The following is a 115,343-nucleotide window of genomic DNA, read 5'->3' on the forward strand; positions in this document are numbered from 1 at the left end:
ACGGTCAGCGATTGCTGAACCTCCGGTTTCATCAATTGGTCCAATACATCCCGAGACTCTTTGGTAGCTTCTTGTGTTACTGCCACCTCTTGTTGGTTTTCAGACATGCGTGAACGTCCTCCTTTACTGTGAAAATAGAAGTCCATTCCTTTCTCGTAACCTGTATCCATAAACTCTAGCAATAAAACGTGCATTGAATTCACGCCCTTAAACATGCAAGAAGCACAGCTAAAACCGGCCTATACCCTAAAGGGCAAGACTGATTTATCGCAGATGCCAATTGTATATTGCTCAGACGGTATTCTGTTGTTACTGCTGCGGAATATCCCACGAAGCGCTCCTTCGTGACTACAACAGGCCGAAACGGAACCCTATACCTCTATATTACACCTTTCACAACACAATCGTCGAAGAAATTTTAAATTTGCACAAATTTCTGCAAAATTTTTATTGTTATTTTAGATAAAAATTAGAATAAGCTCGATTTTTGTCCAAGTTTCCCTTAAAAAAAGGGTCATTTTATGCTAGAGGAGGGTAATAGAGAGCGTACGTTTCAGTTCGATAATATGAAAATAACACAAAATATATTCATACGGAGGTTTAAAACGATGGCTAAAACATTTGGAGATATGGTTCAAGAAGCGAGACAGCACGTTCAGGGCATTGATTCACAGGAGGCACGTCAGCGAATGGAGGCAAATCCTGATACATTCGTTATCGATGTACAGGACTCCCATGATGCAGGCGCTTGCGGTCTGATTCGCGGAAGCGCCAATATTTCATTGGGCATGCTGCCCATCCGCGCTGACTTGGAGGTTCCACAGGATTTGCGTGACGAACGTCTACGTGACCGCAACCGCCCGATTATCACCACTTGTGGGGCAGGCGGACAAGCTGCATTGGCAGCTTATACACTCCAGCAGATGGGCTTTACCAATGTAGCTTTTATCGAAGGCGGAACAACAGCCTGGAAGGAATCCGGCTTTGAAGTAGAACTGTACTAAGGGACCTACGCTCCAAGAATCGCCCTACGTACGTAGGGTGTCTTCAGAAGTATCAGGATTATCAGGTGCTTCGAAATCATCAGGAGACGGCTGCGGCACACCAGATTCAATGAACTCATCTACATCGCGGGCAGCCTTAACTTGATTGCATTCATTGCAAGCACATACACAATTGACCGGCGTCGTGTGCCCCCCTTTTGCCCGAGGCAGTAAATGATCAATCGTGTCACCGTAGTCTCCGCAAAAAAAGCAAGTATAGCGGTCACGCTTAAGCACATATTGACGAAATTCCTTGTTGCTATACAGTCTGCGCACGGTGTATGGATTAACAATCACCGCCATACGCTCTCTGACCAGGGTCATGGCCAGATCAAGCTCAATCTCTTGATGCCAGCGTCTCCCCTGGTCGGTTTTGCCTCTTAGCCGAATCATGCCATTGCGATTGAGCCGCAATGCCCGGGTATCCGCAGGCTTCAGCCTGCTAAGCAGATGCCGAACCCGTTGCCGGTGGCGCTCACGCGCTTTATCCGTGACCAGCTTCCTGCGGTGGCGTTGTGCCTCCATAGGTAGTGGCGCCTCCAGGCTGTGTGCAGCCGTATTTGCTTCAAGGCTATGCTGGTTCACGGGAGCAGCCGAGGGGTTCGTTTCCTCGCCGGAAGGAGCGGACGTAGCCGCACGTTCTTGCGGGGCCGGGGCCAACCCTCGGCAGGAACGGCAAGGACCACGCCGTGAATAAGGACCAGCCCGGCGACCCGTTCTGCGCTGAAAGTCCGTTAAAGGTTTCATTTCCTGACAATACGTACATTTTTTAATCAGCGGTTTGCTCGCTTCATCCTTGTTCTGCTGCGGTTCTGTCACGTCCACCCCTCCTTTCCTCTGTTGCTTGTGCTTTACGGTTTTCACCAAAACCCGAACTATTGTTAAGTTAGATTCATTTTACCGTTTTCACGTTCCCTTTTCTAGCTACCCGAGTCGTTGGGAACACTTAGGTATAACAAATTTTAATGATTTAGCATACGTTATACAGCGATCCTTGTTCTTCATTCAGCATCATATTGACCGTCTGACGTTTAGCCCCCCTCACTTGGTGGGTAACTTGTTATATATGAAGGAGGGACGCACATGAAAAGGAACCATACGATGATGCAATTTTTCGAGTGGAATGTCGAAGCTGACGGTTCTCACTGGAAGAAGCTTACCCGCCTGGCGCCGGAACTGAAGGCCAAAGGAATTGACGCGATATGGATTCCACCTGTCACCAAAGGCCAATCGCCCGAGGATACGGGATACGGCGTCTATGACCTTTATGATCTGGGCGAATTTGACCAAAAAGGTGCGGTGCGCACCAAATACGGAACCAGGGAAGACCTGCTGGAGGCTGTTGCCGCCTGCGTTCGCCACGGTGTGGCCGTCTATGTCGATCTGGTTATGAACCATAAGGCTGGCGCGGATGAAACCGAAGTGTTCAAGGTCGTCGAGGTCAATCCGGATAACCGCAATGAGGTCATTTCCGAGCCCTTTGATATCGAGGGCTGGACTAAATTTACGTTCCCCGGCCGTCAAGGTCAGTATTCCACATTTCAATGGAACTTTGAACATTTTAACGGAACCGATTACGATGCAAGCCAGGACCGGACAGGAATCTATCGTATTTTAGGTAAAAATAAAAGCTGGAGCGAAAATGTAGATGATGAATTCGGCAATTATGATTATTTAATGTTCGCCAATATTGATTATAATCATCAGGATGTGCGCAAAGAGATGATCCGCTGGGGCAAATGGCTGGTAGATACTCTGCAATGCAACGGATTCCGTCTGGATGCAATCAAGCATATTAATCATGAATTTGTACGAGAGTTTGCTACAGAAATGATTAAAAAACGCGGGCAGGATTTTTATATGGTAGGCGAGTTTTGGAAACCGGATCTGGAATCGTGTCAAAAGTTCCTGGATACCATTGATTATAAAATCGACCTATTTGACGTATCCCTCCACTACAAACTACATAGCGCTTCCTTGGGTGGCAAGGATTTCGATTTAAGCACCATTTTCGAGGATACGCTTGTTCATACCCATCCCCTGAACTCGGTTACTTTTGTCGATAATCATGATTCCCAGCCGCATGAAGCGCTTGAATCCTGGGTGGAGGACTGGTTCAAGCCCAGCGCCTATGCACTTATCTTGCTGCGCAAGGACGGTTATCCCTGCGTATTCTATGGCGATTACTACGGCATCCAGGGACAAACGCCCGTCAAAGGCAAGCAGGCTGAGCTAGACCCGCTTCTATATGCCCGATACCATAAAGCTTATGGTGAGCAAAAAGATTATTTCGATGATCCCCATACGATTGGATGGGTTCGTCAAGGCGTGCCTGAGCTGGAAGGCTCCGGATGTGCTGTGGTGATCACCAACGCAAATGACGGAGAAAAGCGCATGTTCGTAGGCAAACAACATGCAGCGGAAGAATGGATAGATTTGACCGGGCGTCACGATCATACCGTAAAGATTGAGCAGGATGGCTACGGCATATTTCCCGTTCGTGCCGGCAGTGTATCGGTGTGGGCACTTCCCGCAGAGGAAGACAGCCAGGAAACAGAAGAAGAAGCGAACGCTTAATCTATACCCAACACAAAGAGGGCAGGATGCGAGGAAGCGCCCTGTCCTCTTTGTGTATGGAAAGTCACTCCGTTACCTTGCTTTGGTTGGCCACGGCCTGCTTCTTAGCCTCTACATGACTCGGATCACCGAGATAAAAGCGCCGTATGGGATCTATATGCTCATCCAGCTCGTACACCAGGGGAATGCCTGTGGGAATATTCAAATCCAGCAATGCGGTTTCGTCCAGATTCTCCATATACTTGATTAAGGCCCGCAAAGTGTTACCATGTGCAGAAATGATAACTCGATCCTTTTTGAGAATCAAAGGTACAATCCGCTGCTTCCAAAACTCACCGACCCGATGCACTGTGTCCTCCAGACTTTCCCCAAGCGGCAGCTCTTCTGGCTTAATATTGCGATAACGCTCTTCCCGATGCGGACTCCGCTCGTCCTTCTCATCCAGCATGGGTGGCCGCACTGTTAGGCTACGCCGCCAGATATGAACCTGCTCCTCGCCGTATTGCACGGCGGAATCCAGCTTGCTAAGCCCTTGAAGAGCACCGTAATGGCGTTCATTCAGCTTCCATGACTTCTGCACAGGTATCCACAGATGATCCAGCTCATCCAAGATGTGATACAGCGTGCGGATAGATCGTTTTAGCACAGAGGCAAATGCCAAATCAAACGTATATCCTGCCTCCTTGAGAATACGTCCCGCCTCAATGGCCTCATGAGTCCCTTGTTCAGTCAGGTCCACGTCCGTCCAGCCCGTAAACAGGTTTTGTCGGTTATACACGCTTTCTCCATGCCTAACCAGCACCACTTGATACATACACTCACTCCTCTCCTGTCTGTCTTTATGTTTTACCCAACTTCTATGTATTTAACGTAAAATGCAATTTTTAAACCGTCTATTTAATACAAAAAAGGACGGCATTCAGCCATCCTTTTCTTCTCACCCTGCACTTAGTCCCTCTTACTGAACTTGGCCAACAGATCCAAAATCCGTACATACAGCCATACTAGAGTCACCAGCAATGCAAAAGCACCATACCATTCCATATATTTGGGTGCACCTTGATCTGCTTGCTCTTCAATAAAATTGAAATCAACCAGCAGATTCAAAGCTGCAATGATCACGATAAATAAACTAATACCAATACCCAGCCAACCCGTTTCATGGATATACGGAACATTCATACCGAAAAAGTTCAAAATAAAATCAACCAGCGTCACCAGAAAAATCGCCATCGTACACAGGACAACGAATGAGATAAAGCCGCGTGTCACCTTGATGATTCGCTGTGTGTACATAAAGAGCATTAAGAACAAAATACCCACGGTCAGCAAAATGGCATTGGCTACAATTCCAGGGTACTCATACTCCATAAAAGCTGAAACGCCACCCAAAGCAAAACCACTCAGAATCGCATATACAGGAGAGAGTAATGGAGCGGTTTTTGGAAAAAAGGATATCGCAAGTGCTACGCCTGCCATACCAATAAATCCTGCCGTCAGCAAGGATAGCACCTCTACGGTTCCCTCGTAGGTCATGTACCAGGTAATGCTGCCAGAGACGATGAGCAGAACCAGCAGAAGCAACGTTTTGTTCACCGTTCCTCCGATGGTCATGCGTTGTTCACTAGCTTCTCTTTCATCTTCGCGCAAAAAGATGTCATCACGTAAAACTGGATTGCTAAAGCTCATACAGGGTACTCCTTTTCGATGTTGTTGTTTGCTATGCTATATGTATATATCGGCACAATATGAAAAAAGTTTCAGAAAATTTCAAACAAAAAAACTCTAACCTTGCCATACGGCAAAGCTAGAGTTAGAGGGTCAGGTCGTTACAGGTTAAAAATCAGCCGTAGCAATTTGGATGGTGCCTGTCACAGCTCCAGCTGGAGTAGCTTGGAGAGCAGCTACCAGCAACAAAGCCACTTCTAACGTCAGACTATTGGCTGCTGGGATAACATACGTGATCACGGGAGCATTGACACGTGTAACAACCAGATCCACCGGATTGGCACCCGTGTTATTCACGGTAATTGTAGCATTATTACCGCCTTTCAAATTTTCAAAAAAGGATTTACCCACACCCGCAGCGAGATTGTAGATTTGCGAAGGTAAAAGGATCGCCATAAAACTCACCTCCCTTGCGTTTGATAGTGTATTCTATGCTTCCAATCTATGAGCGTAACGTTAAGTGACTCAGTAATAAGACACAATTTAAAAGACTCATAGATTAACATACCCTAAGCTATGCCAAAGAGGAGTTGCCCTCTCAGATCCCTTTCAGAATCTGCGGACAACTCCTTTTTTAAATAATGGAAGTCTCAAACGGTATACAAGCGGCTAGTAGGATTGTATGTTGCCTTTGCTCCCTTATTGCACGTGAATGCTCAATTCCTGCGGACCGAAACGGGAAGGCGCAGAAACCTTCACACGAATTTGTCCAGCCTCCCCCTTCGTACGAATCCAGAATGCAATGCGTCCACCAATTAGGGATAAGCTTGAAGGACCGATCAATTCACCCACCCCTTCGACCTCCACCGAAACTGGATCTGCATAGAACGGCAAGACGTTGCCGTATTCGTCCAGCGCATCCACTACTACTCGGGTTACGTCCCAATCGCCAACTTCCAGCACCATATCATCTGCAGCTACCCGCAGCTCTGTCGGCACCGGATTACGTGAATAGTATTTGCGGGTCACTTCTTGCCCATCTACGTATCCAATGAATACAGCGTCTTCCCACTTCATGCCCCAGTGGCCTGTCAGCTCGTCGATCACGACAGGGGGATGAGGAAGCGCCGGGTACTTCTCTCGGTTCGGACGATAAACACCTTTGCGCTCATGACCGTAGATGAACTCCACCTCATCACAATTGGTGAACACAACCAGCGGCACGATGCCTCCAATATTCCGCTCACCACGCGACCAGTAAGTGACCGGCTCCATAACCATTTCCTGTTCGACGTTCTTCTGGCTCCGGTACACACTCGCTGCAAATTTAGGCAGGCGGAACATATCCATGACACCGTGGTAGCAGATTTTATCACCGGAACCAAAATCAGCATGCGTGTTATAGTCAAAAGCACACCAACCAATCGCCCCGGCAATGCCCTCATCGGCATAGGAAGCATTTTGGACCCGCGTATGGCGCAGTGCATGCTCCATTACCCGTTCCTCCTGGTCAAAACGCTTGGTCGGGTACATATGCCCGTTATATTCCGTTACCAGATAAGGGACCGGATGATCCAGCTTTGTAACGAGAGACGGCTGGCGCAAGCCTGTCGTTTCGCCATCTACGCCTTCTGTATCGTCATACGTATCAAAATTGCGAATTTCCTTCGCCAAATATTTTTTGTGCCCACCATCATGAACAAAATCATTTATCGTATATACATCTTCCAATAGCTCACTGCCTACAATATAACGCACACCACCCGTAGCACGGGTCGGATCTAGCTTTCGTGCTAGCTCATTGGTACGCGTGTACAGATCATGGTCATCCTGCGACTCATTAATTCGTACCCCCCAGATTACAATGGAGGGATGATTACGATCACGGATAATCATGTCCTCTACGTCCCTCACCGCCTGCTCCTTCCACGCTTCACCGCCAATGTGCTGCCAACCCGGAATCTCTTCGAAAACGAGCAATCCGATCTCATCACAACGGTCTAGAAAATGACGGGACTGAGGGTAGTGGGATGTCCGTACCATATTCAGCCCCAGCTCCTCCTTGAGCACATCTGCATCACGACGCTGCGCTCTTTTAGGCATAGCATAGCCAACGTACGGATAGGACTGGTGACGGTTCAAGCCAAGCAGCTTGATCTTCCGCCCATTCAAGTAAAAACCGTCCGGCTGAAATTCGGCCTCGCGGAAGCCAAAGCACACGGTCACCTGATCCAACTCTTCTCCGCTTCGTAGCAGCGTCAGCTTCGCTTCATATAGCTTGGGATCATCTATATCCCAAAGTTGCAGGCCGCCCAGCTCTTTCAGCTCCAGCGTTACTTCCGCCGCCGTCACCGCTTCCAGCCCGGTCTCCGCCTTCACGCTCGCTCCGTCCAGCAATTGCAGCGCGACCGTCAAGTCGTCCTGCTGATCGCTGATGCCCTCCAGCTCCACGACCACGCGCACCGCCTTATTTGCCGCAAGCGGCTCCGGTGTTTGGACGAATACCGTTCCGAGATGTACAGGCTCCACTATTCGCAGCTGTACTTCGCGGTAAATACCGCCATAGGTCAGATAGTCAATGACTGCCCCAAAGGGAGGGATGTCGTCCCGTTCCGTGGAATCGACAATGACCGTGAGCACATTGGGGCCGCCATATTCGGCAAGTTCGGTCAATTCAACGCTGAACGGTGTATATCCACCTTTATGCTCCCCCGCTTTTAGCCCGTTTAGAAATACCTGGGCATAGGTCATGACTCCTTCAAAATCAACATACACTCGCTTACCTTTGGCATCTGCCGGAATGTTCAACTCTCTTTTATACGTAGAAATAAACTGAAATGCCTTGTCGTCAAAATAATTATACGGAAGCTCTACATTGGTGTGCGGCAGCTGAATTGGCTCATACCGACTTGCATCAATGCCTGCGCTTACTTCTCTCTCGACATATTCAGGAAGATAAAACCATTGGTCATTCAACGGCAAAATGGTACGCATGGGCAGTCACCTCAACTTTTTATTTTTCACTCTTATACCATAGTAAAATATTTGAGTAAAAATAACGAGTAAAACTTAGTAAAATAAATATATGTTCAATGTAAGCATTTACAAGGCAATTGTCAATCCATTTTTGTATCTTTTTATATCAAAAAAACAACCCCGGTAAGCCGGGGCTGTCCAAATCAATAACGTCGATTTTATTGGGTATCGGTATGTAGCGGCGCACTGCTGTTGCGAATCATTAGCTCGGTCGGAATGATGACCTTGCGCCCCACCTCGTTTGCACCGTTGCGTACCGTATGCAGCAAGAGCTGAACGCCCGTTTCTCCCATCAGTTCGGTATGCGTTTTGACCGTTGACAGAGATGGGGTCAAATATTCCGCTGTCGGAATATCATTGAAGCCAACAATTGAGATACGTTCCGGCACCGCAAGGTGATGCTGCTCCAGCGCCTTTAACACCCCAATAGCCACCGAATCGCTCGCGACAAAGAAGGCTGTAGGCAGGCTTTCTGTTCCTGCCAGAATAGCCGCTTCCATCGCACGGAAGCCGTCTGCCGCCGTTCCTCCGCACACATGAATATCATCCGACGTGCACAGCCTGTGCTGTTCCTGATACCGCAAAAACGTCTCATAGCGGGCATCTAACTCGACTCGTTCGGAATCATGGGACTGCTCATCCTTGCCCATACCTACATATCCGATGTGACGATGGCCTGCGCCCATCAAATAATCCAGTGCATCAGCCGCAGCGTGAGCAAGGTCAATGACCACATAGTCTGCCCCTGTTCGCTCTACCGGATGATCCAGAAAGACGCAAGGAATGGGCAGTTCCAGCATACGTTCTACCTCTTCGCTGCTAAAATGCCCCAGCACGATCAGCCCATGTAGCCCTTCGGATGACGCCTTCAGCGCAGTCAGGTCCTCTCTTCTGAAAATACGCTCCAGCTGCGCCCCGCTTTGGCGGCACTCTTTTTCCACGCCAAACCGGATAGACAGATAATAAGGGTCTTCCAGTTCCTCGTACGCGCTAAACCAGTGCACCATACCCAACCGGATGGGTCCCTCTGCCTTCTTGCGGGGCTGACGACCAATACCGCCATTTTTACGTTTAACCGTCGTATATTTCATGCGCTCGGCAACCTCAAAAATTTTACGTCGCGTTTCCTCTGATACAGACAGTGTTTCATCATAATTCAGCACTCGGGAGACCGTGGATATCGAAACCTCTGCCTCCTGGGCGATATCTTTTAACGTAGGCATTGCAGACTCCTTTAATGGTTTTACTCTATTTTTACTTTTATTTTACTATTATCTTACTCGTCTCCCCTGTGCAACACAACCCGTCATTCCGAAAAGGGTCAACCATTTTTTTCATATTATAAGCCTAATCATGATAAAATACGTACCATAATAGAAATGACACCAAGGAGGATACACACATGAAACAGGAACTGATTGACCGCCTAACTACATATGTTCAGGTAGATACCCAATCTGATGAAAGCAGCCACACTTGCCCCACTACACCCGGACAGCTCACATTGGGCAACCTTTTGGTGGGCGAATTGAAAGCCATTGGTATGACAGACGTAACCATTGATGATCATGGTTATGTGATGGCAACCCTTCCTTCCAATACGGATAAAGAGGTTCCCGTCATCGGTTTTCTCGCTCACCTCGATACGGCTACCGAGCTGACTGGCGCAGGGGTAAAGCCGCAATTGACGGAAAACTATGATGGGGGCGATATCACGCTGAATGCTTCGCTTGGTGTGGTTCTTTCTCCACGTGAGTTTCCCGAACTGACTCAATATAAAGGCCACACCCTGATCACAACAGATGGTACCACCCTGCTCGGTGCAGACAACAAAGCCGGGATCGCAGAAATCATGACAGCTATCCACTACCTGATTGACCATCCAGAAATTCAACATGGCAAAATTCGCGTTGCTTTTACACCGGACGAAGAGATTGGAAGAGGACCGGAACGCTTTGATGTAGCCGCTTTTGGCGCTGAATATGCCTATACGGTAGACGGCGGACCGCTCGGAGAACTGGAGTATGAGAGCTTTAACGCCGCAGCCGCCCATATTACCATTCACGGTGTGAATGTGCATCCCGGTACGGCTAAAAACAAAATGATCCACGCTGCCAAAATCGCTATGGAGCTGCATAGTCGGTTACCTGCAAACGAAGCCCCGGAATATACAGACGGATATGATGGCTTCTATCATCTCTTGGAGTCTACAGGTACGGCAGAACAAGCTAAACTGTACTATATTATCCGTGATTTTGACCGCGAGAGCTTTGAAAAACGGAAAGCTTATTTAACAAATGTAGTCAAAGAGCTGCAGGCCGCTTATGGAGAAAACCGTATTGCGCTGGAGCTGAGAGATCAGTATTACAACATGAAAGAGAAAATAGAGCCAGTCAAGCATATCGTCGATGTCGCTTATGAAGCAATGACAAAGCTGAATATCGAACCTATTATCAAGCCGATTCGTGGCGGTACAGACGGTTCACAGCTATCCTACATGGGACTGCCTACCCCGAATATTTTCACAGGTGGGGAGAATTACCACGGTAAGTTTGAATATGTATCGGTGGACAACATGGTACTTGCTACCAAGGTTATTGTGGAAATCGCACAACTGTTCGAGCAACGCGGCAAGTGAACTACCTATACACAGCACTGACACGTTAAGATTAAATAGAAGGCATATCGTTCCGTAATGGAAACGGTATGCCTTTTTTTCTGAAGCTTTCATTTCCCTTTAAATTTTCAATATCTTTATAACTTTTATCCGTCTTTAGACCGACAACTATATACGAGACTATAAAAAATATATCTAGTAAAGAAAGGTAGGTTATCTATTTGAATACAATAGATGCATTAATTGCAGCCATTCCCTACATACAACAGATTATGCGTGAGAAAGTGACCCTTGCTCTCTTCGACCGCACTCATGTCCTTATGTATACCCAATCGGAGGGTATGGATCTCGGCTTTGAAACAGGCTCGGAGCTGCTCGAGGACTATAAAGATTTTGCCATGCTTAAAAATGGACGTGAGCCCAGCCTGACACACATTCCTGCTGAAATTCTGGGGTTTCCTCTTGATATGATCAGTATCCCTGTATTTGACGAGAAAGGTGAAGTCATCGCAGCATTTGCGGCCTCTTATAATTTGACTAACAAAAATCAACTGGATCAAATCGTATCCGAGAATCGCTCCATCACCGAGCAGCTCATTGATATGGTACAGCATGTAGCGGCTCATTCCGAGGAGCTTCAGGCAACCAGTGAACAGATTTTGAAAAACACTCAAATCGCCGTACAAAACTCGGGTAAAATCAATCAGGTAGCTGTGTTCATCAAGGAAATTTCCGATCAAACCAACCTACTTGGATTGAATGCAGCGATCGAGGCCGCGCGTGTGGGAGAAGCAGGGGCAGGCTTTGGTATCGTCGCTCAAGAGGTGCGCAAGCTATCCGTAGAATCCAAAAAGGCGACGTTCGATATTGAAGGAGCCCTTAAGGATGTACAAAACTCCATTCGTCAAATGGAGCAGGAAATTGAGCAAATTGTTTCTTCTTCTCAGGAGCAGGCGACTCTGGTAGGCTCTTTCACTGAAGTGATGGAGCGTATGCAAAAGGCGAGTGAAACGATGCAACATCTGGCCAATGACCTGACTTCGTATGCCATAAAATAAATCTTGGGATAAAAAAGGGGAGCACACTGATCGCAAAATGCGTAAAAGTGTGCTCCCTTTATGTACAAAAGCCCTATCGGGCTTGATGGTCTAAATCTGAAACTCAAGCAGTATAAGAAAAAACACCATGATTTGAAGGAAACACTGGGTCTAACCCTCCCAAAATATTTCCCACCGGAAGAGCAATACTAAGAAACGCCAAGACCATAGTTACCGAGATTAATGCCTTTTTCATTATGAAGCCCCCTTAATAAAATGGTTTGGTATTGCTCTTGCTGTGATGGTGTTGCCAAATCTCGATAAGTTTCAAACAGAGCAACCAATGTCCTGAAATCGGCATCCGCTTCTACACTGGCAGAGAATTGCAGAGAATCAAGGACATAATTTAAGGCAACAGAGTATTGCTTCTTCTTGAAATGGTAAATGGCCAATTGGTTGACCAGTTTTAAATAATATACGCGGTTTGCTCTATCTTCATAACCTTCAAATATCTTAATATCATCAGCAAAATCGTTCAGCAGGTCGTCTATATTCCAATTATTCAAGTTAGCCGCTTCGGCAATACCAACCAATCCTGGAAGTAGCTCCTCTTCATTGTCGTGAAGAAATTGAACGTACTCAGGCAAAAGTTCCCTTCTCCCCGAAAGTAATTCAATCGTAAATAAATTGGCCTTGGCGAGGAAACGGAATCTCTCTACTTCTTCGTGACCGCTCTGATCCAGCCCCATAAACCAGCCCATTTCGCTATACTTCATAATATAGTTTCTGGCTTCCTCATACTTTCCCATATTCTGATAGTAAATAGACTTCGCCAGATAACTGTAAGCATAATAAAACACTAGCGGGTGTTTGGTGTCCAATGTCTCATACTTGCCGTCTGCAGCATTTCTCAGTTGGGTGTGATACAGGCTTTCAGCCAACGTATGCAGATAATCTGCTACTTTGTTCGCTTCATCCCAATCATTATGTGTGTAGCTGATTCTAAACAACTCACAAGCTTTATCGAGTTCGTGGCTGTCCGACAACAAATAAATGGCTTCCCTTTGGTTCAGGACCTCTTCCACTAAAACCCGCCTCCCTATCCTGAAAATTGCGATTACCCCTTAGCACAGCGGCTACTCTTCAGGGTAGTTATGCTCTTAGCCTCCATTTTTTGCATACCAGTATATTACAAATATAGTCAAAACCTAACTTGAAGTCAATTTAATCATCGCTACCTTCTTTTTTTGCAACCTTACATTGCTGTGTATGGTTATGGATTTTGCAAAATTCGATTCCAGTCGCTCCGAAGTGCAAGATATAGACGAACTAAACCATTTCGATCTATATCTTGTTCATTGGAAGTCGCTTATGGGATTTTTGCAAAATCCTTGGTTACGAATAATCGACTCCCCTTATAGAAATAATGCTAAAGAAGATAAAATGCAGGCTCTCTCATGAATGGTTTTTATGATGCTATAGTATCGTCGGGGTAACTACGTTACGAATTAGTGCGTACTTTTCAATCGGATATCGGGGCCTTACAATCAAACCTGTGCATGAAACCAAAGTATAGAGTAATACTCAACAGAGCATGTACCTGTTCATCAAAATATAAATTCACTTAAGGAGTGAAGTTAATAACATGGAACTTCAATTGGCTTTAGACTTAGTAGATATCCCGCAAGGTATTGCATTGGTAAAAGAAGTAGAGTCGTATATTGATATCGTAGAAATCGGTACGCCGATTGTCATCAATGAAGGACTTCATGCAGTAAAAGCAATGAAAGAAGCATTCCCGAATCTGAAAGTGCTGGCTGACCTGAAGGTTATGGATGCAGGGGGCTATGAAGTGCTAAAAGCTTCCGAGGCTGGTGCAGATATCGTTACGATTTTGGCTGTAGCTGAAGATGCGACAATTAAAGGTGCAGTAGAAGAAGCGAAAAAACAAGGCGGCAAAAAAATCCTGGTGGACATGATCGGTGTTAAAAACCTGGAGCAACGTGCGAAAGAAATCGACGCTCTGGGCGTTGACTACATCTGTGTGCATACAGGCTACGATCTGCAAGCTGAAGGACAGAGCCCGTTCGAAGCACTGCAAACCGTCAAAAAAGTCGTGGAAAACTCCAAAACTGCCGTGGCTGGCGGTATTAAACTGAGCACCTTGGCTGAGGTCGTGAAGGCTCAACCGGATCTGGTTATCGTCGGCGGTGGTATCACTGGCGAGGACGACAAAAAGGCTGTAGCTTCCCAAATGCAACAGCTCATCAAACAAGGTTAATCCCAATGGAAACCTCTCAATATTTATCCGAGGTACTCAAGGAGCTGCAATTGGTTCCACAATTGATCAGTGATACAGAATCGGAGCAGCTGATCCACTCCATCGCCGCTGCGAATAAGGTATTCGTGGCAGGTGCAGGCCGCTCAGGGTTCATGATTCGCTCGCTGGCGATGCGGCTAATGCATATGGGGGTTCAAGCTTACGTAGTCGGGGAAACCGTAACTCCTGGTTTGAGCGAGGGCGACCTGCTCATTATTGGTTCAGGCTCTGGTGAAACCAAAAGCCTGACCTCCATGGCAGAAAAAGCAAAGAAACTTGGGGCCTCTCTGGCGCTTCTAACCACTTCCCCGGGTTCCACCATTGGCAAACTGGCCGATATCATCGTCAAGCTGCCTGGTGCGGCCAAGGACCCGTCCAACAAGGACTACCAAACGATTCAGCCTATGGGCTCATTGTTTGAACAAACCCTGCTGTTATACGGTGACGCATTGGTACTCAGAACGATGGAGCTGCGCAAGCTGACCTCCAAATCTATGTTTGGCCAACACGCCAATTTGGAATAAAAATGTAATTCCTTTACGATAACAAAGCAGGCTGTCCTTTACATGTCACATGCGAAGGACAGCCTGCTTTTATGCTTGTATAAGGCGACTTTCCTATCTACACCGTTTGGACGTTTATTCTTCAGGTTTGGCTTATATGGCTTATATAGTCCAAGCCATCGTAGGAGAAATATTGAAAGTATGCGGGAGTCGCGGCGACAGATACCGGTTCATCTACAGCGACGGTCGATACAGCATACATGCCAATCAGCGCTCCCGTGAAACCGCCATTGCTTTCAGATGAGACTACAAAAGCCGGAACCGTAGCGAGCAGTACCCAGTTGCCTGGACGCACAGCATAAGATAAGGCGAAATGATACGCATCGGATAGGATGCGAAGCTCCATACCTTCACCGCTTGGTATATCAGGAGCCGCCAGCGGTACAGAGACCCATTCGGTTCGTTTTCCCTGATCTGCGACCGAGACCACTACAGTAAGCATGTTGCCTTCTCCATTCCGACGAATACCCAGCGTAAAGTGACCGTGCTCATTAAGTCGTACCGCAAGGCCGGCTTCCTCGCCCTCATGCTGTGGTTGAAAATAAAGCCGGCTACGGACGGCGATCTGATGATGCCGCAGACGGGTGCCGAGGAATACGCTCGGCGCTTCGTCCAGCAGCGTGTGGCGATTGCCGATGAGCGTTAGCCATCCGGGGCGCGCTTCCAGGCTGATGCAGGCTTCACACAGCCTGCGCAGAGCAGCCCAACGGAAGTCCAGCCGCTGACCACCAAAGTCATCGCGCCAGCTATGACGCTTTGCAGGCGCGAGCGGCGCAGAAGCAGGCGGGCGAGCCTGCTCCGCCAGACTGAATGGCTGACGGTCTACAGACATGTGCAATTGCACCGTGCCTGCGTTGTTGTCAGCCGTAGGCCATCCGTCCGTTGTCCAGCGGACGGGGGCCAGAAAGGTTTCGCGTCCGAGCACGCTATACGAAGGTGGTACCTCAGCCTGAGGCTCGACAGCCTCCAAGCGGTCAGCCACAGGCTCGATGTCCACCACCGGACGGACACCGAGAAAAAAAGCCCACCAGTCCCCGCGAGTGTCCTCAACCAATTCGGCATGACCTGTGTTCTGAATCGGATGTGCAGGGAGAGCGTTATGCGTGAGCATCGGCTCTGTCATACGCTCGAACGGACCGTAAGGGCCCTCCGCACGATACACGAGTGTTCGATGATCACGCCCCGTTCCGCCACATGCGCAGAGCAAATAATAGTGGCTGCCGATGTGATACAGATGCGGCCCTTCGGTCCATACGCCGCCATCCCCGTGAGCAATCGCTATAGGCTCTGTCAATGCCTGACCTGTAGTGATATCAATCTCATACTGGATAATATGCGACTCGGCATCTGCCCCGGATTGTACGGTCACATACACTTTCCCATCGTCATCCAATAGCAGAGACGGATCTATATTCCCGTAACGAATACAGATCGGGTCTGACCAAGGCCCAGCGGGGTTCACAGATGTGATATAAAAATTACCTATCCCCATCACATCTGTCGTAATCAGATAAAAAACACCTTGATGATAGCGCAGTGTGGGCGCATATATGCCTTCCGAGCTTTTGCGAGTGGACAAATCAATCTGACTGCGCCGGTTCAACGCATGCCCGATCTGCCGCCAATCGGTCAGGTTTCGGCTATGAAAAATGGGCAAGCCCGGCATGTATTCAAACGAGCTTGCCGCCATGTAATAATCTTCTCCGACACGTATCACACTCGGATCAGGATAAAATCCGGGGACAACCGGATTCGTATAGCGTAAGGTAGCCATAGCTCCAGCTCTCCTTTTGAACAGCTCTATTCCTCTGTTTCATTCAAACTATTCATTGGTTATTCCCCGCTGGCAACGGCGGGACTTTGGACGGATCAGCAAGTGCCCAATAGGCATATTTGGCCTTTAACCGTTCGTCGAATAGTAGCGGCTTATCCAGCCGGGCTATCGGAAACGTGCTGAGCCACGTATTTCCATCATCCGTACCCCAAATCGTCACATTTCTGATATGATTCTGCTGCCTTGAAAACATATCGAACAGCGCCCGATAGCGGTGAGCCTGCCGGACCAGCATAGATTCTGGAATCGTTTCATAGCGATCTGTGTCATTGGAATAAAGACCCATATCCAGCTCGGTAATCTGATTGTCCAGACCAAGCGAAGCAAACTTTTCTATGGACTGCTCAATCTCGCTAATAGCGGGAAACTCCAGGCGGATATGCGATTGGTGGCCTACCCCGTCAATCGGTACGCCTTTAGCGAGCAGATCACGTACCAAATTGTACAGAAAATCCCGTTTCTTCGGCTCATGTGTGTTGTAATCGTTAATGAATAGTCGTGCGTTCGGGCCCGCCGCTTCCCTCGTGACACGGAATGCTTTTTCAATATAATCAGTACCAGTAATCTGATACCACTTGCTGCGGCGCATGCCATCCGGCTGATCAGGATCAATGACCTCATTCACCACATCCCAATCGGTGATGACATTTTTATATCGGACTGCAACAGCGCGAATATGCGTCTCCAGCCGATCCAGCAAAAGCTTTTTATTCTCAGCAGTCGGCGTCATCGGCTGTCCATTCTTATCCTTGAACATCCAATCCCCAGTTTGGTTATGCCACACCAAAGTATGGAAGCGAATCTCCAATCCATGCTGTCTAGCAAACTGCACAATTTGGTCTGCTTCCTCCCAATGGAACTGTCCCTCGGACGGTTGTAAGGAGATTGGCTTCATCGCATTCCCTGCAACGACGCTGTTAAAATGCTTCTGTACCAACTCTCCGTAAGCCCCTTCGGTCTGGAAAGCTTCAATCGCCGTGCCAATGCTAAACTGTCCCCCATATAATCCATGCAAAGAAGGAATGTCCTTTTCAATAGCTAGTGGTGGTACAAGTGACAGCTCGAAATCATCCATATAAAAGGAAGGCGTTCCTTCTGCCGTTTCCAAATACATCGAAACGGTGTCTGCATCATGCGCAAGCGTATACGTACCAGACAAATGCATCCATCCCCCTGTCGTAGTAGCCGTGTCGCCTACAACAGTTTCATACGCACTATCCCCTTGGTGATCACGCTGTATGCTGAGCCTCACCTTGGCAGGCTGCTCACCCGGCGCCAGCTTCACCCAGGCACTGACCATATATCGGCTGCCCTTTTGCATCGTAGCAGTCACATCCAGCTTGGGTCCGGCATATGTCTTTTGTCTGCCTGTTGTCAGCAGACTGTATGAGCCAGTTCGTGCATCGGCATTCGAAACCTGCACGGTCTCGGCTCCCATACGGGACACCCATCCTTGAGCCGTACCATCTTCAAACCCAGATACGATACCATTGGCCGGCTCCGTTGGCGTCTTCGATACCTGTGTTATTTCTACCTCATCCACATAGTAGGCCTGCGCGGGATTCGAGCTTTCCACATACAGCTTCAATGCATCCATCCCCCCGGTAAAAGTATATTTCCCCTGAAGTTTGATCCACGATGTATCCGCCGTCTCCGTCTGCGCTACCATCTTCCATGTCGTAGTCCCACCTGTCGGCTGCTGCTCCACTGTAAGTTTAACCATGCTCGGAACCGCAGAATGACCATCTAGCTTCACATAGCCACTAATTTCATACTCTACATCCGGCTGCAACAGCGACTTCACATCCAGCTCCGCCCCGTTCCAAGCCTCTGTGCGGGCGGTTGCCTTCAGACTGTGCGTGCCGCCATATGCTGCTTCCGTGACGGATGCAATTTGGGTATAAGTTCCCCGAGGCTTCCAGCCATCGCTGTTTCCTTGCTCAAATCCATACGTTCCAATGGTTTTATGGATATTACCCGCTGACAGCACCGTATCCGCAACGGGCGGGGAATGTTCTATAGACGTAGCTGCCTTCGCTACAGATGCTCCCCACCAACCAACAGGCGATAACAATAGCGCTCCAGCCAGCACCAGACAAAAAGGCTTAACCCAACATGACCGCAAAGCAATCCCTCCCGTACTCAAATTTTTTGAATTCGTATTGGGCACCATTGGATTTCAGTTACTATCCTTTGACACCTCCCAAGGTCATACCCTTCACAAAGTATTTTTGCAAAAAAGGATAAACTAAAATAATAGGCACTGAAGCGACAATCGTCATCGTGGCCCGAATTGAGGTAGGCGTGACCGACTTCGCCAGATTTTCCGAACCAGCGAATTGGCTCGCATAGTCCTGAGTGTTAACAGACGTGTTGGAATTTTGCAGTATTTTCATCAGCTCATATTGAAGAGTGCTCCATTGCTCATATGACGAATTGTACAAAAACACATCGAACCAGGAATTCCATTGCGCGACCGCTGTAAACAGCGACACCGTCGCCAGTACGGGAACACACAGCGGCAAAACGATGCGCATAAAAGTGGCAAACTCCCCAGCCCCGTCAATACGCGCCGACTCTAAAATCCCTTCCGGCAATCCCTCAATAAAGGAGCGAATGACAATCACATTAAACACCCCGATCAATCCCGGCACGACATACACCCAGAAAGTCCCCAGCATCCCAAGCTCACGAATCAGGAGAAAGTTTGGAATCAATCCACCGCTAAAATACATCGTTAAAATAAAAGCAATCGAAACAAATTTGCGCAGCACATATTCCGGCCGGCTGATCGTATACGCCACCATCGCGCAGCAAAACACAGAGGTCACCGTACCCGCAACCGTACGTAATACAGAAATCAGCGTAGCATGGAAAATCGTCGCTTCCTTGAACACATATTCATAATTACTCCACGTGAATTCACGCGGCCACAAATAGATCCCGCCCCGAATCGAATCATTCGCTTCATTCAACGAAACCGCCAGCGTATTTAAAAACGGATACAGCGTGAACACCATCAGGCAGAGCATAAACACGATATTGCACGCATCAAAAATTCGATCCGAGGGGGCCCGAAATCGCCCGTGTACGGCCTTCCCTTTGCCCATGACTTCCGCTCCTTTCTAAAAAATAGTTTAGGCATTTGGATCGCGCACCCTCTGCTATCTCCTTCGAATAGCACAGTCCTAAAAAACAGCCTCTAATGGCGATAGCGAAGCTGAGCCAGCTATCATGACGCCCAAGGAAGCGCGAGTCACGCGTCTTCCTTAAGCTCTCCCCTTGCCACTACCCTCAGTTCTTAAAAAAGTGACTTTATGGCGGGCAACAGCGGAGCGGGCGGAATTGTTCTGAAGAAGCGGAGCGTTCGGCTAAAAGCTTTCCAGAGGAAAGCTCGCATCGTAAGCATAAGCTAGCCCCGGATTCCAACCTCTAATGTTTTATGATAAAAAGGAATACGGGGATAACAGCGATCGGAAGAACAATCCGCACGCGAAGCGGCCGTCCCCCCACCATAACTCACTCTTTTCTCAGAACAATCTCTCCTCCCCTAACCGCTTCGCAATATGATTGGCACTAAACAGTAAGATGAAGCTGACTACCGTTTTGAACATCCCAGCAGCAATGGAAAGCGAGAAATTACCCATCTGGATACCATATTTCAGTACGAAAATATCCAGATTCTCCGAATAATCCACGTTCATGCCATTGCCCAGTAAGTATTGCGGCTCAAAGCCGGATTCCAGCAGATTGCCGATGTTCATAATGAGCAGGATGATAAATACAGGCTTCAATCCGGGTAATGTCACATGCCAAATCCGCTGAAAACGCCCTGCTCCATCCATCTCGGCCGCTTCATACTGCGAGGGATCAATCATCGTCATCGCAGCCAAATAAATGATGGTGTTCCAGCCGACATTTTTCCATACCTCCGATGCACCGAGAATGCCCCAAAAATAGCTTCCCTCGCCCAGCCACAGAATAGGCTCCTTAATCAACCCCAGCCACATCAGCACCTCATTGATGATGCCGCCATCCGCAGACAGCGCCGTACTGATGATGCTAGCCGCGACCACCCACGAAATAAAATGCGGTAGATAGCTGATCGTCTGTACCACCCGCTTAAATACGAGCTGGCGAAGCTCATTCAGCAAAATCGCTAATGTTATAGCGGTGACAAAGCCCAGCACCAGATTAATAAAGCTCATCGCCAGCGTATTGCGCATGACCCGCAGAAAGTGTTCATCCTGAAATAGAAAATGGAAATGTTTTAATCCGACCCATTGCTGATCGAGCAACTTGCGGGCAGGCTTAAAATCCTGAAAGGCAATTGTCCAGCCCCAGATGGGCAAATACTTGAAGATAAACAGCCAGATTAAAAAAGGGACGGACATCCATACCAGTGCCCGTTGCTGATTCAGCTTGTGCATAAATCCCCTAAAGCCGGTTCGCCGCGAGGGCGGCAACTGATCCGGGAAGATCGTGACTGCTGGTGGTGACGAGTGGCCCATAGCTGCTTCCTCCTTTATTTTTTACCGGGATTCTCGATTTTTTTGGCAACCTCCTTCGTGATCAGCTCCTCATACGCCTTTACATCCAGCTTGTTGAATTCAGTAGTGTATTCACTCCATATCGCATCAAACTGCTCCGGTGCAGACAGCACCAAACGCGGGAAATATTTGCGCTGCAGGTCCCCCTTCTTTTGCTGGAAGAGCTGCGCAGGTGAACCTTGAGCAATTGGGATACTCCAGGCCGGATACCATGGGCGCTCGTCTGGTGCGGAAAACATTTGCGAGAAGGACTCTACACCATAGACTTTTAGTAGCTTTTTATCTCCCTCGGTGTAGGACATACGCGCAACCTCCGGCTGCCGTCCGGCACCAACGGAGTTGCCGTCAGGCAGGGTAGAACCGCTACCGTATCGCGGCCAACTGTATTCAAAATATTTGAACCCGAATGATTCGCGGAACGCGTCCTGACCAGTCTGCTTAATTTGCTCCTCAGTCCGGTAAAAGCGTCCTTTTTTATCTACATCATAGGTTTCTCCCTTGATTCCCCAGTTGGATAACACCTGGTTTTCGTCGGTCAGCAGGTTGTCAAAAAATTTGATGATACGTACCGGGTCCTTGGCACTGACCGTAATTCCTATGCCTCGGTTATTAACGAATGACGACGGATCAATGTACTGATCCTTTATATTCTGGTCGTATACAACAGGCAGCCCTATATACTCCATATCATCATTGCCCGATTGCTTGGAAGCCTCCTGCAGATTATTCAGGGCCTGCCCCGCCTGCCAGCGGTAGTCGAAAAAGCCCAGCACCTTACCCGAAGTCAGCTTCGCCAGATATTGATCGTAATTGTCCACAAAGGACGATTTATCAAATAGGCCTTCTACATTGAGCTGATTTAGCTCTTTCAGATACCGCTTTGTGATTTCCATATCTCCATAATCCGTGGCCCGGTGTGTTTTCATATCAATAATCGTGCCGCCATCATTCGGATAGCCTGCCAGATGCATCGGTGCGTTCGTAAGAGCATAAAACCTATCCTGCGTGGTTAACGCCAGGTACCCAGTCAATCCCTCATCTGCATGCTTTTTCGCATAGTTACGAATCAGGGCTAAATACTCGTCAAGTGTTTTGATTTTTGGATATCCCGCTTCTTTTAATACCCTGCGTTGCACCCAAAAGGCTCCTTGCTCTAAGTTAGGTGCAGGTAAATAATCGCCTACAACCGCACTGAGCGGCAGAAAGTAAATGTTCCCATCCTCCGCCTTCATCAAGTTGTAGTACGGTCCATATACACGCTTAATATTGGGTCCATATTTGTCGATCAAATCATTCAGGGGAATAAAAGCCCCGGCATCAAGCAGCTTATCGATCGTGCCATCCGGTACTATCACATCCGGGTAATCGTTACTGGCAATAAATGTACCGATCTTCGTATTGGAATCACCCACCAAATGCTCCAGCTTCCAGTTTACCCCCGTCTGATCCTCCAGGATTTTGCCGATCCGCGTTTCTTTGGTATTAATGTCCCTCCCCGCAGTGGCATTAAAATACGTGAATGTGACCTTCTCCTTGCTATCTCCTGACGCTGGCTCCTTGCCCGAGCTCCCTGAGCAAGCAGCGATCATAGACGCCATCATAACCATTACCAGAGTGATGATTCCGAACCTTTTGCTTGTCATGCCAGACCCTCCCCTTTCGTCCTCTTTTGTCGATTGTGTGTGAATATCGTGCGCACGTACCTCAAGCACTGAAAATCCCGCACTCCCTAAATTGTAAGCACTTTCATTTTATAAAATGCTGTTCATTTCGTTCACCTGTCAATCTAAAGGTGTTACTTAGAAAACTATAGGTAAAGGTCCTTCAAAGCAAAATAGGCGTTGCTGTCTACCCTCACTCCCGATCCGCAGGAATCCTAATTCGAATCTCCGTACCGTCGCCGGGTGCGCTGCGAATGGCAAGCTCAAAGCGGCTCCCGTAGTAAAGTTTTAGACGATAGATGACATTTTGTAGACCTATACGCTCACCCATTTCTTCCTGCCTTTGCATGTAACCATATAAGCGTTGTACCTGCTCCTCAGACATGCCCACCCCATCATCCCGAACCGTTAGAATCAGTTGTCCTTCCTCATGCTCAAAATGTATCTCAATGCGTCCCCCATGCTTTAGCGGCTCAATGCCGTGGATGCTTGCATTTTCAACCAGTGTCAGCGCGACCATTTTGGGAAGCAGATTGTCCAGGTCTTCAGAGCGCGCTTGCACTTCGTACTGTATTCGCTCACCAAAGCGATATTGCTGGATTTCCAGAAAACAACGGATCAGCTCCAGCTCCTCCCGCAAAGTAACCCGATCCTTGTTCCACACCAGCGAATTGCGGAAAATCCGTGCCATGTTATGAATAATGCGCGCTGTCTCATCCTCATGCTTCATCAAGCTCCGCATGCGAATCGTCTCCAGCGCATTGAACAGGAAATGCGGGTTGATCTGGCTGTGAAGTGCATTCAACTGAGCATGTCTGCGCTGAATTTCCAGATTTTTTCGCTGAATATCGGCCATATAGACATCGTTAATCAGTCGCTTTATTTTCAGCGTCATCCGATTAAACTCACCTGTTAATTGCCCGATTTCATCTCTCGACTCTGTACCGCGAATCAGCTCAAAATGCTGGTTTTTCACCTTCTTCATGTGCTTTAAAATACGATGAATCCTCACGTTCAACGAACGTGTAATCCAAATAATGATTAATGTAGGCAGCAGCATATTTACACAGGTTAACAAGAGCACAAAATTGCGAGATTCCTGCATTTCATACAGCACTGCATCTCTCGATACCGCAGCCACAATGCTCCAGCCATTCAGATTGCTCGTAAGCACATAATTCGTCTTGAACTCCATCGTGTCCTCGGGCAGCTTGAGAGTGTTATAGGCTACATGTTTGTGGTTTATATCCACTTTGGGGTCCGTTGTATATTCGATTCCCCCTCGTTCGTTCAGCAGAAAGAGACTTCCCTGCAAATTCAGGTTATTGAAAATCTCCCGAATGGACGACATTCGCAGTTCTATTTTCAGTATTTTTTCACGACCATTTTGGGAATAAAAGTAGTTCATCCGCCGAATCAGGCTAAAAGGGTACATCTGTTCACCTGTGCTGTCATCGGTACGTACAAATATAGGCTTGGACTGGCGTCCAGGCGAGATTTTGGTATACCAGGGCAAACTTCTGACTCCCTCATCTATAAAGCTGATTCCCCCGGAATTCAGCAGCGTTGAATTATTGGTGTAGATCGTAATTCCACCTACGGAATGGTATGCAGGACTGTAAGTGTTGTTCAAGATATGACGTAAATAAGAGTCATAAGCGGCGATATAGTCAGCAGGGTGGGGATATGTTTCTTCCAATACCTCATTGAGCTGATGATCAGTATAAAAGATAGACGAGATTTCCATCGCATCTTCAAATTCACGGTAAAATTCAATTTTAATCTGTTCCAGTGCGCGCGAAATATCCTGCATACGCTGTTCCTTCACGTTTTGCGAGGTGACATGGTAAAAAATAAGATTGGTCAGCACTACAGGCGTAAAAACACAGAGAAAATAAAGCAGCAGCATTTTATCTCGCAGTCGTACATGATCAAGAGTCATTCTCAGCATCTTCATTCGCCGGCCCTCTCTGACTCGTCGCCAATACTCAGACTATTGCGGTATTCACTAGGCGTGGCGTGCGCCATCTTTTCAAACTGGGTAACAAAATAGTCTGAACTGCCGAAGCCCACGCGCTCAGCAATTTCATAAATCCGCAGATCCGTCTGCCGCAACAAGCGTTTCGCCTCCTGAACGCGCAATTTCAGCAGGAATTCGTTAAAGTACACACCATACGTTTTTCTGAACAATTGACCGAGGTATACCGGGTTCATGTAAAAGCGAGCCGCAATACTTTTCAGGCTTATATTCTCGGCGGCATGCTGCTCAATGTAAGCACGGATGTGCTGAATGCCTCCTTGCTGACAATCCTTGCGCAGAACCCCAATATACCTTCCACTTTCCTCTGCAAAAGCTGTAAACAATCGCTGTAGTTCACCCAGGGACAGGTTCATGTCCTGCCAGTTCATCATCGGTTCTAGTGACTGAAGTGAGCGCTCATTTCCCTGCATGTTTTGAATGACCCGAACGATACTAAGTAAGCATTGATGCAGACTCATTTTCATAGCCTCAGGTGCATAACACTCCTCCCGAAAACTACTAAATAAATAATCCACGGCCACACGCAGCTCATCCAACCGCAGTTCCTCAACTTGTTCCGTCAAGCGATCCAGTACGTCCTGAGGGATGGTCTTATAGTGAAGTGGTGGCATTCCCTCCCGTAGATATACAACAATACCGCTATTGTCATAAATGTATTTATGGAGCACTGCTTCCTTTGCACAGGCGTAGGACTGCTGGATATCCTGCAACCGATTCACAGGCTTTCCTGCATAAACGAAAACCCGATTTCCCAGCTGACCTTTTAGTGTCTTCATCCCCTCTATCTCTCGTTGTAGCGCTTTCATAAAAACTTCGACCTTGCCTTCAAAACACCCCAAAAAGAAGTCCGGTACGATAAGACCAATCCGGTTACGATGCTCATGAACATAGAGAGGGTACTTGCCATCCATTAAACGATGAAGCGCTTGCTCTATAAGCTCCCTGAACTGAAAAAGTGATAGCATGACACCATCGTCACCGGAGCGCCAGGGATGTTGGTCATTCAGCTCGACGAGTACATAGTACATATACGTGGCTTCCCCAAGCCGCAGCTGCTGCTCCCACTGTGTCACCACTACATCATCCACTGGGTTCATCATCACAGTCTCTAACAGCCCACCTGCATGGTGATTCTGATATCGTTGTGCATTCTGTTGTTCACGATGCAGTCTTTCACTCAGCTTGCGCAGTGTAGCCGAAAAGTCACCCTCATCAATCGGCTTAAGCATAAAATCATGAACCCCATAGCGGATTGCCTGCTGCGCATAAGCAAAATCACTATAACCGCTTAAGATAATAAACGCGGGATGTTCTGTACTCTGTTCGAGCACAGACCGGATCAGCTCTAATCCGTCCAGCACAGGCATACGAATATCGGTAATGACCAGGTCCGGGTGAATACGGCTGATTAGCTCCAGCGCATCCTCACCGTTATCAGCTTCTCCTACGATTTCAAAACCACAGGCTTGCCAATCCATGAGTTGAAGCAGCCCTTTGCGAGTAAAGGTTTCATCATCCACCACAATGGCTCGATGCAGCTTCATAACACGCTTCCTCCTTTTGAAGTACGCCTATTTTATTATTTTGGTTAACTATTCCAATGATCTCAGTCAATATGGTAATGTAAAACATCAGAAATTGGAAATTTTCGTTATACCTATTATATGACGAATAGAGGGGTGCAAAGCATGCGCACTCCAGCAGCCAAGCCAAAGCAGCAAATATACAAAAAGGAGACGAATCCCTGAATGTGGGTTCGTCTCCTTTTTTGCTATTGCGTAGAAAGCTTTTATAATTCTCTTATTCGTGAATTCAGGCTATCGCTCAGCGATGATACTGACCGCTTGCAGATGGTCGGCGTACTTTACAAACTGCTTGCGCATACCCATAACCCTTGTCCGGGCAGCATGGTTACGCATAAGGTTAAAGGCTATTTTTCCAAATCTCAACCAGCCCTCGTCCTGAATGATACGTGGCAGATGCAATAAGTGCATGGGAACCGTATAGATTTTAACGACCTTAAAGCCTTCCTCTTTCAGCAGCTGTTCCCACTCTGACACCGTCAACGGTGTCGCATTAACTCTCATGGCTGTAGCCAAATCCTTGTAAATTTGTTTTCTGAGCGCAGGCTCAATATGGTTAGAAGCAAGGCACATCTCATGAATAGCATACTTCCCGCCCGTTTTCAAAAGCCGCCTGGCTTCCGAAATAATCTGCGCTTTCTTGGCTCTTGTGTGCATCGTCAGCATGGCTTCCCCATATACCACCGTCGCAGAGGCATCCGGCAACGGAACCTGTTCAGCATCGGCAATAATAACTTCCCGGTTTGCTCCGCTTGCATACGTTTTTACGATAGAAGCCGCCTTCTCATTCTGTTCAATCGCAATATAACGACGGGGATTAAGCCGCAGTGTGATTTGGGCAGTTATACCCAATCCGGGGGCAAACTCAATAACCTCATCCTGCCCGGTTACGTCAAGTCCCTCTATCATCCAACGTGTTGTTTTTAACCCTCCGGGCCTAAGCACGCGCTTACCGAGACTTGCTAATATCCAGTGCCCTGGCACCTGTTTGTAATCTACTGTCTGCATTGGCTATTAACACCTCTTCTTAAAATTTGATAATGATATTCATTATCAATACGAGTGAAAAAAAATAACCATTTTCTTTTTTTTATATGAGCATGTTGCTGCTGTGTCCTCTTTTATATGTTCTGCGCATAGCTTTCACTTGGCGTTTGGGTCAACACCACATGCAGACTGGAATTCGCCTCTGCACCGCCACGATAGGAAAAGTGCTCATCTCCCGTAACATGAATGATATCCCCTTGGACAACTTCCGTTGCTTCGCCGTTCACAGTTACAGTCCCGCTGCCTTCAAGAACAAGCAAATATACATTCGCTCCTGGGTGATTATGTGTTGGTAGCTCGGCATTAGGAGTAAAGTTGAGAATAAAAATTACATTGTCGGCTTCCTTATGCATAATTCGTTTTGTAAACCCAGCTTCTTTATATTCCTGAAATTGAATGAGGTTTGATTTTTTCATATTAGTTCACGCTCCTGTTTGAAATTAAATTTGCTTAAGATGGATTAATACCTTTATTGTATTGGATTATTTCGCTCGCCTTGTGATTGCAATCACAAAACTAAATTTAAGTAAAAATACTTTTAAAATATTTAAAAATTTGATTTCAATCATCTTTTTCATCGACACATCCAACTAGAATCAAATTGTGTTAGATAAACAAAACAAGCAGGAGGTTATTCCATATGAAGCCTGGATTCAAGCTGGCAAAGGATATTTATTGGGTAGGAAAAATTGATAATCGTGAGGTTCCCTTTCATCGTCTTCTACTATCAAAGGGTACAACCTATAATGCATATCTATTGAAAACTGGAAAACCAACCATTGTGGATACCGTAGATATGGCGTTCGGTAGAGAATTTGCCGAAGCTGTAACCGAATTGATCGATCCATTGGATATTCAATATATCATCGTCAATCACACGGAACCAGATCACTCGGGCGGATTGGCGGCACTTGCTTCCAAGGCAACGAACGCTACGATTGTCTGCACTGAGATTGCCGTTCCGGAAATTCAACAAATGTACAAGCTTCAGCATCGCAACTTCCTCGTAATCAAGGATGGGGATCAACTGGACATTGGAGGCAAAACGCTGCTATTCAAAGAAACTCCTTATCTGCATACAGAAGAAACCATGATTACGTATTGTATAGAAGATAAAATCTTGTTCCCTTGCGATATTTTCAGTACACACGTGGCTGTAGAGCATCTATTTGCTGATGAGGCTGGTTTTGATATCACCGAGGACTTTATCGGATACTATCAGGCTATTATTCATCCACATCGCAGATATGTGCGCACATTAATCGAAGCTGTTGCCGATCTGGAAATTGAGATGATTGCACCTTCCCACGGCTTCGCGATCCGACATGATATTGCCAAGTTTATTGATTTGTACGCCTCTATGAGTACCGAAACCAAGGAGGATAAAAAAGTAGCGATTGTCTATGCCACCCTCAAAAATAACACTAAAAAAATGGCAAACATCCTGAAAGACTGCTTTTTGGAGAACCAAATCAAGGTGGAGCTATGGGACGTGGATAAAGCGGATGGAACGGAAATATTGAAGAGTATTGCCTCAGCAGATGCTGTTTTCGTCGGTAGCTCTACCAAATATGCCGACATGACAGGCAAATTGGAAGACCTATTGCAACAAATGCAAAAGATGAATCTGGAAGGCAAGCTGGCTGCTGCCTTTGGTTCCTACGGCTGGAGCGGGGAAGCCATTGAAGTTGTACAGGATTACTTGAATGGTACTAATATGAAGGTCCAAAGCACTTCAGATGTAATCAAATCAACGGGTATGACCCATGTGGAATTCCCGGTGCGTATTCGTTTCTCTCCTACAGAAGTTGAAAAAGTGAAAAAAATTAAAAATGCCGCTGAATTTGTCTCAGATCTACTGCTTAGTGTTATTTAAAACACAGTAGCGTATAGCGAATAGGAGAGATACTGAATGGGTAACCAACATTACGTTATTATCGGAGGCAGTGTCGCCGCCGTCAACGCGGCAAAAGCGATTAGAGATCATGATGATCTGGCCGAAATTTCTATTTACGGGGAGGAAGCATCCTTTCCGTATAACAGAGTCAAACTTTCCAAGGGACTATTCACTGATTTGCACAGCGACAAAATCCTGATCAAAAAGGAAAAATGGTTTGCCAATCAACGAATTCATGTGTATTCCGGCATCAAGATAACCGAGATACATCCAGAGGATTGTACTATCAAAACAATAGATGGACAAACCGTTGCTTATGACAAGCTGCTGCTGTGTACAGGAGCTCACAACCGTAAGCTTGTGCTGGATGGGGCTTCTCTAAGGAACGTTCACAATATCCGTTTTCGACAAGATGCAGATCGCCTTAAAGCGGAATTGCGACAGGGAGACCGGATATGTATCATCGGCGGCGGTATTCAAGGCGTGGAAACCGCCTGGTCCTTCCAGCAAGCAGGATATGCTGTAACCATACTGGAAGCTTCGCATCGGCTTATCCCCCGTCAGCTAGATGAAAAGGCCTCCGCTATTTTGACCGATCGGATGACCGAACAGGGTACTCAAGTACTCCTTGGGCAAGGCGTAAAACGTATTAAAGGCACAGATCACGTAGAAGGTGTGGAACTACAGGACGGCTCTGTTATCCCCTGCGAGCATGTCGTGTACTCTATCGGAATTGTACCGAATACGGAGCTTGCTCGCCAAATCGGCCTTGATATTGGACAAGGCATTCTAGTGAATGCGCAGATGGAGACCAGCTCCGCCAATATCTATGCAGCAGGTGATGCAGCCGAATTTCAGAGTAGAGTAGATGGGCTATGGGAAAGCGCAATGGAGCAGGGAAAAATAGCAGGCGCTAATATGGCGGGCGCATCCGTCAGCTATCAGCGTCCCCTCCCTGTAACCCTTTCGAACTGCTATGAATCTCCTCTCTTTTCCATCGGTCTAGTAGATGAACAAGTCTGCGACACCAGCCTGATTACTAAAAATCAAGCTTCTTATACACGTATGTTCATACAAGACGGCTCTATCTGCGGCGTGATTGGCTTTGGAGATGCCCTTGCTTCACTACCATACAAAACAGCCATCATGCAGGGACTCAAACCGGACGCGCCAGAGCTTACAAAAATTTTGAATGACAAGGAGAACTAGAGATGAAAAAATATGTATGTCAGCCCTGTGGATACATTTATGATCCTGCTATCGGTGACCCCGATGAAGACGTTATGCCCGGTACAGCGTTTGAGGATCTTCCAGAAGACTGGGTTTGTCCAGTCTGTGGTGAGGATCAAAGTCATTTTGCCCCAATAGATGATACAGAATAACAACCATGCGCTATAACCTGTAGTTTCCGGTTTATGAATGGAGTGAATGAATGTGAATGAGATGTCCTGCCCCTGCCAGTGCGAAAAGGAGCCCTGTGCCCGCAAAGTGCCTATCTTTTCCTCTTTGTCCTGCGAAGATTTGTGTAAGGTCAGCTCCATGATCCGACACCGAAAATACCAGAAAGGCGAGGCCTTGATTGTGGAGGAGCAGGCTTCCGATACGCTGTACATTATTAAAAGCGGGCATGTCAAGCTGCTGAAGATGACGCCTCAGGGCAAGGAGCAAATTCTGCACATTCTGACAACTGGTGATTTTTTTGGCGAGTTGAATATTTTTAACAGCGATGAGCTGAGTAACTTTAGTGCGTATGCCTTAAAAGATACTGATATTTGTATGCTCACCAAGGATGATATGGAGCAGTTGATCCGCGACAATCCCGATATCTCTTTGAAGCTGCTCAAAACCATTACTAAACGCTTGGCACATACCGAAAACCTGGCTCAAAGCCTAGCTACCAAAGACCCGGAAATCCGCATCGCCTACATGATTCTTGAGCTTGGACATAAATACGGCAAGCCGGATGGTTCCTACATTAAAATAAATCTCCCCCTTTCACGCGAGGAAATGGCTAATTATGTGGGTGTCACCCGCGAAACCATCAGTCGCAAATTCGGAAAATTTGAACAGCTGGGGATTATTCATAGCAAGGGTACAAGAGAGATTACCATCTGCGATGTACAGAAACTGAACGAATATATGGATTGAGACACATAGATACAATGTTACTCTAACATGAGGACAACAAAAAACCGCTTCTTTAACTTATGGATTGCAGTTGATCTATCAACCACTTCCATTTCGTTAAAGGGCGGTTTTTTAGCATATTTTATACTCCACTAACTATCAATTGTTGTGTTCACACTTGGGGAAGACGCACCCCATATAAGTTTCCCTGAAGGTGACTCCGATGGAAGCATGTCCTTGGGAGGGGCAGTCTCAATCGTGGTCGATTTGGAGCAATCCCACACTACTTTGACCAAATACCCAAACAACAACACATTCAACAATGATGTCACACACAAAATAATACCGTATTGATCCCGAGAGTTGGAGCTATAGAAAATATCGAAGGTGTTTAGGAAAATCGTAAGACTGAATCCACCCGCAAGCCACAAAAATCTGCGGTCTCGTAAATACAGATACGCCAGTACAGCTAACGCGGCCGCAGGGAACAAGTACCGTTCATGCATGCTGGAAGCGAAGGTAAATACACCTGCAATGAGCACCAGTGCAGCTGCCGCTGTAAATTGTGGTTTGCGACTGCGGATATACATCCACCACGTAAACAGAGTCACCAGCACAATGCAGATCATACCCCATGTATGGTAACTGAACAGGAACAATGTTGTAGTGTCCTGCGTATAATTGCCACCGATCAGTGCAAAGAAATTATATGCGTTCACCGAAGCATACGGATACTCGCCGACCGTTCCCTTGTATAGGTCAAGTAGCCATAACGGCTCCTGCCCCCACGAAAATGGTAATATGACCAGAATGGTCGTCACAACGGCACCGCCAATGGACAACAGCCAAGGCTGTATTTTACGTTGTCTCAGCAGCTCAAAGAACAAAACAGGCCCATAAATAATTCCCTGCGGCTTCATCAATACGGCTACCGTAAACAATACGGCTGACCAGCCGACCCGGTTTTCCACAAGCAGCACAATCATGCCCACAATCAGCATAGTAAAGAAAGAATCCACCTGCCCCCAGAAGGTCGAATTGATAAATACAGCTGGGTTAAACACGTAGAATATAGCCAATCCAAGGCTTATTCCATAGCCGACCCGTTTGCTTGCCAACCGGTACAGCATGTACGCTGTCACGATATCGGCTAATATATTGGGAAGCCGCAGCAGTACGGACATGTAGGGACTGAAAGCATCCGTAGAGCCGATTTGACCGATCACATATAAAATATAAATATAGAACGGCGGATAATCACTTGATCCGTTCGTGTAAAAGCCCGATAAGCTATCCGCTGCTGTCGTAGCCCAGTTCCGGAATAGCATTAAATCCATATGACCCGAGATCCATGGGGCGATCGCCATTCTTAAAAAGAACCCCACACCCAGCACTGTCCACAGCATCAGTCCCCGATTACGTTCCCCGAGCTTCCATTCACGAGCCCGAAAACGGTATGCAATAAACACGAATGCACCGAAGAACAAAGCGGCGAAAATCGCCAGCGGAGTAGCATAAGCAGATGAGGAGTTGCCACTTCTTCCACCACCCATACCACCGCCAGGACCGCCCATGCCAGATCCGTTACCAGACATGCCACCGGGCCCTCTGTGCTGTCCGTCTCTGGCAACACCACTGCCGCCCGAAGACGTATCATTCCCGGCCGTTGTACCTTTGTCACCCGATGTCGATGTTCCCTCAGTGGAGGAGTTGGTAGTTTGCCCCGGTCCTCCCATACCTCCACCAGGTCCGCTTCCTCCTCCGAACCCGCCGGATGGGCCCTGTCTAACAGCCGCAGACTGGGACGCAGAACTACCTGAATAACTCCATAACGAAACGACACTAGCGACAGCACACAATATGAGACTAAATAGAAGTATATATTTCAGACCGTTCGCTTTCCAAACGTTCAAATCCGATGCACCTCTCTCTGTTTCTATTTTCCCATATTGTATCTGCCTTAGCTTAGGACTTTGTGAGTTCTGGCTGAATGTTGGCTGAATACCGAATCATCACACTGAAGTTTGTCGTTCCAGCTCCATAATCGCCCTTTCCAGCTGAGATTGTGGATGCTTCAGCATGTTACCGTGACCGACAGCTAATAAAGATGGATTGAAACTCAGCAGCTTTTTGGCGCTTTTCAGCGAAATTCCCTTGTTCCAGGTAGCCAGTGCCGGAAAAGGAAACAGCGGCTTAAGCCTTCCCGATACCGCTATACCACCTCGGGTCTGGAAGGCGTCGCCTGCAATCAACGCACGGGTACGAGTATCCAAAAATGCCATCGAGCCCGGCGTATGTCCTGGTGCGCTGATCGCCAACAGCGAACCTACATGATCCCCATCCTCCAGTAAAACGTCAGGCTGGGTAAGGATATGCTTCGGTACATCGCCTCGAATAGGAGTATCCGGTTCTCCTGCCTCCAACGATACATCGCCCTGTAGCAGCGGTTCGTCCCGCCTTGAAATGAACACTTGCGCGTCAGGATACCTTGCCTTGAGCTTATCCAACGCACCCACATGATCCCCATGGGCATGGGTAAGTACAATTCGAATAATCGGCTGCCCGATCTGCGCCGCAGCCTGCGCTATACCACGGGTACTGTATGGCAATCCGGCATCTACCAAGGTGAGCCCCTCTTTCTCCTCCACCAAATAACAGTTCACTGGGAACAGCCGGGGCATAAACGTCAATTGATACACATGCTGCACCTGAACAATACGCATTTTAGCTCATCTCCTTGTCTTAATTATAAACTAATCATATTAGTATTATAAATAATATAATTAGTTTTAAGCAAATATTTTTGCTGCTATTCAGCCGGAGTTGGAGCTGGAACTGCTACGGGGACAATCATACTGAGAAAACAGCAAAAAGCATCCCCAGGACTCTGCCCCCGGGGATGCCTCTCACAACAAGAATTAACCTTTTCCTCCTGTTATTAATAACGAAGCCTTCTTGGCTATTTCCTCTTTATCAAACGGAGTATTTCCAGATGCCCATAAATAACCAGCCTCATGTATGATATTGGCATAAATAGGTACATAAAAACTCTTCTCTGAGTCTGTACATATGTTATCTAAACTTTTCACTAAATATTTTTTCAGCTCAATTAACATTTTTTCTTTCAACAGAGGCGCAAGACTTAAATAGCTACGACGACATTGAATTTTCGGTTGTTGATGAAAGTCACATACTGCTAGAACGAGTTGATTTATGGTGTCCTGATCGAACTCTACTACTCCTAATGTTCGTTTTTCAATGACGTTCGAAGCAGAGTCGTCAATCATGTAATCCAACATTTCGTACTTATCATTAAAATGTGCATAAAATGTAGCACGATTCACTTGGGCCCCTTTTGTTAGATCTGCTATTGTTATCTTTTCAAAATCCTTTTCATTCACTAAATTAACAAAAGCGTTAATCAATGATCTCTTTGTATGTGTCATTCGCATATTTTTTACTTTTGTCCCCACGTTCTGCCCTCCTTATTTGGCACATTTCTATTTTTGTTTCTATAACAACATTCTCATTTAATTGTTGGTTGTTCCATATATTAAGCGGGCTTATACTTACTAAAACAACATATGTTGCTTTAAAATATACCACAAATAAGGAGTTCATATAAGATGAAAACTATTGCAATAATTGGTGCAGGACTCGGGTTAGGTTTATCTATCGCGAAAAAATTCGGGGCGCAAGGGTTTAAGGTAGCTTTAGTTTCTCGTAATACAGAAAAATTGGAAATCATCACAAATGAACTAAAAAGCCTGAATATTGTAGCGCGCTCTTATGTCGCGGATATTACGGATTTGAACGCTTTAAAACAAGCCTTACTGGCTGCTAAAAAAGACTTAGGCAGTATTGATGTACTCGAATTCAGTCCTTATGCAGGATGGAGTAATTTCACAGATATTTTAGAAACAACGCCCGCAAGCGTCTTGGAACAAGTCAACAGCATTGTGCTTCCTGCAGTTCTATCCGTCAATGAAGTATTGCCTGACATGATCAGCAATGGTTCAGGCGCGATTCTATTTACAACGGGCATATCTGCCATGTTCCCTTTGCCCAGTCTTGGGAATGGTGGTATCGTGATGTCCGGCCTTCGAAACTATGCGACTAACCTGCATAATGAACTGAAAGAAAAAGGAGTTTTTGTAGGACACCTTTCAATCGGCACTTTCATACAAGCTGGTACGGCAGGAGATCCAGATATCATCGCAGAAGCTTGGTACAACTTATACGAGAAAAAGCATAGCTTTGAAGAAACATTCCCAAAAGGAATTGATCCAACCAAGCTGTAAAATTATTAAAGCGAGAAGATGACCATGGATGGCCGTCTTCTCGCTTTTTTGTCATTTATAAGCGTCCTCTGTGCAACAACTTCATCCGTAATTACAGCCTGATTGCCTCAGCAATAGGCGTACTGCCAGACACCAGATTAATTGCACGATGATACGTCTGCTGTTCCTCCAGCGCTGCTACCACCGCTGCCGCCACATCTTCACGGGAAATGGTGTGGCTGGTGAGCTCCTCACCGGTAGCAACTTTGCCGGCGCCCACATCATCCGTCAGGCCACCCGGGCGAAGAATCGTGTAGTTTAGGTTGCTCGCTTCCAACAGGCGGTCAGCGTAATGCTTCGCCACATAATACGGTTTAATGGATTCGGGCCACTTCTTTCGATTCTCTGCATGTAGGGCGCTGACCATAACGAAGCGTTGGATACCTGCTTGTTCGGCGGCTTCCATCGCCTTGACCGCTCCATCCAGGTCGATAAGCAGCGTTTTATCTGCACCTGTTTTCCCACCGGAGCCTGCTGTAAATACGACAGCATCGCTGCCTTTTATAGCTGCGGCAATTTCGCCAACCGTCCCTTCGAGGTCAGCTACCACCGTTTCTGCTCCCAAACGTTCAAGCGCTTCGGCCTGATCCGAATTTCGGATCAACGCCTTTACGCGATGCGATTCATTTTGCCCCAATAGACGGATAAGATGTCTGCCTACTTTTCCATTTGCACCAATCACCAGTACGTTCACTCATACCCCTCCTGTATTCGCAGTCTCTCATCTACATTATACAGATGTATTCTACCCTTCGGGTCTGCGACGCAATCATGTTAGCTGCATCAGGTTGAAATCAGACTTCTTTGGTAAGCTCGACATCTCGCTTTTGCCGCACACGCAGACCTGCCAAAAAGGTAGCCATCATCACCTCAATACTCCGGTCCACCTCCACAGGTAAACCAAAGCCGCCCTTTTGTTCAAGCGAGGCGAATCCATGAAGCAGACTACGGAATCCCCTCGCTGCATGAATGCAATCTTCTTCCTTGAAGCCATAACCACTGGACAGGACGGTAATGACCAGCTCGGCCACGCGATCCGCAGCCTGCCTCATTTCGGTATCATTTCGATCTGTTGCATACAGCATCGCTTCATACAAACCGGGTCGCTCCCGAGCATACCGCATATACGCCTTCCCCATAGCGGTCAGCGCATCTTCGCCCGCTCTACCCACCGCTGCGCTCATCAAAGCTTCCTCCAACTGTTCGAGGCTGTGCAATGCCAGTACTTGGCGCAGTCCGTTCAATCCGTTCACGTGGTTATACAAGGACGGAGGGCGAATGTGGAGTTTTTGAGCCAGCGTGGTGAGCGTGACATCCCCCATCCCTTGTTCATTGGCAATGTCCTCGGCAGCCCGCAGGATATCTTGCAACTTTACTCCGTTTCTAGGTGACATCATCCTGTCTCCTTTCATCGAATTTCTATGTAATCCGGTTCCTTATACCTATACAGAATTGATCCAGATTCTATTTTAACTAATCCTGTTAGTTTATACAAAGAAGATGCCGTTTACAACAGCCGGCCTGCATTGAACCTTTATAGAAGAGCATAGCAGTGATTACTGATATAATAAAAAAATAAGATCATAGAACGGATCTGATCCCTTTCTCGATCCCCTACAAAGGAGCTAGCTATATCTATGGAATCCAAGCCACTTCCAGCTATTGAATTCAATCACATTATCAAATATTTCGCCGGGTCTGGACAGCAACGTGCTGTTCTGAACGGGATTACGGCAAAAGTTTCCCCCGGCAAAATCACCACGTTGGTCGGTCCATCGGGGTCTGGTAAAAGCACGTTGCTTTCACTGTGCAACCTCCTAATGACACCGGATGAAGGGGACATCCGTGTCCTCGGCAAACCGATATCGGAGTGGGAGATCCCTGAACTAAGACGGAGAGTAGCATTGGTTTTTCAGGATGCCCCCATGCTTCAGGGAACTGTCCTGTACAATCTCCAAACCGTAGAACGGCTGCACGGTACAGTGCTGGATGATCCTGCCGGCCTGTTGGAACGCGTAGGACTCACCCACGATCTGTTGGAACAAAAGGCGCAGGAACTGTCCGGTGGACAAAGACAGCGCTTGGCCTTGGTGCGGACGCTCGCGAACCGCCCGGATATTTTACTGCTGGATGAGATTACTTCTGCACTGGACCCCGCCTCGGTCAAAGAGGTTGAGGAACTGCTGCTGCAAATGAACAAAGAAGAGGGAACAACGATGATCTGGATTACGCATCATATGGAACAAGCCCGCAGGGTAGGCCACGAGACATGGCTGATGATCGACGGAAGACTGGTAGAACAAGCGGATACGGAGACATTTTTTAATACTCCACAGCATAGTGAGACCCGCAGGTTTGTAGCAGGAGAATGGGTATGACGATTGTTGCCTTGATTCTCTCTCTCGGTTTTGTATTTATCGCCATCGTCATGTCCAAATCCTTCAAACTCGGTCTGGACCGAGACATTATCATCGCTACAATCAGAGCATCGGTTCAACTGCTGGCGATTGGATATGTATTGCATTTGATTTTTGGGATGCAAAGCTACGGATTTATCGTATTATTCATTCTGCTCATGATTACCGTAGCCTCACAAAATGTTGCGCGCAAAGGACGATTTATCCCCGGTCTCATGTGGAAGTCATTCCTGACGCTGCTGTGTGTGGAAATCGTTACGCAGGCGTTCCTGATTGGCCTGCATATTATTCCGGCGACAGCCCGATATATGATTCCGATTAGCGGCATGATCATTGGCAGCTCCATGATTTTGTCCAGCCTGCTGGTGTCCCGGCTCAAGTCGGAAGTTCTGCTGCGCAAGCCTGAAATCATGCTCATTCTGGCGCTAGGCGGCACGCCTAGACAAGCCATCTTCCCTATACTCAAGGATTGCATACGTTCCAGTATGATTCCAACCATTGAGGGGCAGAAAACGCTGGGGCTTGTCCAGCTTCCCGGCATGATGACCGGACAAATCATCGCAGGTGCCAATCCGATTGCCGCCGTGCGTTTGCAATTGCTAATCGTATTCACTACCATGACCTCTGCTATTTTGACCAGCGTGCTGCTCAGCCTGTTCATTTATCCGGCATTATTTACCCGCCAGCAACAATTGAACACAGAAGCATGGGAACGCTAATCGAGGCGAATATATCCAGTTATTTACCAGATTCCACAAAAAGGTAGACATGTTTAATTCCTGACATGAAGGTTAATAGATACACGAACACGCTTTACTAAAATTCGATGAGGAGTGATTGAACATGGCTAACAACAACCAAAATGGCAAACTGAGTCGCGAAGAAGCAGGACGTTTAGGTGGAGAAGCTACTGCTAAAAATCACGACAAAGAATTTTATCAGGATATTGGCGAAAAAGGTGGCGAAGCCACTTCCAAAAATCATGGCAAGGACTTTTACTAGGAAATCGGTGAAAAAGGCGGCGAAGCCACTTCCAAAAACCATGACAAGGACTTCTATCAAGAAATCGGACGCAAGGGCGGTGAAGCCCGTGGCAATTCAGACCAGAGTGATAGCGACGGGAAAATGAGCAGGGAAGAAGCTGGCCGTAAAGGCGGCGAAGCCCGCGCACGTCAGCGTAGGGATAACTGATAATAGGGAATATGTGGTCGGTGCAATTGTAATGTAGAGGCACAGACTGCGTATAAACACGAAGTATAGTGGACGTTTATGTTATAAAAGCCTATCTGCCGTTGTTTTGGCAGATAGGCTTTTTGTGTGAAAGTTACTTTCGTCAACCGATCATACACCTTACAATATACATAAACAGGTTAATTAACCAATCATACATAAAATGAAAGAATGGATTATAGGAGGTTTGCGCGAATGTTGATTACAAAGAATAAAACGGCTGCAACTATTTTAAGAATTATATTTTTTTCACTGATTTTCAGCTGGATTTATTATTATTCAGGTCATCACTCAGCAGAAACCGCTAAATTAGTTAAAACTACAGATGATTACTTGGTCATACACAGAGATGCTTCTAACGGAAGTGAATATAAAGAATTATATATTTCCTCAAAGTCTGTGATCCCTCCTCTGGTTATAGGCAAACAATATTATTTCGTGTCTGATCAAAGGTACCTTCAACGCCCATATATCCGTTATGTAGAGGAGTAAAATAGAACAAGACAACAAGGACTAACATAGCCCTTGACTAAAGCTTCATGAATACAAAAGAGTGCATGCAACTCAAGTCAAATATTCCTGTATTCCGGCTGTTAAGATGGAGTCGAAAGGAGGGAACCCTCGTGTACGAATGGAACGAAATGGTCCAGCTTATGATCGATTGGATTGATAATAATCTTACTTCAGCACCTTCGTTGTTGAGAATGTCCAATCAGTTAGGCTACTCCCCTTACTACTGTACAAAACAGTTTCATTCTCTTACAGGAATGACGTTAAGGGATTATGTGTGGATGCGCCGGATTAGCCGTGCTGCAATGGAACTCCGGGATAGCAATGTCCGCATCCTCGATGTTGCAGTAAAGTATGGGTTTTCTTCACAGGAGGCTTTTACACGGGCATTTGTAAAAGCGTTTGAGGTAACTCCGGCTGTATACCAGAAGGAGCCCCGACCTATCCCGTTAGCCATTCGCGTTGAGGTGTTCTCTCCTTATCATTACCATTTGAAGGAGCGGGATAAGATGGTTAAGGATCATTTGCAAGAAGCTGAAGTCAAAATCGAGCGTATACTAGCACACAAATTTATTGGAATTTGGGATACTTCTTCACGAAACTACGGTGATTTCTGGAGAAACGGTCACAATTGTGATGAAATTTGCGGAACATTGGAAAGCATGTCTCATCTCAAGCTTCCCGAACAATTGGGCCAAACTGCGGGCTGGTTCTATCAGGATGGTCAGAAGGGCTATCTCTATGGAATACCGGTCGCCGCTGACTATGCCGGAGAGATTCCCGCAGGAATGAAGTGCCGGGACATCCCCGAATCAGATTACCTGGTGTTTTTTCACCCGCCCTTTAATTATTTAAAAAACAATGGAGACGTTATGAGAATGGTGGAGGAGAAGGCTTGGAACTTTGACCCTAGCAGCCTGGGGTATGAATGGGATGAGGAAACGAAGCAGGATTATCAGCGGCATTTCCCAGAAGGATATGGCTACGCAGTGTTACGTCCAGTGAAAAAAGTGTAGAGAAAAAGAATCCGAAGAAGCCGCTACGATCAGGGTGCTGTTCATCGTCTCGCTAAAGTCTGTTGAAAAATAATAACAGTCTATTACTAACGGGTCCCATTTTGAGGTGCAATACACATCGAATTGACATTGTGGACACAATACGATGTAAATATAGAATAAACCGATCACTGAATCATACAGTTGTCGGTTTATTCTTGATCAGTATTTTTATTTTGTAAGTAACTATCAATGATTTTAACCCAATCCGGTAACAACGCCACATGGTGTTTTATCGTTTCACTATCTGATTCCAATACAATCACGCCATCTGAGCTGCTGTTGTCAATGACAATTAAATGATCGATAAGTTTAAGATGTAAGAGAAGATTGTCCAGTGAGGTCTGATGCCGTCTTATAATATCAGCGGTATCAATGTGGTGACCCCCATTTCGAACTCGTGCAGCAACTCGCTCGATATTAAGACGATAATCACCAAGGCCCACATAAAACATAATAACTTCAAAGCCCTTTTCTTTTGCCACTCGCATTTGTCGAATCACATTGCCACCAGCAAGTGTCGTCTCTACAGTAAAATCTCGTTTATTTCTTATACAATCCCGCGCTAGCTTAATCGCTTCCTTTCCTGCCGATACTTTGTGTCGATCAGGGTTTTCACGATCAATCCCTCGCGCTAACGCATCTGGATCGATATTAACACTTACACCAAGTTTATCAACGATTAGATTACGAATTGTACTCTTACCACTTCCGTTGTTTCCTGCGAATACAAACATAGTAGCAAACGGCTCACTCATGATAAAATATCCTGTTCTTTAATTCGTTCGACTTGACCATTACTGTACTCTTTAACAAATTGACCATCCGGCGTTTTGTAGACAATATATGTGCCATTTGCTTTAGCGTCCAGTTTTGCTCTATCTCCAGTTAGTTTGATTAGCTTGCCTAGATCGTGTGTACGATTCATTCAGTCATCACCATCCCATACAATTCATATATCGAGAGTATATCACAAATCGAAAAGTCTGAAAGAATCCAGCGTCACTCAAAACCACACGAATACCGTACGTCTAAAAATCGTGACAAGTAAATAGGATCGAAATATCGTTCTTTTTAATACATTTTAATAAATAAATTTGGAATAAATGCTACTTCCAGCTTTTTGATTCGTCTATAACAACAAATACACTTGCGGAGGTATAGGCAATGAAATCTTTTCGTTTTTGGCTGGTCCTACTCTCATGTCTAGTTATTACTGTAAATATTACGGGGTATGACGACTACAATATACTATTAGCTATTATTAGTCCGTTGGTTTGGATGTATGAATCATTTCGATTTGTGCGAGAGGCAGACATCCCCATAGCCATTGTTTACTTCACTACCCTAGTTTTCTGGTATCTTATTGGATACGCCTTGGACCGTTTGATTAGAAAATTGAAAAATTAAAATCACTTGAAATTATCTTCCAAAATATTGTCTACCTTCTCAGGCTCGTACTCGATCGTTCTGTAGTCAGGTGATGAAGGAATCATATTGATCACAACATTTCTCATTTGTAGCTTGTACTTTCCTTCCTCAAAAGCAAGAACATGCTTAATGGAAGGTAACTCCATATTCTCATACTTCGTTATCGACGAAACAACAATCTTGGAAGGGTTAGAATCATCCACAGACACGATACGATAATCAATCGGTGTTCCCTGAGCTTTTAGAAAGTTAAGCCGTGCCTGTTCTGTTTTAAAGCGATAATCATCAGACAGTGAAAGCATCTTATCGTAATCGCGACTCATAGAAGCGTTCATATATTCTGAAAATGTCGAGACAGCAGCCTCTTTGGGCTTATCAGGAAGCTTATAAGTTTCCTTATCCCCTCCAAAACCTGTAGCAATTACAGTCAAAATCCCTCCGAGGACAACCAAGCAAGCCAACTTATTACGCGATACAAGCCTCAATAAATAAAACCCCTTTGTTGTAAATTTTACCACCTATTTTCAACGTATCTCAACTTAAAAAGCCACTGTAAAACGCAGTATAACTTTTTGTAAAACCCCATTCATTTAAATCCAAAGCCATTCTTTTAATATAATTTTATTTTAACGTTAATACTCACTGAACACCTTTGTTACCTTATGTAATGTCGCCTTCCCATCCTGTAAACTAAGTTCCATCAAGCGATAACCGCTGGATCATAGAGAGGATGAGATATTTATGAGTTTGGATAATAGAGTTTTTGCGATACAAGCTGGTCTGGACGGACGTGTAAATGCAGTTATAGATCAAACCCTTGCCGAGAAGCGCCTGGTCGGCGCAGTCGTCATGATATATATGGATGGTTCACCCGTGTATGTCCGAGCGGCGGGGCTGGCTGATCGAGAAGAACAACGTCCTATGCATGAGGATGCTTTATTTCGGCTTTCTTCTGTATCCAAACCGATTGTATCGACTGCGGCTTTGGTTTTGGCAGCCCAAGGATTGATTAAGCTCGATGAATCTATTGAACGCTGGTTGCCCGATTTTCGCCCCCGATTAATCAGTGGTGAGCAGCCCTCCATTACAGTACGCCAATTGCTGACACATACTGCCGGGTTGACCTATGGCTTTTTAGAGGAAGAAGGCGGCGGTCCCTATCATCGTGCAGGCGTATCAGATGGCATGGATTTTTCAAATCTTACGCTGGAAGAGAACTTGCAACGTTTGGCTTCTGTGCCTCTGTTATATACACCGGGTAAAGCATGGGGATATTCGATTGCTACTGATGTGCTCGGCGCTATCATTAGCCGTGTATGTGGCACAACCCTTGATGCAGCTGTTAAAAAGCTCGTTACAGAACCTCTCGATATGCACGACACCAGTTTCGCGGTCGCGGATGCTGGACGGCTTGCGGCTCCTTATGTCAACGATATATCAGAACCCCGGCGGATGCGTGAGCTTGAGGTTGCGCAGGTTTTTGAAGGCACCGCAGGACTTCGTTTTCAGCCTGCACGAGCCTTTGATTCCACGGCTTTCCACTCTGGTGGCTCGGGTATGATTGGCAGCGCAAAAGATTTCTTGCGGCTGCTGGAAACACTGCGAAACGGCGGCAATCCGTTACTTTCAGAGGAATGGGTCCGTGAAATGGGCACCATCCAGACCGGGAACCTTCCCTTGGCAGGCTGGCCGGGGCGGGGCTTTGGACTAGGATTCACCGTACTCCAAAATCCCGACGAAAGTGGAACAGCAGAATCACCCGGAACGTGGCGACTCGGAGGAGCTTACGGCCATTCGTGGTTCGTTGATCCCACACTAAGACTTAGTGTGGTCGCCTTTACCAATACAGCATTCGAAGGGATGTCAGGTCCGTTTACAACTGAGCTTTGCCAAGCCATTTACGGTAGCTCAAATAGGGTCTAATAAAGTGGGGGTTACATGTTTATGGTCTACAGGCGAGGACAGGACAATTAACGTGGTAGAGTGCCCGTGCTTTCCACACTCATCCCCGAACTGCTCCAGCTTGAGCATAGACTCAACCATGACTTTCAGTAAGTAATTTTGCTCACCGCTGATTCTATGGCATTCAATGACTTCGGGTGCAGATTGGCAAAACTCAACAAATGAATTGCATTGATTCGTATGCACGAGCACGTGAGCCATGATCGGCTTTCCAACTTTCTCATGTGAAACTATGGCACGATACCCGGCGATAATACCTTTATCCTCCATGCGCCGCACTCTTTCCGTTACGGCAGGCTGGGAAAGCCCAACCTCCTTACCCAGCTCGGTCATGGAGATACGCGCCTGGTTTTGTAGACACAACAAAATTTTATGATCCACTTGATCCATCAAATCCATCTCCTTAAGTCCAAGGTAATATTACAAAAACACAATTATTATTATGTATTATTCCGAATATCGCCTTATTATTTTATGATTTAATGAAATATTAGCACGCAAAATCAAGGACGTAAAGCAGGAAGAAGTGGAGAAGGAATGAAACTAATGAAATATAGTAAGCCCCTGCTTTTCATTGCGCTTGGCCTATTTGGTGTATACACGATCGAGTTCGGTGTGGTTGGCATTTTGCCAGTCATCATTGAACGTTTTCATATTACGGCAGCCCAGGCCGGGTTTCTTGTCAGTTCATTTGCATTGATCATCGCGCTGTTCGGTCCCTTCATGGTGCTATGGATGTCCAGGTTTAACCGCAAGCGAATCATGACAATGTCGTTGTTTGTTTTTGCCATAACAAGCTTGCTGTCAGCCTATACATCCAACTTTTATCTACTAGTGATTTTACGTATCATTCCGGCTCTGTTTCACCCGGTGTATTTCTCGCTTGCCTTTGTCGCCGCCACTGCGTTGTATCCCCCGGAAAAAGCAACGCAAGCTTCCGCCAAAGCCTTCCTCGGCACGAGCATGGGAATGGTACTCGGTATTCCAATTACGGCTTATATCGCCAATCAATTTTCATACGAGGCCTCCTTCTGGTTTACTGCAGTAGCGAATGGGATTGCGGGGATCGGTATTCTATTTATGCTGCCGGATACACCACAAGCCGAAATGTTCTCCTACCGGAAGCAGCTTGGCATTTTGCGTAAAATATCGCTGTGGCTCAATATCGGGGCGGCTACTTTTATTTTTGCAGCCATGTTCTCGGTGTATAGCTATTCTGCCGAATATTTGGGGCAAAATACAGGGATGAGCAGCAATGTTATCAGCTTTCTGCTTATTATTTTCGGCATCGGCGGAATGCTCGGCAATCTGTTGGCTGGCAAGCTCATGGGCTTGCATAAGGTACGCACCGCTCTTTTTCATCCAGTAGCCTTGGGGGGCACCTATTTGCTGTTGTACGGGATCAGTTCCTCATTTATCCCTACGCTCTTCATCATTATCGTGTGGGGGGCCGTTCATACCAGCGGACTGATTGTCGCCCAGATTTGGGTGATTGATGAGGCCAAAGAAGCTCCCGCGTTTGCCAACAGTCTTTATATCTCGTTTATTAACCTAGGGGTCTCACTGGGCTCGCTGGTAGGGGGGTGGTTTATGGTCAGAGCGGGGATTCATGGGACGCTGTGGAGCGGTTTGCTGTTCGCCATGCTGGCGATGGTATGCATCGGGTCTAAAGTGATTTACCCACGTATTTTGCGAAAATATAAAGGGTTAGATGTGCAAAGCTAAAGAGTTGCAAGAGGCAAGCCTGTTATCATAAAAAAACCGGTTCAACACTTTGTATGGTGTTGAACCGGTTTTTGTTTAAAAATTGATTCCTGCCTGTCGGATTAGATCAGCGTATAACCGCCATCTGGGAACAGCACGCTTCCGGTGGTAAACTTGTTCGTCATCAGATACAACACAGTATGTGCGATTTCCTCATTATACCCCACTCGACGGAGCAAGGTTACTTCCTTGTATTCCTCAAAAGCCTGTGCCCGCTGCTCACCCTCAGGGCCGTCTCTCCTGATCGTTCCAGGGGATACGACATTAACCCGTACTGGGGCCAATTCTACTGCCAACGCCTTGCCCAAACTTTCAATCGCGCCGTTAGCCGCTCCATATGTAGCACCAAACCCCATCGGTCGTTGACTGAAAGCCCCGGACATAAGGACGATCGAGCCGTCCTTGGAGATATGCGGTACCGCATGCTTGGCAGCAAAATATTGCGGCCAGAATTTCCCTTCGAACGGGGTTTTAGCCTTTTCCGTATCTATCGTGATCGGACCACGCGTGTAGCTGGCACCCGGTGTAAACAGATGGTCGAATGCTCCAACTTTTTCAAAAAACGCTTGAACCTCTTCCTCTATCTGATTATTCAGTTGGAAGGTTTCCACCGATTCGGCAGGGATGACCTTCTTCGCCTGCTCCAGTTTTTCTGCGGAACGCCCAGCGATCACAATGCTTGCCCCTTGCTTTGCTGCTTCTATGGCTGTTGCCAGCCCTATACCTGCACTGCCGCCAATCACGACGACACGTTGATTATGTAAATTCATATTATTCTCAGCTCCTTTATAAGGATTATATCATAACTATTTTAAAGACATACTTATTTTTATTCGAATAGGCTTTCCTGCACCGTGCTTTTGCGATAGGATGTCGGCGATTGGCCCGACCAGCGCTTGAATTGTCTGCTAAAATGCGCAATATCCCCATAGCCGAGCATATCGGCAATTTGTTGCACCGACCATTGCGGATCAGCCAACAGCAACTTGGCCTCATGCAGCACAAGCCCGGATAGATATACACGGGGAGATACGCCGAAAACGCTACGGAATACACGATTACAATGGGACACGCTAATACCTAGCTCGGATGAAATCCCCTCGATCCCATCCTGCTTTTCCACCGAGCCGGCCTGTCCATAAGGCTGATTCACTCTGCCCTGAAGACGACTGGCAATCTGATGGGCAAGCTCTGCCTGCACATATCCACGCCCCGGCAGATGGGCCGCTTCACTGGATACAGCCTCCCATAACGTTGCGAACAGTTCAAACACAGCAGATTGAATCCGCATTCGCTTTGCCACCGAATCACTACCTACTCCTATGTCTTCCGGCGCTGAAAGATCGAGCAACTTGCCCAGCGCTGGTCCCATCTGCCCTGCCACTGTTCCTTCAGCTGGAAACAGCACCTGCTCCAGACGACTCAGGAGCGAGAGAAACAGCTTATCATCAATATCGAAATGCATACAAAAATACGTAAATCCCTCTCCGTTACTATGGCTGGAGTGGACAATCCCCGGTCGCAGCAGCACCAGATCACCCTGTCGCTGGGTATAGCTGCGACCATCCACAACCATGATCTGTTCTCCCGCAAGCACGATGTTAATCTCATATTGAGGATGCTCGTGTAGCGGATAGCTCCACTCTCTTCCGACACTTCGTGTATGAATAGCAAACAAATTGACTGTGGTTCGCACATCGGGAAAAAAGAATTCCTCTCTGGCAACTGTAAGGTCTGGATGATGGGGGCGCTTCGGTAAACGTGATGTCGACATGTTTTCCCTCCTGGCTTACTTGCATGGATATACTCCAGTATATCGCTTTCAGCGCGATTTGGATAAATAGTTGAGCGATTTGACAATGGTTCCCCACCACATGACATGCTAGGCTCTAAGTGAAGTTACTCAAAGTTAAACTTTATCATGAAAGGGGTTTCATTATATGTCGAAAAATATATTTTATAACACACAGCATGCACCTATCGGTTCTTTTTCCAGCTTTACACTTGGGTTTAAGGGTAATCGCGGCGGACTTGGTTTGGAGCTGGGCAAGCCTGCCGATGAAAATGTATATATCGGGCTGCAATCCAGAGATGGCGGAGTATACGAGGCGCTTCCCTTTTTTACATCCACACAGGATGAAAGTGCCCGCTACGACGTGGAGAAAAAGGGTAAACGAACGGAACCGCTGCTTATGGCCTTTGCCGATTCAGACATTACCCGTGAGCTAAAAGCAGGAACGGATACATGGCAGGCTGGCGATTTGACGTTCCGGCTGTACTCTCCTGTTCGCCCAGTGCCCGAGCCGGGAACCGCGGGTATGGATGAGCTGCGGGCAGCGTTGGCCCCGGCGGTATTCGCCGAGCTAACCGTCGATAACACACAGGGGACTGCAGCGCGAAGAGCTTTTTTCGGCTATCAGGGCAGTGATCCGTATAGCGGCATACGCATTATAGGAGAAGATCCGCGTAGGGACGCTACGGATTCTACCCAATTAGAGGAAAGACTCACAGGCATCGGCCAAGGACGAAGCACAGCCATTGTGACCAACAGCAGTGAAGCGGTACCTGCCAGCGGATTTGCAATGGAGAAGCTGCTTGGGGAGACCATGGCCGAGAATTTATCCTTTGGCCTGGGCGCGACGGGTGCGCTTCTGATGGACGTTCCCGCAGGTGAGAAGCGCACATATGCCTTCGCCATATGCTTCTATCGTGGCGGCATTGTGACAACAGGCATCGAAGCGTCGTATTACTATACCCAGCTGTTCAAGGATATTGAAGACGTGGGAAGCTATGCGTTGAAGCATTTTTCAAACCTGACCGCAGCCTGTGTTCAGGCTAATCGCTGGATGGAGTCGGCCGACTTGAGCCCGGACCAGGAATTTATGCTCGCTCAGGCGATCCACAGCTACTATGGCAGCACCCAACTGCTTAGTCACCAAGCGGATGGAGAACCGATCTGGGTTGTGAACGAAGGCGAGTATCGGATGATGAATACACTCGATTTGACGGCAGATCAGCTCTACTATGAATTGATTTTAAATCCATGGACGGTACGCAACGAGCTGGAGTGGTTTGTCCAAAGGTACAGCTATCGGGATGAGGTACGCTTTCCAGGAGAGGAACAGACCTATACCGGTGGTATCACGTTTACGCATGATATGGGCGTCGCAAACGTGTTCTCCCGGCAGGGGTACTCCTGTTATGAGCTGGCTGGGATTGACGACTGCTTCTCTTACATGAGCCATGAGGAACTGGTGAACTGGCTTTGCTGTGCCACGGTATATATCGAGCAGACACAGGATCAGTCATTTACGACACGTATGCTGCCTGTCTTGTGTGACTGCTTCGAAAGCATGCTGCGGCGGGATCACCCCGACCCGGCACAACGAAACGGCTTGATGGGCTTGGACAGCTCTAGAACCCGGGGAGGCGCGGAAATTACGACCTACGACAGTCTGGACGTATCTCTGGGTCAGTCTCGCAACAACATTTATCTAGGCAGCAAATGCTGGGCAGTATATGTTGCACTGGAAAAGATATTTGCCTCAAAAGGGCTTAACTCCCTCTCACAGGAGGCTGGCTTACAGGCGGACAAATGCGCAGCAGCGATCACAGCACATATGACAGACAAAGGCTATATTCCTGCAGTTATTAAGGAGGGCAATGACTCGCAGATTATTCCTGCCATTGAGGGGCTGATCTTCCCTTATTTTACAGGATGTGAGGCTGCGCTTAAGCCTGATGGACGGTTCGGTGGATATATCCAAGCACTGCGGCGTCATTTGGAAACTGTACTGGTACCGGGAGTTTGCCTGTTTGAAGACGGAGGCTGGAAGCTGTCCTCGACCAGTAACAACTCCTGGCTGAGCAAAATCTATCTGTCACAGTTTATTGCCCGCGAGTTGCTGGAGCTGCCTTGGGAAGAAGCTGGGCAGGCCGCAGACGCTGCCCATGCCTCATGGCTCCTTCACCCTGAAGAATCCTATTGGTGCTGGAGCGATCAGATACTCTCCGGTATTGCTCACGGCAGTAAATATTATCCGCGCGGAGTTACCGCTATTTTGTGGATGTATGAAGGCAAGGGCAACCGTCTGACTCTCCCTGAGCATATGAGTCAGGATCAGGAACAGCATGTCTGAGGATCATCTTCACCTGCCCAAAAGGAGGCTCCAATATGAGCAAGCTTATGGATATGCCAAAAGAGAGCGGCTATGCGGCTTGGCTGCATTACCGCCGCAATAGTAAGGTAGAAAAGCTGCCCGCTTGGTGCAGGGTCATCGTGGTCCATGGGACAGATGAAGTGCTTCAATCGGCTGCGAGTGAGCTTCAGCACGGATTGACCTCTATGTTTGGACAGCAGCCGAAGATCAGCGCCGTTCCTGTGAATACGCCATTCATTGCGCTGGGTACGTTCCCAGAGCATCCTTTGGTCGCAGAACGATTCAGCGCAAAAGAACAGGCAGAAGTGAGCGCAGAAGGCTACCGAATTCGCGGGATAGAGATGCCAGATCCGGCATATTCAGCTTCGCACGGTAACGATGATATCAAGGGACAGTACGTTACAATCGCGGGGCAGACCTCCAAAGGCGTATTGTACGGAGTCTTTCATCTGCTGCGCTACCTGCAGGGAGGACTAGACGGGAAGTTGAAGCCCACCACCGAATCAGTGCACGTCCCCATTCTAGACCAATTATCCAACCCTGCTAATTCCATCCGCATGATCAATCACTGGGATAACATGGATGGTAGTATTGAACGCGGGTATGCGGGTGGCTCTATTTTCTATGATAATAATGCCTTTACTACAAATATGGAGCGCCTGCGAGACTATGCCCGTCTACTCGCTTCTGTAGGCATTCAAGCACTATCCATTAACAACGTGAATGTCCATCAGGTAGAGACCGAGCTGATTACAGATAAATTCCTACCGGATGTGGCTAAAGTAGCTGCGGTATTTCGCGCCTATGGCATACAGATCTACTTGAGCATTAACTATGCCAGTCCTATTCAGCTCGGTGGGTTAACCACCGCCGATCCCCTGGAACCAGCTGTAGCTGAATGGTGGCAGACCAAAGCCCAGGAAGTTTACGCCGCCGTTCCTGATCTGGGTGGTTTTGTGGTCAAAGCCGATTCCGAAAATCGGCCTGGACCGTTCAGCTACGGGCGCCATCACGCCGATGGAGCCAATATGCTGGCAGATGCGTTGCAGCCCTATGGCGGACGTGTGATTTGGCGCTGCTTTGTCTACAACTGCAAGCAGGACTGGCGCGATCGCAAGACGGATCGGGCCCGCGCAGCCTTTGACCATTTTAAACCGCTGGATGGATTATTTCGGGAAAATGTCATTTTACAGATCAAAAATGGTCCCATGGATTTTCAGGTGCGGGAGCCTGTCTCCCCCCTGTTCGGTGCGCTGGAATCCACTCAGATACTGCTTGAATTTCAAATTGCGCAAGAGTACACCGGGCAACAGAAACATCTATGTTACCTTGTTCCCCAATGGAAGGAAGTATTGGATTTTGACACCTACGCCCAAGGTAAAGGCTCCACCATCAAGCATATCGTGAGTGGCGCTCTGCGTTCTCCCAAGCATACCAACTATGGCATAGTCGCTGTATCCAATATTGGTGCAGACACCAATTGGACCGGACATTTGCTCGCCCAGTCCAATCTTTATGGCTATGGTCGGCTGGCATGGGACCCGGAGCTGTCCGCAGACGAAATCGCTGATGATTGGATTCGGCTGACGTTTGGCAGACAAGGGAATAGCGACGGGGGCACAGATTTAATTTCTACCCTTAAGCAGATGCTGCTCGATTCATGGAATATCTACGAATCCTACACCGCTCCTCTCGGGGTCGGCTGGATGGTCAGTCCCGATCACCACTATGGGCCGGATGTAGACGGGTACGAATATTCTATGTGGGGCACCTACCATTTTGCTGATTGCCAGGGGATTGGGGTAGATCGCACGACCGCAACCGGAACTGGCTATGCAGGACAATATTTTTCTCCCAATACTGATATCTACGAATCTACGGACACCTGCCCGGATGAGCTGCTCTTATTCTTTCACCATGTTCCTTATACACACTTGCTCCACTCCGGCCAAACTGTCATACAGCACATTTATGATACCCATTTTGAAGGTGCAGAACGTGCGGCCCATCTCCGAGACACATGGGTTAGTCTACGAGGGCAACTGAATGCTGCCATGTATGAACAGGTGCTGGAGCGGCTGGAGCATCAGGCAGAGCATGCCAAAGAATGGCGGGATCGGATCAATACGTATTTCTACCGTAAAAGCGGCATTTCCGACCAGAAGGATCGCCCTATTTATTAAGTAAGCAACTATTAAACAAGCTGCCTCGGCAATACTTTCATACAGACTGGAACAAGGCTTTTATACGCTTAGGTTCACTTTCTCCTATACTGGCATTGGCTCGCACATCACTAAAAGGCATGCGTCTTACTCAGACCTATGCCTTATTTTTTTGTCTGAATACTTTTAAGCACACGGTTGCTTACGTAAAATGTCATATTTGTCCACCCTGAGTGTGCAATAAATTCTTCTTTTTATGCAACCGCTTGCTTTATACTATTTTTGTAGACGTTTACAAAATGTTGTCGAATTAGACTATGCTTTGGGGAGGATGATCGGTTTGACCTTGTATCGAAGTCTATGGAAAAAAGGGTGCCTGATGCTATTAAGCATTGTGCTATCTCTGACCGCCTTTATTGGCTCACCCTCCAATACGGCAAGCGCAGCGGTTGCTGATGATTTTCAGGCTTCTGTCATGGGGCCGCTGGCGAAAATTAATGACTGGGGTGCCTTCAAAAAGCAACTGCAAACGCTGAAAAGTAACGGTGTGTATGCTATTACCACCGACGTCTGGTGGGGCCATGTGGAGAGCGCAGGAGATAACCAGTTCGATTGGAGCTACTACAAGACCTATGCAGATGCCGTAAAAGAAGTGGGATTGAAGTGGGTTCCTATTATCTCTACGCATAAGTGTGGGGGAAATGTGGGGGATGATTGCAACATCCCGCTACCAAGCTGGCTGTCTAGCAAGGGCAGTGCAGATGAAATGCAGTTCAAGGACGAAAGCGGTTTTGCCAATAACGAAGCCCTCTCTCCATTATGGAGCGGGACTGGTAAACAATATGATGAGCTGTATGCCTCATTTGCTCAAACCTTTGCTAGCTACAAAAGCATCATTCCCAAAATTTATTTAAGCGGTGGGCCCTCTGGAGAATTGCGATATCCTTCATACTATCCGGCAGCGGGATGGAGTTATCCTGCACGGGGCAAATTCCAAGCCTACACTGAAACAGCCAAAAATGCGTTCCGCACGGCCATGAATGAAAAGTATGGATCAATGGACAAGATTAATGCAGCCTGGGGTACCAAGCTGAGCAGCCTTGGCCAAATCAATCCACCGACCGACGGGGACGGATTTTACACGAACGGCGGGTATACTTCCACGTATGGGAAGGATTTTCTGTCGTGGTACCAAAGCGTGCTTGAGAAGCATCTGGGCGTCATCGGAGCTGCTGCACACAAAAACTTCGATTCCGTGTTCGGTGTCCGTATCGGAGCCAAGATTTCCGGTCTGCACTGGCAGATGAACAATCCTGCCATGCCTCACAGCACAGAGCAAGCAGGTGGATATTATGATTACAACCGTCTCATCGAGAAGTTCAAAGATGCGGATCTGGATTTGACCTTTACTGCTCTGGAGATGAACGACAGTGGTACAGCACCGAATTATTCCTTGCCGTCCACATTAGTAGATACTGTCTCCTCGATCGCTAATGCCAAGGGTGTTCGCCTAAATGGTGAAAATGCACTCCCAACAGGCGGTAGCGGCTTTCAAAAAATCGAAGAAAAAATCACAAAGTTCGGTTATCACGGCTTTACACTTTTACGCCTCAACAATCTCGTCAACAACGACGGCTCACCAACCGGTGAAATGAGTGGATTCAAACAGTATATCGTAAACAAGGCCAAGCCCGGCGATAACGGTGGCGGTACAGGCAACAAAGTAACTATATACTACAAAAAAGGCTTCAACTCACCTTACATTCACTACCGTCCGGCTGGGGGAAGCTGGACTGCTGCGCCTGGTGTGAAAATGCAGGATGCCGAGATTAGCGGCTATGCCAAAATTACCGTCGATATCGGGTCTGCCTCCCAATTGGAAGCCGCTTTTAATGACGGCAATAACAGCTGGGACAGCAACAACACCAAAAACTACTCCTTCAGCACGGGCACTTCTACTTACACGCCCGGTAACAGCGGCAATGCGGGAACGATCACATCAGGCGCTCCATCGGGCACGGTTCCCGGGGATGGCGGCGGTACAACTAATAAGGTAACGGTATACTACAAAAAAGGCTTTAACTCGCCTTACATTCACTACCGCCCGGCTGGCGGAAACTGGACTGCCGTACCCGGTGTGAAAATGCAGGATGCCGAGATTAGCGGCTATGCTAAAATTACCGTCGATATCGGGTCTGCCTCCCAACTGGAAGCCGCTTTTAATGACGGCAATAACAGCTGGGACAGCAATAACACGAAGAACTACCTTTTCAGCGCGGGAACTTCTACCTACACGCCCGGCTCTAACGGAGCCGCAGGAACTATCCGAACGGGGGCACCTTCGGGGAGCATCCTCAGCGTAGGGACTTCCACCTACACAACCAACCTTAACGAAGTTGCAGGACCTATCCAAACAGTGGAACTTTCGGGTGCATCCTTAAACGTAGGCACTTCTACGTACGTACCCAACCCTAACGGAGTTGAAGTAACTATTCAAACGGGGGCGCCTTCGGGCGCCTTCACTCCTATAGATCTAGGTACCCTCTCCAAGCCCACTCCCCTCAACACAGACTGGAGCAAACAGAGCATTTATTTTATCATGACAGACCGATTTAGCAACGGAGATCCATCCAACGATAATTACGGTGGCTTCAATTCCAACAACAACGATCAGCGCAAGTGGCATGGTGGCGATTTTCAAGGTATTATTAACCAACTCGACTACATTAAAAATATGGGGTTTACCGCCATCTGGATTACTCCGGTAACGATGCAAAAGAGCGAATACGCTTACCACGGCTATCATACGTATGATTTTTATGCGGTAGACGGGCATCTTGGTACCATGGACAAGTTCAAAGAGCTGGTTGGTAAGGCACACGACAAAAATATCGCTGTGATGCTGGACGTAGTTCCCAATCACACTGGCGATTTTCAACCTGGGAACGGCATCGCTAAGGCTCCTTTTGACAAAGCGGACTGGTATCATCACAATGGCGACATCACAGGAGCGGATTACAACTCAAACAATCAGTGGAAAATCGAAAACGGTGACGTTGCCGGATTGGACGACCTGAATCAGGACAACCCAGATACAGCGAATGAACTCAAAAACTGGATCAAATGGCTGCTGAACGAGTCGGGGGTCGACGGACTGCGGGTGGACACTGTGAAGCATGTACCCAAAGGGTTTTTGAAGGATTTTGACCAGGCCGCCAATACCTTCACTCTCGGTGAAATTTACAGTGGCGATCCTGCTTATGTGGGTGATTACACCCGGTATCTCGATGCCGCACTGGATTTTCCGATGTATTATACAATCAAGGATGTGTTTGGACACGATCAATCTATGAGGAAAATCAAGGAACGCTACTCAGATGATCGTCACTATCGCGATGCCCAGACCAACGGCGTATTTATCGACAATCATGATGTAAAACGTTTCCTGAATGACGCCTCTGGCAAGCCGGGTGCTAACTATGACAAATGGCCTCAGCTCAAGGCCGCCTTGGGCTTTACTTTGACCTCACGCGGGATTCCTATCATCTATCAAGGCACCGAGCAAGGCTTTAGTGGCGGAGATGATCCTGCCAACCGGGAAAACGTTGTGTTTAACGCCAATCATGATCTGTATCAGTACATCGCTAAGCTGAACCGTGTGCGCAACAGCCACCCTGCCCTGCAAAACGGGAGCCAAAAGGAAAAGTGGGTAGACGACTCCTTTTACAGCTTCCAGCGCTCTAAAAATGGCGACGAGGCCATCGTACTTATCAACAACTCCTGGAGCAGTCAAACCCGCACGATTGGCAACTTCGACAATCTGTCCAACGGCACTCGCCTGACCAACCAATTAAGCAACGACTCCATTCAGATTAACAACGGTTCGATCACCGTGACCCTCGCTCCAAAGGAAGTTAAAGTTTTCACCAAATGAGTTACATCGATTATTCAATTGTGCTAAAATAAATGATAGAAGGATATACTAAAAAAGAGCAAGGATGCTGGTAACATCCCTACTCTTGGCAACAGCCGCTTTGAAGAGCGGTCGGCTGAACAGGGCTAGCTCTATTAGAAATAGACCGTTTTCCCTTGTCCAGGGCGGTCTATTTCTTTTTGTTTTGGTTCAACGCAATAACAATCGTAACGATTAATCCGATCAACGCTACTAATAGCGTGCCGAACATCATCATTAATGTCAGAGCATCCTTAACCTCCACAGGCATCACCTCCCTTCCGGGAGACTTAGCCGACCGCCCACCTAAGCCATTCTGTTGTTACTGGAATTATAGCACGCAAATCCGTCCTTTAGCGACAACATTTTACAGCTTCATTCAACCAACCTTATGCGGACTACCATCCTTGTTTTTCTGCTTGCACATTCTACTTTTTCTCTATATGAGTATAACTTCTCAACGCCAAAAAAAGACCCAGCACAAAAATGAAGCAAATACTGATGACCCCTCCAGGAACATACGTGAATGTTCTGCCCATTTGTCCATGGGGAGAAAACAATAACGGCACTGTCCATGGATAAAAGGTATTCCCCGGTGTATTAACCAAAACAAAATTTAAGCACATAACCGTACACATCCCAATAATGGCGGGTACAAATTTTTTCCAACGAATAGCGAAGAACGTGATGATCGGGATGAGCATAGCGTGCATAAGAATCATTTTAGCAAATACCCCAAGCTGATACATAACGATTTCAAAGGTTAGCGGTCTGATTGTAATAAACGTACCCAATACTGTAGATAGCACAAATGCCATCAGTAGGCTAACAGCGACGTACATATAAATAACGAGTAGTTTGCTGAAGTAAATACGAGTCCGGCGAATCGGGTTTGTAAACAGTGCAATATGGGTCTTCTCCTGATACTCTCTTGCATAGATATAGCAGGTCAAAATATAGTAGCTCATATAACCGGTCAGAAAATTAATAAGAATAACAACACTCATAAAGTAGTCATTCCAACCATCACGATCTATGGAATACTTGGAACTACCCGCGTAACTATAAAATTCTAAAACAATGGTTAATACTAAAATCATTACACTCAACCAAAGAATTTTAGTTCCTTTCAGCTTCAAGCACTCTGCTTTAAACAGGTCAAGCATAATAACCCTCCTCTCAAAAACTCTCCATTTAGTCTTTTCTTTGATATGTCCATATGGATAAAGACAATCCAAGAAGAAAGATCACGGATAAGCTGAGCCATGCTATTGAAACATTGGTAGGTATAGTCGCATTTCTTTCATTAGGAGATAAGAGATAGGGTACAATCCAAGGGTACCATTCACTTTTATATATAAAATTCAAAAATATAGCAGTACAAACTACGAGTACAACCACCATGATGCTCTTCCAGCGTATAGCAAAAAAAGAGGCGATTGGGATTAACATCGCATGCATCACACACATTTTAGCAAACACTTGGATTTGGTATACCCAGATAGCCATCGTTAAAGGTCGATCTGTAATAGACATGCCTAATAAGGCAGACAAAAACAGAACGAGAAATAAGGATACAATAATAAATCCATAAATAATGATCAATTTACTAAAATAAAATTTAACCCTGGTGACAGGCGTGGTAAACATAAATAGATGCGTGTTTTCCTGATACTCTCTTGCAAAAATATGACCGGTTAGTATGTAGTAACTGATAAATCCGGCTGCAACATTGACGAAGAGAACTATGCCCTCGAAATAGTAAGTCCAACCCCGTTTATCAATTGAATATCTGTAAAAAATAGCGCTCGTCGCAAATTCCAACAGCACAACAGCCAGCAATATAATATAGCTCAACAAGAAGGCTTTAGAACTTTTAAGTTTAATGAGTTCTGCTCTAAGCACGTCGCACATCCTCTCCCGAAATGAGAGTCAGAAAGTACTCCTCTAGTGTCTGCTTTGAGGTGTGTATCTCATAGACTGAAAACTGATGATCTATTAACTGTTTATTTAACGTGGCTGTATTTTCGATCGGACTATGAATTCTTAGTTCTTGTGGGGATATCACATTAGATTGAAGCTGCTGTCCCATGTGCTCTTGCAGAAACGTTTGTACTGCTTTTGCATCGTGTACTTTTATGTCTGTGTATTGTTCAAATTCTTCCTCCAACTGACTCAAACGATCTTCTGTTAACAGCTTTCCATTATGTATAATCCCGATGTGTGTAGCTAACTGCTGAATTTCGCTCAAGATATGACTGGAAATAAGAATGGTTTTCCCATTCTCCTCACACAACCGCTTCAATAGCTGACGAATTTCCTTAATTCCAGATGGGTCCAGTCCGTTCGTCGGCTCATCCAATATGAGCAACTCAGGGTCATGAACAAGCGCCCTCGCAATCCCTAATCTTTGCTTCATTCCTAGGGAAAAATCCTTAAACTTTTTTTTCCCGGTATGCTCTAATCCTACCGTGGTTAGGGTACGTTCTATCCTTCCGTTGTCCTGTACCCCCATGTACATACAGCAAATTCTTAGATTGTCGCGTGCGCTCAAATTTTCGTATAAACCAGGCGTTTCGATAATTGTACCTATTTTCGAGAAAATAGAAGGATAGTTTTTCTCCAGCCGCTCGCCAAATAAAAAAACCTCCCCACTTGTAGGCTCAATTAGCCTCATTAGCATGCGGATAGTGGTTGTCTTACCAGCTCCATTTTCACCGAGGAAACCGTAGATACTGCCACGCTCCACATGTAAGGATATGTCGTCTACGGCTACAGCCCCCCCAAACTGTTTGCGGAGCTTTTTCGTTTCAATAATATAATCCACTTTCAAACCTCCTAATCACTAAATAATACAAGTATACAAAATATAACCACTACTACGTGTAAGATTGCTTACACTGTACCATCTGTCCATAAAACAAAACAGGCACCTGACGAAGCGTACACTTCGTTGCAGGTGCCTTGTTTATATATAAACAACGTGGGATTACTTAGGCCTCAGTAGCCACGTTGATATTGTTCAGGTATGGAAGGCTCCTCGCCGCGCAGCGTCACTGCTGCATGAATCGCCCAATATGGATCGCGCAGCAATCCGCGTCCCACAGCGACCAGATCGGCATCCTCGTTGCCGATAACAAACTGCGCCAAGGCTGGGTCATCCAGTGCGCCTACAGCGATCACCGGGATGTTCAGTGCCTCGCGAATTTGGCGTGCGAACGGCACTTGATAGCCCGGATAGTTGCCCGGCTTTCTGACGCCAGCAGGGCCTTCCCCGCCCGAGCTAACATGGATCACGTCTACGCCTGCCGCCTGATATGCACGGCTCAGCTCAATGGCATGATCCACATCGTACCCACCATCTACGTATTCCACCGCGCTGATGCGTAAGATTAACGGCATACCCGCAGGCATTTCCTTGCGTACAGCCTGAATGACTTCAACACCGAAACGGGATAAATCCTTACCGTACTCGTCGTCCCGCTTGTTTGTAACTGGCGAATGGAATTGGTGAATCAAGTAACCATGTGCCCCGTGAAGTTCAATCGTATCCACGCCCGCTTGAACCGCACGCCGGGCAGCGTCTGCGAATTTTTGCACCATTCCACGGACTTCCTCCGTGGTCAGTGCACGCGGCTGTTTATAATTCGCATCCGGGTATGCAATGGCCGAAGGAGCAACTGGCTCAGCTGCATCCTCAGCTTTACGGCCCGCGTGAGCAATCTGGATGCCTACCTTGGACCCGTGCGCATGAATGCCATCAACCAGCTTCTTATAAGCTGGGACATGCTCGTCTGACCAAAGACCCAGATCATAATCTGTAATCCGTCCATCTGGTTCCACGTCTGTCATTTCTATAATAATCAGGCCCGTACCTCCAATAGCCCGACTCAGGTAATGAACATGATGCCAATCATTCGGAATCCCGTCCTTGGCTGTCACCGAGTATTGGCACATCGGGGGCATCACCACACGATTCTTTAATTCCAAATCTTTCAGTGTATACGGTGTAAACAACGAGTTCGTCAAAACGTTCATCTCCTTTTTACCTTTACCACATCAATGAAAATGCGTTCCAAATTACACGGTCTATTATAAACATGATCGGCATAGTCCAAACGGAATAAAGAGATTCCCTCCAACGGGGGATCTCTCACATTTGCAACTTGCAGTCATTATGTATGTCGTATGTTGTAGATATATTGCACACAATCTATTATCCACAACTCAATAACTTTTTGCAAGTAAATATTTAAATATTATTAAATATTTTTTTGTCTACGCCCTCTCGGCCTCCTAGCTATAACACAAAAAGACGCCCTTACGGACGCCTCTGCGGAACCAATCTTATTGTGCTGAACCTAATTGCACCCATGCCTTCTCAATCTCTGCAACCGCCTGATCCTTATTCATGTTACCGCTGATATATGCTTGCATCAGCTCGCCAAATTTTTGGTGGAACGTATCCAGCGAGTAGTTAACAGACAGATCACCGGACTTCGACGTTTTCAAAATGCTTTCCATTTCCTTAGGCATTTCCAGATCAGGAAGCGGTGCATCCTTAATTGGAGGAATCACCTTCGCTACCTGGGAGAACCAGTTCTTGCCGTATTCCGAAGTGTACAGCCAGTTGAAAAATTCAATCGTTTCCTTCGATACTTCGGAATCCTTGTTGATACGCAGCGCCTGATCTGCACCGGTAATGATGACCGATTGATCAGCTTTGTCACTCACCGGATATCCCATGATGCCAATTTTAAGATCAGGATTAATTTTCTTGATTGCTTCCTCATCCCACGCACCTTTACCCGTCATAAACGCAGCTTTTCCGGATGCAAAATCACTTACTTCCGCATTGCTGTCCCGTTCCAGCGGCTTATCTGTGCCATGTTTCACCGTCAAATCAATGAAGTTAAAGAAGTTGTTGTACAGCACTGGGTAGTCCTTGATTTTTGCTTTGCCTGCGATAAAATCGCTAACGAGTTGCTTCGGTTCCACGCCCGCATCCTGCGCAGCAGCATCTACATAGTGTTGGAAGATATGCTTCCATACCCACCACTCTTTATATGCGTTGGCAAATGGAGTAATGCCCTTCGCCTCTAGCTTGGTGACCGCATCCTGCATTTCTGCAATCGTCTTTGGCGGGGAGGTTACCCCAGCCTTGGTAAGCAAATCCTTATTGTAAATCAGCGTAAACAGGTTCCCCTTCACCGGGAATCCCAGTACTTTGCCGTCACTGGAACTCATATTCGCTCGAACCGCATCCGTCATGGCTGCTGCCAGCGGTTCATTGGTCAGATCAGCGCTATAATCCGCATACGTGTCAATGTCGCCTCCTGCCGTCGTTTGGAATACATCCGGTGTACTACCTGAGGCTATTTTCGACTTCAGAATCGTGTTGTAGTCTGCCTGCATGATCTCCAGATTGATCTTCACGTTAGGTTTGACCTTCTTATACTCCTCGATATACGCGTTAAAAGCATCGGTATACTCTGGTGAAGCTGTGAACATGTTTATTGTAACCGTTTTCAAATCTTCTTTGCCGCCAGCACTTTCTTTCGACGCATCCGTGCCGCCGCTGCTTCCACATCCGCTCAACAAACCGACCGTCAAAAGCAAACTGCCGGATAACGCCATCATCTTCTTTAACATGGATACTCCCCCATTTGTTTGTGATCAACGTCCATGCGCTCATTCTAAAAAATATACTCCAATTTAAAAAGGCAGATTAGTGAAGCGTTAAGGGTAAAAAAGTGGTTTATTGCAGGCTTACGCGATACTCAGACGGTGACACCTGATAATAATTACGAAAAGCCTTACTGAAATAATTTTTATCTTTGTAGCCAAGCATATCCGAGATTTCCTGTATTTTCAGGCTAGAATCACCCAGCAGCTCCTTCGCCTTGTCCATTCTAACCTTCTGCACATATTCGTGAATACCGTAACCAAACTGCTGCTTGAACAGCTTCATCAGGTATTCCCGACTCAAAAAATAGGTTTCGGCAAAAAACGAAATTTTGATATCCTCAAAATAATAACGGTCGATGTGCCTTTTGATGTCCGTTATGTCAAAGGGCTGGTTCCCCGCTTGAGCATGTTGGACCCCAGCAATGTAAAGCTCCAGCATTCGATTCAATCTCTGACCATAATGGGCAAAACTCGTAAAATCAGCAGACAAATCGCTTTCCCCCACTTGCTCCGGTTCTTCCAAAGCTCCATCTTGATTCAACGCTGACGTAGACGCACCCAACTCAATCGCAGCTTCTCTCAGTAAAAAATGGAACTCCTTCATCATTCGATCCGCATCCTGTAAACGGAAAATAGGGCCTGATGCCAATTGTTTCAGCAGATCGCCCAGCAGTACCTTTGCCCGGTTTGCTTGACCTGTCTGAGCATCCTTTTGGATCGACAACAGTCGCTCTGTCCATGACATTTCCTCTAGCATTCCCATTTGCCGTGGCACTATATGAAGAATGGACTCCCCTTCCAGCTTCAACACATCCGTACTGTGGATAAGCGTCTTGGCATCCATATAAGCAGACGCTAGCTCCAATACATCTGTACAGAGCTTACCCAATCCGGCAGCTACCACCATGCTGAACAGCCCATGCAGGTTGGCCACCGCCTTCTGTGTCACTTGTGCCAATAGTAAGGCCATATGTTCTTCTTGTCCTGGGGCCAGGGTACAGATCGAAACGACCTCACGCTCCCGTCGCGGATGGGAGAAGCTAAAACAACTCAACCGTTCATCTGACGTCTGAGCTAACACATTGGTCACGGCAAAATCCATCAGATCGGCATCGCCATGAAAACGCGTCCTGCGAATCTCATCCCTGTTCAGCAGCCGCAGCACGATCACCCCAAAGCGATTCCCCTTCTGATCCGCTCCGATCAATGGGAGCAACGCCGTATTGGCCTGCCTTTTAAAGCTACCGTCCAAAATGGACAAATATAGCTTCTCTTTCAGCTTCGGCAGTGACATATTCAGCGTAATGTTCTGGCTAATGAACTTGTTTTTGCTTTGCTCTCGGCTTTCCAGAATGTCCACTGCTTTGCGCAGTGCCTGGTTCAGATCCTGACGATTGATAGGTTTGAGCAGATAGTCCACCACCCGGGATTGAATCGCCTGCCGTGTAAATTCAAAGTCGTTGTAGCCGCTAATGACAATCGTCAGCAGATGGGGATATGCCTTTTCGATCGCACGAAGAAATTCGATACCGTTCAGCTCAGGCATTTTCATATCGACCATCACCACATCTATATGGTGCTGACCCAACAGCTCCAGTCCCAACCTTCCATTCGTCGCCTCATAAATATGTTCGATGCCCAGACGGTCCCAGTCCCCGATAATACGAATGGCTTCGCGCAACGGCTCTTCATCGTCAATAATCAATACGTTATACATGACTACTTCCTCCCCGGGGAATTTGCATTCTCATTTCCGTTCCCGTTTCATCCGTAAGTATGAATAATCCTGCCTGATCTCCGTACAAAAGCTTCAGCCGTGTGTTCAGATTTTTCAAACCAATATGCTCGCTCTCCCGTTCTTCCCATTTTTCATGGAATGAATCCAGCACCATTCTCAGCTTGTCCTCTGAAATTCCAGGTCCGTTGTCCCTGACTGCAATTGTGGCATTTGTAGAACTCGATTCGGCTGAAATGACGATCAGAATATCGCTTGATACTTTTTCCAACGCATGCTTGATAGCGTTTTCCACCAACGTCTGCACGGATAATCTCGGGATCGGCAGCTCCATCAGCGTTTCCTCCCATACCACTTCGACCCGCAGTCTCGCCCCGAACCTTGCTTTTTGCAGACCTATATACCGTTCAATGTGCTTGAGCTCTTCGCGGGCAACTACGATATCCTTGCCGTTGATGGAATACCGCAACGTTTGGGCCAATGCATCCACCATATCCGCCATGTCGAACATCTCCCGCTTTAATGCCTGTGTGGATATGGCTTGCAGGGCATTGTACAGAAAATGAGGATTAATTTCAGCCTCCAACGCCTTGAGTATGGCATTCTTTTCGACCAGCTTCATGCGATAGCGCTCATTAATAAGTTCTTCGGTTCTTTGGACCATTTCGTTAAAATGCAGCGACAAATATGCAATCTCGTCATGTCCCTTCACAGGAGCTGTTGCTCCAAAATCTCCGGTGCTAAACCGCTTCATCTGGGTGGACAGCTTATGTAAAGGTCGGGTAATGGCGTTCGAGGTCAGTGTCACTAATATAATAGACACACCTAAAAATAAAGCCCCGATGGCATAGCTCCAATTCCGTGTTGTCGTAGCTGCTTCATAAATCTGGCGGTATGGGATGGGCTTGATGAGCTGCCACCCATCTTTTTCACCAGCATCATAGACGACCAAATACTCCTGATTGCCACTGCTATCTGACCACGTTACTCGCCCGCTTCCTCCCTTGCCGATCTGTGCCAACACTCCGGAATCACGCATCCGCTCATAGAGCGGAAAGCTATTCACATAAAAGGGAACCCCTTTAGGGCTCATTAGCATCAATTGGTCCCCTTTGCCCAGTGGGATGTTCTGCATGATTTCATCCACGGCGCTCGTATTGTAATAAAAGGACAGCACCGCCTGCGGGTGACGGGATGCAATCGACCTCAGCACTCGATGGTATGCCATAAAGCTGGCTTGTGGCGCCACATAGCCCATATCAGAACGGGACCCTACAAAGGATTGAAATGATTCGTTCGTGGTACTAGCCATCGCCTCTTTATACCAAGGAAGCTTGGGAATATCCGTGTTTATTCCTTTGCGCACCGTAATGTTGTACGTCTCCCTGGTAACCACATAGTATTGATGTCGGTCCGCCACGTACAGATAGATCGCTTCCAGATCATTACGTGAATAAAACATGCTGCGCAAGTAATCTTCAATGACCATTCGCGAAGCATAGTCCCGGTTCTCATTGGCAATCGCGTTCATGATATCGTTATAACGTAGCTGTGGAAGAGCCAACTGCTGCATTCCCTCCAAGTAATCCTCCAAATTCTGATTGACCAGCAGCAGATTATTGGTCGTGCTGGCGATGCTATGGTTAACCGACTCCTTTTCAATCATCTGATAGGAAATAATTGTGAGTGAGCCCACCACCAGAATAATCACCGAGGTAAAAAGAAGAATGAGCTTGTTCACTAATTTTTGCGTGATCCTCCTCCACATGGAGCGAAGAATCGTTCCTACGCGCTCTGACATCATGATAACCGCCCCTTTTGAAAGCGTACACATTTTTACCCTCAACTGTTTTCTTAAATCCATTGGTCCGGCCCTAGGGGCTATCCTATACTTTCATTATATCTTAAACAGCTTGGAGCGAAAGAGCGGAAAATGTTGAGAAAAAGAGGTGCGTTATGCTGAAAAAAAGGGGAACCTGGGGCGACAAGGGTAGTAAACTGGAATTTGGTTTATTCACACTGCCCGTAATCTTGTGCATTACGATTGCATTTTATATTCCGTTTTTGATGACGATACGCTATTCCCTGACCAAGTGGAACGGCATATCCAAACATCCGAAATTTGTAGGTTTGGATAACTTCAAGCAAATCCTGCTTGGGGACGCCAATTTTGCACATGCAGCCTGGTTTACCGTCAAGTATGCCATCCTGTACATTGTATTGGTGAATGTGCTAGCCATTTTGCTGGCGCTCGTTCTCGATATGAAGCTGAAAAGCTCGGCTTGGCTGCGGGCGGCCTTCTTTATCCCGTATATCCTCAGTCTCGTGATTGTCGGCTTTATATGGAAATTCATCTTCATGCAAGGCTTTGAGTCACTGGGACACAGTACAGGCTGGGGTATCTTCCAGCTGAGCTGGCTGGGTGAGGAAGGGCTCGCGTTTGTTTCCATTTTGGCAGTATCGATCTGGCAATCCATTGGCTTTTACATGGTCATTTACATTGCAGGCTTACAATCTGTGCCAGAGGATCTAAAAGAAGCTGCCATTGTTGATGGCGCGGGGCCGATTCGGAGATTTTTCAGTATTATTCTACCGATGCTCGCACCTTCCATTACGATCTCAGTCTTCATGGCACTGACCAACTCGATCAAAGTGTTTGACGTCATTTTATCTCTGACCGGCGGTGGACCGGGAGGTACGACATACAGCATTGCGTATGATATTTACCGGGACACGTTCCAGAACAATCTGTATGGCTACGGAACAGCCAAAGCATTGATTTTATTCGTTGCAGTCCTGATCATTACGATTATTCAATTGTCTATTTTCAAACGCAGGGAGGTTGAAGCCTGATGCAACGCAGCCGTACGGGACGTATTTTGCTAGAAGCGGGCATGATTGTATTATCACTGTTATTTTTGTACCCGCTGTTTCTCGCCATTAACAATTCGTTCAAAAGCTTCGCTGAGGTCATGACCGACGTCATTGCGCTGCCCAAGCAGCTTTCGCTGGATAACTACGTATACGTATGGAAATTCATTGACTATCCACGCTTATTTCTGAATAACACCATTATTACCGTCGTCGGCCTGGCAGGTATCGTGCTGATATCTTCCATCGCGGCCTACAAGCTGGCAAGAACCAAAAGCAAATGGAGCTCCGTGATTTACATGCTGTGCATTATGCCGATGCTGATCCCGTTTCAGTCCATCATGCTCACTGTCTTGCGACTGGCGAAAGACTTAAATCTGGCAGACAGCACTTGGGGACTTGGCTTGCTGTATTGGGGCTTCGGCGCACCGCTGGCAGTGTTTATCTATCACGGCTTCGTGAAAGGTATTCCGGCTGAGATTGACGAAAGCGCCAAAATCGATGGAGCCTCGGGCTTCCGGCTTTTCTTTTCCGTGATTTTCCCCTTGCTGAAATCAGTCACCGCCACCATTGTCATTATCGACGTGATGTGGATTTGGAACGATTTTCTGCTTCCGCTTCTCATGGTCAACGGCTCACCCAGCACCAAAACGCTGACGCTGGCCGCCTACACCTTCGTTGGACAGTATACGTCAGACTGGCAATATGCCATGACCGCGATGGTAATGGCTGTGCTGCCTTCCATTATCGTATTTATTTTTCTGCAAAAATACATTGTCAAAGGCGTCGTCGCCGGAGCCGTCAAAGGCTGAGTCAAGTATTCGAAGCCAGATACAAAAAAGAGGACTTGCGTGTTGTTCGCGCAAGTCCTCTTGTCTTCGTGATATCCATCATGGGCTTCTGTACAGTATTCATTAAGCCTTAAACTGGCCTAGCGCTTTCAGCATCTCTTCCATAGCAAGCTGTAGGTCAGCAGAGCAGGTATTTAGACGTTTAATCTCTTCCATCTGGTCAGAGGCTGCAACCGATACTTCCTGTGAGCCGCCGCTCGTCCTGCGGGCGATGACAATAATTTCAGTAGCAGAAGCGGTAACTTCCTGCACACCTGCTGACATTTGTTCTGCGGTTGCTGCCATGCTTTCGATCCGTTCCGCAATGTGAGTGCTTCTTTCTACGATATGTTCGAAGCTGTCATGTGTCTTGTTCATCATCCGCAGCCCGCTGTCCACATGCGTTACCACATGTCCAATCGCTTCTGCCGAGCGCTGTACATCTCCATCAATGTTTTGGATAAGCTGCGCCACTTGGCGGGAGGCTATTCCCGATTGATCTGCTAGCTTCCGCACCTCGGATGCTACAACCTCGAATCCTCGTCCCTGCTCACCTGCGCGAGCAGCTTCAATAGAGGCATTCAGCGCCAGCAGTCCCGTCTGTTCAGATATTCCCTGAATAACCTGCATGATTCCGGTGATTTCACCTGATTGACGGTGTAGCGCTTGAATCAGAGCCTCCGTATGCTGGATGGACGAATGCAGCTCCCCCATCTGTTCCACCGTGAGGCGCGCCGTTTCCGCTCCTGCCTCCGCCTGCTGCTTGGAGTAGATAGCAGCTTCCGCAATCTCTGAGGCATTTTCCGCGACATTCTGAATGCCCTGAGCCATCTCTTCCATCGCCGTCTGATTTTCCAACACGCTTCGGGTCTGCGCTCCGGCTCCGTCTGCAACCTGCCGTATGGTGTCTGCAATCCTATTGGCCTGTCTGGTCGATGCTTCAGCAATGACGGCAAGCCGCCCCGTTGAATCGGCTACCGCTCCACAAGCATGCATGCCCTCGGAAATCAAAATGCTCAAATTTTCTCGCATTTCATTATAGTTGACACTCAGCCGCCCAAGCTCATCTCCACTCCGGTCAAGCAGGACAGAAGTAAAATCCCCCTGACCTGCCTTGGCGAGCGCTTGGCCTACACGGCCCAGCCTGCGGTTTACCCTGCTCATGTACCAGAGAATCACGGTTAGCGATATCGCAATAGCAATCACAATCATAAACTGGCGGATAAACCCGCTAATGATCCCGTCAATGATCGATTGCGATGCACCTAGCCAATCACAGCACCGTCTGCACTGCGAATGGGTGTGTACGCAGCTTGATACGTTTTTCCAACTACTACCGCTTGACCATAATAGGGCTGACCCTGCTTTAAGACAACGGTAGCCACCTTCTCCGATACTTTCGTGCCTACAGCGCGTTTGCCCTCCAGCATGACATTCGTCGCTACCCGTTGCTCCCCTTGAAAGAAAGTCACCGTATCGCCTGTTGCCCCGCCAATTTCATCGACGATTTCCTCATTATTGTTAATCCGTTGGCTCCCCTTATATAATTGCCCGTCCTTGATCTGCCATGCCCCGCTATACTTGTAGTCCACTAGGCGGGTTGCCATATTCAAGTCATTTTTAGCCTTTTCGGTAGCAAAAGCCTCAATACCCTCCTGCATTCGGCTAGTAGCCACATAAGCGATCACGACAGACAACACTATCAAAATGCCGATCACCATACCACTAATTTTTGTGCCTATTCCTATTGTCCGCATGTATTGGATACGTCCTCTCTAATCTGACGCCATGCCGTCACAACTCTATACAACTTAGGCTGAATCTGTTCCATCATGGATACTTATTTTATCGTACAAATTACCTAAAATTTTAATTATTTATCGATTTGAAAATTAATACAGTTCTTATCAGGTGACCTTACCTTCCTTGACAATTCCTCTTAATAATGATTTACTAATTTTACTATTCGTAATTATTACGATTAAAGAAAGACAAAGAAAGCACGTCTGCTTTCCTATCTCGCATGATACCACTACAGCACATTCGACATTTCATGATACTTTCGAAGGGAAGAGTGATTACGTTGGCAAACGCTATGGAATTGGAAAAGAAAATACCGGTCACGGTACTAAGCGGGTACCTCGGCTCCGGCAAAACCACACTGCTGAACCATGTGCTGAACAACCGGGAAAGCTTGCGGGTAGCCGTCATTGTCAATGATATGAGTGAGGTAAACATTGATGCTGATCTCGTTCGTGACGGTGGAGGATTATCTCGTGTGGATGAGAAGCTGGTGGAAATGTCCAACGGTTGCATCTGCTGTACCCTGCGGGAAGATTTATTAAAAGAGGTAGAACGACTGGCACTCGACAAAAGGTTTGACTATATTCTTATCGAGTCCACGGGTATAGGTGAGCCCATTCCGGTAGCACAGACCTTCAGTTATGTAGATGAGGAAAATGGAATTGATTTGACCAAGCTGACCCGACTGGATACTATGGTCACCGTCGTGAATGCACCGGAATTTTGGAAAGACTTCTACTCTAGGGACTCCCTCAGGGATCGCGGACAGGAAGTGGCAGAAGAGGATGCACGCGGCATCGTTGATCTGCTCATAGAACAGGTGGAATTTTGTGATGTACTGATCATTAATAAATGCGATCTGGTATCCCCAGAAGAGCTGGAACGACTGGAAAAAGCGTTACGCGGCATTCAACCAAACGCCAAAATCATCCGTTCCGAGTACGGTAAGGTGGACCCAAAAGAGATTTTGAACACGCATCGCTTCAATTTTGAAACAGCTAGTCAGGCGGCAGGCTGGATACAGGAAATGAACAAAGAAGAGCACGTACCGGAGACAGAAGAATATGGCATTGCTTCGTTTGTGTACAAGCGCAAAATCCCATTTCATCCCGAACGTTTGTTGAAATGGCTGGCTCAATGGCCTGCTGAGGTTGTACGTTCCAAGGGATTGGTGTGGCTCGCCACGCAGAACCGCACTGCTTTTACATTCAGTCAGGCGGGTAGCTCCAAACAATTCGCACGCGCAGGACTGTGGGTATCTGCCTTGACTGAAGAAGAACGCCAATACTATCTTGGCGAAGATTTCGAAAAGACACCTGACTGGGACGAAAAGTATGGTGACCGGGTGACCAAACTCGTATTTATTGGTATCGATATGAACCGGGAAGAAATCGAGCGCACTCTGGATGAGACACTGCTGACCCCTGAAGAAATGGAGCAGGATTGGCGCAAGCTGCCTGACCCGTTTACGAAAAAAATATAATGAGGTTATAAAATAAAAGCGCCTTAAGTGAGGAATCCCCCCCTCTTAGGCGCTCTTATATTATTTATGCTTAACCCATTGCGAGCTATCCACCGGCCAAAAAATCACATCCGCACGGCCAACGATATCTTTAATAGAAACAAAACCAATAGCACGACTATCCCTACTATTATTGCGGTGGTCGCCCATCACAAAAATATAACCCTCAGGTACCTTGGAATCGGTTATGGTTCCATTTGGAAAATCAACATTGTTATATAGTTCTCCCTTGGCGTGCGCATTATGAATAGCTCCCTGAATGTATGGCTCCTCTACTTTCTTACCGTTTACATAAAGATGATCGCCTTGATACTGAATCGTATCCCCAGCCACTCCGATAACACGCTTAATAAAGTCTTTTTGTTCCTTTTTCACATGGAATACAACAACCTCACTCGGCTTGGGATCACGAAAATCATAAATCATCTTGTTCACGACCACTCGTTCATCTGTCTTGAAATTCGGTTCCATGGACGCTCCCTCAACAATAAATGGCGCAAATAATAGCCAACGTATAATGAACACGAGCACAATGGCTACAATAATGGCCTTAAGCCAATCGATCATCTCATTTTTCACTCGTGGCTGCTTTTCCTGCAATTGTTCGACAGTTGAATCCGTCAAATGATTTCCACTCTCCATGCACTAAACCCACCCTTTCTCACAGTTTTCATTCCTATTATATGTATAATGTTTAAGTATAATCAAATTTTCCCAGTCTGGCAAAATTGCATTTTTAGTTGAAACAAAAGTGTGAACTTTTTTTCACAATATCAAAAAAACAGTAAAAAACTGTTGATGCAAACGTTAACATATATTACACTGTGCATATACTTCTTAGAGCGTTTTGGACTAATGGTAGATCAATCTGTCCCCCCAGGAGGTGTCCTGTTTTTAGTGGAAAGACAGCATGAGTCACTTTTATAGAGGCTATCTTCTTTTAAAATATGAGCTCAAATAAGGAGGAAATTACATGTTTAAACGAAATGATCGTCCAAAAAACGGATTTAACGCTCTAAGGCTCGGTGTTTCTTTTGTTTTCGCTTCTTCTTGTCTTATTGGAACCGCTTACGCAGATACGTCATCCAACGACATCCCTTCTTCTGCACTCACAGAAGAGGCAGTTAGTACAACCGACGCAACAGCTGTCTCCACAACGTTAGCGGCAGGAGATTTGTATGTGTCGCCAAATGGTAACGTGTCCAATCCGGGTACAATATCCAGTCCTACCACGCTCGAAGCAGCACTTACACAAATTGCTCCTGGTAAAACTATTTATCTGCGCGGTGGTAACTACACTTACTCCTCAACGATTACAATTCAGCGTGAAAACAGCGGCAATAACGGCTCACTCAAAGGGTTGGTCGCTTACGGTAGTGAAAAGCCGGTACTTGATTTCTCTGCTCAAGCCTTTGGTTCAGCCAATCGTGGACTTCAGCTTAACGGAGACTTTTGGCTAGTAAAGGGCCTTGAAGTAAAGGGTGCCGGAGATAATGGTATCTATATCGGCGGCAGCAATAACCGAATCGAAAACGTGGAAACCCACCACAACCGGGATACTGGACTCCAGCTTGGACGTTACTCGCCTAACGCTTCCACTAGTGAGTGGCCTTCGAACAATTTGATTTTGAATTCTTACTCTCACGATAACGCTGATCCCGATAATGGTGAGGATGCCGATGGCTTCGCGGCTAAATTAACTGTAGGATCAGGCAATGTGTTTGATAACTGCTTGGCTGCGTACAACGTAGACGATGGCTGGGATTTGTATAGCAAAACCGAAACGGGTCCCATCGGCGAAGTAACCATTTTGAACAGTGTGGCCCACCACAACGGGCAGACCTCAGATGGAACGTCTACCGCGAACAGCGACGGCAACGGCTTTAAGCTGGGTGGAGACAAAATCAAAGTCAACCATATTGTGAAAAACAGCATTGCTTTCCAGAACAAAAAACACGGCTTCACCTACAATAGCAACCCCGGCAGCATTACGTTGACCAATAATACTTCGTGGGACAATGGACAAAGTAATTTTGCTTTTGACAAGGGTGATCACGTGTTCATAAACAATCTTTCCTTTGAGGGAAGCGCTAGTGACAAAACAAGCGGTACAGATCAAGACAACTCTAGCGTTTGGTGGAAAAACAAAAAATCGACAAATGCCAAAGGTCTGGTAGTCAGTGCAGACGACTTTGTTAGTCTCACGCCTTCTATCACTCGAAGTGCAGACGGTTCCATCCAGCTAGGTGATTTCCTTAAGCTGGCCAAAGGAAGCGATCTGATCGGCTCGGGAACACCGAGCGGCACTAATATAGGGGCACGCTAAACGCCCCTTCCAACTCAGGACGCCCTGGCCCATCTACCAACTTAGACAATTCTGCATAATATAGCGACCGGTGATTGTCCTCATAACCAGACAAAATATGAGGTGAACAGATCATGGAACGAAGAATCACACTGAAACATACACTCGCCTATGGAAGCGGTAACATGCTGGGAAGTGGCGCACTTGCTATTAGCGGTGCGTGGTTAATGTACTTTTATACAACCTTTTGCGGACTGTCTCCCGTTCAGGCCGCGGCCATTTTCTCTGTTGCCAGCATCATAGATGCGGTCAGCAATCCGGTCATGGGCTTTATCAGCGATAACTTTCACCGGACCCGCTTGGGCCGTAAATTCGGCAGACGTCGCTTTTTCATCATGATGGGTATCCCGCTGATGCTCGTGTATCCGATGCTTTGGGTAGATGGGTTGGGCTTCTGGTATTACCTGAGTACGTACGTACTGTTTGAACTGGTGTATACCTCTGTCATGGTGCCGTATGAAGCACTAGCGTCAGAGATGACCCGAGATTTCGGCGCACGCTCCAGATTGACCGGATGGAAGGCCATGTTTGGCAAAATCGCCAATTTTGCGGCTGCTTTTATCCCTGGTCGTTTTATTGCTGAGTATGGCAAAGACTCTCCATTGCCTTTCTTTTATACCGGTCTCGTTTTTGCAGCTATTCTGCTGATTGCGATGGCATTCTTGTATAAAAACTCCTGGGAACGTCCAAGTGAGGAACTGCAAAAGGAACTGGAAGGTGAAGCTCCGCTTTCCTTTATAGATTCGATGAAAAAGTTGTTTGTCGACATTTCCTCTACCTTCCGAGTCAAGACGTTCCGTCATCATCTCGGTATGTACCTAGGCGGCTTTTCAGCTGAGTGGCTGTTTACTTCTGCTTTTACGTACTTTATTGTCTTCTCCTTGTTCCAAAGCTCGGAGATGGTATCCAATTTGAACAGCTTTAACTCTGTCATTCAATTGATTTCTACCTATTTCTTCATCCAATTCTGTGTGCGTAAAGGGTTCCGTATGCCTTTTATCGCCGCACTCGTTGTCGTTTGCTTCAGCGTAGCAGGTTATGGCCTGCTCTATATAACGGGAGCCTCGAATACGATGGTATGGCTATATGTCATCACCCTGTTCATGGGGCTTGGTACTGGGGGCGTCTACTACATCCCTTGGAATCAATACACGTTCCTTGCCGATGTGGATGAAGCGTTGACCGGCCGTCGCCGGGAAGGTATTTATGCAGGTATGATGACTTTTGCCGGAAAAATGGTGCGGGCCGTTGTCGTCTTCATTCTTGGCTGGGTATTACAGCATTTTGGCTTTGTATCCGGGGCTGATAGTCAGCCAGTCGCTGCTCAGCACGCCATCTTTTATGTACTCGTGGTCGGTACCATCGTTCTAGCGATCATCGGTATGATTGCGTCTGTCGTGATGAAGCTGGATATTGACAGCCACAAGAAGCTAATCGCCGAAATTGACCGCCTCAAAAACGGTGGCTCCATGAAATCAGCCAAACCGGAAGCACGAAAGGTATTCGAGGAACTGACAGGTTTCCATTACGATCGGTGCTGGGGCAACAATAACGTGGGCTTCAAGAACAAACCTGTTGACCCTAAAACACACACTCCGTCTATGTAATAACAATAACAAATACAGATTAAACATTTACTAAAGAGGTGACTGTATCATGGCAAATCCAACATCACAACCAACCACCAGTCCTACAAAAACAGATTCTTGGGCAGTACGTATGAGCGATTCCGTTCTACAACGAAGTCCGGAATTTTATGAAAAATGGGAATATGACCACGGCGTCATTTACAGAGGTCTGGAATGGGTTGGCGAACTGACAGGCGATCCCAAGTATATGGAATATATAAAGAAACATATGGATCATTTTGTTGACGAAAATGGCGTTATTCAGCGCTATAAAGTAGATGAGTACAATATTGACCATGTGAATAACGGCAAGCTGCTCTTCTCTCTGTATCGTGCTACAGGAGATGAACGATATAAAAAGGCAGCCTACCAATTACGCAGTCAGCTGGAAAAACACCCGCGCACAAGCGAAGGCGCATTCTGGCATAAGCAAATTTATCCGTATCAAATTTGGCTCGACGGCTTGTACATGGGTGCCCCGTTCTACGCTGAATTTATCCGTGAATTCGGAGATCCGTCAGAGTTTGACGATGTGACCCTGCAATTCAAGCTCTGCTATGAACATACACGTGATCCTAAAACAGGCCTGCTCTACCATGCCTGGGATGAGAAAGGTGAGCAGCATTGGTGCAACCAGGAAACAGGCTGCTCCAAAAATTTCTGGGGACGCTCGATGGGTTGGTTCGTTATGGCACTCGTTGACGTGCTGGACTATATTCCAGAGGATCATGCAGACCGTCCCGTCCTGATTGATATGCTGACGGAAACACTGGAAGCCCTGCTGAAAGTGCGTGATAAAGAAAGTGGAGTCTTTTATCAAGTGCTCAACCTGGGCCATGTGAAAGGCAACTATCTGGAAGCCTCTGCTTCCTGCATGATTCTCTATGCTATTGCCAAGGGCGTTCGCAAAGGCTATCTGCCAGAGCAATATCGTCAAGAGGCAGAAATTATCCGTAAGGGAATTATCGATGAATTTATCACGATTACTGAAGAAGGACTCGTGAATCTGAACAAAACGGTGCAAGTAAGCGGTTTGGGTGGTAAAGATCGTCGGGATGGCACCTTCGCTTACTATATCAGCGAGCCGATTATAACCAACGATCCCAAAGGTATCGGGGCTTTCATTCAGGCGATGGGTGAAGCAGAACGCATCTAAACACGCGAAGTATAAACCTTAATTGCAAAAAGGACGGTGGCCATCAGCCCCGTCCTTTTCTTACATATAAACATATCCTACTTCATAACCTTAAACTCATATCCCTGTTTCTTTAGGAATTCTATAATTTGCGGCAACGCTTTTGCGGTTTCTTCTTTACCATAGGTGTCATGCATGAGTATGATGGCTTTTTCACGACCTTTGACTGACCTTATAAACTGGTTGATTAGTGCCGGTGCCTTCTTGGATTTCCCCTCTGCATCCTTCGTTAATACATTCCAATCTACCTGATGATAGTCCTTTTGATGTAAAACTTTATCCAAAGCAGCCATCCCCTGTGGATCTCTGCTATTCCATGTCATGTGGCCCCCCGGAAACCGGATCATTCTTGTGGTGAACTCTGGCCCCAGAATACTTTTTAACACCTTATTGTTCCTCTCAATATCCTGCATAACATGGTCCGTGCTTACCCGCTTGTTAGGATATAAATACTTATAATTATGAGAGTACGTGTGGTTTCCTATCGCATGACCTTCTTTAACAATTCTTTTGATAATGTTCCTGGTATGTTCATTTTCATCGGCTTCTTTTCCTACGATAAAAAAGGTTGCCTTGACCTTCTGTTTTTTCAGAATGTCTAATATTTTAGGTGTTACCGTCACGGATGGACCATCATCAAAGGATAAGTAGGCCACTTTTTTACCATCGGCTCCATCGGGCATCTGCCCTAGCATTTGCTGTTTTAAATATTTTTCGACAAAGGCACCATCTTCTACTTCGGGGTCGCTTTTTGGAGAGACTGCTTTACCATTTGCTCCCCCATTTACTTTACCTTTTGATGAGTCCTTGGATACGGAATCTGTTTTTTTAGCAAGCTCCTGTGTTGGCGCATGCGTTTTGTTATCTGAGACCTTTATCGCAATGAAAGTAATACAGCCTGCCACAAATAATATAATAGCAAGTAAAATTAGTCTTTTTCTGTTCCTCTTCAAGCGGTGTTCTCTTGTCCTACTATGTGAATAGCCCTTTTCCATTAGCTTATGTACCTCCCACTAAAATAAGAAAAACCACCGGATCAGGGTTGATGTACACACCTTAGAATGGACATGGGAAAAACCCTTAGGTTTAGCCGATGAAAATTTAGGGATGCACTTCAACCAGAGGACAACCTACTCCCGGTGGCTTTCTTGTCTTGCATTTGCATAATTTATGAGTATCATTGCAGTTTATTACGATTGCTTTGTTAAGGCCTGAGCCAACAAGGACGCATAAGCTTTAGCACCACTAGGTTTTAAATGTACTCCGTCATGCTCGAAATATGAATTTTTACCAGAGCTGGCTGCATACCAGTCAATCATTGTAATTCGCGGGTCCTGGGACGCTGCTTCGGCAAGATGCTTGTTCACAATACTCTCCCACGGCCGAGGCACACGGGTATTCACGAGTATAATATGCTTCGTATCCTTCAGACTGGCCAGCAAATTCGCTAACTGATCCTTGGTGAAAGCGCCGTTCGTGCCCAGCTCAATAATAACTGTCTTACCCAGCTGTCCGTTCTGTCTTAGCTGCTCCAGTACGGCAGGCGCCTCCGCCATCTGACGGCCGATCCGTCCATCTACAACAGCTCCCGGGAAGGAATCCTGAATGTACGACTGTACATCCAACATGACAGAGTCTCCAATGGCGGTCACACTCGACCCATCACCTGTAATAGGCGTAGCTTCTTTGGGTTTGTCCGAAGGTTCCGACGGTTTCGTAACATCGTCCGTAGTACCAGCCTGGACCGCCGTGTTTTTAGGCATCTGGGCTTGAGACAGGACTGGGGTCTGCACCTTGCTGCCCTCGGACCCTTGCAGCTTGATGGCTTTGGGCTCCTTGGAAGCCACGGATACCGTTCCGTGAAGCGGCGGCATCGCCTTTGCCTTTGCGACTGGCTTCTCATCACTTGATGCCGCCTGAATCGTTGCGTCAGGAGACGCCACGTACAGGTGGACGGTACCCAAGAGAATACCTGCAAAAAGCACAGCCGCTGTAGTTGTAGGCATCCATCTCCACCGCGCCTGTCTACGAACCGCTGAACGGATTTCTGTGATCCAGTGGCGGAATCCTCCATGGCGAATCGGCTCCTCGATATATTTAAATGAGAGAGACGCCAGCAATACGGTAGCTAGCAATTGTAAAATGATACGCATCACATGCACGCCATCGGTATCTACTTGAGGCGTCGTTAGCGTAATAACCGGAACATGCCACAGATACAGTCCATAGGAACGGGCTCCAATCCAGCGTAGCGGCTTGATTCCAAGGAGACGACCAAGGTGGCTTACCGGATGTGCCAACGCTGCGACCACAATAGCAGTGACCAAAGCTATGCCCAGCAGGCCGCCCCGGTACAGAGATGGGTCATATTCATTCGAGGCCCACGCCCAGTGACAAAGCAGCAGCAAGCTTATTGCACCGATGCTGTCCAGAAGCATACGCGCCTTAGGAGAAGCTTGCTCTTTCAGTTTGCCGCTTGGCCATACCAAGGCCAGCGCCGCACCGATCAGCAGAGCAAATCCGCGCGTATCCGTGCCATAATACACCCGGCTCGGGTCGCTTCCTGGTACGTAAATCACTGCCATCAGGAGTGCAGATATTAACGCCAGACAAGTCACCCAGCCTGCGAGCACAATACGCTTGGGCATGAATTTTAGCCCAAGCGCCAGCAGTAAAGGCCATAAGATATAAAACTGCTCCTCCACCGCCAGCGACCACAGATGCCCGAGCGGAGAAGGTGGGCCGAAACTTTCAAAATACGAAACCTGATGGAAGATAAACCACCAATTGCTCATATACACCAATGCGGCAGGTACATCTCCGCGCAAGGCCGTTAGCCGTGACGGATCGAAAAGCAACGAGCACAGGACAATGACAGCCACAACCGTCAACATGGCAGGCAGCAACCTTCTGGCACGACGCAACCAGAAATCTTTCATTTTAAAACTATGATATGTATCCCACTGACTCACCAAAATATCTGTAATCAGATACCCCGACAAAGTAAAAAACACGCCTACACCCAACAAACCACCCGGCAACCAATCCGGATTCAGATGATACACAATGACTGCGATGACCGCCAGCGCTCTTAATCCATCCAAACCTGGCATATAACGACGTTGTGACGGCAATTGTTTAGACTTCATTTCAGCCGCCGTCCTTCTTGCAAATTCAAGCTCCCTGTCTGTTTCAATGCTCTTCTGCCCTTTCCCTCTCCTGCACATCGTCTGTGCGATGCCCTGTAGCCTTTTCATTCATTATATAAAACTTCATAATCGTAATGATTTCAATGAAGTTAAAATTAATGACAATGTTTTTATTATATCATTCCTTTCCACAGTTAGGTAACCACTGATAGATATACAAAAAAAGGCATCTCTTCCCTTAGGAAGAAAATGCCTTTTTATTAGTATTCTATGCTCTTAAAATTTGATGATACCTGAGGTATGAAGGAAGACCAACAACATCAGGATCGGTGCAACATACCGAAGACCGAATAACCATACGTTGAACCAGAAGGGTTTGATGTTCGCATGCTCAGCCGCAGTCTTCCAGTAATAACCTGTGAATATAACAATCAACAAACCGCCTAACGGTAAGAAGATGTTGGAAGCGGTGAAGTCTACGAAATCAAAGAATGATTTATCCCCCACTTTTAATTCCGGCACCAGGCCCATGGACAATGCAGAAGGGACGCCCAGCATCAAGCACAGGACCGATACGACGATGACAGAGCGAACCCGGCTCCAACGCATACGCTCCATGACATAGGCTACTGGAACTTCCAGCAAGGATACCATAGAACCTAATGCAGCAACCGCCAGCAGTACAAAGAACAAACCGCCGAAGAATGCACCAAAAGGCATTGCCGAGAAAGCAGCCGGTAAAGCAATGAAAACCAGAGATGGTCCTTGAGCTGGGTTAATTCCGAAGGAGAAGGTTGTAGGGAAAATAATCATACCTGCGATAAACGCATAGATTAAATCTCCGCCACCAACTGCCAGCATGGCTCCACCCAGCGATTGACGGCGATCCACGTACGCACCGTACGTGATCATAATTCCCATCCCCAGTGAGAGTGAGAAGAAGGCATGTCCCAAAGCAACCAATGCAGACTCTATACTTAGCTTAGAGAAGTCGGGATTCAGAAAGAAGGATACGCCCGCACCAGAGCCTGGCAGCATAAGAGCGTTAATCATCAACACGAGCAACAGGATGACCTTGGCAGGAATCAAAATTTTATTGAACTTTTCAATCCCGTTTGATACCCCAAGAGTAACCACGACTGCTGTAAATGCAAAAACAACTAACAGCCAAACCAACGGCGCATACCCGGAGGAAAAAGAAGCGAACTGTCCAGCAAAATCATTATTTGAAAACAGATTTCCGCTAAATGCCTCTACGGCATAATGCAGTGTCCAGCCTCCTACAATGGCATAGAACGATAAGATAACAAAAGGCACGATAACAAACATAATGCTCATCTTGCCCCAAATCGGGTGACCGCCTACTTTTACCATTGCAGAAGCAGCACTTCCTCGACCTGCACGACCAAGCGCAAGCTCTGCTAAAAGTACAGGCAAACCAACAAGCAACAGGCAGACAATAAACAATAAGAAAAATGCAGCTCCGCCATATTGTCCTGTAATATACGGAAATTTCCATATGTTACCTAGTCCTGCCGCACTCCCGATCGCCGCCAATATGAATCCAGCAGACGAGAAGCGTTCATTTTTATCAGACAGGCTATTCTGCCCCTTGCTCAAATTCATTATATCCCCCTCATTCTCTCTACTTACGCATAAACATGAGCATGCGTACATAAATAATTTTTACTCATTATAGCGTAAGTAGGATGTAAGGTCATGCATAATTTTTCACTATTACCGGATTTATTTTCATAATGTTCCGTATCTACAAAATACAACAGAAAACTACATATTTTCTTCAACATCCTTCTTTATTAGGGTCTCTCCCATGCGATTAGATACTTTTTGATAAATATACGAAATCGCCAACAGTACAACACCAAAAGAGAAGTAGGCTACAATCGTGCTCCCCGTCGTTAACAGGTGCAGATCATACAACAGCAGCTTACCTGTCGACAGCAAGGTCAAGCCCAATCCAAATCTGCGAATGTAGACCACTCGCTTGAGGAAGCCGTATACAATATACAAAATGGCCAGCAGCAAATACACCAGACTGAACACAAGACCAGCATCCCCCAGGCGGAACTGAACTCCGAGAAAGGCGGTTATGATACCCAGCAAATATACACCCATAATGACCGGATACAACTCATTGCTTCTATAATGTCGGGTCATCAGTGCGTTCAGAAAATCCCTGCTGCTGAAGAATACCAGCACATTAAAGGCTGCGAGTACCACTAACGCCACATAATCAGCAGCCGTATTTTGTGCATAATTTTCATGCAAGGTTGGAACCGTTACGGTGATCACCAGTGCCAGCGCGTAGCCTATGACGTACAACGCCAAGCTGTAGTATTTAATCACCCGATCATACAGCAACCTCACCTTAGGCAGGAAATAAGCCAACACCAGCGATACGCAGGTGTACAACAACACTTTGTACAAGGTGTAATGGACAAACCCGTCGGATACAACGATGTTATACCAATGCCCGGCTTCATACAAAAGGTAGAAATACACGTTCACCAAAGCTACATATTTAAATCCTTGCATGATATGCATTTCGTACAAACGATTGTTTTTGAAAGCATTCGGACGGCTAAATTCACTCGCATAGAAGACGGTAACGATTAACATTCCCAGTGTAATGAGCGTATATTTGAGTCCAAAATAGTCTGTTTCAAATCCTGACAACAGATATATAGGGAAATCGACGAAAAAGAATGCGCCCAGACACAGTAATAAAATGCCCCAGCCAGCTCGTTCCAATTCCTTCAACCGGTAACGGTGCCCATATAATGTAAGAAGAACCGCTTCGATCAACCAGCCCATGGATAACCATCTAACTCCAAACTGGAACGGCACCATAAGGATGGCAAAGGTCAACGAAGTCGCATAAAATAATATTTTGGTTTGTTTCTCCTCTGGAATATATCGACGGACCCATTGTCCCAGACCCCCGTACACCAAGCAAAAGACGAGAGCCAGCAAGCCTTTATAATCATCCAGGCCTGCATCGCCGAACAGAGAATACAGAACGGAACAGCTCACGACTGTATTCAGAGCCAAAAGGGAGAAATCCAGCCATGACAGTTTTGATTTTAAACGGAACGGCACCCACAGCGTCATCCCGAGGTACATCGCAAATGTAATGACTGCATACAGCATGCTCGCTACGGCACTTTCCGATAACCACGCCAGCACAATCATCAAGGGCGTATTAAGTAAAAAGCTGATATATTGCACGACGACCCACCGTTTGCGGAAGGATACAAGCAGAATCAGCAAATTTAACAGGAACAAATAGCCCATGGCGATATACACGGCGTTCCCTTCCAGTCCGTTCGCTGCCATATAGGAAAAGAGCGGGAGATATCCCCCTACTAAACCAAAAGAGCATATCGTTCGGGATTCATACCTTAATGACAGTAGCACAGCGGTCACCGTAACGAGTACGGATAAGCCTATGCCTGTATACATTCCTATGATTTCTAACAAAAAGTAGCTGTAAAAAATCGATCCGTACAACACAGAAATACCGCCGCCCAAAATACCGAGCGCAAAGGTCTGCTTCTGCTTGCGGTACAGCCACTCCCCGCCGCCCAGCATCAACGCTCCTAGCAGAAAGAAGGCCACGCCCTTCATATTTCCTGTAAACCAGTTCGAGTATGAGTATTTAAAAGCGGCTCCCACACCCAATATAATGAGCAAAATCCCCAGCTTGTTGATCCAGTTCAAGCCTAGCTTCATTTCAAACTGATTTTGCTTCATGCGCTTCTGCATCGTTTCCTCGCTGATCTCTTCTTCTCCGAACTGCTGGAACTCGCTTGCCGTCTGCTGAAGCAATTGGCGCTCGGCCTCCTGAAACCGCTCGCGTTGTTCCATGATCCGGTCACGAATCTCCTCTGAGAACAGTCGTAATCTGGCGACGATCTCGTCCTGATCTTCTTTAAGCTCATGCGTAGTCTGCTGAATAAGCTGGTCCACCCGGTTTTTAGCCCCATATTCAAAGGATGTCAGCCGATTTTTCCCTTCTGCGGTTCTGGAAGCAAAATAGGTCTCCAGCTTTTCACGCGAAATGCGGATCATATTCGCCTTTTCACTCAGCATTTGCTCCGTCAGCGCAGTGCGCAGCTTTCCATTTTCCTGCTCAATATGTCGTACTCGCTCTTCCAAGTGAATGCAGCGAGCCTGATAATCCTCGAACTTTTTTCGCAGAACCTCATTCTCCAGAATGATATCTGAGGCTTCATAGTCCGCGATTAATGTTTGATACTCCTTGAGCAGCTTGTTCTGTTCTTGGCGGATCGTATGTAAACGATCTTTAAAATCCTCCATGTTCTCCTCCATCGCTGTCCATTTTGGTAATCATTACATTTTACATGAAATTAAAAAGGCATTATAGAGACTATAGCCCATTTTGGACGTTAAATTGGGGCTTTTACTTATATATTCTTCCAGTTTCATGTTCGCAGATGAAGTAGAATGGATATACATATGAAATAAAGCCTACCTTTCCCCTTCGCAAACATGAAATCCAAATTGAAAGGAGATATACATGTATTCAATAAGTGGCACTATAGCTTTGATAGCAAGCATGTCCATGTTTTGGCTTTTATACGATTTGAGAGTCAGCCATTCTGTAGGCTATAATGATGCCTTTTACTTATTTCCACTTATTTTAATTACGCTGTGTATTTATTTTTATTGGAAAGATCACGATGAAAAAAGGAATTAATTCAATGTGCAGACTCATGCCCTTGATTACCCTGCCAAAAATCCGTATACTTACAAAAAAGCAAACGATATTATGCCTATGAAGAGCATCCAACTCGGAGGCGTTTACGCCAAGGACCATACGTTAGCGTAGGATATGGCGATATGTACCTAAGTAAACCGGACCCGCCCGTTACAGCGGAGCAAAGTGGATTGGACAGTCATGACACCTGTCATGCTGTCTGGTCAATTTGGGTGGCACCGCGAGATCAAAGCGCTCCTCGTCCCATGTGGATGAGGGCGCTTTTTGTATTTTTATCCGAAAAGGAGTGCGGTGTCATGTTGGATATCAAATGGATCAGAGAGCATCAAGAACAGGTTCAGACAGCAGCAGACGGCAAAGGAATACAGGTATCGGTCGCAGAGCTGTTGACCCTGGATGATCGGAGAAAACAGCTACTTCAGGAAGTGGAACAGCTTCGGCAGAAGCGTAATCAATGTAGTCAGGATATTGGCGCGCTAATCCATGCCGGCCAGAGTGAACAGGCAGAAGTGGCAAAGCGGCAGGTCAAAGAAATTAACGGACGACTAGATCTTCTGGAAGCCCCGCAACAGGAAGTAGAGGAACAGTTTCAACAGCTTTTGCTTCTGATGCCTAATATCGTATCGCCAGATACGCCACGGGGGAGATCGGATGAGGATAATGTAGAACTGGAGCAGGTCGGGTCGGTTCCGAACTTCGGATTTGAACCAAAGGATCATATGACGCTCGGTGAGCTTCACAAGCTAATCGATGTCCCTCGGGGTGTCAAAACAGCCGGTACCCGTAACTACTATTTGACGGGAGCAGGGGTTGCATTGCATCGGGCTGTGCAGCAGCTTGCGGTGGATCTGCTGACTGAACGTGGATTCCAGTTGCTGGATGTTCCGCTGATGGTACGTGCAGAGGCCATGCGCAGCACTGGTTTTTTCCCGCTCGGACTGGATCAGACGTACCGCATTACAGGTGAGGATCAGTGGCTTGTAGGCACTTCGGAAGTGCCTCTGGTCTCGTATTACAGCGGTGAGATCGTGGATGTTACGGACCCGATTCGGCTGGCAGCCGTGTCCGTATGCTTCCGCAATGAGGTTGGCTCGGCCGGAAGGGATGTGCACGGACTGTATCGTGTGCACCAGTTTGCCAAGGTTGAGCAGGTCGTCATCTGCGAAGCCAGCCTGGACGCTTCAGAGCAGATGTTTCAGGAAATTACGCGCAATGCGGAAGACTTGCTTCAACTGCTGGAGCTGCCCTACCGTAAGATGGCTGTCTGTACAGGCGACATGGCGCAAAAAACCTACAGGCAGGTGGACATTGAGACATGGATGCCCAGCCGCCAAGCTTACGGCGAGACACATTCGTCGTCCCAGCTGCTTGATTTCCAGGCGCGCCGTTCCAACATCCGGTACCGCAATGCGGACGGCAAGCTGAAATATTGTTACACGCTCAATAACACAGCGGTCGCTTCGCCCCGGATTCTGATCCCGTTGCTGGAGCATCACCAGCAAGAGGACGGTTCGATCCGTATTCCGGAGGCTTTACGCCCATATATGCCGCAAGGTATGGAATTTTTGCGTACTCCCTTGTTATGAAAACAGGAGCGCACTTTGAAAAGTAGTACCCAATGAGCAGGATTTCCCATTGTAATCATCGCAAAAAAAGACGAAGGACAACTATCCTTCGTCTTTTTTGATGTTTCATTGTGTCATTGTGCTTCTGCTTCCCATGCGCTAGCAGGACCAAAGAATTCATAGTGGATATCCGAAGCAGGGATATTCCACTCCTTCAACAGGCCGTATACCGATTGCATGAATCCCTCAGGGCCGCAAAAGTAATATTGTGCGTTACGTTCCGGTATCACGGATTGTAACCAGGCCAGATCCAAACGGCCTTCCTTGTGAAAAGCCTGTGCCAGCCGATCCTGCTCCGTTGGTCTGCTGTAACACCAGCGAACTGCAGCCTGTGCATGTGTGGCGACCAGCTTTTCTACCTCATTACGCAGAGCATGGTTATCCCCGTTGACTGCTGCGTGGACAAAGGTGATAGGCCGATGCGGAGCAGATTTCACCAAGGAAGCCAGCATACTGACCATCGGGGTTAGCCCGACCCCGCCACTGATCAGCACGACAGGTCTGCGATCTGCCCGATCCAGCGTAAAATCACCCGCCGGTGCAGATACCTGAAGCACATCGCCCTCTTGCACCTGCTCATGCAGATACACGGATACTTTACCTGCCGGACGGGACTCTACAGCATCCTCTCGCTTTACAGATATCCGGTAGTGGGAGTGGCCCGGGGCATCCGAAAGACTGTATTGACGAATGTGGGTATTATGTTCTCCCGGGATTTCCATCTTTAAGCTGATATATTGTCCGGGCTCGAATTCAGGCAACACCTGTCCATCCTGCGGCACCAGATAAAAGGACGTAATTTGGTCGCTTTCTTTAACCTTTTTCTGCACAACAAAGCTCTTAAAGTCTGACCAGCCTCCCTGCTGCTGTCCAGCCTCCTTGTACATTTCAGCTTCCACGTCTATAAATACATTAGCGATCACACCATAGGCCTCGGCCCATGCGGCAATGATCTCGTCTGTAGCCGCATCTCCCAGTACATCCTTGATCGCAGCGAGCAGATATTTTCCGACGATAGGGTAATGCTCGGGTTTAATTCCCAAACTGCGATGCTTATGTGCAATCTGGCGTACCACCGGAAGAATTTCCTCCAGACGGTCAATGTGCTGTGCAGCCGCGTATACAGCATTGGCCAGCGCTCCCTGTTGACGTCCTTGCTTCTGATTCGCGTGATTGAATATATTGAGAAGCTCGGGATGGGCCTCAAACATCATCTGGTAAAAACGCTTGGTGATTGTAGTTCCGTGTACCTCCAAAACAGGTACAGTCGATTTGATCGTTGCAATGGTTTGCTCACTTAGCATCTTTGTATCCCTCTTCTCTCCAAAATAAGATAACAAAGGGTATTTCAATATATGTCCCATTTGTAACCCTCAATTTAAAGCAAGTATACCCACATAAAGTAACCGTTTATGTGATTCCAGTCACTTTAAATTTAAAATAATGTGAACGTGTCAATGACAAAACGCACAATTACAAACGCTTCCCACATAACTGACGAGCTTTCCCCAAAGTTTCAAATATCTATATACCTATTTTGTATGCAGTGATCAGATTTGTCCTTTCTCGTAACAACAGTTTCACCATGCTAAAGACTTCAATTTATTCCACTTGTAAACGCTTCCAATTAGGGTAAAATCGAAAATGAGGTGCCGGACAAGCCATTCCGACCCATCCTATCCGTGTTAAAGGAGGCAGATGATATCGTGAAGTGGATCAACAGCAGCAAATGGTTAGCCGCATGGATTTGTATCCTATTCGCAGTGGCCAGTGCGGGTCTTCAACCCGATACAGCACACGCCAATACAACAGGCGTTACGCAAGCAACCTACGGGACCGAGGTGAACCAAGCGCTGAATGGTTTGGACGTCGCCAATGCTGAACTATCCCTGAGCGCAACAGCAAGCACAGCCATTACGAACGGAGCGGATTGGAAAGACACCGCAGGTAACCCGATTCAGGCGAACAGCGGTAATATTCTAAAAGTAGGTTCTACTTATTATTGGTACGGCGAGCACGCCGAAAACTGGAAATTTGAAAAAGTGAACGTATATACCTCAACCGATTTGAAAAATTGGTCCTTCCGCAGCAGTATTCTCACCAAAGATTCCGCCCCTGAGCTGAATTCGAGCAAAATCGAGCGTCCCAAAGTTATCTACAACAAAACCACCGGAAAATATGTACTATGGGCGCACTATGAAAATGGCACGGACTACTCACTAGGTCGTGTAGCCGTCGCTACCAGCGATACACCCGACGGAAATTTTGCCTACCAAGGCAGCTTCCGCCCACTGAATTACGAGTCTCGTGATATGACGGTGTTCAAGGATACGGACGGTAGCGGCTACCTTATTACAGCTTCCCGTAAAAATGGCGGTGCCAACGATACGATGGCGATCTTCAAGCTGACAGCCGATTATACAGGCGTGCAGTCGTTCGTTGGCTGGATTTTTGAAAATGGCTATCGCGAAGCTCCTGCTGTTGTGAAAAAGAACAATACCTACTATCTGTTCACCTCGCAGGCATCTGGCTGGTATCCGAATCAGGGCGCTTACGCAACCGCCAGTTCCATGACTGGAAGCTGGTCTGCTCTGTCACCCTTCGGTGATCCGGCGGCTTACGGCTCGCAAATCCATTCCATCGCCACGATTACAGGTAGCGCAGGAACCAGCTACATCTATATGGGCGATCGCTGGAATCCGCTCAATCTGAGCGACCACAAATTCATCTGGTTGCCACTAACTCTGAATGACTCCAACAAAACAGCAACCCTGAACTGGTACAGTAGCTGGGATCTGGATGCTGCGACAGGCACAGTAATCCTGCCGTCCCTTGTGAATCAAACACAGGGCAAAACAGCGACTGCTAGCTCAGCCGCATCCAGTTCTCCAGCTTCACTGGCGAACGACGGCAACGCCCAAACCTCGTGGAAGGCTGCCTCCGCATCCTGGCCCGCTTGGTGGCAGGTCGATTTGGGCAGTACCAAGACCATCAGCGAAGTGGATATTTCATGGTTTATGTACAAAGGATCTGAAGCGTATTACAAATATAAAATTGAATACAGCATGGATGGAGTTAACTACTCCACGATTGATCGTACAGGTAATACCACGTATGGTTTTACCAGTGACAAAGTCAATTTTCAGGCTCGCTACGTGCGAATTAACCTTGTAAATGCAGTGCTATTCAATAATCCGAACAACTGGTATACCCCGACGGTGCATGAAGTAAGATTGCTTAGCAATTAACTTTCACACTTGGAATATTGCCTTAATCCTTAAAAAAATATCGCACAGCTCTTGCGCAATGTTGTACCCATTTGCAGGAGCTGTGCAATTTGTGTTGAACCGCTATGTTCGAGTACCTCTCTTAGACTCCTGAAGTGTCCCATGCCGGGCAATGATGGTGAGTCGCAGATAATCAGATATCAAGCGCTGCATGATATCCTTGATATATTGCAGTCGTGATAGTAGATGCCTTAACGCAATCTCCGATTTGTGCAACATAAGGTGCACAATCAATTAACTCATCTACTACGTTTCTTCTTGGACGTTGTCCAAGCGCACAAATGACTGAAGTACCTGGAACAAAATGTTCTTCACCATTTTGATCAGCGCAAGCAACACCTTCTTGTGTAACACTCAGCCCTTTAAATCCTAAATGAACCTGAATGTTATTCTTTTCGATTTCTTTTAGCATAATCGGACGATGTCTAATATTAGCATCCGGAGCCAGCTCCGTTCTCATCTCTACCAGATGAACCGTCTTACCTTCCTGGGCAAGGTGAATTGCTGCTTCACAGCCTGCCAGACCGCCTCCCAATACGACTACGCTATCGCTGACCCTATCCTTCTCCAGATAGTAGTTATTAACAATGACTACGTTATCACCATTCAATCCAGGAATTGGAGGAACAATTGCTGCGGAACCAGCTGCGATAATTAACGCATCAGCATTTTCTTTCTCTGCATACTCTTTAGTAACAGGTGTATTCAAACGGATCTCAACGCCAGCGTCTTTAGCCAGCTTTCCGAGAGTAACACCTAATTCATACATCTCATATTTAAAAGGAATCGCCTGCTCTCCCCTCAAAATACCGCCTATCTCGTCAGCCTTCTCACATAGAATAACTTTATGTCCGCGTTTGGCTGCAGTAAGAGCTGCATAAAGCCCGCCTGGGCCTCCACCGGCTACTAAAACCTTGCGTGGATTAGGGGAAGGGTAAATTTCTGTTCCATCCATCTCACGACCAATTAATGGGTTAACTGTACAGCGTCTTGTGGATGTTTCTGCACGTTCTGCCATACAGGTGAAGCATCTCAGACATTTAATAATGTCCTCGTCGCGGTTGCTCATCACCTTTCTTGGAAGCTCTGGATCAGCAAGCAGTGCGCGAGCCATTTCAACAACATCCGCCTGACCGCTGGCAATGATTTCTTCCATTTGTGCCGGGTCATTTAATCCGCCGACCGTTGCAACCGGAACACTTACATGCTTCTTAATCTCTGCTGCAAGATAAACATTACTTCCATGAGGCAAGAACATCGAAGGGTGTGTGATACCAAATCCTGTCTGATAGGTTCCTGCAGATACATGAAGCAAGTCGACTCTTGATTCGATTAATTTAGCAATTTCTATACCTTCTGTCAGACCATAGCCGCCTTCAAATAACTCTGAGCCACTCATTCTAAACTCGATTGGGAAGCCAGAACCCACAGCTTTACGAACACAGTCAAGAACCTCCTGTGCAAAACGCACCCTGTTTTCCAAAGATCCGCCATACTTGTCTGTTCTGCGGTTGAAATAAGGAGAAAAAAACTGATTAATTAACCATCCATGTCCGCCATGAACCATAATCATTTCGTAACCTGCTCTCTTGGCCAGTCCAGCACATCTACCATAAGCTGCTACAATGTCAGCAATTAGTTCTTGCGTAAGTTCCTTTACTTCTCTGCCGTCTGGACGTACTCCTGGACTGGGTCCCCACTGAGCAAGTCCTTGTTTCTTATTTTTGTCAGTCAGATAAGTTCCTGCATACTGTCCAGAATGAGACAATTCCACACTGGCAATTGCCCCGTGACGGCGAATAGCGTCTGCAGTATAGGTAAAACTAGCAAGAGAATCTACTGTCCCCAGATCCAGATGGTACATATGGGAAGCTTCCGTCTCAGGATGAACCACGACTTCGCTGACCGTAACTGACGCAGCACCGCCTTTTGCTCTTAATTCATAAAAAGCTGTAGATTTCGGTCCAATAGTGCAGTCAGCTGTAATATCTGTACCTCCCATAGGAGAGCCAAACATTCTATTTCTGAAAGTCACATTTCCAATTGTAATTGGTTTACATAGATTGGGATATTTTCTTTGCATGATCTCATGCTCCTTATCTGTATTTATTGCTATGGGTTAATTGATAGCTTTCTGATTCATATCCACAGCCATCTTCTGATTTTTTCGGGTAGTGAACTTATATACAAATGTTAGAACAAGTCCGGTTATGCCAAGTACGGCCGCAATGACAAAGGCTCTCTGATAGCTACTGTCTGTGCTGTAAACATGACTCATAATCGATGGGCCAAAGTATCCTGCTGTTGCAAATCCAATAAACATAATTCCATAATTCACACTATTATTTCTCACACCAAACTGATCGGCAGTAAATCCAGGAAATACCCCCATCAGTGCACCAAAACATAAACCAATAACTGAAATACCAATATAGAATGTCAACACACTACCTTCGCCTGAAAAATAAAGCAATGTGAGCCCTATGACCGAAAAGACAGAAGAAAAAGCCAGGGTATTGATTCGACCGATTTTGTCCGAAATATAGCCTGCAACGATTCGTCCGCCCGTGTTAAACAATGCCAATACGGAAACAACTGTCGTAGCGGCTGCCGCAGACATACCAATCATTTTCTGAGCTATAGGAGAAGCTTGTGATGTACACATGAGTCCGGCAAAAGCACCACACATTAATAACAAGATCATGATATAAAACAGAGGGCTTGAGAGCATGCCTTTCCAGTCTTTGTCGTTCTGAATAGAACGGCCAACATTTACAGTCTTGGGTGTCCATCCTGCAGGAACAAAGTCAGATGGACATTTCTCAATGAAGAAAGAAGCAGCACATACAATAATAAGAAATGCTATACCGATGATAATGAATGCTGATGTCACACCAGACCTACTGATTAAACTATTGGCAATAGGAGGTATAATAACTGAGCTTATTCCATAAGCAGCCGTTGTTATACCGCCAACTAATCCTCTTTTGTCAGGGAAAAACTTAATAGAGTTGCTAATTGTGCATCCGTAAACCATTCCCGTTCCTAGGCCGAGTACGATACCGTAAGCCAATACCAGGTAACCTACAGATGTTGCAAATCCTGATAAAATCATACCGCCTCCAAATAGCAAGCCCCCTACAAAGATCACTTTCTTGGGCCCGAATCGATCATTAATCCAGCCACCTGAAATCATCGTGATAGGACCTACCGAATTTGTAATCGTAAATGCAATAGCCAAATTCCCCGGTGTTAAACTAAGTCCTGTGACGCTGCTCAAATATTCTGCCATTGGGGCAGAAAATACACTCCACGCGTAAATTGATCCAATACACAGATTAATAAAACAGCTTGCAATCAGAATAATCCATCTCTTTTTTGTAAGTTCCACTGAGATCTTCTTCTCCCTCGTCGTTGTATTGTGAAATCATTCACATATTTCGAAATAATATTAACACGTGCTTTGCAATATATCAACAGGAACATGTATGTATTTATATGTTTTATTAAATATGTTTTCAATAATATATCAATCTTATTGTGGACTCGCTAAATATGTTATACTTAACCAATAAACGACGAAAATGTTAGGAAGAGTGCCTTATGAGAACTTTAAAATATGCCATTCTGGGCTTGTTAAATAAAGAACCTATGACTGGTTATGATATAGGTAAAGAATTCAGTAAAGATTTAGGCGAATTTTGGACTGCAAAGCATAGTCAGATCTATCCAGAATTAAAAAAACTGCTTAATGAGGGACTTATCGTCTACGAGATCCAAATTAGCGGAGAAATTTTAGAAAAAAAATTGTATTCGATTACGGAGAATGGCAAAGAAGATTTTTTACAATGGCTAAAAAAAGCAGAGCCTATTGAACCCACTCCCAAAGATGTGTTTAGGCTGAGAATGTATTTTTCTAATCATCTGGATATAACAACCCGATTATATTTGTTGGAACATCAGCTGCTTCAACATCAAGATAGGCTGGAACATTTACGCAAAAATAAAGAACGTTATGAAACTATTCCTCCTCTTGATAGTGATAATTTTGGCGATTATCTTGTATTAGATGGTGCTATTTTACGCGAAACTATAACCATACAATGGATAGAAAGTTTTATTGCTTATTGTAAAAAATAAAGCATCTCATTTTCCCTTAAACTTATTGTAAACACAAAAAAGCACAAGGATTCGAGAATATGTAGCTCGAACCCTTATGCTTATTTTTTTACTAATCAACGCATTCGATTCACTGTGGTAAACACAAATTTATCGTACCGATGCCGCGAGAACGAGTATTCAAATGGTATACCTGTATCCAGATAACCCACCTGCTCAATTTCCAAGATTGGATCATCCGCTGCGCAGTCCAAATGCTCACGATCCAGTTCCGTTGACTTGGAGGCCCGGATGGTACGGTGTGAACCGACAATATTAAGTCCCAGCTCCTCCTTAATATGTTTGTACACCGAGCCGTACAGCACCTCCTCTGTAATACCGCTGATCAGCTTCGTGGGCATGTATGTGCGCTCGATAACATAGGGCTCACCCTCCACGACACGCAGACGGATCACATGATATACAGGAGAATTGGCATCAATAAATAGATGGGTCGCTACCTCTTCGGATGGAAATTGAACGTCAAAGGCGACGATTTTATTTTTGATCTCTTTCCCGCGCAGTACGTTGGTTAACCCCAGCATTTCATTTACGACAACGTTAACAGGGCCATTGTGAACTGATTTGACGATAAAGGTTCCGTGTCCTCTTTTACGATTCAGCAACCCATCCATCACCAATGTGTCCAATGCCCGCTTAATCGTCATCCGACTTACACGAAACTCTTTTGCCAGTGAGATCTCATCGGGAATCGGATCATCACTGCTATAGGTCTTATTCATAATCCGCTCTTTGACCTCTTGTGCAATCCGCTCGTATTTGTTCATCTGTCTACCACCTGTACTAAAAATTGTTTTATGTCAGCATTTTACCAAAACATCGGTAGCGCTGGTTCTTTTTGTTCTGCAGGCGGGACGTTAAGGTATTACGGTATAAGTAAGTATACCGAACATTATACTTTCTCACCAGCGACGTACAGCACAGTTCTTTGACGATGATGAAGAAAAAAAGGCGGTCCAGAGGACCACCTTAGAATCCGTTATTCTCGATCACCTGTTTGAACCAGTGCCCACTCTGTTTAACGGATCTCTTGCCACCGTCCTGAAGATCGACAGACACAAAACCATAGCGATTCTTATAAGCATTCGTCCAGGACCAATTGTCCATAAACGTCCATAAGTGATAGCCCTTCACATTGGAGCCTTCTGAGATCGCTCGTTGGACCCATTTGAGATGCTCACGGATAAAATCAATGCGATAGTCATCGCGGATCATGCCCTGTTCATCTCTGAACTTTTCTTCACCTTGAACGCCCATTCCGTTTTCCGAAATGAAGCATTCAATGTTGCCATAATTTTCTCTAACATTGGTCAGAATGTCGTAAATGCCTTTCTCATAAATCTCCCAGCCCCGCATTTCATTCATCTTGCGACCAGGCATGACGTAATAATCGAAGAAACGTTCCGGCACAAAAGGCGCATCCGGGTTCGGCAGACTTTCGCGAGCCTTAACTCTGCGTGGCTGATAATAGTTAATCCCCAGCAGGTCCACAGTGCCCTGGCGTATGATCTCCCGATCTCCGTCTTCCATGCTTGGTACATATCCCTCTTGGCGTAACAGCTCCACGAGCAAAGGATTGAATTCTCCCGTCACAGATGGGTCTAAAAAGGAACGGTTAAAGAACGCATCGCATATTTCAGCAGCCTGCACGTCTGCCGGATGCTGACTACGCGGATAAGTTGGCGTCAGGTTCAAAATAATTCCGATTTTGCCCTTATAACCGCCTTCTCTGTAAGCCTTAATAGCACTGGCGCTCGATAACAGGGTATGATATCCCACCTGTACGGCTTTACCGAAATCCACTTCATTCGGATAGTGGAAATCGTATAGATAGCCGCCTTCCACCGGGACAATCGGCTCGTTATGTGTAAACCATTTGGCTACACGATCCCCGAATAGCTCAAAGCAAGTGTTAGCGTAATCCACGTAAGCTTCGACCGTCTCCCGGTTCACCCAGCCTCCATTTTCCTGTAAAGCCATCGGCAAATCAAAATGATACAAATTCACAAACGGCTCAATACCCGCCTGATGCAACTCTTCAATGACGGCATTATAGAATTGAACCGCCTGCTGGTTTATTGCACCTTTCCCTGCCGGAAACAGACGCGACCAGGAAATAGAGAACCGGAAAGAGTTGTGACCAAGCTCTTTCATGAGTGCAATATCTTCTTTGTAACGGGTATAGAAACGGGACGTTTCGCCAGGTCCAACCTCGTCATAAAAACGGTTCGGCTCCTGCTCAAACCAATAATCCCAAATGTTCGGTCCTTTGCCGTCCCCCTCCACGGTTCCTTCTGTCTGGGTAGCCGAGGCCGATGAGCCCCACCAGAAGTCGGATGGAAAACGGTATTGAATGGTTTGCTGCTCTGTATCTTTCATTTCGGTATGATTCACAGCTCTACTCCTCTCTCTTTTGCAATGAATAAGCTGCTAATCTAGCAGCTTATCCACATTACATTCCAACAGTTTGATCCTTACCAGCAATGGCTGCTTGGCTAAGCTCCTCTTCCTGCTCTTTACGAACGTTCATCCGGTCAATAATTTTCAGGAACGGGAACCAGATGACAAAGACGACAGCCATATTAAACAACTGCAGCACGCCACCCATCAGGGAGCCCGTAGCCATCATTCCACTAAAGAACAACGGCATCGTCCAAGGAACCTGTATTCCGTTTGGCGGCGGCACAATCCCGGTGGTCATGGCAAAGTAAGTAATCAGCGTAACGATCATTGGAGAAATAACCCATGGAACAAAAATAAGCGGATTCATCACAATCGGCAGACCGAATATGACGGGTTCGTTGACATTAAACAGACCCGGTCCAAGGGCCAGCTTACTGACCTGCTTCAATTGCTTACTCTTCAGGAAGATCAGAATCGAAAGCACGACAGCCAGTGTCATACCTGTACCACCGATACCTACGGTGTAAATATCCACAAACTGCTTGGTGATGATATGCGGCAGTTCTGCTCCTTTGGAGTACGCTTCATAGTTTTCAAGTGCCAGCGTATTCCAGATTGGGTCCATAACCGAGTTAATAATAATTTGACCATGAAGCCCAAAGAACCATAAAAGCTGAACAAAGAAAATAGCAATCAATGTAGGTATAATGCCACTGCCCAAATGCACCAGAGGTGCCTGTACAGCATGATAAATCAGATCATGCAGGTTATTATGAAGGGTCAGTGTAACTACAACATTAATGATCAAAAATATGCCCAATGTAATACATGCCGGAAGCAAAGCGGCAAATGATTTGGCAACTGCCGGCGGGACGCCTGGAGGCATTTTAATGACAAAATTCCGCTGCGTCACCTTTCGGTATATCTCAGCCGCGATAAAAGCGACGATCATACCAAGGAACATGCCTTTGGCACCGATCCGATCAACCGGAATGACACCAGCAATCGTGGCACCGCTTTCTTGTGTCAGCACAAACGGGGTGAGCATCAAGAAACTGGCCAACGCAATCATCCCGCCGAATATGGGCTCGACCTTATAACTTCGAGATAAATAATACCCAATCCCAACGATTACAAATAAGGTCATGATATTCAGTGTGGCATTAGGCGCAATGTTCAGCAGACTGCTAAAAGTCGCATAATTGCCGTCGCCCATCCACCCTTTTAGAAACGGCAGATTGATAATAACGACGATAATGGAGCCAAAAACAGTTAATGGAAATGACAGCATAAATGCATCACGCAGTACAGTAAGATAGCGGTTGTTGTTCAGTTTACCGGCAATAGGTATCAGTATCCGGCTTAATTTTTCAAACAAAGCCTATTCCTCCCCGCGAAGTGACTTGCATCAATAGGGTTGCAAGCTTTTCATGTCCCAAATTTCACAAACTTACATGTTCCGTTATAAATTTCTGGATTTGAACAGCTCCAGCAATTCTAGAACCAGATCCTTCATGGTAACCGTGGACATCAGATGATCCTCGGCATGCATTAGAAGGAGCGAGAAAGGAGTTTGGGTACCTCCCGCTTCCTTCTTAACCATTTGAAAATGGATATCATGCGCAGCACGTAAATCCTGCTTGGCTTGTTTGAGCAGTTCGTCCGCACCTTCTACATTCTCATTTCGGTATTCAGTCAGCGCCTGAATTACTTTACTGCGAGCGCTTCCACTATGAAGAATAAGTTGGAAACTAATTTGCTCTTCCGTCAGTTCAGCTATATTGACTTTATCCATTTTTGCGTTCCACCAGCTTCACTGCTTGCTCATAGGCTTTCTTACCGTCAACCATCCCGTAGGCCATCATGTCAATCACTTCTACATGAATACCATATTGGGCTGCTTCCTTTTCCAGCTGTCCTTTAAGAAAACTCATTTGCGGGCCAATCAATACTGCGTCAGCCTTAGCCATATCTTCTGCCGCCTGATCTTGACCTACTGCCCAAATTTCAGCCTCGTCTCCAATGGACTTAGCATAATCCTGCATCTTAGTAACCAGCAAACTTGTAGACATACCTGAGCTGCACGCCAGCAAAATTTTCTTCATGATTGTTCCTTCCCTTCAAGGTCTGATTGGATGTTAACTACTAGAAAACGTTTACAGCGTAATTATAAATCCAGTCTTTTGATTTGTCTATACATTTAATATATATGTATAGACTTTTTTTAAAATGACACTGTTTCTTCACTTTTTTTCTTGAAAATGAACGTGATCTCTTATCTTTAATCTCTCAATAGTAATCGGTTTTCACTATAAGAGGTTCTGCCAAATGATATGTTATCCGATTCTGTAAAATGCTAACATGAGCTTACGGAGTAACTTGATAGCCCCTCCGTAGCCAAAGAATAGCTGGGGTGAGAAGAGATGAGTAGAGATGAGAATAGCAAGTGTCATACTTGGAAGCAGGGCTTTCTCATGTGCTGAAAATTAGAAAAATTTAGAATATCAAGAAACATTCCTACATTTTTATCGTCTATATTATGGAAGACCTTACGTATGAGGGTAAGATTTTTCGAAGCCTGAAGTTAAAAAGTCAACTCACAAAGGAGCTTATGCATGTTAAAAAAGTTAGGATTAGCTGCATTGATTCTGGTTACTAGCCTCTCCGTTATTGGAACAGGCTGGGCCGCATCCAGCACAACAACCATTGAAGTTTCTAAAACTGCTCTGGATTACAACGTTGCTCGCCCGCTGAGCGATGGTGCTTTTCATGATGGCTTATTAGCCGCTGAAACATCTGCTGGAAACCTCGTGTATTACAATTCCAAAGGAGAGAAAGCTTTCTCACTTCCCGCCGAGCTTAAACCCATTGGTGATTTTCATGAGCAGCGAGCCGTAGTCAAAAATACAAAAACCAATCTCTATGGATACATTAACACCAAAGGGGCACTGGTCATCCCTTGCCAATATACCGAAGCCAATTTCTTTTCTGAAGGAAAAGCAAAGGTAACCATAGCAGACACCAAAGAAAATGCAATTATAGATCGAACGGGAAAAATCCTTTCTCATTTTAAAGAAAATGTGGAGTCAGAATATGTATTTACAGACGGTCTGGCCCTCGCCTACGCCCCTAACACTGGCAAGATCGGTTTTGTGAATGCCTCTGGTCAACTAGCGATTCCTTATAAATACAAATACAGTCGTGGTTTCTCGAATGGCTTGGCTATTGTTCAGAATAGCAAAGGGCTATACGGATATATCAATACAGCAGGGAAAGAAGTCATTCCTCCTCAATATAAATCCGGTGGAGACTTCTCGGAAGGATTGGCCCCGGTGCAAAATACCAAGGGAAAATGGGGATTCATCAATAAACAGGGAAAAGTCGCGATTCCCTTTAAATTTACAGATGCCCAGGATTTTAGTGAAGGCCTGGCGAGTGTGAAAAATGCAAAAAACGAAGTCGGATTTATTAATAAAAGTGGAGCACTGGTCATTAAATATCAACAAAAATATGATGTTACTACTCCGTTCAAAGAAGGCCTTGCTTTAGTCGGTAAACAAACACAATCATCCGTCTCAGAAGGCAAATTCGGTTACATCAATCGTCAGGGGCAACTGCTGACTAAACTTGAGTACAGAGTGGAATCCTCCTCCTTCTCCAATGGCTATGCTGTTGCTTTTAGCAAGCCAGGCAAAGCGTTCATTGTATCTAAACATTCCGTTTCAAAATAAAAAAGACGACCCCGGAGACAGATCGAGTGGATCTGCTTCCGGGGTCATTAGATTTCCAATACCTTGAATATAATTAGTCGTGTGTGTAGAATTTCACTCCAGGCAGATCTGCTGCCACCCACGAGTAGTTAATGGTATTACTGTTATAATTTTTGGTCCCCGCCTGAGCAACCTGTACCTCTTTCAAAATCGTAATCGATGAACCCTTCGGTCTGACAACGACTACATGACCATGCCCATCCGCTTTTTTGATCCCGATGGTAGGATACCCTAGATTTGCTCTTTTTTGAGCATCCTGAAAGGTTACAGAGTCCCAGCCCGGCGCCTTTTTATTCAGTAAAGCATCAGCCATTTGATTGGCTAAGCCACTTGGCAGGGAAGCCGACATCGCAGACATCACATCTTGTGCAAAAATATTACACTTCGTTCCACCTACTGGCGAATACTTTTTGTTCGTTTCTACCTTAAAACCGTCAATTACAGACGCGTAAGTACTTGCACTTCTAGCCATTGAAATTCCCCCTGAATATAAGCTGTAGAGGAAATGACGGAGTCGCTTGAACATCTGAATGGCTCCACATTCATTGATGTTGGCCTCAATTCCCTCTCAACTATTAGGGTGATTTCCGGCTTACTTTAACAACGTAATACTACAAAAAATTAACTTCATTCTCACAACTGAAGGCTTTCTTCACTGATTACGGTTGGAACGATAAGCTCAGGAGGAGTCGTAGGCTTAGCTTGTGTTAAATAGTCTGCTGCCCCCATCATCAGAGCGATGCCGATAAATAGCACGACCCAATTACGATTCTTTTTCATCATCTGTACCTCTCATTCTTCACTGCGCCCGTTCAGCCACTTGAACCAATGGAGCAGATGACTGAATCGGTATTCATGCTGCAAAGCATACGTCCATACTTCAGGCTCTTCACCAGGCTCCTTCCAGACGAGCATGGAAAAGTGACCCTCTTCCTCGCTCGCAACCGACAGCAGCGAAAGACGATCATCCCCGAATCGGTATGGAGCCGATTCCACCCAGTAATTCCGCATATCGCTGATCCAGCTGCGGAACTGCTCTGTACCTGCGATCCGCAGCACTTCATCTGGCAGGAGCAGATGCTCGTCGATGTCCTTCCAATCCCCCGCATATCGGTACCGCGCTGCCAACATTGGACTGAGCGGTCGGGTTTTGCCGGGGGCCAACGTAGGCATACAGGCGACGGGAACGACCGGACCAATACTCTGGATAGCATAAGACTGGCATTCCTCCTCACTCATTCCGTAGGACATAGCCTCCGCGAGAAAATGGTTTCGTCTTACCCCAAACTGATGCTGATACTGTGACATCTCATCCTGTAGCTCCAATACCATACCCTGTACTGCATCTATTCCGATCATTCCCAAACACCTCTCATTCCAAAATATAGTCGTGCAATTCCCGTTGCGCTCGATACTTTGCCCAATTGAATTCAGGCCAAGCCGATTCTTCTCTCGTCATGCTTGTCAAACGGGCTTGTAAAAACTCATCCAGCGCTCCATGTTCCTTACGGCTAAAGTCAATCAGCAGCGGAATCGCGTCTGCCGATAGCTCACTCAAATATTCCTTATCTATCACCGATGTCGTACGATATCGTTCGAGATTATTTTCAGCAATCCGTATATCAATGCCCACATAGTTCACGACGACATAGGCGACCAGAGCGAGTACAATATAATATTTCGCCAACGGCAGTTGACGGAAATGAATGCGCACTGCTGCAATAAGCAGTAGCAAGCCCAGAAAAATCATAAACGCGTGTACCAAATAGCGGGTGTACGTATAGCCGTATGCTTCTTCGTACATAACCAGCCGGGTATATCCCGAGTACAGCATCACACCCGAACAACCCACGAGTATGTACAGCAGGCCGCTGTTCATTTTTTGCACTATACCTGATCCAAATTCAGTCCACTTCAATACACTGATCATCAGCACAAAGTTGATACCTGTTACCATAACCAGCTCCCCGAATCCTCTTCTCGCATATTCAGCATACGAGGTTCCTTCGGGCAGAGCACCTTCCCATGCACCAAACAGATATCCGAACTGCAACACAACGAACACAACATACACCAAATTCATGACAATCAGCACCGTAGCGGTAATTACAGGATCAAACTTGATCGCGACCGGCTCGTGGTAAGGCACCGTTGGTCGGTCAATCATCACTGAAGAATGACCATCATACTCGGTGGTTGGACCATTCGTGCACTCATTTAACCCGTGCCATGATTGAGTCTCTCTTTGCGTATTACGCGGAGCAGGCTGTACAAATCCCCACAAGTAGCAGAAGAAACAGAAGGTGAAAAAGCAGGTCCAGATCAGCCGCAGCATGCCACTCCCAAAGGACAGTGTGCCGATCCAATCGGGTATGCCAGATAACAGCTTTTCGAACATCCCATCTGCCGAAGCCAGCAATGATATGATGATGAACAGTAGCGGCAAGGCAATAAGCAAACCGATTATCACTTTGCCCAATACACGCTTACGCTCATCCTTCACATTCCGAAGGGCTACTGTCTTAACCATCCGAAACGGGGTCACGATATGACGAAAGTTTTGATAAAACCAATGGCTTAACGCCTGACCAATAATACCGGGTTCCGACCAGCCATGCCTTTTCTCCCCAAACAGCAGCACCATGTGTACGCTAATCAGAGCAGGTATCGCCAGCGCATTTAACACATATAGGACCGGATTATTGAACAGCGCATATGTCAATGCCAGCATGAAAATGATCACAAACAGTAAACGCCCTATCCATGATCCTAACTGGAAACGATCTCGATTAAAGGCATACATATAGGCGTAAAACACAATAACAAAAATTGGCATAGACACGCCCAGCCCATGTCCGTAAAACAGATATTGATGAACCAGCGCCAACACAATTGCGCCAGCAAAGGCGGACAGAAACGACGTTTTCGGCAAAGACGTTCCATTCATCTTGTCATGCATGGTAAATACCTCCACAAATATGCTTTATAACCCTTATTGTAGATGATAAAATAAGAAGATAAAGAGAAATTAATTCAAACAAAATTTCCTATTTTATAAAAGTGGCTACGCTTTTAATCAAATATAGGGGAAACGGAGCAACCTTGAATGAAACTCCATGCCCAATTTTTACGGCTTCACTCACACGCAGCTGACGACAAGGACGAAAACCATACCATAGAGACGACGCTGGATGAGCTGGCGGCTATTTTTGACTGTACTCACCGCAACGCCTTGATGATCATTCAGAAAATGGAGCAGCACGACTGGATACAATGGACTCCTCGCCGAGGCAGAGGCCGCCGCTCCAGTCTGCGCTTCCTCATTCAGCCGGAAGACATTGCCGTGCAATCCATGATGCAAGCCATAGACCGCCATGATATCAAACGCGCGCTGGATGAGATCCGAGTTCATTCACGCTCCTCCACCATGCAGGAGCATTTGCAAGGCTGGCTGCTGAATTATTTTGGGCATCACGCAGAGGTGCGCAGTGATCAGCAGCAGATCGACACGCTGCGTCTGCCTATTCGCCAGCAGCTCTATACGCTGGACCCGTTGTACTTGAACTGGCTCGCCGAGTCCTTCGTATCCAGTCACGTCTTTGATGGCCTGGCCCGCCGGGCGAACGAAAGCGGCGAGATTTTGCCGGGATTGGCGCACGCTTGGGAGGTGGACGCCACTCGTACACAGTGGACCTTTTTCCTGCGTAAAGAAGTGCTGTTTCATAACGGAAAAATACTGACCGCTGAAGACGTCGTCTATACCTTTGAGCGACTGAGTCGGGCGCCGGGAAGGCGACTTTATCATTTTATCGTCCGGCAAATTCAGCACGTCCAGGCGTTAAGCCCGACGATGGTACGCTTCGTACTAAAGGAGCCGAACGAGCTATTTCTATCCTTCCTGTGTACCAGCCGGGCTGCGATTGTGCCGCGTGAGCTTAATCAGGTGGGTGAGGCCGCCTTTGGCATCCGCCCTATCGGTACAGGGGCATTCAAAGTCACGGAAATGAACGAAAGCCTGTGTACACTGGAGGCTTTCGCACCTTATTTTCAAGGCCGGGCTCATCTGGACCGAGTGGAAATTGTCCAACTCCCGTGGGCGACTAAGCTGGAATCGTCGGATACGGAAGACACCGCTTCTTCTTTTCACATTATCCATAATCCCGTATCAGCGGGAGATACGGATACCGCATGGAGCCAGATTCACTCGGCGGCTTCGGTACGCAAATTTATCACATGTAATACACACAAGGATGGACCGTTGCGCAACCCAGAAATACGTGCCCGCATTGTAGCATGTCTGGATCATCGCTCCCTTCCTCCAGCAGTGGATTCATCTAACGATTCTTATGAACCACTGGCGGCACTACAAATTGCTACCATTCCCGAGTATAAAGCTGACGCAGACCGGGTTGCGGCTCAGCTCGAATCCTGTGGGTATACCTGTAACATCGTGGCCGCATCTATGAATGAATTCAAAAGCTCATCTATCCGTATGGAGTCAGACTTAATCATCTTTTCTCTCTTTCGTGACCGTGATGAGCAATTACGCCTGTTTGACTTGTATCTCAATGTATCTGGGCATGTGGAGCCTCATAGCCGTGTGGACATCGAAAGACTGCTGCGTGAAATTGCACGGGAGGCCGATCATACTGTTAGGGCGCAGCAATTCGAACATATCGAAACTCGGCTCATGGATGAGCACCAGCTGCATATTTTATATGAAAAGCCCGTTCAGACGGCCTATCTCCCTTCTGTGCGCGGTGTATCTTTTAACAGTCAGGGCTGGGTGGATCTGCGTCATGTCTGGTTTCCGCCTGCTCAACTTCCAACTCCCCACTCTTGACGGCAAAAGTGCTCCTTCAAATGCACTTCCACATCAAAAAAAGGTATCCTCTTCTTTATAAGAGGATACCTTTTGGGTTACGACAATCTAGACCTTTTCAGGTAGATGTATCAAGGGATGAAAAAGCCCATCCCCCCAGCCCATGACTGTGGACGTCGCTAGGATCTTCCATAGGGGGGGGAACGGGTGAAAAATTCAATAGGACAAAAACATTAAATGCGAGCAGAGAAAAAACGATCTTTTTTATCATGGATGTACTCTACCTCTCCAAGTAAGTTTTTATATTCCTCTTTGTCCTCAGAAGTGGCAGTATGCCGAAACTTTTCAAATAATCCTACACATTTGATTGTGACAGGATTACCATTCAGCACGACGGAATAGGAAAGGCTCTCGAGCAGGAATTTCATACCTTTGGAATAACGATGTTTGTTGAGATCATAACAAGCCATCTCTGCCAAAAATCGTGCATAGAGATCTGCTGACATTTGCTCCGTATAGGTCCCTACCTTGACATGCTGATCTGCAAATGCCTCAATTTGTTTTTCAAAGCGCTGCAGTACATGATCTACATTAAAATCATAACGGTTGGCCGCTACCATAATTTTATGTAGCCCCACCAGAATTTCACCTTCGTTTTTTTCCAAATAATCTACATACTGTGGAATCACATCCAGGCTGCCGGACATCAATTGATATAAATACCCGTTGGCCTCAGCCCAGTTGCTACAAAGGGCCTTCAAACGCTGAGCTTCTTCCGTATCCTCTTGCACCCAGCTCAAATCAGAGTATAGGGATACAAATTCCAGCGCTTTTTGGTAATCCCCGCGCTCATCCCACACCCCGGCGCGCAGCACATAAGAGTATACAATATACATAAACAAAGGACCCTTAGGTTCCTTGCCACGCTCCGATCTTCTGGTATTTCCGTATTTTTGCTCGTATTGTACCTTGGCTTTTTGAGCCATTTTTTCAGCAAACCATTCTACTTTATCCCAACGCCGCAAGGAGGCATAGGTATTGGCCAAGTCTCTTAAGGCATCCAGTTGGTCTGCTTCACCCAGTCGGTCCACAAAGCTTTCGAAATGTGTGGCTGCCCATAAGTTTTCGTCCTGGTCATCGCCAACGGCAATCGTAAATAAACGGTATTGGCAGAGCGCCAGACGCTCTGAATGTTGGTACTTTTCACTTTCCGAAACATTTTTATAAATAATTGCCGCAGCCTCGAACTTACCTTCACTGAATAATTCTTCTGCTGTCTCAAACAAAGCTGGGGCGTATATGAGATAGTCCATCATAAACTCCACGACTTGCTTAATACAATCCAGTTTGTTCAGCTCTGCACAGCGATGCAAAAAGGGGCGAACCCGTCGCCAATTCGGTGCCGTATTCCGTATAAATTCATCAATGTATAACTCATAGAGGCTCCCTTCTTCAAGCCCCATGCCTGCACCAATCCGATCCAACAGCAGCATCGCAATCGGACGATTACCGTTAATAATGGCACTGATCGTTCCTGCATTAATACCTGTGTTCTCCCCAAACTTACTAATCGTAATTCCTTCTCGTCTGATGTACTGCTCCAGCTCTGCGCGAATTGTGGTTGTTTCCTTCAAATCAGGCACCCCCAGGGATTACTTGCATGATTACAATACAAAAAAAGAAAATTCCCGTGAATATTCCCTTAATTATACAAAAGAAAGCCCACTTAGCCAACCGCTCAAGTAAATTTATATCAGAAAATTCAATAATTCTCCGAATTGCCGTATACTACGGGGAGGTGAGCCGAACAGCTACACCCAATCGGTACGCAGGAAAGGATACGACAAATGGACAACACCCCTACAACAGAACAAGAGATTGCACAATGGATGGTCGCGCAGATCCGTGAAGTGGGCACCCTGAAACAAGAAGATGCAATTGCATATGTACGCTCTGAGTATGGAGAGCAGTATGTGTTTATAAGCGAGCATGGTCATGTATCTCTGGAAAAAGAAATCAAAAAAGCATTCCGCAAGCTTCATGGTGGTAGAATTGCCTGGGATCGTGACGGATTTCTCTGGGCCTGGACTTAACAAGCAAAAGCATCTGCCCTAGGCAGGTGTTTTTTTAATCATTTATCCATATATCCTCTGGAGTCGGTTAATTTCTTCCTTCACAAACTGTCGGAGTACTGCAGGCTCCACAACTTCAACCCTACCGATCCAATCCATAGCATCGCGACAAGCCGCTTCATAACTATACATGTTGACCTTTAGAATGAAATGACTGCCTTCCTGTACAGACTGGATGATTTCCATTCTTTTCGCTATAATTCCCGCTTGCTTCTTATTCGTTCGGATCAGAACGGGATAGTATTCTTTCTCTGTACAAAGCTGCTTAAACGCGGTTTCTTGCCTCATCCAATGATGTTCCAGCGAAAAATCGACCGGAACCTCAAACACTTCCGCAGACGGCTGAACCTCCTTGATTCGCTCACATTTAAAGGTCCGAATCTCCTGCCCAACTTCACAGAAGGCAATGAGATACCAATCTCCTTTTTTCACCACAAGTCCATAGGGATGCACATGACGGGAAGAACAGATTCCGTCAGCCTTCTCATATTGAATGGTTATTTTATGGGACCCCCACACTGCAGCTCTCACGGCCTCAAGACAAGGAATGGCTATACGTTCCGTCCACCACGGCGTATCATCAAAATAAAACCGTGCTTTGGCTTTCTTAATATCGGACTGATACGGGTCTGGCATCGTCTGTTCCAGTTTGAGCAGAGCATTCTTTAACTTCAAACCCGATTCGGTGGGCCCACCTGTATAAATGCCCATCCCTGTTAAATACAACTGAATGACATCCCCGCCATTCAACTGTTTCAGGTTCGCCGTATAACCCTCCATTAAATAAATTCCGCCCTTCGGTCCGGATGCGGTAACAATCGGAACGCCGGCTTCAGCCAGGAGGTCGATATCCCTGTAAATGGAGCGTACAGAGGTTTCCAGTGCCAACGCCAATTCCTTGGCCTTCATTCTCCCTCTAGATTCGATACATAATAAAATCGCGATTAAACGATGCAGTCTCACAATCATACCTCCACAATAGATGGTTAACCCGAATTGAAAAGATGATGCAAAGATTGTTGACACCCTGTTGGCAGCAATAGGTGTGTATCATAGAAGTAAAGGGGTGTAATGGATGATGAATATTGGAATATTGGGGACGGGATTCGGCGCATATCATGCCTCATTGTTAAACAACCATCCCAAGGTAAACAGAATCATGGTATTTGGAAGGAACGAAACCAAGCTGCAAAAGCTGAAAGAGGAGCTAAACGTAGAAGTCACACAAAATATAGAGGATATTCTGCTGGATCCAGACGTGGATATCGTCGATCTATGCCTGCCCTCCCACCTGCATAGGTCATATGCTGTGGATGCGCTAAAGCACGGTAAGCATGTATTTTGTGAAACACCCGTTTGCTTTAATCTCGAAGACGCTCTTCTTATGCAACAAGCTGCGGAGCAATATGGCAAAAAGATTCTGGTCAACCAGTTCATTAAGTTTGATCCCGCCTATACCTATCTGTATGAGGCATACCGCCAACAGAAGTACGGAAAGCTTATCTCCTTATCTTTGAAAAGAGAAACGCCTCCTCTGTGGGGGGATCTTGGACTAAGCTCCATCCCTACTCAGTTCATGATTCATGAACTGGATTTACTGACCTGGCTATTAGGCCCCTGTGATCCATTTACAGTCTGGGGTACAGAAGTTACCCATCCTGAACAAGCACAGGTTCGTGCTTACTTTCAGCATCGGGATACATTCACAGAAGTCATCGCCTCATCCCACATGCCGGGAAGCTACCCCTTCACAGTGGCCTATGAAGCTTATTTCGAAAAGGCCAAGCTGGTATTTCATGAAAGCGACGAAAACGATCTTATACCTACCGCATTATATGAGTATACCGCATCAGGACAGCAAAAAATCAACCTCGAATCTGCCAATCCATACGAAAAAAGTTTGGATCATGCACTTGAATGCTTTGGTGGACATTCGGAAAGCCTGATTCCACTGGAATCGGCTGTACAAGCGCTGAAAGTGGCTATTGAGATTAAAAGCAGACTGGGGCAAGGCCAGCGTTAACCCGGTATCTACGGAAATCAGCTTCCTATAAGGAAGCTGTATCCGCAGGCAGGGAAACTTCGTCTGCGTAGTTCGTTGCCATAATCTTGGCTACCCCGGCCGGATCGGTCGTCTGCCCCAACGCCCACATCATTTTCGTCACCAGCGCTTCCGTTGTCATGTCATACCCCGGAATAACCCCCTTCTCCAGTACCTTTTGCCCCACTTCGTAAATCGTCAAATCCCCGCCCTCATAAGGACATTGAGTAGTCACGACAATACTCATACCGTCCTTCATCAGTTCCTCGATTTTACTGATCAGGCTTCTTTCTTTAAAAGGGACGCCACCCATACCAAAGCCCTCAATGACGATACCTTTATAGCCCAAGCCCTGAATGGCATCGAAAATCGCCGGATTCGTACCCGGAATCAGCCTGAGCAGAAATACTTCGGAAGCATACCCGAAGTTGTATGGATGACGAACGGTACTGCGATTTGCAAATACGCCCTCCGTATAAACCACCTTACCGTTCTCCACGAGGCCAATGTACGGATAGTTAATACTCTCAAAGGCGTTATAGCTGCGTGTTCTGATTTTCGAGCTACGGCTACCATTGATAATTTTGCCGTTAAACACGACAAAAACCCCAGCCACCTCGCCACATGCAGTCAGGAATGAGTCGATTACATTTTTTTTGGAATCGCTGTGCTCCGCTAAAATAGAAACCTGTGAACCTGTCACAACGACGGGTTTATCCACGGTTCCCAGCATGAAGCTCAAGGCTGAAGCCGTATAAGCCATCGTATCCGTACCGTGTGCAATGACAATACCGTCGTACTGATCGAGCGAACGATGTACCATCCGGGCGATGGAAGCCCAATCCTCTGGTTGTGTATTTGTGCTATCAATGCTCATCAGATTATGGGCATCAATCTCGCAAATCTCCTTCAGCTCCGGAATTTCCGCCAAAATATTTTCAGCCGATTGGGTCGGTGTCAGGCCGTTTTCCTGATAAGAGGAAGAAATGGTCCCTCCGGTATTAATGAACAAAACCTTTTTCATATGCCAATGTTCCTTCCCGATTACATCTTCACTGTATTGTTCTTAGAATTTATCATGAATAAGTGTGATAAGCTACTTTGCAATGGAAAAGAATTTGGGATAAGAGGCGCCAAAAAAGCACGACAAACAAGCGCGGGCCTTCCTTCCTCCTGCGACTTGTCTAACGTGCTTTTTACTATAAGTGCAATAAGTCTACAGCGTTGTACATACCTATAACCCATCCACGTACTTTTTATGGGGATACAGGCTGCTCCTGTGGCGCTCTCTGTACCAACGCTTTGCCCAGAAACTGCCGTGTCCGTTCTTCCTTCGGATTGGTGAAAAACTGCTCCACGGGTCCCTGCTCCACGATCACACCATGCTCCATCAGCACAACCCGATCCGCTACATCTCTCGCAAAACCAAGCTCATGCGTGACAATAATCATCGTATTGCCTTCACTCGCCACCTTTTGGATCACGGACAGCACTTCATCCACCAGTTCAGGATCAAGTGAGGATGTCGGTTCATCAAACAACAACACCTGCGGATTTAGTGCCAAAGCACGGGCAATCGCAACTCGCTGCTGCTGTCCACCCGAAAGCTGGGCAGGATAATAGGTCATACGATCCTTTAACCCGACCTTTTCCAAAATGCCTTCACTGATCTCCCTCGCCTGCTTACGATCCAGCTTTTTCACACTGGTCAGACCAATCATCACATTATGGAGTGCATTCAAATTTTTAAACAACTGATATTGCTGAAATACCATTGCCGTTGCCATCCGTAGTCCGAGAATGTCCTTTTTTCCCGCCTTGGCGGCATCGACCTTTACATCGTCAATTTCAATGACTCCGCTGGTCGGCTGCTCCAAAAAATTAATGCTGCGCAGCAACGTGGACTTCCCCGATCCGCTTGGGCCCAGGATCACCACGACTTCTCCCTTGCCTACCGTCAGGTCTATGCCCTTCAACACGTGATGCTGTCCAAAATGCTTATGAATTTGATGAAGCTTGATCATGCTCTTACTCACTTCTTTCGTAAATTCGAATACGCTTCTCCAGCACGACAAGCCCGCGCTCAATAATAATGCACACCAACCAGTAAATCAGGGACACCGCAACATATACCTCAAAAAAAGCCAACGCCCGCGCGCCCATAATTTTAGCCTGTCCCATCATATCGACGACACCGATCATAAAAATAAAAGACGTATCCTTCACCGTACTGATCAGCGTGTTTCCCAGATTGGGCAAAGCCACCGTCAACGCCTGCGGCAATACAATTTTGAGCATAATTTGTGTTTGGCTCATGCCGATGGAATTAGCTGCCTCAAATTGTCCCCGGTCGACTGAATGAATCGCCGCCCGGAACGTCTCCGACAGATAACCCCCGAGATTTAGTGAAAATGACAACAATGCGAAAACCTCGGGTGGAATCACGTAGATATTTAATTGCTGTAAGAAACCGTATTCGCTCTGAAAATAATATAAAAACTTGGGTATTCCATAATATACGAGAAACAGCTGCACAATGAGCGGTGTTCCCCGGATGTAGGAGACATACAGCGTAGACAGTTGCGCCAAGACAGGCACCTTGTATATCCGAATTAACGCCGTTGCCAACCCGATAATCGTACCCAGCAGCATGGACAAAAATGCAATCCATAGCGTAACGGGTAGATACTCAACGATCCGGGGAAGGCTTTTCAGCATATAATCAAGGTCAAACAGCTTTTCCATAGGAACCTCACTTTACCCTTTACATTGTTGTTACTGCGGGATATATTCCCCACCTGTCCATTGTTCAGACAATTTTTTCAGTGTTCCGTCCGTTTTCAACTCTTTAATAATCGGGTCGATTTTAGCTTTCAGCTCTTCGCCCTGCTTATCCTTTTTGAACACCAGATTGATATCATCCGTTTGCACAGGATCACCTATCGCTTCGACCTGCAAACCTTCCTTCTTGATCGTAGCAGCCGTCATGACTGGATCATTCACATAAGCGTCCACCCGGCCATTTTGTACGTCTTGAAGGTTATCGGACGAAGTGCCTGTATCATTGTATTTCAAAATAATTTTATTCCCATTCTTCGCATTATATTGTTCCAGCAATTGTGTGTAGGAATCGCCTACTGATGCGGCTACCTTCTTGCCTTCCAAATCCTTGAGAGAGTGTATATCCGTTCTGCCATTTTTCACAACAATGACGGATTGTGCCTGAAAGTAGGATTCATCCGAGAACAAATATTTTTGCTCGCGCTCAGGATTTTTGGCGATTTCATCTGCTACGACCTGAATCTTGTTCGATTCCAGCGCCATGAAAATTCCGTCCCAGCCAGAAGGTACAAACTCAAACTTGTAGCCGTCCAGCTTCTTGTCGATCTCCTTGACTACTTCCACATCGTACCCGGTCAGCTCGTTTTTTTCATTCGTAAAAGCAAACGGAGGGTAGTCATTTTGTGTGCCGACATAGATTACCTTATCCCCCGATGCCGCATCCTTCGAGGAACATCCACTCAAGGCACCCGTTAATAACACAAGAGATAGGCCAATCGCTGCCACCAAAGCAGATTTCTTCATATATGACATCCCCTTTTTAATATCCAAGTAATTTACTATGATTTTATATTATAACGGGTTATTCAAATAATACAACAAGTAAATTTCATTTCGATTATTTATCCATATGTTGCACAAAAAAAGGACCCTTGCGGGTCCACTGTTATCCATGAAGCGGAAAACGCTCTGCTGGATGTTCCGGCAAAATGGACGAGATCAACCGTCGTACAGCCGGATGAGCAGATTCAAAAATCTGATCCTTCTCATCACAGCGCTCAATCAATCTTCCCTGCTCCATCACAGCAATGCCATCACAGACGGCATATGCCGCCCGAATATCATGCGTGATGAACAGATATGACAATCCAAACGAAGATTTCAGTTCTCCCAGCAGGGATAAAATATGCATCTGGTGAACCATATCGAGGCTGCTGACGGACTCATCCAGCACGATCAGCTTTGGTTTGAGCGCAATCGCCCGTGCAATGTTGATCCGCTGTAATTGTCCGCCGCTGAATTGATGCGGATATTTAATCCGATCTTCCGGCTTGAGGCCGACCCGTTCCAGCAGGCTTTCGACCGTTCTTTTTTGTTCCTGCACCGATAACCGTTCGTAATTGTCCAATGGCTCACCAATAATCTGCCCGGCGGTCATTCGGGGATTTACAGCAGAGTAGCAGTCCTGAAATACGACCTGCATATCCCGTCGCAGTCCCCTGCGGACTTGGGGGCTCGCATTATAAATGTCCTGTCCCTGGAATAGCACCTGACCCTCCTGCGGCTTCTCCAGCCCCAGAATAACCTTGCCCAGCGTGCTTTTACCGGCTCCGCTGGTACCAAGTAAGCCTAGGCAAAACCCACTTTCTATAGTAAGCGAAACGTTAGCCAACACAGGGGGGCGTGGTTCAGAGCGGCCCAGCCATTTGCGCCTTCCATAGCTATGGGTTACTTCCTTCACTTGTAGCATGCGCATTCGCTCCCCTTTTGAAAGTGTAACCGTCGAACAGGTGACTAACCACCTACCTGATTCATGCCCCGAATGGACAACTTGGGTCTGACATGCAGCAGCATTTTCGTATATTCATCCTGCGGGTGATCGAATAACTGATGGACCTCAGCCTGCTCAACAATACGGCCCTGCTGCATGACAGCCACTTCATCCGCCAATTGGGAAATGACGCCCAGATCATGCGAGATCAGCAAAATGGACGTATTGTATTCCGTACGCAAGCGATCCAGCTCTCTTAGCACCTGTAGCTGATTGACCACATCGAGCGCCGTCGTTGGTTCATCGGCAATAACCACTGCTGGCCGCAGGCACATGGAAATGGCGATCATGACTCGTTGCAGCATCCCGCCGCTCAACTGAAACGAATACCGCTTCATCAGCTTGGCTGGATCGGGCAGATTCATATTTTCCAGAGCCGTTATGGCAAGTTCATGGGCCTGTCGTTTGGTTAATCCGGTGTGCGTGCGGACCGTTTCCATAAACTGAGCTCCGATCGTATACACTGGCGTAAAAGCGCTCATCGGGTTTTGCATAATAAACGCGATTTCCTTGCCTCGAATTCGCCGCATCTCCTCGGCCACCATTCCGTTCAGCTCGCGCCCGTTGAGACGGACACTACCTTCCACGTCCATCGTCTGGCGATCCAGCAGTTGGAGCAACGCTTTACAAGTCACTGTTTTACCGCTTCCACTCTCGCCGACAAGACCCAGTACCTTTCCCTTTTTCAGCTCAAAATGAGTTGGCTCCAGCAGAGATACCGCCCCGGCATCGGTTTTGAGCTTCACCTGTAAGCCGCTGACCTCCAGCACCTTCTCCCTGTCGTCCATCGTTGTAACTCACTCCCGTTTTACTGACGTTTGGCAATTCCGTATCGGTCGGACAGCGCCTCCCCCAATATATTGAAGGCCATCACCACCACCAGAATCATAACCCCCGGATAGATCATTAATTCCGGATGACTGCGAATGTATCCCGTTCCCTCATGAATCATCGCTCCCCATTCGGGGGTCGGCGGCTGAATGCCTAGACCAAGGAACGACAACGCGGAAATATCCATGATCGCCCAGCCCATTTCCAGCGTACCAATGACCACAATCGGCCGCAGCACATTCGGAATAATATGCCGCCGGATAATGGCCCCTGAGGAGGACCCGCTAATCCTTGCAGCAGCTATAAAATTCCGTTCTTTCAGACTGACGACCATATTGCGGCACATTCTGGCATAATACACCCACTGCACCATCATTAAGGCAAGCAGCACCTGCATGAGGCCCGGCCCAAAAATACCGACAATGCCCAGCACAAGCACCAAATTCGGAAACGCCATAATACCTTCGCAAAACCGCATCAACACACTATCGACCCAGCCGCCCACATAACCTGCTAGCGACCCGACCACAACGCCGATGCTAAGCGAGGACAGGAAAATTAATGTCGCAAAACCGAGGGAAATCCGCGCTCCATACAGCAACCGGGATAAATTGCACCGACCCAAATGATCGGTCCCCAGCCAGTATTCTTTCGAAGGTCCCTCCAGCTTGTGCAGTAAATTGACTTTAACCGGATCATGGGGAGCCAGCCAAGGAGCTAGCGCCATAATGATAAAAAGAGCAGCCAGTACGACAGAGCAGACCACGATTACCTTTTGACCTTTGAACATTGTACGCAACCTTATCATCACTGCTCTGCTCGTCCCTTCGATGAAATTCGGGGGTCCATATACAAATGCACCAGATCAACGAGCAAATTGCATACGATGAACAGGCATGCCGCCAAAAACACAAAGCATTGTATGACGGGAATATCCCGGTTAAAAATAGCTTCCACAAAATAACGGCCAAACCCGGGCCATGAAAACACCTGCTCCACAATAATTGTTCCAGTCAGAAGCTTGCCCAGATTCATACCCATACTTGTAATCAGTGGAGCAATGGCAATTTTCAGTACATGCTTGAGCATGATCACCCGCTCACGAATCCCTCTAGTTCTGGCATACTGCACATACGTTTCCTGAAGCTGCTCCAACACACTGGAACGCAGCAGGCGCGTATATAAAGCAATCAGAACCAGCGACAGGGTCACCGTGGGCAACACCAGATGCTGCCACGTTCCTCGCCCCTCTACAGGGAGCCAATCCAATCGGACAGAGAAAAAGAAGATTAACAAATATCCCAGCCAGAACTGGGGTATAGATGCGCCAAAATATGAAATTCCTCGACTAAGCATGTCGATCCAGCCATTTTTACGCATCGCCGCCAGCACGCCCAGCGGAATACTCACCACAATAGATAGCACCATACTGCTCACAGCCAATTCAAAAGTGGCGGGCAGCCGAACCTTGACCTCATCCCACACTGGCTTGTTGGTCAGATACGAAGT

98 protein-coding genes and 1 pseudogene (2 of these 99 running past the window's edge) are annotated in these 115,343 nt (G+C 46.7%); 34 read left to right on the top strand and 65 right to left on the bottom strand.

The genetic code is table 11. From position 1 onward, the window contains the following. Positions 1–107 carry the start of a DUF1641 domain-containing protein gene (locus MKX30_RS18490; protein WP_013312528.1) on the bottom strand. Its footprint begins 325 nt before the window's first position, so the window shows 107 of its 432 coding nt (coding positions 1–107); it begins with the start codon at positions 105–107; its stop codon lies beyond the left edge, outside the window. Positions 108–608: 501 nt separating this feature from the next. On the opposite strand from MKX30_RS18490, the gene MKX30_RS18495 reads away from it, so the two are divergent. After that, positions 609–1,004, top strand: a complete 396-nt coding sequence (locus tag MKX30_RS18495) for a rhodanese-like domain-containing protein (RefSeq protein WP_023990896.1) — start codon at positions 609–611, stop codon at positions 1,002–1,004. A gap of 24 nt (positions 1,005–1,028) precedes the next feature. Here MKX30_RS18495 and MKX30_RS18500 read toward each other — a convergent pair whose 3' ends face one another. Beyond that, the gene (locus tag MKX30_RS18500; RefSeq protein ID WP_076264540.1) at positions 1,029–1,862 is read right to left on the bottom strand and encodes an HNH endonuclease; all 834 of its coding nucleotides are present in this window, start codon (positions 1,860–1,862) and stop codon (positions 1,029–1,031) included. Positions 1,863–2,126: 264 nt separating this feature from the next. On the opposite strand from MKX30_RS18500, the gene MKX30_RS18505 reads away from it, so the two are divergent. Beyond that, a complete protein-coding gene (locus tag MKX30_RS18505) occupies positions 2,127–3,620 on the top strand; it encodes an alpha-amylase (RefSeq protein WP_023990898.1) in 1,494 nt (497 codons plus the stop codon). Between the two features lie 64 nt (positions 3,621–3,684). Here the strand turns inward: MKX30_RS18505 and gpmA are convergent, their stop codons facing one another. The 5 genes from gpmA to MKX30_RS18530 form a co-directional block, all read right to left on the bottom strand. Beyond that, on the bottom strand, positions 3,685–4,434 hold the full coding sequence (gene gpmA, locus MKX30_RS18510) for a 2,3-diphosphoglycerate-dependent phosphoglycerate mutase (protein ID WP_025721385.1): 750 nt from the start codon (positions 4,432–4,434) through the stop codon (positions 3,685–3,687). Positions 4,435–4,568: 134 nt separating this feature from the next. Next, positions 4,569–5,309, bottom strand: coding sequence for a Bax inhibitor-1/YccA family protein (locus MKX30_RS18515; RefSeq protein ID WP_023990900.1), 741 nt, complete (start codon positions 5,307–5,309; stop codon positions 4,569–4,571). 147 nt (positions 5,310–5,456) lie between these two features. Then, on the bottom strand, positions 5,457–5,744 hold the full coding sequence (locus MKX30_RS18520) for a hypothetical protein (RefSeq protein ID WP_023990901.1): 288 nt from the start codon (positions 5,742–5,744) through the stop codon (positions 5,457–5,459). Between the two features lie 243 nt (positions 5,745–5,987). After that, positions 5,988–8,282, bottom strand: a complete 2,295-nt coding sequence (locus MKX30_RS18525) for a glycoside hydrolase family 2 protein (RefSeq protein ID WP_341063218.1) — start codon at positions 8,280–8,282, stop codon at positions 5,988–5,990. Positions 8,283–8,482: 200 nt separating this feature from the next. Continuing rightward, entirely contained in the window at positions 8,483–9,547 is a 1,065-nt protein-coding gene (locus MKX30_RS18530; protein WP_025721381.1) for a LacI family DNA-binding transcriptional regulator, read from the bottom strand. Positions 9,548–9,726: 179 nt separating this feature from the next. Between MKX30_RS18530 and pepT the strand changes: the two genes are divergently transcribed. Beyond that, entirely contained in the window at positions 9,727–10,962 is a 1,236-nt protein-coding gene (gene pepT, locus MKX30_RS18535; protein ID WP_071643812.1) for a peptidase T, read from the top strand. 200 nt (positions 10,963–11,162) lie between these two features. Next, the gene (locus MKX30_RS18540) at positions 11,163–11,999 is read left to right on the top strand and encodes a methyl-accepting chemotaxis protein (protein ID WP_341063219.1); all 837 of its coding nucleotides are present in this window, start codon (positions 11,163–11,165) and stop codon (positions 11,997–11,999) included. A gap of 188 nt (positions 12,000–12,187) precedes the next feature. Here the strand turns inward: MKX30_RS18540 and MKX30_RS18545 are convergent, their stop codons facing one another. Continuing rightward, positions 12,188–13,063 carry a hypothetical protein gene (locus tag MKX30_RS18545; RefSeq protein ID WP_023990907.1) on the bottom strand — a complete coding sequence of 292 codons (876 nt, stop codon included), beginning with the start codon at positions 13,061–13,063 and terminating at the stop codon, positions 12,188–12,190. A 560-nt stretch (positions 13,064–13,623) separates the two neighbouring features. Between MKX30_RS18545 and hxlA the strand changes: the two genes are divergently transcribed. Both hxlA and hxlB read left to right on the top strand, forming a co-directional pair. Further along, positions 13,624–14,259: a 3-hexulose-6-phosphate synthase gene (gene hxlA / locus MKX30_RS18550; protein WP_341063220.1), complete on the top strand. Its 636-nt coding sequence runs from the start codon at positions 13,624–13,626 to the stop codon at positions 14,257–14,259. Between the two features lie 5 nt (positions 14,260–14,264). After that, positions 14,265–14,822 (top strand): 6-phospho-3-hexuloisomerase, encoded by a 558-nt coding sequence (gene hxlB / locus MKX30_RS18555; protein ID WP_075154913.1) that lies wholly within the window; start codon positions 14,265–14,267, stop codon positions 14,820–14,822. Between the two features lie 121 nt (positions 14,823–14,943). Here hxlB and MKX30_RS18560 read toward each other — a convergent pair whose 3' ends face one another. The 9 genes from MKX30_RS18560 to MKX30_RS18600 all read right to left on the bottom strand — a co-directional run bounded on the left by MKX30_RS18560 (position 14,944) and on the right by MKX30_RS18600 (position 27,993). Continuing rightward, a complete protein-coding gene (locus MKX30_RS18560) occupies positions 14,944–16,635 on the bottom strand; it encodes a glycoside hydrolase family 43 protein (protein WP_341063222.1) in 1,692 nt (563 codons plus the stop codon). 52 nt (positions 16,636–16,687) lie between these two features. Then, complete coding sequence (locus MKX30_RS18565; protein WP_341063224.1) at positions 16,688–18,820, bottom strand: endo-1,4-beta-xylanase; 2,133 nt, start codon at positions 18,818–18,820, stop codon at positions 16,688–16,690. Positions 18,821–18,881: 61 nt separating this feature from the next. Beyond that, positions 18,882–19,805: a carbohydrate ABC transporter permease gene (locus tag MKX30_RS18570; protein WP_028540826.1), complete on the bottom strand. Its 924-nt coding sequence runs from the start codon at positions 19,803–19,805 to the stop codon at positions 18,882–18,884. Positions 19,806–20,225: 420 nt separating this feature from the next. Further along, on the bottom strand, positions 20,226–21,206 hold the full coding sequence (locus MKX30_RS18575; protein ID WP_341063225.1) for an ABC transporter permease: 981 nt from the start codon (positions 21,204–21,206) through the stop codon (positions 20,226–20,228). Between the two features lie 14 nt (positions 21,207–21,220). Then, entirely contained in the window at positions 21,221–22,888 is a 1,668-nt protein-coding gene (locus tag MKX30_RS18580; RefSeq protein ID WP_023990912.1) for an ABC transporter substrate-binding protein, read from the bottom strand. A 211-nt stretch (positions 22,889–23,099) separates the two neighbouring features. Further along, on the bottom strand, positions 23,100–24,863 hold the full coding sequence (locus MKX30_RS18585) for a sensor histidine kinase (protein ID WP_341063226.1): 1,764 nt from the start codon (positions 24,861–24,863) through the stop codon (positions 23,100–23,102). After that, positions 24,860–26,491 (bottom strand): response regulator transcription factor, encoded by a 1,632-nt coding sequence (locus MKX30_RS18590; protein ID WP_341063227.1) that lies wholly within the window; start codon positions 26,489–26,491, stop codon positions 24,860–24,862. The genes MKX30_RS18585 and MKX30_RS18590 overlap by 4 nt, the downstream gene beginning before the upstream one ends. 273 nt (positions 26,492–26,764) lie before the next feature. After that, on the bottom strand, positions 26,765–27,538 hold the full coding sequence (locus MKX30_RS18595) for a class I SAM-dependent methyltransferase (RefSeq protein ID WP_028540834.1): 774 nt from the start codon (positions 27,536–27,538) through the stop codon (positions 26,765–26,767). 113 nt (positions 27,539–27,651) lie between these two features. After that, complete coding sequence (locus MKX30_RS18600) at positions 27,652–27,993, bottom strand: cupin domain-containing protein (RefSeq protein ID WP_053326372.1); 342 nt, start codon at positions 27,991–27,993, stop codon at positions 27,652–27,654. Positions 27,994–28,217: 224 nt separating this feature from the next. Here MKX30_RS18600 and MKX30_RS18605 point away from each other — a divergent pair, with 224 nt between their 5' ends. The 4 genes from MKX30_RS18605 to MKX30_RS18620 all read left to right on the top strand — a co-directional run bounded on the left by MKX30_RS18605 (position 28,218) and on the right by MKX30_RS18620 (position 31,622). Next, positions 28,218–29,453, top strand: a complete 1,236-nt coding sequence (locus MKX30_RS18605; protein ID WP_053326373.1) for an FprA family A-type flavoprotein — start codon at positions 28,218–28,220, stop codon at positions 29,451–29,453. Positions 29,454–29,489: 36 nt separating this feature from the next. Continuing rightward, positions 29,490–30,683 (top strand): NAD(P)/FAD-dependent oxidoreductase, encoded by a 1,194-nt coding sequence (locus tag MKX30_RS18610; protein WP_075154917.1) that lies wholly within the window; start codon positions 29,490–29,492, stop codon positions 30,681–30,683. A 2-nt stretch (positions 30,684–30,685) separates the two neighbouring features. Then, positions 30,686–30,856, top strand: a complete 171-nt coding sequence (gene rd / locus MKX30_RS18615; protein ID WP_007432984.1) for a rubredoxin — start codon at positions 30,686–30,688, stop codon at positions 30,854–30,856. 61 nt (positions 30,857–30,917) lie between these two features. After that, positions 30,918–31,622, top strand: a complete 705-nt coding sequence (locus MKX30_RS18620; RefSeq protein ID WP_028540837.1) for a Crp/Fnr family transcriptional regulator — start codon at positions 30,918–30,920, stop codon at positions 31,620–31,622. A gap of 131 nt (positions 31,623–31,753) precedes the next feature. On the opposite strand, the gene MKX30_RS18625 is transcribed toward MKX30_RS18620, so the two are convergent. The 3 genes from MKX30_RS18625 to MKX30_RS18635 all read right to left on the bottom strand — a co-directional run bounded on the left by MKX30_RS18625 (position 31,754) and on the right by MKX30_RS18635 (position 35,074). Further along, complete coding sequence (locus tag MKX30_RS18625; protein WP_341063228.1) at positions 31,754–33,514, bottom strand: glycosyltransferase 87 family protein; 1,761 nt, start codon at positions 33,512–33,514, stop codon at positions 31,754–31,756. 99 nt (positions 33,515–33,613) lie between these two features. Beyond that, positions 33,614–34,324, bottom strand: coding sequence for an MBL fold metallo-hydrolase (locus tag MKX30_RS18630; RefSeq protein ID WP_076264552.1), 711 nt, complete (start codon positions 34,322–34,324; stop codon positions 33,614–33,616). Between the two features lie 195 nt (positions 34,325–34,519). Beyond that, positions 34,520–35,074, bottom strand: coding sequence for a TetR/AcrR family transcriptional regulator (locus MKX30_RS18635; RefSeq protein WP_023990922.1), 555 nt, complete (start codon positions 35,072–35,074; stop codon positions 34,520–34,522). A gap of 153 nt (positions 35,075–35,227) precedes the next feature. Here MKX30_RS18635 and MKX30_RS18640 point away from each other — a divergent pair, with 153 nt between their 5' ends. After that, positions 35,228–35,902: an SDR family NAD(P)-dependent oxidoreductase gene (locus MKX30_RS18640; protein ID WP_023990923.1), complete on the top strand. Its 675-nt coding sequence runs from the start codon at positions 35,228–35,230 to the stop codon at positions 35,900–35,902. A gap of 91 nt (positions 35,903–35,993) precedes the next feature. On the opposite strand, the gene MKX30_RS18645 is transcribed toward MKX30_RS18640, so the two are convergent. After that, positions 35,994–36,635 (bottom strand): SDR family oxidoreductase, encoded by a 642-nt coding sequence (locus tag MKX30_RS18645; protein WP_071558063.1) that lies wholly within the window; start codon positions 36,633–36,635, stop codon positions 35,994–35,996. Between the two features lie 100 nt (positions 36,636–36,735). After that, a complete protein-coding gene (locus MKX30_RS18650) occupies positions 36,736–37,335 on the bottom strand; it encodes a TetR/AcrR family transcriptional regulator (protein WP_053326378.1) in 600 nt (199 codons plus the stop codon). 243 nt (positions 37,336–37,578) lie between these two features. Here MKX30_RS18650 and MKX30_RS18655 point away from each other — a divergent pair, with 243 nt between their 5' ends. The 5 genes and pseudogenes from MKX30_RS18655 to MKX30_RS18675 all read left to right on the top strand — a co-directional run bounded on the left by MKX30_RS18655 (position 37,579) and on the right by MKX30_RS18675 (position 41,114). Beyond that, positions 37,579–38,319, top strand: a complete 741-nt coding sequence (locus MKX30_RS18655; protein ID WP_341063229.1) for an ABC transporter ATP-binding protein — start codon at positions 37,579–37,581, stop codon at positions 38,317–38,319. After that, positions 38,316–39,077 (top strand): ABC transporter permease, encoded by a 762-nt coding sequence (locus MKX30_RS18660; RefSeq protein WP_025724094.1) that lies wholly within the window; start codon positions 38,316–38,318, stop codon positions 39,075–39,077. The genes MKX30_RS18655 and MKX30_RS18660 overlap by 4 nt, the downstream gene beginning before the upstream one ends. 124 nt (positions 39,078–39,201) lie before the next feature. Further along, positions 39,202–39,549, top strand: a pseudogene (locus MKX30_RS18665) (KGG domain-containing protein). Positions 39,550–39,783: 234 nt separating this feature from the next. Then, positions 39,784–40,080 (top strand): hypothetical protein, encoded by a 297-nt coding sequence (locus tag MKX30_RS18670; protein ID WP_053326380.1) that lies wholly within the window; start codon positions 39,784–39,786, stop codon positions 40,078–40,080. Positions 40,081–40,211: 131 nt separating this feature from the next. Further along, positions 40,212–41,114: a helix-turn-helix transcriptional regulator gene (locus MKX30_RS18675; RefSeq protein ID WP_341063230.1), complete on the top strand. Its 903-nt coding sequence runs from the start codon at positions 40,212–40,214 to the stop codon at positions 41,112–41,114. A 191-nt stretch (positions 41,115–41,305) separates the two neighbouring features. Here the strand turns inward: MKX30_RS18675 and MKX30_RS18680 are convergent, their stop codons facing one another. The 3 genes from MKX30_RS18680 to MKX30_RS18690 form a co-directional block, all read right to left on the bottom strand. Further along, the gene (locus MKX30_RS18680) at positions 41,306–41,911 is read right to left on the bottom strand and encodes a zeta toxin family protein (protein ID WP_028540845.1); all 606 of its coding nucleotides are present in this window, start codon (positions 41,909–41,911) and stop codon (positions 41,306–41,308) included. Next, entirely contained in the window at positions 41,908–42,081 is a 174-nt protein-coding gene (locus tag MKX30_RS18685) for a hypothetical protein (RefSeq protein ID WP_023990932.1), read from the bottom strand. Before MKX30_RS18685 ends, MKX30_RS18680 begins: the two co-directional genes overlap by 4 nt. A gap of 484 nt (positions 42,082–42,565) precedes the next feature. Beyond that, complete coding sequence (locus MKX30_RS18690) at positions 42,566–43,069, bottom strand: hypothetical protein (protein WP_341063231.1); 504 nt, start codon at positions 43,067–43,069, stop codon at positions 42,566–42,568. Between the two features lie 256 nt (positions 43,070–43,325). Here MKX30_RS18690 and MKX30_RS18695 point away from each other — a divergent pair, with 256 nt between their 5' ends. After that, the gene (locus tag MKX30_RS18695) at positions 43,326–44,507 is read left to right on the top strand and encodes a serine hydrolase domain-containing protein (RefSeq protein ID WP_069081061.1); all 1,182 of its coding nucleotides are present in this window, start codon (positions 43,326–43,328) and stop codon (positions 44,505–44,507) included. Here MKX30_RS18695 and MKX30_RS18700 read toward each other — a convergent pair. Then, positions 44,493–44,936, bottom strand: a complete 444-nt coding sequence (locus MKX30_RS18700; RefSeq protein WP_028540848.1) for an Lrp/AsnC family transcriptional regulator — start codon at positions 44,934–44,936, stop codon at positions 44,493–44,495. The two genes, MKX30_RS18695 and MKX30_RS18700, sit on opposite strands and share 15 nt — an antisense overlap. A gap of 156 nt (positions 44,937–45,092) precedes the next feature. Between MKX30_RS18700 and MKX30_RS18705 the strand changes: the two genes are divergently transcribed. Then, entirely contained in the window at positions 45,093–46,271 is a 1,179-nt protein-coding gene (locus MKX30_RS18705; protein ID WP_069081072.1) for an MFS transporter, read from the top strand. A gap of 101 nt (positions 46,272–46,372) precedes the next feature. Here the strand turns inward: MKX30_RS18705 and MKX30_RS18710 are convergent, their stop codons facing one another. Then, positions 46,373–47,080, bottom strand: coding sequence for an SDR family oxidoreductase (locus MKX30_RS18710; protein ID WP_069081059.1), 708 nt, complete (start codon positions 47,078–47,080; stop codon positions 46,373–46,375). A gap of 59 nt (positions 47,081–47,139) precedes the next feature. Further along, complete coding sequence (locus MKX30_RS18715; RefSeq protein WP_069081058.1) at positions 47,140–48,084, bottom strand: AraC family transcriptional regulator; 945 nt, start codon at positions 48,082–48,084, stop codon at positions 47,140–47,142. Positions 48,085–48,250: 166 nt separating this feature from the next. On the opposite strand from MKX30_RS18715, the gene MKX30_RS18720 reads away from it, so the two are divergent. The 3 genes from MKX30_RS18720 (at position 48,251) to MKX30_RS18730 (ending at position 56,566) form a co-directional block, all read left to right on the top strand. Next, positions 48,251–50,449: a glycoside hydrolase family 52 protein gene (locus MKX30_RS18720; RefSeq protein WP_341063232.1), complete on the top strand. Its 2,199-nt coding sequence runs from the start codon at positions 48,251–48,253 to the stop codon at positions 50,447–50,449. Positions 50,450–50,484: 35 nt separating this feature from the next. Next, positions 50,485–52,653: an alpha-glucuronidase family glycosyl hydrolase gene (locus tag MKX30_RS18725; RefSeq protein ID WP_341063233.1), complete on the top strand. Its 2,169-nt coding sequence runs from the start codon at positions 50,485–50,487 to the stop codon at positions 52,651–52,653. A 319-nt stretch (positions 52,654–52,972) separates the two neighbouring features. Further along, the gene (locus MKX30_RS18730; RefSeq protein WP_279833319.1) at positions 52,973–56,566 is read left to right on the top strand and encodes a family 14 glycosylhydrolase; all 3,594 of its coding nucleotides are present in this window, start codon (positions 52,973–52,975) and stop codon (positions 56,564–56,566) included. A gap of 169 nt (positions 56,567–56,735) precedes the next feature. Here the strand turns inward: MKX30_RS18730 and MKX30_RS18735 are convergent, their stop codons facing one another. The 8 genes from MKX30_RS18735 to MKX30_RS18770 form a co-directional block, all read right to left on the bottom strand. Further along, complete coding sequence (locus tag MKX30_RS18735; RefSeq protein ID WP_010347020.1) at positions 56,736–56,849, bottom strand: putative holin-like toxin; 114 nt, start codon at positions 56,847–56,849, stop codon at positions 56,736–56,738. Between the two features lie 163 nt (positions 56,850–57,012). Then, positions 57,013–57,750: an ABC transporter permease gene (locus tag MKX30_RS18740; RefSeq protein ID WP_076156608.1), complete on the bottom strand. Its 738-nt coding sequence runs from the start codon at positions 57,748–57,750 to the stop codon at positions 57,013–57,015. 28 nt (positions 57,751–57,778) lie between these two features. Then, complete coding sequence (locus tag MKX30_RS18745) at positions 57,779–58,498, bottom strand: ABC transporter permease (RefSeq protein ID WP_076156611.1); 720 nt, start codon at positions 58,496–58,498, stop codon at positions 57,779–57,781. Continuing rightward, positions 58,482–59,411: an ABC transporter ATP-binding protein gene (locus tag MKX30_RS18750; RefSeq protein ID WP_076156614.1), complete on the bottom strand. Its 930-nt coding sequence runs from the start codon at positions 59,409–59,411 to the stop codon at positions 58,482–58,484. Before MKX30_RS18750 ends, MKX30_RS18745 begins: the two co-directional genes overlap by 17 nt. Before the next feature lie 173 nt (positions 59,412–59,584). Continuing rightward, the gene (locus tag MKX30_RS18755) at positions 59,585–60,613 is read right to left on the bottom strand and encodes an NADH:flavin oxidoreductase/NADH oxidase (RefSeq protein WP_023990946.1); all 1,029 of its coding nucleotides are present in this window, start codon (positions 60,611–60,613) and stop codon (positions 59,585–59,587) included. A 318-nt stretch (positions 60,614–60,931) separates the two neighbouring features. Next, complete coding sequence (locus MKX30_RS18760; RefSeq protein WP_028540854.1) at positions 60,932–62,236, bottom strand: ABC transporter substrate-binding protein; 1,305 nt, start codon at positions 62,234–62,236, stop codon at positions 60,932–60,934. A 106-nt stretch (positions 62,237–62,342) separates the two neighbouring features. Next, a complete protein-coding gene (locus MKX30_RS18765) occupies positions 62,343–63,989 on the bottom strand; it encodes a response regulator transcription factor (RefSeq protein WP_053326389.1) in 1,647 nt (548 codons plus the stop codon). Then, a complete protein-coding gene (locus MKX30_RS18770; RefSeq protein ID WP_023990949.1) occupies positions 63,982–65,841 on the bottom strand; it encodes a cache domain-containing sensor histidine kinase in 1,860 nt (619 codons plus the stop codon). The genes MKX30_RS18765 and MKX30_RS18770 overlap by 8 nt, the downstream gene beginning before the upstream one ends. A 122-nt stretch (positions 65,842–65,963) precedes the next feature. On the opposite strand from MKX30_RS18770, the gene MKX30_RS18775 reads away from it, so the two are divergent. After that, positions 65,964–66,860, top strand: coding sequence for a carbohydrate ABC transporter permease (locus MKX30_RS18775; RefSeq protein WP_013312582.1), 897 nt, complete (start codon positions 65,964–65,966; stop codon positions 66,858–66,860). Next, entirely contained in the window at positions 66,860–67,690 is an 831-nt protein-coding gene (locus MKX30_RS18780; RefSeq protein WP_013312583.1) for a carbohydrate ABC transporter permease, read from the top strand. The genes MKX30_RS18775 and MKX30_RS18780 overlap by 1 nt, the downstream gene beginning before the upstream one ends. A 102-nt stretch (positions 67,691–67,792) precedes the next feature. Here MKX30_RS18780 and MKX30_RS18785 read toward each other — a convergent pair whose 3' ends face one another. Then, the gene (locus MKX30_RS18785) at positions 67,793–68,920 is read right to left on the bottom strand and encodes a methyl-accepting chemotaxis protein (protein WP_341063235.1); all 1,128 of its coding nucleotides are present in this window, start codon (positions 68,918–68,920) and stop codon (positions 67,793–67,795) included. A gap of 53 nt (positions 68,921–68,973) precedes the next feature. Next, positions 68,974–69,465 carry a cache domain-containing protein gene (locus tag MKX30_RS18790; protein ID WP_081326345.1) on the bottom strand — a complete coding sequence of 164 codons (492 nt, stop codon included), beginning with the start codon at positions 69,463–69,465 and terminating at the stop codon, positions 68,974–68,976. A gap of 326 nt (positions 69,466–69,791) precedes the next feature. On the opposite strand from MKX30_RS18790, the gene MKX30_RS18795 reads away from it, so the two are divergent. Further along, positions 69,792–70,994 carry a GTP-binding protein gene (locus tag MKX30_RS18795; RefSeq protein ID WP_081326346.1) on the top strand — a complete coding sequence of 401 codons (1,203 nt, stop codon included), beginning with the start codon at positions 69,792–69,794 and terminating at the stop codon, positions 70,992–70,994. A 60-nt stretch (positions 70,995–71,054) separates the two neighbouring features. Here MKX30_RS18795 and lepB read toward each other — a convergent pair whose 3' ends face one another. After that, the gene (gene lepB, locus MKX30_RS18800) at positions 71,055–71,675 is read right to left on the bottom strand and encodes a signal peptidase I (RefSeq protein ID WP_341063237.1); all 621 of its coding nucleotides are present in this window, start codon (positions 71,673–71,675) and stop codon (positions 71,055–71,057) included. A gap of 331 nt (positions 71,676–72,006) precedes the next feature. On the opposite strand from lepB, the gene MKX30_RS18805 reads away from it, so the two are divergent. From MKX30_RS18805 to MKX30_RS18815, 3 genes are all read left to right on the top strand, one after another. Beyond that, positions 72,007–73,359, top strand: a complete 1,353-nt coding sequence (locus tag MKX30_RS18805; RefSeq protein WP_023990951.1) for a right-handed parallel beta-helix repeat-containing protein — start codon at positions 72,007–72,009, stop codon at positions 73,357–73,359. A 113-nt stretch (positions 73,360–73,472) separates the two neighbouring features. Next, positions 73,473–75,005, top strand: a complete 1,533-nt coding sequence (locus tag MKX30_RS18810) for an MFS transporter (RefSeq protein WP_025719365.1) — start codon at positions 73,473–73,475, stop codon at positions 75,003–75,005. A 49-nt stretch (positions 75,006–75,054) separates the two neighbouring features. Continuing rightward, the gene (locus MKX30_RS18815) at positions 75,055–76,182 is read left to right on the top strand and encodes a glycoside hydrolase family 88/105 protein (RefSeq protein WP_341063239.1); all 1,128 of its coding nucleotides are present in this window, start codon (positions 75,055–75,057) and stop codon (positions 76,180–76,182) included. A 77-nt stretch (positions 76,183–76,259) separates the two neighbouring features. Here the strand turns inward: MKX30_RS18815 and MKX30_RS18820 are convergent, their stop codons facing one another. The 4 genes from MKX30_RS18820 to MKX30_RS18835 form a co-directional block, all read right to left on the bottom strand. Continuing rightward, positions 76,260–77,216, bottom strand: a complete 957-nt coding sequence (locus tag MKX30_RS18820; RefSeq protein ID WP_028540861.1) for a polysaccharide deacetylase family protein — start codon at positions 77,214–77,216, stop codon at positions 76,260–76,262. Between the two features lie 195 nt (positions 77,217–77,411). After that, positions 77,412–79,370 (bottom strand): acyltransferase family protein, encoded by a 1,959-nt coding sequence (locus tag MKX30_RS18825; protein ID WP_341063240.1) that lies wholly within the window; start codon positions 79,368–79,370, stop codon positions 77,412–77,414. Positions 79,371–79,646: 276 nt separating this feature from the next. Next, positions 79,647–80,996, bottom strand: a complete 1,350-nt coding sequence (locus MKX30_RS18830) for a sodium-dependent transporter (protein ID WP_013312591.1) — start codon at positions 80,994–80,996, stop codon at positions 79,647–79,649. A 162-nt stretch (positions 80,997–81,158) separates the two neighbouring features. Continuing rightward, positions 81,159–83,711 (bottom strand): DUF2339 domain-containing protein, encoded by a 2,553-nt coding sequence (locus MKX30_RS18835; protein WP_341063242.1) that lies wholly within the window; start codon positions 83,709–83,711, stop codon positions 81,159–81,161. Positions 83,712–84,428: 717 nt separating this feature from the next. Between MKX30_RS18835 and serS the strand changes: the two genes are divergently transcribed. After that, positions 84,429–85,718: a serine--tRNA ligase gene (serS, locus tag MKX30_RS18840; protein WP_076264572.1), complete on the top strand. Its 1,290-nt coding sequence runs from the start codon at positions 84,429–84,431 to the stop codon at positions 85,716–85,718. A 113-nt stretch (positions 85,719–85,831) separates the two neighbouring features. Here the strand turns inward: serS and hmpA are convergent, their stop codons facing one another. After that, entirely contained in the window at positions 85,832–87,061 is a 1,230-nt protein-coding gene (hmpA, locus tag MKX30_RS18845; RefSeq protein WP_339201152.1) for an NO-inducible flavohemoprotein, read from the bottom strand. A gap of 402 nt (positions 87,062–87,463) precedes the next feature. Here hmpA and MKX30_RS18850 point away from each other — a divergent pair, with 402 nt between their 5' ends. Further along, positions 87,464–89,005 carry a family 43 glycosylhydrolase gene (locus MKX30_RS18850; protein WP_341063243.1) on the top strand — a complete coding sequence of 514 codons (1,542 nt, stop codon included), beginning with the start codon at positions 87,464–87,466 and terminating at the stop codon, positions 89,003–89,005. Between the two features lie 172 nt (positions 89,006–89,177). Here MKX30_RS18850 and MKX30_RS18855 read toward each other — a convergent pair whose 3' ends face one another. Next, positions 89,178–91,127, bottom strand: a complete 1,950-nt coding sequence (locus MKX30_RS18855) for an oxidoreductase (RefSeq protein WP_023990959.1) — start codon at positions 91,125–91,127, stop codon at positions 89,178–89,180. A gap of 36 nt (positions 91,128–91,163) precedes the next feature. Continuing rightward, entirely contained in the window at positions 91,164–92,435 is a 1,272-nt protein-coding gene (locus tag MKX30_RS18860; protein WP_023990960.1) for an L-lactate MFS transporter, read from the bottom strand. A 212-nt stretch (positions 92,436–92,647) separates the two neighbouring features. Here MKX30_RS18860 and MKX30_RS18865 point away from each other — a divergent pair, with 212 nt between their 5' ends. Continuing rightward, a complete protein-coding gene (locus MKX30_RS18865) occupies positions 92,648–93,184 on the top strand; it encodes a PadR family transcriptional regulator (protein WP_028540865.1) in 537 nt (178 codons plus the stop codon). 95 nt (positions 93,185–93,279) lie between these two features. On the opposite strand, the gene MKX30_RS18870 is transcribed toward MKX30_RS18865, so the two are convergent. The 5 genes from MKX30_RS18870 to MKX30_RS18890 form a co-directional block, all read right to left on the bottom strand. Continuing rightward, positions 93,280–93,990: a GntR family transcriptional regulator gene (locus tag MKX30_RS18870; RefSeq protein ID WP_023990962.1), complete on the bottom strand. Its 711-nt coding sequence runs from the start codon at positions 93,988–93,990 to the stop codon at positions 93,280–93,282. Between the two features lie 202 nt (positions 93,991–94,192). Then, positions 94,193–95,602 carry a glycoside hydrolase family 1 protein gene (locus tag MKX30_RS18875; protein ID WP_053326628.1) on the bottom strand — a complete coding sequence of 470 codons (1,410 nt, stop codon included), beginning with the start codon at positions 95,600–95,602 and terminating at the stop codon, positions 94,193–94,195. Positions 95,603–95,675: 73 nt separating this feature from the next. Further along, complete coding sequence (gene celB, locus MKX30_RS18880; protein WP_023990964.1) at positions 95,676–97,004, bottom strand: PTS cellobiose transporter subunit IIC; 1,329 nt, start codon at positions 97,002–97,004, stop codon at positions 95,676–95,678. An 84-nt stretch (positions 97,005–97,088) separates the two neighbouring features. Then, positions 97,089–97,421 carry a PTS lactose/cellobiose transporter subunit IIA gene (locus tag MKX30_RS18885; protein WP_013312602.1) on the bottom strand — a complete coding sequence of 111 codons (333 nt, stop codon included), beginning with the start codon at positions 97,419–97,421 and terminating at the stop codon, positions 97,089–97,091. Further along, a complete protein-coding gene (locus MKX30_RS18890; protein WP_013312603.1) occupies positions 97,414–97,731 on the bottom strand; it encodes a PTS sugar transporter subunit IIB in 318 nt (105 codons plus the stop codon). Before MKX30_RS18890 ends, MKX30_RS18885 begins: the two co-directional genes overlap by 8 nt. Before the next feature lie 510 nt (positions 97,732–98,241). Between MKX30_RS18890 and MKX30_RS18895 the strand changes: the two genes are divergently transcribed. Then, positions 98,242–99,357 carry a WG repeat-containing protein gene (locus tag MKX30_RS18895; RefSeq protein ID WP_076264576.1) on the top strand — a complete coding sequence of 372 codons (1,116 nt, stop codon included), beginning with the start codon at positions 98,242–98,244 and terminating at the stop codon, positions 99,355–99,357. A 73-nt stretch (positions 99,358–99,430) separates the two neighbouring features. Here MKX30_RS18895 and MKX30_RS18900 read toward each other — a convergent pair whose 3' ends face one another. From MKX30_RS18900 to MKX30_RS18915, 4 genes are all read right to left on the bottom strand, one after another. Beyond that, positions 99,431–99,868: a hypothetical protein gene (locus MKX30_RS18900; protein WP_023990966.1), complete on the bottom strand. Its 438-nt coding sequence runs from the start codon at positions 99,866–99,868 to the stop codon at positions 99,431–99,433. Positions 99,869–100,029: 161 nt separating this feature from the next. Next, positions 100,030–100,179 (bottom strand): hypothetical protein, encoded by a 150-nt coding sequence (locus MKX30_RS18905; RefSeq protein ID WP_179085434.1) that lies wholly within the window; start codon positions 100,177–100,179, stop codon positions 100,030–100,032. A 9-nt stretch (positions 100,180–100,188) separates the two neighbouring features. Beyond that, the gene (locus MKX30_RS18910) at positions 100,189–100,755 is read right to left on the bottom strand and encodes a hypothetical protein (protein ID WP_028540868.1); all 567 of its coding nucleotides are present in this window, start codon (positions 100,753–100,755) and stop codon (positions 100,189–100,191) included. A 13-nt stretch (positions 100,756–100,768) separates the two neighbouring features. Further along, on the bottom strand, positions 100,769–102,355 hold the full coding sequence (locus MKX30_RS18915) for a DUF4153 domain-containing protein (RefSeq protein WP_341063246.1): 1,587 nt from the start codon (positions 102,353–102,355) through the stop codon (positions 100,769–100,771). A 147-nt stretch (positions 102,356–102,502) separates the two neighbouring features. Between MKX30_RS18915 and MKX30_RS18920 the strand changes: the two genes are divergently transcribed. Then, entirely contained in the window at positions 102,503–104,239 is a 1,737-nt protein-coding gene (locus MKX30_RS18920) for an ABC transporter substrate-binding protein (protein WP_053326412.1), read from the top strand. A 212-nt stretch (positions 104,240–104,451) separates the two neighbouring features. Here MKX30_RS18920 and MKX30_RS18925 read toward each other — a convergent pair whose 3' ends face one another. Next, positions 104,452–105,852: a transcriptional regulator gene (locus MKX30_RS18925; protein ID WP_023990971.1), complete on the bottom strand. Its 1,401-nt coding sequence runs from the start codon at positions 105,850–105,852 to the stop codon at positions 104,452–104,454. Between the two features lie 213 nt (positions 105,853–106,065). Between MKX30_RS18925 and MKX30_RS18930 the strand changes: the two genes are divergently transcribed. Then, positions 106,066–106,311, top strand: a complete 246-nt coding sequence (locus tag MKX30_RS18930) for a DUF6953 family protein (protein WP_013312611.1) — start codon at positions 106,066–106,068, stop codon at positions 106,309–106,311. Positions 106,312–106,353: 42 nt separating this feature from the next. Here the strand turns inward: MKX30_RS18930 and MKX30_RS18935 are convergent, their stop codons facing one another. Further along, positions 106,354–107,313 (bottom strand): helix-turn-helix transcriptional regulator, encoded by a 960-nt coding sequence (locus tag MKX30_RS18935; RefSeq protein WP_341063247.1) that lies wholly within the window; start codon positions 107,311–107,313, stop codon positions 106,354–106,356. Positions 107,314–107,425: 112 nt separating this feature from the next. Between MKX30_RS18935 and MKX30_RS18940 the strand changes: the two genes are divergently transcribed. Further along, positions 107,426–108,373, top strand: coding sequence for a Gfo/Idh/MocA family protein (locus MKX30_RS18940; RefSeq protein WP_264454385.1), 948 nt, complete (start codon positions 107,426–107,428; stop codon positions 108,371–108,373). A 25-nt stretch (positions 108,374–108,398) separates the two neighbouring features. Here the strand turns inward: MKX30_RS18940 and MKX30_RS18945 are convergent, their stop codons facing one another. The 8 genes from MKX30_RS18945 to nikB all read right to left on the bottom strand — a co-directional run. Continuing rightward, complete coding sequence (locus MKX30_RS18945; protein WP_341063249.1) at positions 108,399–109,415, bottom strand: asparaginase; 1,017 nt, start codon at positions 109,413–109,415, stop codon at positions 108,399–108,401. Between the two features lie 232 nt (positions 109,416–109,647). After that, entirely contained in the window at positions 109,648–110,415 is a 768-nt protein-coding gene (locus MKX30_RS18950) for an amino acid ABC transporter ATP-binding protein (RefSeq protein ID WP_160788301.1), read from the bottom strand. A 4-nt stretch (positions 110,416–110,419) separates the two neighbouring features. Beyond that, the gene (locus MKX30_RS18955; RefSeq protein WP_023990975.1) at positions 110,420–111,136 is read right to left on the bottom strand and encodes an amino acid ABC transporter permease; all 717 of its coding nucleotides are present in this window, start codon (positions 111,134–111,136) and stop codon (positions 110,420–110,422) included. Between the two features lie 30 nt (positions 111,137–111,166). Next, positions 111,167–111,976 (bottom strand): transporter substrate-binding domain-containing protein, encoded by an 810-nt coding sequence (locus MKX30_RS18960; RefSeq protein ID WP_068939146.1) that lies wholly within the window; start codon positions 111,974–111,976, stop codon positions 111,167–111,169. A 142-nt stretch (positions 111,977–112,118) separates the two neighbouring features. After that, positions 112,119–112,928, bottom strand: coding sequence for a nickel import ATP-binding protein NikE (gene nikE, locus MKX30_RS18965; protein WP_068939148.1), 810 nt, complete (start codon positions 112,926–112,928; stop codon positions 112,119–112,121). 38 nt (positions 112,929–112,966) lie between these two features. Continuing rightward, positions 112,967–113,791: an ABC transporter ATP-binding protein gene (locus tag MKX30_RS18970; RefSeq protein WP_279833255.1), complete on the bottom strand. Its 825-nt coding sequence runs from the start codon at positions 113,789–113,791 to the stop codon at positions 112,967–112,969. Positions 113,792–113,811: 20 nt separating this feature from the next. Then, positions 113,812–114,642, bottom strand: coding sequence for a nickel ABC transporter permease subunit NikC (gene nikC, locus MKX30_RS18975; RefSeq protein WP_080682961.1), 831 nt, complete (start codon positions 114,640–114,642; stop codon positions 113,812–113,814). Continuing rightward, positions 114,642–115,343: the 3' portion of a nickel ABC transporter permease subunit NikB gene (nikB, locus tag MKX30_RS18980; protein ID WP_341063254.1), read on the bottom strand. It continues 243 nt past the right edge of the window; 702 of the gene's 945 nt are visible here — the last part of the coding sequence; its start codon lies beyond the right edge, outside the window — the gene reads right to left on this strand; the stop codon is at positions 114,642–114,644. The genes nikC and nikB overlap by 1 nt, the downstream gene beginning before the upstream one ends.

The sequence above is a fragment of the Paenibacillus sp. FSL P2-0173 genome (genome assembly GCF_038008045.1).
GTDB lineage: Bacteria > Bacillota > Bacilli > Paenibacillales > Paenibacillaceae > Paenibacillus > Paenibacillus polymyxa_B.

Excerpts from the sequence above, each read along its gene's own strand:
- MKX30_RS18620 (WP_028540837.1), top strand. The coding sequence starts at position 30,918 with ATGTCCTGCCCCTGCCAGTGCGAAAAGGAGCCCTGTGCCCGCAAAGTG.
- hmpA (WP_339201152.1), bottom strand. The coding sequence starts at position 87,061 with ATGCTAAGTGAGCAAACCATTGCAACGATCAAATCGACTGTACCTGTT.
- pepT (WP_071643812.1), top strand. The coding sequence starts at position 9,727 with ATGAAACAGGAACTGATTGACCGCCTAACTACATATGTTCAGGTAGAT.
- MKX30_RS18710 (WP_069081059.1), bottom strand. The coding sequence starts at position 47,080 with ATGAATTTACATAATCAACGTGTCGTCGTGATTGGCGGCAGTGCAGGT.
- MKX30_RS18890 (WP_013312603.1), bottom strand. The coding sequence starts at position 97,731 with ATGAAGAAAATTTTGCTGGCGTGCAGCTCAGGTATGTCTACAAGTTTG.
- MKX30_RS18590 (WP_341063227.1), bottom strand. The coding sequence starts at position 26,491 with ATGAAGCTGCATCGAGCCATTGTGGTGGATGATGAAACCTTTACTCGC.
- MKX30_RS18785 (WP_341063235.1), bottom strand. The coding sequence starts at position 68,920 with ATGATTGTGATTGCTATTGCGATATCGCTAACCGTGATTCTCTGGTAC.
- MKX30_RS18530 (WP_025721381.1), bottom strand. The coding sequence starts at position 9,547 with ATGCCTACGTTAAAAGATATCGCCCAGGAGGCAGAGGTTTCGATATCC.
- hxlB (WP_075154913.1), top strand. The coding sequence starts at position 14,265 with ATGGAAACCTCTCAATATTTATCCGAGGTACTCAAGGAGCTGCAATTG.
- MKX30_RS18950 (WP_160788301.1), bottom strand. The coding sequence starts at position 110,415 with ATGATCAAGCTTCATCAAATTCATAAGCATTTTGGACAGCATCACGTG.
- MKX30_RS18815 (WP_341063239.1), top strand. The coding sequence starts at position 75,055 with ATGGCAAATCCAACATCACAACCAACCACCAGTCCTACAAAAACAGAT.
- MKX30_RS18915 (WP_341063246.1), bottom strand. The coding sequence starts at position 102,355 with ATGCATGACAAGATGAATGGAACGTCTTTGCCGAAAACGTCGTTTCTG.
- MKX30_RS18820 (WP_028540861.1), bottom strand. The coding sequence starts at position 77,216 with ATGGAAAAGGGCTATTCACATAGTAGGACAAGAGAACACCGCTTGAAG.
- nikE (WP_068939148.1), bottom strand. The coding sequence starts at position 112,928 with ATGCGCATGCTACAAGTGAAGGAAGTAACCCATAGCTATGGAAGGCGC.
- MKX30_RS18875 (WP_053326628.1), bottom strand. The coding sequence starts at position 95,602 with ATGAAAGATACAGAGCAGCAAACCATTCAATACCGTTTTCCATCCGAC.
- MKX30_RS18805 (WP_023990951.1), top strand. The coding sequence starts at position 72,007 with ATGTTTAAACGAAATGATCGTCCAAAAAACGGATTTAACGCTCTAAGG.
- MKX30_RS18505 (WP_023990898.1), top strand. The coding sequence starts at position 2,127 with ATGAAAAGGAACCATACGATGATGCAATTTTTCGAGTGGAATGTCGAA.
- MKX30_RS18945 (WP_341063249.1), bottom strand. The coding sequence starts at position 109,415 with ATGAAAAAGGTTTTGTTCATTAATACCGGAGGGACCATTTCTTCCTCT.
- MKX30_RS18855 (WP_023990959.1), bottom strand. The coding sequence starts at position 91,127 with ATGCAAAGAAAATATCCCAATCTATGTAAACCAATTACAATTGGAAAT.
- MKX30_RS18670 (WP_053326380.1), top strand. The coding sequence starts at position 39,784 with ATGTTGATTACAAAGAATAAAACGGCTGCAACTATTTTAAGAATTATA.
- gpmA (WP_025721385.1), bottom strand. The coding sequence starts at position 4,434 with ATGTATCAAGTGGTGCTGGTTAGGCATGGAGAAAGCGTGTATAACCGA.
- MKX30_RS18960 (WP_068939146.1), bottom strand. The coding sequence starts at position 111,976 with ATGAAGAAATCTGCTTTGGTGGCAGCGATTGGCCTATCTCTTGTGTTA.
- MKX30_RS18895 (WP_076264576.1), top strand. The coding sequence starts at position 98,242 with ATGTTAAAAAAGTTAGGATTAGCTGCATTGATTCTGGTTACTAGCCTC.
- MKX30_RS18585 (WP_341063226.1), bottom strand. The coding sequence starts at position 24,863 with ATGAAGATGCTGAGAATGACTCTTGATCATGTACGACTGCGAGATAAA.
- MKX30_RS18740 (WP_076156608.1), bottom strand. The coding sequence starts at position 57,750 with ATGCTTGACCTGTTTAAAGCAGAGTGCTTGAAGCTGAAAGGAACTAAA.
- MKX30_RS18695 (WP_069081061.1), top strand. The coding sequence starts at position 43,326 with ATGAGTTTGGATAATAGAGTTTTTGCGATACAAGCTGGTCTGGACGGA.
- MKX30_RS18900 (WP_023990966.1), bottom strand. The coding sequence starts at position 99,868 with ATGGCTAGAAGTGCAAGTACTTACGCGTCTGTAATTGACGGTTTTAAG.
- MKX30_RS18570 (WP_028540826.1), bottom strand. The coding sequence starts at position 19,805 with ATGGGCAAAGGGAAGGCCGTACACGGGCGATTTCGGGCCCCCTCGGAT.
- rd (WP_007432984.1), top strand. The coding sequence starts at position 30,686 with ATGAAAAAATATGTATGTCAGCCCTGTGGATACATTTATGATCCTGCT.
- MKX30_RS18940 (WP_264454385.1), top strand. The coding sequence starts at position 107,426 with ATGATGAATATTGGAATATTGGGGACGGGATTCGGCGCATATCATGCC.
- MKX30_RS18775 (WP_013312582.1), top strand. The coding sequence starts at position 65,964 with ATGCTGAAAAAAAGGGGAACCTGGGGCGACAAGGGTAGTAAACTGGAA.
- MKX30_RS18810 (WP_025719365.1), top strand. The coding sequence starts at position 73,473 with ATGGAACGAAGAATCACACTGAAACATACACTCGCCTATGGAAGCGGT.
- MKX30_RS18835 (WP_341063242.1), bottom strand. The coding sequence starts at position 83,711 with ATGGAGGATTTTAAAGATCGTTTACATACGATCCGCCAAGAACAGAAC.
- MKX30_RS18630 (WP_076264552.1), bottom strand. The coding sequence starts at position 34,324 with ATGCGTATTGTTCAGGTGCAGCATGTGTATCAATTGACGTTTATGCCC.
- nikC (WP_080682961.1), bottom strand. The coding sequence starts at position 114,642 with ATGATAAGGTTGCGTACAATGTTCAAAGGTCAAAAGGTAATCGTGGTC.
- MKX30_RS18605 (WP_053326373.1), top strand. The coding sequence starts at position 28,218 with ATGAAGCCTGGATTCAAGCTGGCAAAGGATATTTATTGGGTAGGAAAA.
- MKX30_RS18705 (WP_069081072.1), top strand. The coding sequence starts at position 45,093 with ATGAAATATAGTAAGCCCCTGCTTTTCATTGCGCTTGGCCTATTTGGT.
- MKX30_RS18580 (WP_023990912.1), bottom strand. The coding sequence starts at position 22,888 with ATGACAAGCAAAAGGTTCGGAATCATCACTCTGGTAATGGTTATGATG.
- MKX30_RS18905 (WP_179085434.1), bottom strand. The coding sequence starts at position 100,179 with ATGATGAAAAAGAATCGTAATTGGGTCGTGCTATTTATCGGCATCGCT.
- MKX30_RS18650 (WP_053326378.1), bottom strand. The coding sequence starts at position 37,335 with ATGTCACCTAGAAACGGAGTAAAGTTGCAAGATATCCTGCGGGCTGCC.
- lepB (WP_341063237.1), bottom strand. The coding sequence starts at position 71,675 with ATGGAGAGTGGAAATCATTTGACGGATTCAACTGTCGAACAATTGCAG.
- MKX30_RS18640 (WP_023990923.1), top strand. The coding sequence starts at position 35,228 with ATGAAAACTATTGCAATAATTGGTGCAGGACTCGGGTTAGGTTTATCT.
- MKX30_RS18830 (WP_013312591.1), bottom strand. The coding sequence starts at position 80,996 with ATGAATTTGAGCAAGGGGCAGAATAGCCTGTCTGATAAAAATGAACGC.
- MKX30_RS18575 (WP_341063225.1), bottom strand. The coding sequence starts at position 21,206 with ATGGGCCACTCGTCACCACCAGCAGTCACGATCTTCCCGGATCAGTTG.
- MKX30_RS18765 (WP_053326389.1), bottom strand. The coding sequence starts at position 63,989 with ATGTATAACGTATTGATTATTGACGATGAAGAGCCGTTGCGCGAAGCC.
- MKX30_RS18560 (WP_341063222.1), bottom strand. The coding sequence starts at position 16,635 with ATGGCTACCTTACGCTATACGAATCCGGTTGTCCCCGGATTTTATCCT.
- MKX30_RS18870 (WP_023990962.1), bottom strand. The coding sequence starts at position 93,990 with ATGAACAAATACGAGCGGATTGCACAAGAGGTCAAAGAGCGGATTATG.
- MKX30_RS18610 (WP_075154917.1), top strand. The coding sequence starts at position 29,490 with ATGGGTAACCAACATTACGTTATTATCGGAGGCAGTGTCGCCGCCGTC.
- MKX30_RS18525 (WP_341063218.1), bottom strand. The coding sequence starts at position 8,282 with ATGCGTACCATTTTGCCGTTGAATGACCAATGGTTTTATCTTCCTGAA.
- MKX30_RS18715 (WP_069081058.1), bottom strand. The coding sequence starts at position 48,084 with ATGTCGACATCACGTTTACCGAAGCGCCCCCATCATCCAGACCTTACA.
- MKX30_RS18930 (WP_013312611.1), top strand. The coding sequence starts at position 106,066 with ATGGACAACACCCCTACAACAGAACAAGAGATTGCACAATGGATGGTC.
- MKX30_RS18520 (WP_023990901.1), bottom strand. The coding sequence starts at position 5,744 with ATGGCGATCCTTTTACCTTCGCAAATCTACAATCTCGCTGCGGGTGTG.
- MKX30_RS18760 (WP_028540854.1), bottom strand. The coding sequence starts at position 62,236 with ATGTTAAAGAAGATGATGGCGTTATCCGGCAGTTTGCTTTTGACGGTC.
- MKX30_RS18865 (WP_028540865.1), top strand. The coding sequence starts at position 92,648 with ATGAGAACTTTAAAATATGCCATTCTGGGCTTGTTAAATAAAGAACCT.
- MKX30_RS18495 (WP_023990896.1), top strand. The coding sequence starts at position 609 with ATGGCTAAAACATTTGGAGATATGGTTCAAGAAGCGAGACAGCACGTT.
- MKX30_RS18515 (WP_023990900.1), bottom strand. The coding sequence starts at position 5,309 with ATGAGCTTTAGCAATCCAGTTTTACGTGATGACATCTTTTTGCGCGAA.
- MKX30_RS18680 (WP_028540845.1), bottom strand. The coding sequence starts at position 41,911 with ATGAGTGAGCCGTTTGCTACTATGTTTGTATTCGCAGGAAACAACGGA.
- MKX30_RS18660 (WP_025724094.1), top strand. The coding sequence starts at position 38,316 with ATGACGATTGTTGCCTTGATTCTCTCTCTCGGTTTTGTATTTATCGCC.
- MKX30_RS18770 (WP_023990949.1), bottom strand. The coding sequence starts at position 65,841 with ATGTGTACGCTTTCAAAAGGGGCGGTTATCATGATGTCAGAGCGCGTA.
- MKX30_RS18685 (WP_023990932.1), bottom strand. The coding sequence starts at position 42,081 with ATGAATCGTACACACGATCTAGGCAAGCTAATCAAACTAACTGGAGAT.
- MKX30_RS18955 (WP_023990975.1), bottom strand. The coding sequence starts at position 111,136 with ATGGAAAAGCTGTTTGACCTTGATTATATGCTGAAAAGCCTTCCCCGG.
- MKX30_RS18600 (WP_053326372.1), bottom strand. The coding sequence starts at position 27,993 with ATGAAAAAATCAAACCTCATTCAATTTCAGGAATATAAAGAAGCTGGG.
- MKX30_RS18595 (WP_028540834.1), bottom strand. The coding sequence starts at position 27,538 with ATGCAGACAGTAGATTACAAACAGGTGCCAGGGCACTGGATATTAGCA.
- MKX30_RS18825 (WP_341063240.1), bottom strand. The coding sequence starts at position 79,370 with ATGAAGTCTAAACAATTGCCGTCACAACGTCGTTATATGCCAGGTTTG.
- hxlA (WP_341063220.1), top strand. The coding sequence starts at position 13,624 with ATGGAACTTCAATTGGCTTTAGACTTAGTAGATATCCCGCAAGGTATT.
- MKX30_RS18790 (WP_081326345.1), bottom strand. The coding sequence starts at position 69,465 with ATGCGGACAATAGGAATAGGCACAAAAATTAGTGGTATGGTGATCGGC.
- MKX30_RS18745 (WP_076156611.1), bottom strand. The coding sequence starts at position 58,498 with ATGTGCGACGTGCTTAGAGCAGAACTCATTAAACTTAAAAGTTCTAAA.
- MKX30_RS18725 (WP_341063233.1), top strand. The coding sequence starts at position 50,485 with ATGAGCAAGCTTATGGATATGCCAAAAGAGAGCGGCTATGCGGCTTGG.
- MKX30_RS18885 (WP_013312602.1), bottom strand. The coding sequence starts at position 97,421 with ATGGATAAAGTCAATATAGCTGAACTGACGGAAGAGCAAATTAGTTTC.
- MKX30_RS18970 (WP_279833255.1), bottom strand. The coding sequence starts at position 113,791 with ATGGACGACAGGGAGAAGGTGCTGGAGGTCAGCGGCTTACAGGTGAAG.
- MKX30_RS18720 (WP_341063232.1), top strand. The coding sequence starts at position 48,251 with ATGTCGAAAAATATATTTTATAACACACAGCATGCACCTATCGGTTCT.
- MKX30_RS18700 (WP_028540848.1), bottom strand. The coding sequence starts at position 44,936 with ATGGATCAAGTGGATCATAAAATTTTGTTGTGTCTACAAAACCAGGCG.
- serS (WP_076264572.1), top strand. The coding sequence starts at position 84,429 with ATGTTGGATATCAAATGGATCAGAGAGCATCAAGAACAGGTTCAGACA.
- MKX30_RS18910 (WP_028540868.1), bottom strand. The coding sequence starts at position 100,755 with ATGATCGGAATAGATGCAGTACAGGGTATGGTATTGGAGCTACAGGAT.
- MKX30_RS18780 (WP_013312583.1), top strand. The coding sequence starts at position 66,860 with ATGCAACGCAGCCGTACGGGACGTATTTTGCTAGAAGCGGGCATGATT.
- MKX30_RS18655 (WP_341063229.1), top strand. The coding sequence starts at position 37,579 with ATGGAATCCAAGCCACTTCCAGCTATTGAATTCAATCACATTATCAAA.
- MKX30_RS18920 (WP_053326412.1), top strand. The coding sequence starts at position 102,503 with ATGAAACTCCATGCCCAATTTTTACGGCTTCACTCACACGCAGCTGAC.